This window comes from Musicola paradisiaca NCPPB 2511, assembly GCF_000400505.1.
GTDB lineage: Bacteria > Pseudomonadota > Gammaproteobacteria > Enterobacterales > Enterobacteriaceae > Musicola > Musicola paradisiaca.
The window spans coordinates 584,374-699,716 of record NZ_CM001857.1 but is presented as its reverse complement, the minus strand read 5'-3'; the positions used below and the strand labels follow the sequence as shown (position 1 = coordinate 699,716).

Genomic DNA, 115,343 nt, shown 5'->3' with positions numbered 1-115,343 from the left:
AGCGGAAGAGGCGTAATCATGAGTAAGACCTTATATCAGAAACTGTTTGAAGCACATGTGGTTCACGAAGCGCCGAATGAAACGCCGCTGCTGTATATCGACAGGCATCTGGTGCACGAAGTCACATCGCCGCAGGCGTTCGACGGCCTGCGCGCCATGGGGCGTAACGTTCGCCAGCCGGGCAAAACCTTCGCCACCATGGATCACAACGTCTCGACCCAGACGCGCGACATCAACGCCAGCGGCGAAATGGCCCGTATTCAAATGCAGGAACTGATCAAGAACTGCGCTGAATTCGGCGTCCAACTGTATGACTTGAATCATCCGTTTCAGGGCATCGTGCATGTGATCGGGCCGGAACAGGGCATGACCCTGCCGGGTATGACCATCGTCTGCGGCGACTCCCACACCGCCACCCACGGCGCTTTCGGCGCACTGGCATTTGGTATCGGTACTTCCGAAGTCGAACATGTGCTAGCGACGCAGACCCTGAAACAGGGCCGCGCCAAAACCATGAAAATCGAAGTCACCGGCGACGCCGCTCCCGGCATCACCGCCAAAGACATCGTACTGGCGATCATCGGCAAAACCGGTAGCGCAGGCGGTACTGGCTATGTTGTGGAATTCTGCGGCAAGGCGATTGAAGCGCTGAGCATGGAAGGCCGTATGACCCTGTGCAACATGGCGATAGAAATGGGCGCCAAGGCCGGCCTGGTCGCGCCGGATGAAACTACCTTCGCCTATCTGAAGGGCCGCCAGTTCGCGCCGAAGGACAGTAACTGGGATGACGCCGTCGCCTATTGGACATCGCTGAAATCCGATGCCGACGCGGTCTTTGATGCGGTTGTCACCCTGAGCGCCGCCGATATCGCGCCGCAAGTCACCTGGGGCACCAACCCCGGCCAGGTAATTGCCGTCAACCAGCAGATTCCGGCGCCGGAGTCCTTCAACGATCCGGTGGAACGCGCATCCGCAGCCAAAGCGCTGGCCTACATGGGCCTGGAGGCAGGTGTAAAACTGACCGATGTCGCCATCGACAAGGTGTTCATCGGTTCCTGCACCAACTCCCGAATTGAAGATCTGCGGGCGGCGGCGGCTATCGCTAAAGGCCGCAAAGTCGCCGCCGGCGTACAAGCCTACGTGGTGCCGGGATCCGGCCCGGTCAAAGCACAGGCGGAGGAGGAAGGTCTGGACAAGATCTTTATCGAAGCCGGTTTCGAATGGCGTCTGCCCGGCTGCTCCATGTGTCTGGCCATGAACAACGACCGGTTGAACCCGGGCGAGCGTTGCGCCTCCACCAGCAACCGCAACTTCGAAGGACGTCAGGGCCGTGGCGGCCGCACCCATCTGCTCAGCCCGGCGATGGCCGCGGCGGCGGCGGTAACGGGCCGTTTCGCTGATATCCGTGAACTGAATTAAGAGAGGCAACCATGGCTAAATTTACTCAACACACAGGTCTGGTGGTGCCGCTGGATGCCGCCAATGTCGATACCGATGCGATCATCCCGAAACAGTTCCTGCAGAAAGTCACCCGTACCGGGTTTGGTCAGCATCTGTTCCACGACTGGCGCTTTCTTGATGACGCGGGCCAGCAACCCAACCCGGATTTCGTGCTGAACCAGCCGCGCTATAAAGGCGCCAGCATCCTGCTGGCTCGTGAAAACTTCGGCTGCGGTTCGTCCCGCGAACACGCCCCCTGGGCGTTGACCGACTACGGTTTCAACGTGGTGATCGCACCGAGCTTCGCCGATATCTTCTACGGCAACGCCTTCAACAACCAGTTGCTGCCGGTGAAACTGAGCGAAAACGACATCGACGATCTGTTCACACTGGTGGCAAACCATAACGGCATCACTTTTACGGTGGATCTGGAAGCCCAGACCGTGCAAGCCGGCGAGAAAACCTATTCATTCGAGATAGACAGCTTCCGTCGTCACTGCATGATCAACGGGCTGGACAGTATCGGCCTGACGTTGCAGCACGATGCGGCGATCACCCGTTACGAACAACAGCAACCGGCATTCCTGCGTTAATGCCACGGTTTGCGACGGTAAAGCCCACCCCGGTGGGCTTTGTTTTAACCTGATTAATGTGAACGAGCCCCACGGCTCCAGTAAGCCATAAACGTCACCGCTTCGCGCGCAATACCGCGTTCGCCCAGCAGATAGCGACGCAGGTTCTTTACTGACGAAGACTCGGCAGCAATCCACCCGAAAAACTCACCTTGCTGCACCTGAGCACGTTCCCACAGTACCTCATCGTCAGGAATGTCCTGCACGTCCAGGCCCGACGAGGATACGGCCTCCGGCAACTGCGCCGACTGGCGTACCGCCGCCAATAGCCGCTCACCATAGCTCGCACCGGTATCTGCACGCGGCAGCCAGAACACCTCAGCAAAAGCGAATTGGCTCAGATCGACACAGTCCGCCGCCAGTGGTACCTCGATAAACGCCTGAACTCGTGGCGGTTCAGCCCGTTCAGCAAGCTGCTCAAGAATGCCTTTCACCGCCGGCAAGGCCGTTTCATCGGCGGCCAACATCACTTGCGTCACCCTGGGCGGCAACACCCACTCATACCCGCCACAATCATCAGGAAAAGCGCCATTGGGCGCCACCGCCTGGACTTCAGCTCCCGGCTGGGCCGTCATCGCCCAGGACGATGCCGGGCCTTCGGTTCCGTGGATAACAAACTCCACCGCCATTTCACCTTTTTCCGTGTCCAGACGCCGCATCGTATAGGTGCGCGGAATCGGCCGCTGCGCCTTCGGCAACTGCTGCGCCAGCCGATACCATTCGCCTTCGGTCGGCAACCGAGAGGGAGTACCGTCTTCAGAAGGAAACAGCAGTTTGATGCGTTGGTCCGGCGCGCCCATTTTCATTTCCCTGATCGCCTCGCCGCCAAACACGCAACACATCAGCGATGGTGTCAGCATTTCCTTGCGCGTCAATGTGATATCAAACACCTTATACCCCTGAACTCCCGACATAATCCGCCTCTCTGGTTGTCAAATCATCACGTCTGCCCGCAAACCGGCCTCACCCGGCCGCACCGCAAAGACGATAATGATAACAATTATCTATAGCGTTTACACCGATAAGCACGACGCCCCGCTCCTGACTGCCGAAGCGATCACAGTCCCCGCCGCATCGACGTTTTATGCTGTGGTTCCGTTATACCCTGCGTAGGGAGGACTCATGACACGCATCATTCGGTGTTATCGCCTGAGCATCTCCGGCGATAGTCGCCCCTGGTTTAACATCGACCACCGTCTCACCAACGATTTCCCTCGCCCGTTTCATGCCTGATTCAGCACTGCGCTGACTTTTTCCTTTTATTTCAATTTACTGACCCGTATTGCGGCGCTCATGCCCGCAAACGGGCGTCATGGAGATATCGCATGAAACGCATTCCCGAGCCTTTTCGCATCAAAATGGTGGAAAACATCCGCATGACATCCCGCGCCGAACGTGAACACGCGCTACAGGACGCGGGCTACAACCCGTTTCTGCTGCGCAGCGAAGATGTCTATATCGACCTGCTGACCGATTCCGGCACCGGCGCGATGAGCGACCGTCAATGGGCAGGCCTGATGATGGGGGACGAAGCCTACGCCGGTTCACGCAACTATTACCACTTATGCGATCAGGTGAAATCGCTGTTGGGCTACCCCTTTACCATCCCGACCCATCAGGGACGTGGCGCAGAACAGATCCTGTTTCCCTGCCTGCTGGCGAAAAAACGCCGGGAAGGCGGCGGACAAAAGCCGGTCTTCATCTCTAATTTTCATTTTGATACCACCGCCGCCCACGTCGAAATGACCGGCGCACGCGCCATCAACGTCGTCACGCCGAAAGCATTCGACACCACCACCTATTACGACTGGAAAGGCGATTTCGATCTCGATCTACTGCAATCGGCCATCGAACAGCACGGCCCGGAAAATGTGGTCGCCATCATCACCACGGTGACGTGCAACAGCTCCGGCGGCCAGCCGGTTTCCATGAGCAATATGCGCGAGGTCTACCGTATTGCGCAGCAGCACCGGATCCCGGTCGTGATCGACTCCGCCCGTTTCTGCGAAAATGCCTGGTTTATCAAACAGCGCGAAGCGGGTTATCAGCAACGGAGCATCAAAGACATCATTTACGAGATGTATCAGTACGGCGATATGCTCACCATGTCGGCGAAGAAGGATCCGATGGTGAACATCGGCGGCCTGTGCTGTTTTCGCAGCGACGAAGATCTGTACAACGACGTGCGGGTGCGCTGCGTGCCGCTGGAAGGGTTCGTCACCTATGGCGGGCTGGCCGGGCGTGATATGGAAGCGCTGGCCATCGGTCTGGAAGAGGGCACCAATGAAGACTTTCTCACCTATCGTATCGGTCAGGTGACTTACCTCGGCGAACGCCTGAAAGCGGCCGGTATCCCGATTCAGTACCCGGTGGGCGGGCACGCGGTGTTCGTCGATGCGAAAAAATTGCTGCCCCATATTCCGCCGGAACAATTCCCGGCGCAGGCGCTGAACAACGCGCTCTATCTGGAGGCAGGGATCCGCAGCGTGGAGATCGGTTCGCTACTGCTGGGGCGCGACCCGGACACCGGCAAGCAAAAACCGTCTCCGCTGGAGTTACTGCGGTTAACTATCCCCCGCCGGGTCTACACCAATGACCATATGGACTACATCGCCGATGCATTAATTGCGCTGAAAGCCCAGGCGCATGACATCAAAGGCCTGACGTTCACCTACGAACCGCCGGTGTTGCGCCATTTCGTGGCTAAACTCAAACCGGTGGAGTAAAACCCGCGGTCTGAAGACCGCATTGAGCATAAAAAAAGCCAGCGGATCATTCCGCTGGCTGGTGAAACGCACCATTACTCAGAAAATCAGGTCGTTCCGGAACCGGACGACGCCGGTACACGTTCGTTGCTGACGGAACGTCGCCTGAAGCCGCGATGCCGCAACGCTCACATCCGTTATCACAGCCAATGGCGATATTCTTCCTCGTTCATCTCGCCAATCTGCCACTGCGTCACCTGCAACAGCAACGCCATACGCTGTGACGTCGACAAAAAACGCCATAAACCGCGCCTGCCGTGACACAGCCAACGCACATAGAAACGATACTGACAGGTCATCATCCGCCTCCTCACGCTGCGTTGTTCACTGACCCAAAGTATCGACGTAATATAGGGAAAAATATATTGATGACTTTCCGCCGTGGAGTTCCCCTTTTATGTCATCGACTCGTTTGCAACAGCAGTTTGTCCGGTTATGGCAATGCTTCCAGGGCCAGGATACCGACACCACGCTACAGGAATTGGCCGTCCTGCTGAATTGTTCGCGCCGCCATATTCGATCGCTGCTGCGCGCCATGCAGGAGCAGGGTTGGCTGCTCTGGCATGCGGAAGCGGGACGCGGAAAACGTTCACGCCTGACGTTCCTGTACACCGGCCTGACGTTGCAACAGCAGCGAGCTGAAGACCTATTGGAACAAGACCGTATCGACCAGTTGGTGCAATTGGTCGGCGACAAGGAGACCCTGCGTCAGATGCTGATGTCCCACCTGGGACGCAGCTTCCGCCAGGGCCGCCACCTGCTGCGCATACTCTATTATCGCCCGATGCATAACCTGATGCCCGGCAATGCATTACGGCGTTCCGAAATGCACCTGGCCCGGCAGATCTTCAGCGGGCTGACCAGCATAAATGAGGAAAATGGGGAACTCCTGCCGGATCTGGCGCACCACTGGCAGGCGCTGTCGCCACTGCATTGGCGGTTTTATCTGCGTCCGGCGGTACGCTTTCATCACGGTCGGGAAATGACGATGGAAGATGTGGTCACGTCCCTGAAACGGCTGACGCTGTCGCCGCTGTTCTCACATTGGGTCGCCATTACCTCCCCCGCGCCGTTCGTGCTGGATATTGAGCTCAGCATGCCCGACGTTTGGCTGCCGTGGCTGCTGGGCAGCGTCCCGGCGATGATCATCCCGAAAGAGTGGCAAACGCTGCCGGACTTCGTGCGCCAGCCGATGGGTACCGGCCCATACTCGGTGGTGAAAAACACCCACAGCCAACTGAAGATTCAGGCATTTGACGACTACTTTGGCTACCGTGCGCTGATCGATGAAGTCAGTATCTGGGTACTGCCTGATGAACCGTCGCTCCCTCCCTGCTCAATACAGTTACAGGGAGACGATACACATACCGACGAACTGGAAAACCGCTTGGAGGAAGGCTGTTACTACCTCCTGTTCGATCGCCGCGCGCCGACCATGTGCGACCCGGCTGTCCGGCGTTGGCTCTGCCAGGTGCTTAGCCCGGTCGCTATGCTCGGCCAGGCGGGCGATATTTACCAGAGCAGTTGGTCGCCCGCCTACGGCCTGCTGCCGCGCTGGCATCACAATATTCCGCGCGCCTTGCAGGAAAAACCGGCGTCGCTGGCCCGGCTGCGTATCACCAGCTACCGCGATCATCCCGAATATCAGGATATTACCGACATCATGGCGCGTCTGCTGGCGCAGTACGATGTCACGCTCAGCGTGCAGCATCTGGATTATGAAAAGTGGCATCAAGGGCAAGGCGATAGCGATCTGTGGCTCGGCAGCGCCAACTTTGCCCTGCCGCTCGAATTCTCGCTGTTTGCCATGTTGTATGAAATGCCGCTGCTGCAACACTGCATAGACGAAGACCTGGCCGCGACCGCCCGCCAGTGGCGGCAGGGCTCGCTCTCTTTGCCGGATTGGGGACAGGCGCTGATACAACGCCAGCAAATCCACCCGCTATTTCACCATTGGCTGCAATTGCAGGGGCAACGCAGCATGCGCGGCATCCATCTCAATACCCGCGGGTGGTTCGATTTCAAATCCGCCTGGTTTGCACCGCCGGATAATCTCTAAACGCGCGCCGCACCGCGATTGCCGCGTCGTACATGTCGACGCCAACCGGAACGCATACCGCCGGATTCCGTGCTTTCCCTTATGTAACGTTCATCTTACAATACCGCCGTTCTCAACGGGGTGCGATGCCGCCGCTGTTCGGTTTGTCGCTGAGAAAATACCCGTCGAACCTGATCCGGTTAATACCGGCGAAGGGATTTGAGACTGCTTCCGGCCTGCTCAAAGACCTTTGCCATCCGCTAAAAATTGGAGTGCAAAGTGTTAAAAAAATTACTGTCCTGCCTGCTATTGCTATCCGCCCCCGTGTTCGCCAAACCGACGCTCACGGTCTACACCTACGACTCATTCGCGTCAGAATGGGGGCCGGGGCCGGGCGTCAAAACCGCCTTTGAAAAAACCTGCGACTGCGAACTGAAATTCGTCGCGCTGGAAGATGGCGTCTCACTGCTTAACCGCCTGCGCATGGAAGGCAAAAACAGCCCGGCCGATATCGTCTTGGGTCTGGACAACAACCTGCTGCAGGCGGCGGAACAAACCGGCCTGTTCAGCAAACACGGTATTAGCACCGATGCGCTGGCCGTACCCGGCGGTTGGAAAAACGACACCTTTCTGCCGTTCGACTACGGTTACTTCGCCTTCGTCTACAACAAAGATAAGCTGAAAAACCCGCCGACAAGCCTGCGTGAACTGGTGGAAAGCAACCAGCCGTGGAAGGTGATTTACGAAGACCCGCGCACCAGCACGCCGGGTTTGGGCTTGCTGCTGTGGATGCAAAAAGTGTACGGCGACCAGACGCCGCAGGCCTGGCAGCAACTGGCGAAAAAAACCGTTACCGTCACCAAAGGATGGAGCGAAGCTTACGGTCTATTCCTCAAAGGCGAGGCGGATCTGGTACTGAGCTACACCACTTCGCCGGCCTATCACATCATCGCCGAGAAGAAAGACAACTATGCCGCCGCTGATTTCGCCGAAGGCCATTACCTGCAAGTGGAAGTGGCCGGTCGTCTGGCTGGCAGTAAAAACCCCCAGTTGGCGGAGCGTTTCCTGCAGTTCATGGTCAGCCCGGCTTTCCAGCAGATCATCCCGACCACCAACTGGATGTACCCGGCGGTTAAAACCGAGTTGCCTGCGGGCTATAACAGCCTGATGGTGCCCAAGACCTCGTTGTCGTTCACCCCGCAGCAGGTCGCCGAGCAACGCGCAAGCTGGGTGCAGGCATGGCAACGCGCCGTCAGCCGCTGATTCCCGGCTGGCTGTGGGCCGGCGGTCTGGCAGCCTCGTTGTTGACGGCCACCGCCGTGCTGGCCTTCGGCGCGCTGTGGTTTGATGCGCCGCAGGCGCCATGGTTGTCGCTGTGGCAGGATAGTTACCTGTGGCACGTCATCGGATTCAGCGTCTGGCAGGCGCTGCTTTCCGCCCTGCTCTCCACACTTCCCGCGCTGTTTCTGGCGCGTGCGCTCTACCGCCGTCGCTTCCCCGGCCGGCGCTGGCTGTTGCGGCTATGCGCCATGACGCTGGTGTTGCCGGTGCTGGTGGCGGTGTTCGGTATCCTCAGCGTATATGGCCGCGAAGGCTGGCTGGCGCAGCTATTGGCGCTGTTCGGGCTGCATTATCGCTTCTCGCCTTACGGTTTGCAGGGCATCCTGCTGGCCCATGTGTTCTTCAATCTGCCGCTGGCGACCCGGCTGATGCTGCAGGCGCTGGAGAGCATTTCCAGCGAACAGCGCCAATTGGCGGCTCAGCTCGGCATGCGCGGCTGGCATTTTTTCCGGCTGGTGGAATGGCCCTGGCTGCGCCGTCAGTTACTACCGGCGGGGTCACTGATTTTCATGCTCTGCTTCGCCAGTTTCGCTACCGTGCTTTCGCTGGGCGGCGGCCCGCAGGCAACCACCATCGAACTGGCGATTTATCAGGCGCTGAGTTTTGATTACGACCCGGCGCGTGCGGCGCTGCTGGCACTGTTACAGCTGATCTGTTGTCTGGGATTGACGCTGCTTGGGCAGCGGTTAACCACACTGCTGCCGGTCGGCATCAGCCAGCAGCGTGACTGGCGCGATCCGCAAGACAGCCCGTTCAGCCGCATCGCCGATACCCTGTTGATTGTCGCGGCACTCCTGCTGTTACTGCCGCCATTGCTGGCCGTGGTGGCTGACGGGCTGCACGGTTCGCTCGTCAGCGTCATACGCCAGAATGCGCTATGGCAAACCTTATGGACTTCGCTGCGCATCGCGCTGGCTTCCGGCGTACTGTGCGTCATCCTGACGCTGATGTTGCTGTGGAGCAGCAGGGAGTTGCGGCTGCGGCAGCGCACACTGGCCGCGCAATGGCTGGAACTGAGCGGCCTGCTCATTCTGGCGATGCCGGGCATCGTGCTGGCGACCGGCTTTTTTCTGATCTTCACCCATACCGTCGGATTACCGACCTCGCCCTATGAACTGGTGGTGCTCACCAACGCGCTGATGGCCATTCCCTACGCAATGAAAGTGCTGGAAAATCCGATGCTGGATATCGCACAGCGCTATGGCCCGTTGTGTCAGTCGCTGGATATTCACGGCTGGCAGCGGCTGAAAGTGGTGGAGTTGCGGGCGCTCAAACCGCCGATCGCTCAGGCGCTGGCCTTTGCCTGCGTGCTGTCGGTGGGCGATTTCGGCGTCATCGCGCTGTTCGGCAGCGAGTCGTTTCGTACTCTGCCGTTCTATCTTTATCAACAGATTGGCGCCTACCGCAGCGCTGATGGCGCAGTGACCGCACTGCTGCTGCTGTTGCTCTGTTTTTTGTTATTCACCCTGATTGAGAAACTGGCAGGCCGTCATGATCACGCTGGATAAGTTGACCTATCTCTACCAACATTTGCCGATGCGCTTCGATCTACACCTTGATCCCGGCGAACGGTTGGCTATTCTCGGCCCCAGCGGTGCGGGGAAAAGTACATTGCTTGCCCTGATTGCCGGTTTCCTGCAGGCCGAGCATGGCCGGTTGTTGCTCAACGGCCAGGATCATGCCGATACTCCGCCCGCCCGACGCCCGGTCTCGATCCTGTTTCAGGAAAACAACCTGTTCCCCCACCTCACCCTGGGGCAGAACATTGCCCTCGGGCTGCATCCGGGCCTGAAGCTCGACCACTCGCAGCGCGACACGTTACGTCGCATTGCGCAGCGAGTCGCGCTGGAGGATCTGCTGAGCCGCCTGCCGTCGCAGGTTTCCGGCGGGCAGCGTCAACGCGCGGCGCTGGCGCGCTGCCTGATCCGCCAACAACCGATTCTGCTGCTGGACGAGCCTTTTTCCGCGCTCGATCCCGCGCTTCGTCAGGAGATGCTTACGCTGGTGGAGGATATCTGTACCGAGCGGCAACTGACGTTGTTGATGGTGTCCCACCACCTGTCGGACGCGCTGCGCATCGCCCCGCGCAGCATTTTGGTGCTGGAAGGCCGCATCGCCCATGATGGCCCAACCGCCACCCTGCAACAGCACGAACAAGTCGCACGGATTCTGGGAATGACTGTTAGTTCAGGCGACAAACCGTGATCGTCATCACGATTTTGGTTTTCATCCCCCTCTCGCTATTGTTTGGTTTTCCACACTCATGGTTAGATGAACCCGCTAATTAACCAAAACGAAACAGGTTCCCCGTGAAACACACCCCCTCTACTTTCGCACTACTCAACAACGCCGCGCAGCTAGACGCGGTCGTCGTCGTGCGCGTCGTGGTGGTCGTGGTCGGCAGCGCGCCGTAACGGGTTCCGAATCCAAATCAAGATTCCAAACCCCGCCGGCGCAAGCCGAGCGGGGTTTTTCGTATCTACCTCCCCGCTCCCTCAGCACCGGCTCTGATAAAGGATATGACTATGCGTTATACAGGAGCTGAGCTGATTGTCCGTTTGCTGGAACAGCAAGGCATCACTACCGTAACCGGGATCCCGGGCGGCGCTGCCTTGCCGTTGTACGATGCGCTGGGACAAAGCCGAACCATCCGCCACGTACTGGCTCGCCACGAACAGGGGGCTGGATTCATTGCCCAAGGCATGGCGCGGGCACAGGGCAAAGCGGCGGTGTGCATGGCCTCCAGCGGGCCGGGCGCCACCAACCTGCTGACCGCTATCGCCGACGCCAAGCTCGACTCCATCCCGCTGGTGTGCATTACCGGCCAGGTCTCTTCCGGTATGATCGGGACCGATGCCTTTCAGGAAGTGGACACCTACGGTATTTCCATCCCGGTGACTAAACACAACTACCTGGTACGCGATATCAGCGAGCTGCCGCGAGTCATCAATGATGCGTTCCGCATTGCCCAGTCTGGCCGTCCCGGCCCGGTATGGGTGGATATTCCGAAGGATGTACAGACCGCCACCCTCGATCTGGCTGAACTGCCGGCGCCGGATGCGCCGACCGCCGCACCGGCTATCGATCAGCATGCTGTTAATCAGGCGGCTGCAATGATCAACCGCGCCAAACGCCCGATCCTGTATCTTGGCGGCGGCATCATCAGTGCTGGCGCGCATCGTCAGGCGACCGAACTGGCGGAACGCGCCGGCCTGCCCACCACCATGACGCTGATGGCGCTGGGCGCCATGCCGGTAGACCATCCGTTGTCGCTGGGGATGCTGGGCATGCACGCCGCCCGCGCCACCAACCTGCTCCTGCAACAATCGGATCTGTTGGTCGTACTGGGCGCCCGCTTTGACGATCGCGCCATCGGCAAGGCGGAGCAGTTCTGCCCAGACGCCGGCATCATCCATATCGATATCGATCCCGCTGAATTGGGTAAAATCCGCCAGCCGCACATTGCGTTGAATGCCGATGTCGCACAGGCGCTGGACTGCCTGCTGCCGATGATCGAACGCAATGAACGCGCTGACTGGCTGTCCCAGATGCGCGGGCTGCAACAAGAGTTTCCCTTCAGCATGCCAAACGTTGACGATCCGCTGAGTCATTACGGCCTGATCCGCGCCGTCGCCGGGCAACTGGACGATAGCGCCATCATCGCGACCGATGTCGGCCAACATCAGATGTGGGTCGCTCAGGCGTATCCGTTACGCCGCCCACGTCAATGGTTGACCTCCGGCGGTCTCGGCACCATGGGATTCGGCGTTCCAGCTGCTATCGGCGCGGCGCTGGCCGAACCTGAACGCACCGTGGTGTGTTTTTCCGGCGACGGCAGCCTGATGATGAATATCCAGGAAATGGCCACCGCCGCCGAAGAAAACCTGAACGTGAAGATCGTGTTGATGAACAACCAGTCGCTGGGGCTGGTGCATCAGCAGCAAGAGTTGTTCTACCAGCAGCGCTTCTTCGCGTCGGATTACCGCTATCAGACTAATTTTTTGGCTATCGCCGCCGGTTTCGGGTTTGCCACCTGCGATCTGAACGCCGCCGACAATCCGCAGGAAGCATTGCGTGATGCATTGCACCGCCGAGGCCCGGTGCTGATTCACGCCGCTATCGATATCAACGAAAAAGTATTCCCGATGGTGCCGCCGGGTGCCGCCAATACCGAGATGATTGGAGATTAATACCATGCAGACATCGACTACGACTCCCGCGCAGGTCACACTGGAACTGTCGGTACGCAACCATCCGGGCGTGATGTCCCACGTCTGCGGGCTGTTTGCCCGCCGCGCCTTTAACGTCGAAGGGATCATGTGTATGCCGTTGCCCGATAACGAACAAAGCCGTATCTGGCTGTTGGTCAAAGACGATCAGCGGCTCGCGCAGATGATAAGCCAGGTTGAAAAACTGGAAGACGTATTGCAGGTGACGCGCCACGGCGAAGAAATGCGGATTTTCGATCAGGTGGCGGAGTTTTATCGCTAACCGCCAAATGCGCCATACCGGCTCATTCCGGTATGGCGCGGCGTTTATCTTCGGTCACGGTGTACCGACGCGGCAGGCGCCAGGACATGCCGACGACGCACAGGCTACCTCATCGCCATCAACAACCGGACGGCGAACGCCAGCAACACCACTCCCATTAATCTTTCAAACCATCGCCCGTAAGACAGAAAATAGGCCCTGACAGCGGAATGTGAAAATAACAGGCTGACCAGCATGAACCACAGTGCATTTACGCCACACATCCATACGCCATACCCGGCCTGAATAAACCAGGGTGTCGCCGTACTGACTACCGAGGTAAAAATAGCCAGAAAAAATAGCGTAGCCTTAGGATTAGTGGCATTGGTAATAAATCCGGATAAAAAAGCCTTTTTCCCGCTCGGACGGCTGATAATATTTCCTTCCTGAAAAGCATCCTCCGTCATTGAATATTTACTGGTGATAAATTTTATCCCCAAATAAAACAGATAACCGCCTCCAGTTATTTTAGCGACATTCAGAAACCAGGATGATGCCTGCATCAATGCGCTGACACCGACCAAGGTATACATGACATGAATCGATATTCCCGCCCCGATGCCCAATGCAGTTAATAACCCGGTTCTTCTGCCATAGCAGACGCTCTGCCGTACCGTGACGGCGAAATCAGCCCCCGGAGACAATACGACTAAAAAATGAATCAGCGCCAGTGACAGAAACTCATGCCAATAACCCGTCATAATAAGAATATATTCCCATTTGGATATTCCATGAATCGAATCATAAAAACCCGGCACCGCGATCTATTATTTACACCACAAATATCAAAAATAAAAAACAGATGCGGTAAACCGATATTTTTATCGTGGAGAGGATAACGGAAATAACTCTCCGTCACCGAATATCATAATGAACGATTCGTTTCCCTTTTTTGTTTTTCACGTCCGTAATGACCATATCGCCAATTATTTTCAGAGAGCCGACATGGGTTCCGCCGCAAGGATAGGGCGTAAATTCGCCGAAGCCGACGGTACGGAACCCATCCTGCTGTCGATTCACCCGACAAGGCCAGTCGGCAGCCACGGCAGCGGAACATAATGCCGCCAGCGCCGGTACGGTGATGTCATGGCTGTTTATGCCAGGGGAAAATTCAATTCTTCCCTCCCCTGGCCAGTGATGCGCTTTAACCGGCGTCCATCCTTGCGACGCCATGATATGCGCAATCAAATGCCCCGCGGAATGCCAGCGGGAATGCCACTGACGACACTCGCCGTCAACCTGCGCCCTCACCGCACCCGGCGCAATCGGTTCATCGGTAAAATGCCAAATCCCCTCCGGCGCCATTACCACGTGTGTCACCGCTACGCCATCGATCGTGCCCCGATCGGCAGGCTGACCACCGCCCTGCGGATGAAAAGGCGTGCAACTTAATAAAACCTCATAACCCCCGCCCGCCCTCGGTTTACATTCGATAACGTCCGCCATTACCGACAATGCATCCTGCTCAAGATAGATTTTTTCCGTCACTGCATTTCTCCCGTCTCTTGGTTTTCCCCATTGTATTAAAACCACCTGAACAGGATAATCCGTCAAAATGGCAAATGATTTATTCCCTATGTTCACAAATAAAGAACTCGGACTACTGGAGGAAATGGCGGTATTCGCCAAGGTGGTGGAAACCGGAAGCTTCTCGGAAGCGGCCCGGCAGTTGGGGGCGACGCCTTCTGCGATCAGCCGCTCAATCAACCGGCTGGAAAAAGCGCTCAATACCCGGTTGCTGCAACGCACCACCCGCAAACTGCGGCTCAGTGATAGCGGGCAGGTGATATATCAACACTGTCAAAACATGGTGAACGAAGCGCTGGCGGCAATCTCGACATCAGGCGTGTTTAACGATGCGCCCGCAGGCATCGTTCGGCTGAGCGTTCCCAAAGCGGTGGGGCATTTTCTCATCCACCCGCATATTCCCGATTTTTTGGAACAGTATCCCAAGGTTGATATCGTCATGCGGCTGGAAGACCGCTATATGGATCTGATCGACGATCAGATCGATGTCGCCATCCGGATTACCAACCAGCCGCCGCCGGGGCTGATGGGGCGCAAACTGACCACTATCGATCATGTGCTGTGCGCCACCCCCGCCTACCTTGAAAAACAGGGGATACCGCAACATCCTCATGATTTAAAACAGCATTGTTGTATCTATCTCGGGGAAACCCCCGGCGACGCACGCTGGAAATTCAGCCGTGAAAACAAAACCGTCAGCGTCGCCGTGCATGGACGTTACGCCGCCAACCACACCGGTGTCAGGCTCGATGCCATACGACGACATATCGGCATCGGCAGCCTGCCCTGGTTCACGGCCAGGGAAGCGTTGGAGCAAGGGGACATCGTGCAGGTGTTGCCCGAATGGAACTTCAAAACCGACTATAGCGGAGAGATCTGGCTGCTCTACCCGCCGACCAGACACCTGCCCCCCAGAATCAGCGCGTTGATCGGTTTTCTTTCAGAACAACTGGCTAAAGAACCCACTCTGCTCGGCAAAAAGAAAAGGTAGCCCGCGCTACCCATTCAGAATCTGCCACAGCAGACGGCGATACACCGGCATCAGCGGATGCAGCCACAGTTGCCACAGGCTGATCCCCGCCAGCAGTACGGTCAGCGGCGCCATCCAGCGCAGACGGTCGGGAGTCAGCCACCCGTCGGGCCGTGCCGCCGTACCGCTGCGCTGTCGCCATACCTGCCACAACAACCACACCGCGCCCCAGACCAGCAGCGCCGTCGCCAGCAACAGCCACTTGAACCCGTTGCTGTCCGCCTGTTTGGGGATATCCAACGCCACCCCGGCCAATATTCCCGGCATCAGATACGCAGGCGGCCAGGTAATACAACCGATGATATTAGGCACGGCGAAACGACGCGGCGGCAATTCCAGCATACCGGCCACCATTGGGATCAACGGCCGGGTGGGCCCGACAAAACGCCCAATCAGCACCGTCGCCATATGGTGCTGATGCAACATCTTTTCGGTGCGATACAGATAGGCGCTGTGTTTTTGCAGGAACGACCAACCATGTAGCCGATCCCGAAACCGCCAGCCGATGAAATAGGAAATCCAGTCGCCCAGCAGGCAACCGATAATGCCCACGCCCCAGGCGGGATAGAACCCCATATTGCCGCTGCCGATCAACGCCCCCAGCGACACCATCATCACAGTGCCCGGTAACAGCAGGCCGACCAGCGCCAGCGATTCCAGAAACGTCACCAGCAGAACCGCCGTCAGCGACCAGGCCAGGGATTGGGTAATCAGGTGTTGTAGCCAGGCTTCCATAAATCTCTACTTATCTGCTTTTTTATGAACGAAGATAACGGGATGATAGCAGTATACGATACAGAAATGGCAGTGCCAGACTTCGCCCCTTCCTTTCCCAAGCGATATATTGCATCGAATGGATGCACGGCAAGCACGGGTTAACCCGCTCAAAGGATACGGCGTCTTTTTGATCGATCGACCGGCTACGCGCCAACCGTTCGGACTTCCCGAATAAAACCCAACCCGCGGCATATGCCATTCAGGCAGATCGGATACCGCCGGCTCCAGACTGATGCCAAGCCTGGCAGCCTTCATTAAACGGTGATAATGGCATGGAAGAGTAAAGCGTCCGCGCCAGGGACGGCGCGGCTCGAGCTTACAAGGAGGTACTGGCAGCGCCTTTACGATCCATCCATTATCGCCGCTTGCCGCTTGCCGCTTGCCGCTTGCCGCTCGTTGCCCACAACCTCAAACCGGCGGATACCGCCGGTTCAGTCATCACATAACTGCGCATTGTTTGGGCGCGTAGTCCCGACTATCCGGCGCTATCCCCCCAAATACATCCGCTTCACTTCCGGGTTAGCGAGAATCTCCGGCGCCGGGCCGTGCAGCACGATATGGCCGTTTTCCAGCACGTAAGCGCGATCGGCAATCTTTAACGCGGCGGTGGCGTTCTGCTCCACCAGTAGGATGGTGATGTTTTCCTTTTGCAATTGCTTGATGGTGGCGAACAGCTCCCCCACGACCTTCGGCGCCAGCCCTAGGCTGGGTTCATCGAGCATCAACAGCACCGGCTCACTCATCAGCGCCCGGGCGATAGCCAGCATCTGCTGTTCACCGCCGCTCATCGTGCCCGCCATCTGGCTGCGCCGTTCTTTCAAGCGAGGAAACAGCGCATACATCTTGTCCCGCAGGTAGGCGAAATTCATCGGGTTGTTGTAGGCCCCCATCCGCAGATTTTCCTCAATCGTCAGATTGGTGAACACCTTGCGCCCTTCTGGCACCAGCGCCAGCCCTTTGCGCACAATCTGGTGCGTGGGGCTGTGGGAAATATCTTCGTCCAGAAAGTTTACCCCGCCGGTGGATTTCACCAGATTGATGATCCCGTTAAGCGTAGAGGTTTTGCCGGCGCCGTTACTGCCGATAAGCGTGACGATCTCACTGTTGTTGACTTCAAGATCGACGCCTTTAAGCCCCTGAATCAACCCGTAAAATACCTGCAAATTGCTGGCCTTAAGCATAATCGATATCCCCCAGATAGGCGGCGATCACATCCGGATTGTTCACCGCTTCCTGCGGCGTGCCGCTGAACAGCGGTTTGCCGTAATCCAGCACCATCACCCGCTCGCATAAGGTATTGACGAACGACATGTCGTGTTCGATCAGCAGCACCGTCAACCCGTGGTCGGCGCGCATTTTGAAAATCAGCTGCGCCAGCTCCGCCGTCTCACGCGGGTTCATCCCTGCCGCCGGTTCGTCCAGCAGCAGCAGTTGAGGAGACGTCGCCAGCGCGCGGGCAATCTCCACCTTACGCTGGTTGCCGTAACTCAGGTGGGTGGCCAGCGAATCGGCATGTTCGGCGATGCCGATGTAATCCAACAGCGCCATCGCTTTTTCCCTGGCTTGCCGTTCGGCATGGAAAAACCGCCCGACGCGCAGCGCCGCCTCCAGAAAGGAATAATGAATAAAACGATCCAGCCCGATCAGCACATTTTCCAGCACCGTCATGGAGGGAAACAGCCGGATATTCTGGAAGGTGCGGGCGATGCCCCGGTTCACCACCTGATTGGGCTTCAGCCCGTCCAGCGTTTGCTCCCCCAGCAATACCGTGCCGCCGGTTGGCTTGTAATTAGCGGTAATCACGTTGAACAGGGTGGTTTTGCCGGCGCCGTTGGGGCCGATCAGGCCAAAAATCTCCGCCGGATTGATATGAAAACTCACGTCGTCGATAGCGCGCAGCCCGCCGAATTGCATGGTGACGTTATCAACGCGAAGCAATGGATTATTTGCCATTCAGACGTCTCCTGCGCATATCCCAGATTTCCTGTTTTCCCAGCAGCCCTTCGCGGGCAAAAAGCATGATCACCAGCAGCACCAGCGAGAACACCACCATGCGCAGCCCCGGATGCGCGCCGAAATCCTGCCCGAACAGCGTCAACGGCTGGTCGAGGAAACGCAGCCATTCGCCGCTGCCCACCACCACCACCGTCCCCAGAATCGCCCCCGTGGTGCTGCCCAGACCGCCGAGCACAATAATGATCAGCAACTGGAACGTCAGCATGAAGTCGAACAGATCCGGCGAGATGATGGTCAGCAACGAGGCCAGCAAACCACCGCCGATCCCTTCGAAAAACGCGCTGGTGGCGAAAGCGCAGGTTTTGATTTTGAAGGTATTGATCCCCATAGCGATGGCGGCGTCTTCATCGTCGCGCACCGCTTTCATGGCGCGGCCGTACTTTGAATAAACCAGTTGCAGAATGAGCACCACCGCGATCAGCGCGATAAAACCGCACCAGTACAAAATGTGGCTTGCCTGCGGGATCTCGTTGATACCGATGGCGCCGTTGGTGATCTGCGGATTGTTGATGGCGAAGATCTTGATGATGAAACCGAAACCTAACGTGACGATCGCCAGATAATCGCCCCGCACCCGAAATACCGGAAACGCCAGGCAGACCGCCACAACCGATGCGCAGATACCGCTAATCACCAGCGCCGGCAGGAAACTGGTGTGCAATATCAGGATCACCGGGCTGGGTGCGGCCATCTCGAACATGTTGATCTTGGTATCCGCCGTCAGCAGCAGAATGGCGGTAATGTAAGCGCCAATCGCCACAAAGCCGTTTGGTTCCAGTGAAAGCTGGCCGGTAACGCCGTTGATCAGGTTGTAGCTCACCGCCAGGAGCATGAAGATAAAGATGTTGCAGAAAATACGGACGATATAATCGTCAAACAGCGATTCCAGCGCCGCCAGCGCCAGAAACGTCAGCGCAAACAGCGCGATATACCCCAGGAACGTCGCCGGGGAAGTCTGCGGCATTCTCATCAGAAACGGCTCCTTTCCAGTCGTACATCGCCCATGATGCCCACCGGTCGGAACAGCAGCACCAGAATCAGAAACATGAAGGCAAAGGCGTCTTTGTAGCCGCCCAGCTCCGGAAAAACCGCTACCGCCACCACTTCGGTAAAGCCCAGAATGAAACCGCCGATCACCGCGCCGCTCACGCTGCCGATACCGCCCAGCACCGCCGCCGCAAAGGCTTTCAACCCGATCAACACCCCCATCAGCGGATCGATGGACGGGTAGCTGATGGCATAAAACACCCCGCCCAGCGCCGCCAGACCGCTGCCGAGCGCGAACACGAAAGCGATGATGTGGTTGGCGTCGATCCCCATCAACCGCACGGTATTGACGTCAAACGCCACAGCGCGGATCGCCATGCCGTGACGAGTGCGATAGAGGATGAACAGGATGATCGCCAGCAGTACCAGCGTGAGCAGCGGCACGATCCAGGCCACGTTGGTGAGAATGATCGACCCGAAATTGAGAGTCTGGTTGAAGAACGGCGGCGATTCGAAATAGCGCGGGCTACCGCCGAATACCACGTTGAACAGGTTCTCCAGAAAGAAACTGACCCCGATTGCGGTGATCAGCATAGAGATCTTCGATGCCTGCCGTAGCGGACGATAGGCGATCTGGTCGATACAGATCCCCAGCAACGCGGCGATCAGCACCGAAAAAATAACGGCCGCCCCGAAGGGAAGCCCGAAAGACGTCACGCTGAACAGGGCCATATACGCCCCGACCATCATGATGTCGGCATGAGCGAAGTTAATCAGCCGCAGTACGCCGTACACCATGGTGTAACCAATGGCGATCAGCGCGTACATGCTGCCCAGACTCATCCCGTTGACAACCTGCTGCAAGAAAACCGCAACATCCATCATGCCACCCTTCTGCCGGTAATCAGGGGTACCGGTCAAGCAACCCCTTGGTCTCGGATAACACCGGAGCAAGCCACCGTTGGCAGCCGCTCCGGGGTATTTTCCGCTCTGTGATAATCAGCCGTTCGGCCTTAAGGATTGACGACGGTTTTAAACACCAACTGGCCGTCCTTCACTTCATTGATGACCGCGTTACGAATGGCGTCGCCGTCTTTCAGGGTCAGCTTGCCGGTAATGCCGGTGAAATCCGTGGTGGCGCGGATATTCTTGTTCACGCAGACGCGATCGTGCGGATCGCTGCACTTATTCATGGCGTTGACGATCATCTTGTAAGCGTCCGCCGTCATCGCGCCCCAGGTATGGGTCGGTTCGTTATATTTGGCGGTCCAGGCCTTGATGAATTTCTCCCCTTCCGGCGTCTGCTCTTTGGCGTTGGGTGAGTAGTAGTCGGTGGTCATCCAGCCGTTCACCGCATCCTGCCCCATCTTGAAGAACACCGGATCGGCAGCCAGACCGTCACCGCCGATCACCGGCAGTTTCAGCCCCAACTGTTTAGCCTGCACCGCGATCAACGCGCCTTCGGTGTAGTAAATCGGCATGTAGATCACATCAACGTTATGCGACTTGATGGTGGAAAGCTGGGCTTTGAAGTCTTTGCTGCCGCCGGGCGCCTGCACTTCAATAGGAATGGTGCCGCCGTTTTTCAGGAACTGGGTGCGGAAGGATTTCGCCAGCCCGACGGAGTAGTCGTTGCTGCTGTCAAACATGATGGCGGCTTTTTTGGCCTTCAGGTCGCGGGTCGCCAGGTTGGCCCCCACCACGCCCTGAAAACTGTCGGAAAAGCACACCCGGCTGACATACTCCTTGCCTTTGGTGACGCGGTCGTTGGTGGCGGTCGGCGAGACGATCGGCGTTTTGTTGTCTTCCGCCATTTTGGTCATCGCCATGGTGTTGGTGGAGGTCACTTCGCCGATCACCGCGTCCACCTTGTCGCTGGAAACCAGACGCTGCATGGCGTTGGCGGCTTCCACCTTGTCGCTCTTGTCATCGATAATCACCAGCTTGACGGTATCGCCGTTCTTCAGCTTCGATTCGATGCCGTTAATCAACTCGACCCCTTTCTGGGACGGTTGGCCGTAGCCGCTCAGTGCGCCGCTCAACGGCAGCACTACGCCGATTTTTACCTCGCCCGCCATGACGCTGGCGGATGCCAGCGCAGAAGACACCAGGACTGCCGCTACCGTGAATCTGAAACATGTGTTCTTCATGATCGCCTCTTATAAAAATAAGTACCGACTTCCTTCATGGAAGTACGCGCCATCCCGTCATCGTATTTCCGATTGCAGACGCCGCAGCGCCCATCTATCAAAATCGATGAGGTATTTCAGGGTGATAAAAAGAAGATCTGTGTAACAGGTTTATGTGCTGTTCACCGGTTTAAAGACAGCAATAAATATGCCAGGAGGAGAGAATCAATTAATGCGTTAATAATCAGAACCTAAAAGAAAAATATATTGATAACCGTCAAGAGCAATTACCAGCCCGCCACATTAATGCACCAACCAGACGCTTTAGTGCTTCTTATTAGTGCGCGACGCTTTTTTACTTTTTATAAACAAATCAATCAATAGCAGCAATATTGCGGAGTGCGTCACATATTAGCGGCGGTATTTCCATAATTCTCTGTTTATAATTTATATCGGTAATCTTTTCAGAGATTATTTCTAAAATAATTTAATTTTTATTCTTTTATTCTGCTGTGGAGAATGTCGTTCGATAGATATCACAATAATAATTTCATTCCTCAACTTTATTTTTATCCAATCCCCGCGACGTCCGCAGCCTGAATAACGACAGACAGATAATCGAAATATGGCGGCCATAAACAGAGTGCGATAATTCACCGGAAAATAATGCCGATACGCCTGCACCCTAAAGTCTTTCAGGGATAAAACACTGGACAGATACTGTATGCATAACCATACTCTGCCTCGTCATTTCTACTATCTACCGCACAACGCGCCATGACAAACACCGAGTTGCGTCAGGGATTCGTACTTACCCGCCACTGGCAGGATACGCCGTCCGGCATTCAGGTTGAGCTCTGGCTCGCTACCGATGACGGCCCTCGTCGCGTGCGCCTGCCGCTGCAACAAGCGGTGGCGTTCGTTCCGCTGCAACATCAGGCGCAGATTTCGCGCCTGCTCAACGGTGAAAAACACTGCCAATTGCGCCCGCTGGCGTTGCACAGTTTCCGCCATGAAGCGCTGTTGGGGCTCTACTGCGCGCAGTATCGCCAGTTGCTGCGGCTGGAGAAAACGCTGCAAGAAGCGGGTATCCCGGTTTACGAGGCGGATATCCGCCCGCCGGAGCGTTTTCTGATGGAACGTTTCATCACCGCGCCGGTCTGGTTCAGCGGCGACGAGCGGCCGGGCGGTCTTATCGAACAGGCCCGGCTGAAACCGGCGCCGGATTACCGCCCGTCGCTGCGCACCGTGTCGCTGGATATTGAAACCAGCCGTCACGGCGAGCTGTATTGCATCGGGCTGGAAGGCTGCGGCCAGCGCCAGGTTTTTATGCTGGGGCCGGAAAACGGCAACGCCGACGATACCGGCGATCTGACGCTGGAGTACGTCGCCAGCCGCCCGCAACTGCTGGAAAAACTCAACCAGTGGGTGCAAACCCACGACCCGGACGCGATTATCGGCTGGAATCTGGTGCAGTTCGACCTGCGGGTGCTGCAACAACACGCCGAGCGTTACCGCATGCCGTTATTGCTGGGGCGCGGCGGCCAGGCGCTGGAGTGGCGCGAGCACGGCTACCGGCAAAACCACTTTTTCGCCGGTGCCGCGGGCCGGTTGATCGTCGACGGCATTGAGGCGCTGAAATCCGCCACCTGGAACTTCGCCTCGTTCAGCCTGGAATTTGTCGCCCAGTCGCTGTTGGGCGAAGGCAAAGCCAGCGATAACCCTTACCAACGGCTTGATGAAATCGAGGGGCGTTTCGCCCGAGATAAACCGGCGCTGGCCCGTTACAACCTGAAAGACTGCGAACTGGTCACTCGCATTTTCGATAAAACCCAGTTACTCCCCTTTCTGCTGGAACGGGCCAGCGTCACCGGGTTATCCGCCGATCGCAGCGGTGGATCCGTGGCGGCGTTCACCCATCTGTATCTGCCCCGGATGCACCGCGCCGGTTTTGTCGCCCCCAATCTGGGGGAGGTGCCGCCGGAGGGAAGCCCCGGCGGTTATGTGATGGATTCTCGCCCCGGTTTGTATGATTCGGTACTGGTGCTGGACTACAAAAGCCTGTATCCCTCGATCATCCGCACCTTTTTGATCGACCCGGTCGGGCTGGTGACGGGGCTGAATTGTCCGGACGAACAGCATGCCGTCGCCGGCTTCCGCGGTGCCTGGTTTTCCCGCCGCCATCACTGCCTGCCCGCCATCGTCGAATCTATCTGGCACGAACGCGACGCCGCCAAGCGCGACGGCAATAAACCGCTGTCGCAGGCGTTGAAAATCATCATGAATGCCTTCTACGGCGTGCTGGGCTCCAGCGGCTGTCGCTTCTTCGACCCGAGGCTCGCCTCCTCGATTACCTTGCGCGGCCATGAAATCATGCGCCAGACCCGCACACTGATTGAGTCACAGGGTTATCAGGTGATTTACGGCGATACCGATTCCACGTTTGTCTGGCTCAATCGCGCCCACCGCGCCGAAGAGGCCGACGCCATCGGTCGTGCACTGACGACGTTCGTCAACCAATGGTGGCAACAGCATCTGCACCAGCAGCACGGGCTGGTCAGCGCGCTGGAGCTGGAATACGAAACCCACTTTCACCGTTTTCTGATGCCCACCATCCGCGGCGCCGAACAGGGCAGTAAAAAACGCTATGCCGGGCTTATCCATACCCCCGCAGGCGAGGAAATGGTGTTCAAAGGGTTGGAGACGGTGCGTAGCGACTGGACACCGCTGGCGCAACAGTTCCAGCAGCAGCTGTACTGGCGCATTTTCCACCGGGAGCCCTATCAGGAGTGGATGCGGGAATACGTGGACAACACCCTGCGCGGCGCATGGGATGACCTGCTGGTATACCGTAAACGGCTGCGCCACCGCCTGGACGACTACCAGCGCAATGTTCCGCCGCAAGTGCGCGCCGCCCGGCTGGCGGACGATTACAACCGGCGTCACGATCGCCCGCTTCAGTATCAGAACGGCGGTTGGATCAGCTACGTGATCACCGTCAACGGCCCGGAACCGCTGGAAAACCGCCACTCAGCGCTGGACTATCAGCATTATGTGGAAAAACAACTGCAGCCGGTGGCCGATGCGATTCTGCCCTTCCTGCACGACGACTTTGCTACACTGATTACCGGACAATTGGGGCTCTTTTGATGTTCGTTGGCGGTTGGCAGGTGACGAACCGGCCCCTATCCAGTACCATAGCGCCCCTTTAGGTTATGTCCCTGAATATCCGGTTTGCTCGCCAAAACCGTCGCTTCATCGCCAGGAATGTATGAACTTGCAAGGATCAGACGTTCCTGGAGAAACGTGATCCGGTGTTCTCGCTGCTAACAGGCCGAAGCGCGAAGCATGGCGCTGCCACCGACGCGAAAACGGAACCGGAACAGCCACTCTCACAATACGAAACAAACCGCGGCAGCCGCGGTAGGCAGGGTGTTGCCGGATTTGGGGCCGTTGCCGAACAATAAACAGTTCCTGACTTTCATCTACAACGACGAGTATCGAGTTAGATTTATGCCTTTTACACTTGGTCAACGCTGGATTAGCGACACAGAAAGCGATTTAGGATTGGGGACGGTCGTGGCGGTAGACGCCCGGATGATTACCCTGCTCTTCCCGGCCAGCGGCGAAAACCGCCTCTACTCCAGAACCGACGCCCCCATCACTCGCGTGATGTTCAATCCGGGCGATACCGTCACCAGTCACGACGGCTGGCAATTGAAGGTCGAAGAAGTGCGTGACGAAAACGGATTGCGCACTTACATCGGCCGCCGTCAGGACGACGACAGCGCCGCTGAGCTGAGGGAAGTGCTGCTCGACAGCAAGCTCACGTTCAATAAGCCGCAGGATCGCCTGTTCGCCGGCCAGATCGATCGCATGGATCGTTTCGCCCTGCGCTATCGCGCGCGTCGCCACCTGCATGAACAGGCGCTGCAACCCTGGGGCGGCCTGCGCGGCATGCGCGCCAGCCTGATCCCGCACCAGCTCCACATCGCCCGTGAAGTCGGCCAGCGTCATGCACCGCGCGTGCTGCTGGCGGATGAAGTGGGCTTGGGGAAAACCATCGAAGCCGGGATGATTATCCATCAGCAATTGCTGTCCGGCCGCGCCGAACGTGTGTTGATCGTGGTGCCGGAAACCTTGCAGCACCAGTGGCTGGTGGAAATGCTGCGCCGTTTCAACCTGCTGTTTTCCCTGTTCGACGACGAACGCTATGCCGAGGCCCGCCTCGACACGGATAACCCGTTTGAAACCGAGCAACTCATCATCTGCTCGCTGGATTTCGTGCGCCGCAATCCGTCCCGCTTCGAGCACCTGATGGACGCTGACTGGGATCTGCTGGTAGTAGACGAAGCCCATCATCTGGCCTGGAGCGAAGAGGCGCCGAGCGCCGGCTATAAAGCTATCGAACGTCTGGCGCGCGTGATTCCCGCCGTTCTGCTGTTGACCGCAACGCCGGAACAGCTCGGCCAGGAAAGCCACTTCGCCCGCTTGCGCCTGCTCGATCCGGATCGTTTTCACGATTACCGCGAATTCATCGCCGAACAACAGCAGTATCGTCCGGTCGCCGACGCGGTGACGCTACTGTTGAGCGGCAACCCTGTCAGCGATGCCGATCGCAACGCTCTCGGCGACATGCTGGGCGAGCAGGATATCGAGCCGTTGCTGAAAGCCATTTCCAGCAACAGTGACGACAGCGATACAGCCCGCAAAGAACTTATCGCCATGTTGATGGATCGCCACGGCACTAGCCGTGTGCTATTCCGCAACACCCGCCAGGGCGTCAAAGGCTTCCCGCAGCGTGTGTTGCACCAAATCAAGCTGCCGCTCCCCGCCCAGTATCAGACCGCCATCCGCGTTTCCGGCATCATGAATGCCCGTAAATCGGAGGAGGATCGCGCGCGCGACATGCTGTACCCGGAACAGATTTACCAGCAGTTCGAAGACGACAACGCCACCTGGTGGAGCTTCGATCCGCGCGTCGAGTGGATACTGGAATACCTGACCAGCCACCGCGACGAAAAAGTGCTGGTCATCTGTGCCAAAGCCGCCACCGCGCTGCAACTGGAGCAGGTGCTGCGTACCCGCGAAGCCATCCGCGCCGCGGTGTTCCACGAAGGCTTGTCGATCCTGGAGCGCGACCGCGCCGCCGCCTACTTCGCTTCTGAAGAAGAGGGCGCGCAGGTGTTGATCTGTTCCGAAATCGGCTCCGAAGGGCGCAATTTCCAGTTCGCCAGCCATCTGATCATGTTCGATCTGCCGTTCAACCCGGATCTGCTAGAACAGCGGATCGGCCGCCTCGATCGCATCGGCCAAAGCCGCGAAATCCAGATTCTGGTGCCGTATTTAGAGAGCACGGCGCAGGCGATGTTGGTGCGCTGGTATCACGAAGGGCTGGACGCCTTCGAACATACCTGCCCCACCGGCCGCACCATTTACGACAGCCATTACGAACAATTGCTCACGTTGCTCGGCAACCCGGCGCAGCAGGAAGGGTTGGACGATTTTATCCGCACCTGCCGCCAGCAACACGACACGCTGAAGGCGCAACTGGAACAAGGGCGCGACCGGCTGCTGGAAATGCACTCCAACGGCGGCGAGGATGCTCAAACACTGGCGACCACCATCGCCGAACAGGATAACGACGTCGAGCTGGTTAATTTCGCGCTGAACCTGTTCGATATCGTCGGCGTGCATCAGGACGATCGCAGCGACAGCTTGATCGTGCTGACGCCGTCCGACCACATGCTGGTGCCGGATTTCCCCGGCCTGCCGCAAGACGGCTGCACCATCACGTTCGACCGCGATCGCGCGTTATCCCGCGAGGATGCGCAGTTTGTCAGTTGGGAGCACCCGTTGATCCGCAACGGGCTGGATCTGGTGCTCTCCGGCGAAGTCGGCAGTTGTGCCGTTTCTCTGTTGAAAAACAAAGCGTTGCCGGTCGGCACCCTGTTGGCGGAACTGGTTTATGTGGTGGAAGCGCAAGCGCCCAGAGCATTGCAGCTGACTCGCTTCCTACCGCCGACGCCGATCCGTCTGCTGCTGGATCGCAAAGGCACCAATCTGGCGGCGCAGGTGGAGTTCGAAAGTTTTAACCGTCAGTTAAACGCGGTTAACCGCCATACTTCCAGCAAACTGGTCAATGCGGTGCAGAACGAGGTACACGACATGCTGCAGAAAGCCGAACCGCTGGTGGAAGCACAGGCGCAGACGCTGATCGACGACGCGAAGCGCCAGGCCGAAACGCAATTACGCCGCGAGCTGGCTCGGCTTGAGGCGTTGAAAGCCGTGAATCCGAATATTCGTGACGACGAGCTGGAAGCGCTGGAGAATCAGCGCGAGCAGGTGCTGCTCAATCTGCAGCAGGCCACCTGGCGGCTGGATGCCATCCGTCTGGTGGTGGTTTCCCACCAGTAATCCGGTTTGCCTTTACGCGGCGGGGCTATTCCCGCCGTGTTTCTGGAGTCAGCATGGAACCTTACAATCCTCCGCGCGATCCCTGGCTACATGTTCTGTATCAGGATCAACACATCATTGTGGTCAATAAACCCAGCGGATTGCTGTCGGTGCCTGGTCGCGCCGACGAGCATAAAGACAGCATCATGAGCCGGATCCAGGCCGACATCCCGACGGCCGAATCCGTACATCGTCTGGATATGGCGACCAGCGGCGTCATGGTCGTGGCGTTGACCAAAGCCGCCGAGCGCGAACTGAAACGCCAGTTCCGCGAGCGCGAACCGAAGAAATCGTACCTTGCCCGCGTATGGGGACATATGGCGCAGGATGAAGGGCTGGTGGATCTGCCGTTGATCTGTGACTGGCCCAACCGCCCACGCCAGAAAGTCTGCTTCGAACAGGGGAAACCGGCGCAAACCGCCTACCAGGTGCTTGCACGCGACGCCGATGGCACCACCCGCGTGAAGCTGATGCCGATAACCGGCCGCTCCCATCAGCTACGGGTGCATATGCTGGCGTTGGGACATCCTATTCTGGGAGATGGTTTCTATGCCCACCCCGACGCCAAAGCCATGGCGCCCCGCCTGCTGCTGCACGCGCAGGAGCTGGTCATCACCCATCCGGCATTTCATACGCCGATGCATTTTCGCTGCGAAGCGGATTTCTGAATACGGATCAATCAGGATCAATCAAAAGAACGAAGCGGCGGAGAGCGAATCAGCGGGAAAAGTTGTGGGTTTTGAGAAACTCATAGGCGGCCTGAATATCCTGCGCCTTACGTTTGGCTATGTCGATCATGCGGGGAGAGAGCCCTTTCCCCATCATTTTGTCCGGATGATGTTCACTCATCAGCTTGCGGTAAGCGCGTTTAACCGTCACAGCGTCATCGCTGGGGCGCACTCCCAGCGTCCGACATGCGCTTTCAATGGTCGGCCCGCGCGACGACATCGGCGGACGTTGTCCATACGACTGACCGCCATGAGACTGGTTGCGCCGTTGGTAGGATTTGTTGTTCTGCCGGGACTGATAACCATTCTGTCGCGACTGGTAGCTACTGTTCTGGGAACTCGATTTCTGGCCCGACTGATGGGCATGGCCGCTACGCTCCATATTGCGCATGAACAGCTCGAACTGTTCGCGCGTTACGCCCAACTCATCGGCGAAAACATACAGCAACCGGCGCTCATTCGGATGCAGAGCCCCATCGACAAACGCTACCTGTAATTGAATCTCAAGAAACATACGAATCAGATCAAAACGACCGATGCAGGCATCGCGCAATTTCCGCAATTTATTGCGCATCGGGAACTGGTTGGCCTTGCCTTCGCGGAATGCCTGCTGCGCGGCGGCACGCGCTTCGCCGAACAGTTCGAGATGATCCATCATTTTGGTGGCAATGCGGATATCAGCCTCCGTCACCCGCCCTTTGGACTTGGTGAGGTGCCCCATGGCCTGGAACGTCGTCAGGCAGAACAACGCCTGACGTGTGGCCTGAGCAGTAAAAAAGTCGCGCGGACGGGATCGACGGGCCCGGTCAAATAAATGACCCAGCACCACCCCGATGATTATCCCGCCGACCCCGGCACTGGACATGATCCCCAGTACCAGTCCCAGCAACTTTCCCCAATACTGCATATACTCCTCAAATCCCCATGCCGTCGGCCAAAAATTGCTTTATCATACCCGTCATTTATCTTTGCTCCTAACGGCAACATCGCGAAAACGGCGGGGATTTGCGCTGGCACCAGACCAGAACATGCGATAGTCTCTGGCCGTTTGCCGGCATGACGCCTTTGATGACGGAACACCTGATACCGAGTATGAAAAAACGTTTCCCAACTCTGCTGGCCTCGTTAATCTGGTCAGCGCTATACAGCCAGCACGCGCTGGCCGATCTTGCCTCTCAGTGTATGTTGGGCATTCCTGTATATAACCGCCCGCTCGTTACCGGTGATACCAATCAGTTACCTGTACATATTCAGGCCGATCAGTCGCAAGCCAACTACCCTAATAACGCCATTTTCACGGGTAATGTGAACGTCGAGCAGGGCAACAGCGTACTCAACGCCCAGCAGGTTCAGTTGGATCAACAGCAAGGCAAGGATAAAAACACGCCTCTGCGTACCGTCACGGCCACTGGCGATGTGCATTACGATGACAACCAAGTCATTCTGACCGGCCCGAAAGCCTGGTCCAACCTGAATACCAAAGATACCGACGTTTACGACGGCACCTACCAGATGGTCGGGCGTCAGGGCCGCGGCGACGCAGACATCATGAAACTGCGTGAAAACAGCCGGTACACTATTTTAGATCACGGCTCCTTCACCTCTTGTTTGCCGGGTGATGATAGCTGGAGTGTGGTCGGTTCGGAAGTGATTCAGGATCGTCAGGAAGAAGTGGCTGAAATCTGGAACGCACGCTTTCGTATTGCCGGCGTTCCCGTGTTCTACAGCCCTTACCTGCAACTTCCCATCGGCAACAAGCGCCGCTCCGGTTTCCTGATCCCCAATGCCAAGTATGGCAGCAGAAACGGCTTTGAGCTTATTACGCCGTATTACTGGAACATTGCGCCGAACTATGATGCCACCATTACACCGCATGTGCAGACCAAGCGCGGGCTACAGTGGCAAAACGAGTTCCGCTATCTGACGCAGCCGGGCCTGGGCCAGATCGAATTCGATTGGCTGCCGGACGATAAGCAGTACCGCCGCGACGTCAAAGCCAATCCTTCGGTATACGGCACGGACGATAACTACACCCGCTGGCTGTTTCACTGGCAACATGCCGGCGTCATGAATCAGGTTTGGCGTTTCAACGTCGACTACACCAAAGTTAGCGATCAAACCTACTTCACCGACCTCGACTCCGTCTACGGCAACACCACCGATGGTTATGCGACGCAGAAATTCAGCATGGGTTATGCCGAAAGAAACTGGAACGCTACCGTGTCGACCCGTCAGTACCAGGTCTTCAGCAATCTGGCGAGCCGGGATATCTATCGGGCTATGCCGCAGCTCGACCTCAATTATTACCAGAATGATATCGGTCCCTTCGATCTGCACATTTATGGTCAGGCCGCGAAATTTACCAACATCAACCCGACGCTGCCGGATGCAACCCGTGTCCATGTTGAGCCGACGCTATCGCTGCCGTTATCCAACCAGTGGGCGAGTCTCAACACCGAAGCCAAACTGATGGCGACCCACTATCAGCAGGATAATCTGGATACCTATAACGCCGATAACCCCACCAGTCCGTTGAAAGCGACGGTGAACCGGGTCATGCCGCAATATAAAGCCGACGGCAAAATGGTTTTCGAACGCAACATGGATCTGGTGCAGGGGTACACCCAGACACTGGAACCCCGCGCCCAATATCTCTATGTTCCTTATCGTAATCAGTCTTCCACTCGCGCCTATGATTCGACGTTGCTGCAAAGCGACTACGCGGGGTTGTTCCGCGATCGCACCTTCAGCGGCCTGGATCGCATCGCCTCCGCTAATCAGATAGCCACCGGCGTCACTACTCGCCTTTACGATCAGGCATTAGTCGAGCGCTTTAACGCTTCTGTCGGCCAGATTTACTATTTTGAACGTCCGCGCACCGGCACCTCGTCCATCATCGATAACAGCGACGATCGCGGCAGCCTGTCGTGGGCCGGCGACGCTTACTGGAAGTTTGCCGACGACTGGGGCGTTCGTGGCGGTCTGCAATACGACGATCGACTGAAAGATTTCACACTGGGTGATGCCGCGCTGGAATACCGGGCCGGGGGCGAGCGGATGTTCCAGTTGAACTACCGTTTTGCCAGCGCCGAATATATTCAGGCCATGTTGCCCAACATCACCAACCCTGGCTACCAGCAAGGTATCTCCCAGGTGGGGGTGACCAGCAGCTGGCCGTTGTCCGATCGCTGGGCGATCGTCGGCGCCTATTACTATGACGTCAAAGCCAACCAGCCTGCGGATCAACTCGTCGGTTTGCAATACAGCACCTGTTGCTGGGCGGTCAACGTCGGTTACGAGCGCAAGATCACCAAATGGAACAGCACAACCAGCCAAAGCGTTTACGACAATAGGGTAGGTTTCAGTTTCGAATTACGCGGTCTGAGCAGCAACTACGGCCTTGGAACGGACAAAATGCTCAAAAACGGCATTTTGCCCTATCAACGCGCTTTCTGATGATGTGATACCGGGAACTCTCGCTGCCATAAGCGTCTAACTACCGGTAACGATTAAACCGACAACCCGCCCGTGCGGATGAAATGAATGGGAAAGGTATGAAGAACTGGAGAACGCTGATTCTGGGACTGGCATTAAGTGCCAACACGGTGTTTGCCGCCCCGCAGGTGATGGATAAAGTCGCTGCAGTGGTGGATAACGGCGTGGTTCTGGAAAGTGATATCAATAGTCTGATGCAGTCCGTCAAAATGAACTCGCAGGAATCCGGTCAGCAGTTACCGGATGACGCTACCCTCCGTCATCAGATTTTGGAACGGCTGATCATGGACAACATCGTGCTGCAGATGGCGCAGAAGATGGGCGCCCAGGTGTCCGACGATCAGTTGGATCGCGCCATCGCCAATATCGCCCAGCAGAACCACATGACCCTGGATCAGTTGCGCAGCCGTCTGGCCGCAGAAGGCATCAACTACGACACCTACCGTAGCCAGATCCGTAAGGACATGACAATTGCCGACGTGCGCAATAGCGAAGTGCGCCGCCGCGTCACCGTCCTGCCGCAGGAAGTGGACGCTCTGGCCCAGCAGATCGCTAGCCAGGGCAGCGATAAAGAAGTGAACCTCAGCCAGATTCTGCTGCCGCTGCCGGAAAACCCGAGCCAGGAGCAGGTCGACAAAGCCGAGTCGCTGGCTAATCGGCTGGTTAAAGACGCGCGTCAGGGCGCGGATTTCGGCAAGCTGGCCATCACTTATTCGGCCGATCCGCAGGCGTTGAAAGGCGGCCAGATGGGATGGGGCCGCCCGCAGGAGCTACCGTCGTTGTTCGCCGAACGCCTGGCTAACCCGGAGAAAGGCCAGGTTATCGGCCCGATTCGTTCCGGCGTCGGCTTCCATATACTGCGGGTGAATGATACCCGCGGCGGCAATCAGGCTATTTCAGTCACTGAAACGCACGCACGCCACATTCTGCTGAAAACGTCCGTCGTGATGAACGACGCGCAAGCGCGCACCAAACTGGAAGATGTCGCCCGACAGATCAAGAGCGGCAGCACCAGCTTTGCCGCTCAGGCGAAACTGCTGTCGCAGGATCCGGGCTCCGCCAACCAGGGCGGTGATTTGGGATGGGCATCGCCGGATATGTATGACCCGGCGTTCCGCGATGCGCTGATGCAATTGAAGAAAGGTGAAATCAGCGCCCCGGTGCGTTCTTCTTTTGGCTGGCACTTGATCCAGTTGCTGGATACCCGGCAGGTGGACAAAACCGATGCCGCCCAGAAAGAACGCGCTTACCGCATGTTGTTCAATCGTAAATTCGCCGAGGAAGCGCAAACCTGGATGCAGGAAAAACGCGCCTCAGCCTATGTAAAAATCCTTGATAGTCAGAGCCAGAGCCAAAACTGATGTCGATGGAAAATATCACCCAACGAGTCGTGGTGACGCCCGGCGAACCCGCCGGGATTGGCCCCGATCTGATTGTGATGCTGGCCCAACAGGCATGGCCGATCGAACTGGTGGTTTGTGCCGATCCCGAACTGTTGCTCAGCCGGGCTTTACAGTTGGGGCTGCCGCTGGCACTGCGTGACTATCGTCCCGAGGACGCTGCCCGGCCGCAAGCGGCAGGCACGCTGACCCTGTTGCCGGTCATTACGACGGAGACGGTTATTGCCGGTCAGTTGAACGTCGCCAACAGTCGCTACGTGGTGGAAACCTTGGCGCGCGCCTGCGACGGGTGCCTGAACGGCGAATTCGCCGCGCTGATCACCGGCCCGGTGCATAAAGGCATTATCAATGACGCCGGTGTCCCCTTCTCCGGCCACACTGAATTCTTTGCCGATCGCAGCCAGTGTGCGCGCGTGGTGATGATGCTGGCGACTGAAGAACTGCGGGTCGCACTGGCGACGACGCATCTGCCGTTGAAAGCGGTGTCAGAGGCTATCACCCGTACCAGTCTGCATGAAGTGATTTCCATTCTGCACCACGACCTGCAGCGTAAATTCGGCATTTCCCAACCGACCATCTACGTCTGCGGCCTGAATCCTCACGCCGGGGAAGGCGGCCATATGGGCCGGGAAGAGCTGGATGTCATCATCCCGGCGCTGGACGAACTGCGCCAGGCCGGCATACAGTTGGTCGGCCCGTTACCGGCGGATACCCTGTTCCAGCCCAAATACCTGGAACACGCCGACGCCGTACTGGCCATGTACCATGATCAGGGGCTGCCGGTGCTGAAATACCAGGGCTTCGGCCGCGCCGTCAATATCACGCTGGGGTTGCCTTTTATCCGCACCTCGGTCGATCACGGTACCGCCCTCGAGCTTGCCGCCAGCGGCAACGCCGATCCAGGCAGTTTCCGTACCGCACTCAATCTTGCCATTCATATGATCGCTAACCGTAATGAATAATCGCGTCCACCAAGGCCACTTCGCCCGTAAACGTTTCGGGCAAAACTTTCTCAACGATCAGTTTGTGATCGACAGTATTGTTTCCGCCATCTACCCGCAATCGGGTCAGGCGCTGGTGGAAATTGGCCCCGGGCTCGGCGCGCTGACCGTTCCAGTCGGGGAACGCATCGACCGTTTCACCGTGGTGGAGCTGGATCGCGATCTGGCCGCCAGGCTGGAAACCCACCCGACGCTGAAGGACAAGCTCACCATTATCCAGCAGGACGCCATGACGGTGGATTTTACCGCGCTGGCACAACAGGCGGGACAACCGCTGCGGGTTTTTGGTAACTTGCCGTATAATATTTCGACACCGCTGATGTTCCACCTGTTCAGCTATACTCACTCTATTCGCGACATGCATTTCATGTTGCAGAAAGAGGTCGTCAATCGACTGGTTGCCGGCCCGAACAGCAAGGCTTACGGGCGTCTGAGTGTCATGGCGCAATATTATTGTCAGGTCATCCCGGTGCTGGAAGTCCCGCCGAGCGCGTTTAAGCCCGCGCCCAAAGTGGATTCGGCCGTTGTGCGCCTGGTACCGCATACCACGTCGCCATATCCGACGGTGGACACTCGCATGCTGGGCCGGATTACTACCGAAGCATTTAACCAGCGCCGCAAAACGCTGCGCAACAGTCTGGGCAACCTGTTTACCCCGGAACAACTGACGGAACAGGGGATAGATCCCAACGCCCGGGCGGAAAACGTCACCGTTGAGCAGTATTGCCAGTTGGCCAACTGGCTGACGGAACACCCCGTACCGCAGGAATAAACTGGAGTTGTCGTGATGATTAACGCGCCCCGAGTTTGCATACAGGTTCAAAGCTTCTACGTGGAAGCGCAATCTCAACCAGATGAAGATCGTTTCATTTTTGCCTACACCATTACCATCCGTAATCTGGGGCGTCACGACATCAAACTGCTGAACCGTTATTGGATCATTACCAACGGCAACGGCAAGCAGACCGAAGTACAGGGTGAAGGCGTGGTCGGCCTGCAACCGCTGATTCTGCCGGGCAATGATTTTCAGTACACCAGCGGCGCGATTCTGGAAACGCCGATGGGAACCATGGAAGGCCACTACCAGATGATCGATCATCAGGGCGAGGCGTTTCAGGTTGCTATACCGGTTTTCCGTCTGGCAATCCCTTCATTAATACATTAAGACATTATGGCTACCTATCTTGTTGGCGACATCCACGGTTGTCTGGCTGAGTTTGAGTCGCTTTTGGCGCAAGTTTCCTTCGATCCGGAACAGGATACCCTGTGGCTAACAGGCGATCTGGTTGCCCGTGGGCCGGATTCTCTCGGTGTGCTGCGTTACGTTCGTTCCCTGGGGCCGGCGGTTAGAATGGTGCTGGGCAACCATGATCTGCACCTGTTGGCGGTCTATGCAGGCATCAGTCGCAGAAAGCCTAAAGACCGGCTGGAGACGCTGCTGGCGGCGCCGGATGTGGATGAACTGATCAATTGGCTGCGTCGCCAGCCGATCCTGCAGGTGGACGACGATCTGAAACTGGTGATGACCCACGCAGGCATCACGCCGCAATGGGATCTGGAAACCGCCAGAATATGCGCCAGAGAAGTGGAATCCATCCTTGCCAGCGATAGCTATCCGTTATTTCTCAATGCGATGTACGGCGATATGCCCAATCACTGGAGCCCCGAATTGAGCGGGTTGCCGCGTTTGCGTTTCAGTACCAACGTGTTCACCCGCATGCGCTACTGTTTCTCTGGCGGTCAACTGGATATGTTGTGCAAAGAGGCGCCCTCTCAGGCACCGATGTTGTTGAAACCCTGGTTTAATTTACCCAGCCAACTACCCGCGGGCTATGCCGTGGCATTCGGTCATTGGGCATCATTGGAAGGTCAGGGAACGCCAGCCGGCATCTATGCGCTGGATACCGGTTGTTGTTGGGGAGGATCGCTAACGCTGCTGCGCTGGGAAGATAAAAGCTATTTCAGCCAGCCATCACTGATAGCGCCTGACAGAGAAGCCATGGCCGCCGGGTAAACACCACCGGCGAAGCCGTGATCGGGCGCGCAGGAAGCCGCGCCTCCTCGTCACATCGCGCCACACTCACGACGGTCCAGAATTTCGAAGCAGTAACTGTGGGAATTGTGCTCATCCGCGTCGTGGAACTCGCTGAATATCGATACCCATTCGTCCGGCTCATATTCCGGAAAGTGCGTATCCCCTTCCACTTCCGCATCAATATGTGTCAGGTAAAGACGACCCGCTTTCGGCAACATTTGCTGGTAAACCTTGCCGCCGCCAATCACCATGACTTCTTCCACGTCGCCCGCCGCCAGTAAGGCTTCATCCAGCGATGCGGCCCAGATCACCCTCTCGTCGTCGCCCGGCTGGCTGCTCACCACGATATTCAGTCGTCCCGGTAACGGCTTGCCAATCGAGCGGTAGGTATGACGCCCCATAATTACCGGCTTGTTCAGCGTATTACGCTTGAACCATGCCAGATCGGCCGGTAAATGCCACGGCATAGCATTCTCCTTACCGATAACCCGATCCACCGCCAGTGCGGCAATCAAACTAATCATCATGGTAAAACCCTGCAGGCTGAAAAATTGGTGCCACTATACGGAAAGCCTGGGCGAACGTCGATATGACGACCTGTGACGGCCATAATATAAGAGAGATCCGACAGCTGAGCGAAGTGTCAGCAAATGTGGACAGACGCGCACCATCCCAAAGAAAGCCTATACCCCGTCCATCAAGGCAACCTGCCTGTCATTTAAGACGCGAACCCGGTGCTCATCTCTCGTCGAGTGTCGGGTATATTTCAGGTTTTCGCACCTGCCGAGACAGGCTGGAGCGCCGTCAGGCCTGGCGCAACGGCGCCCCAGCCGCCAACGCGGGGCGATTTATTCCGATGACAGAGCCCCGCGCCGCGCCGGCCGCGGCAAACTCATACGCCGGGCCGCTTGCGATAAATCCAGATACCGGGCAACGATAACCCGATAGACAGCGCGCCCACGATAAAACTGGCTTTAAGAAAATTAGTAATCAATACCTGCATCAGCGCCTCGCTGTACCCCAGATGCGACAGTTGCACTACCGAAATCATCGCCGTATAAGCCGGAATGCCGGGGAACATCGGGATAACAGCGGCCACCGTGAACACTTTGGGATGAGCCAGCAACCAGCGAGACCAACGAATACCGATAACACCGATAAGGATGGACGCCACAAAAGACGCCCATTCGATATGGAAGCCGAAATGAACCATCAAAAAACGGCAACCGTGGCCAATGCCGCCCAGCAACGCACAATAAGGCAACGCTTTGATCGGTACGTTGAAGACCATGGCGAACCCCAGCGCCGGCACGGCAGCCAGCACCATATCCTGCACCAGCGCATCAATCAGCTCTATGACCATCCGTGCAGCCCCCATAGCGCCATCGCCGTCACCACGCCGATACAGGTCGCCAGCGTCAGCAGGCTGGCCATCGCCCAGCGCGCCAGACCGGTATTCACATGCCCTTTAAACATATCCGCCACCGCATTGATCAGCGGGAACCCTGGCACCAGCAACAACACGCTGGCCGCCATCGACACGGTTGACGCATGCTCCAACCCCGGTAGACGCATCAGCAAGCCGGAAGCCGAAGTGGCGACAAACGCCGTAATGCAGAAATTGATCAAGGGATTCAGATGGCGCGCGGTCAACATCTGCCGCACATACATTGCCATCCCGCTGGCAATCACCGTCACCAGAAACGCATCCCAGCCGCCGCCATTCAGCCGACTGAAACACCCACATGACAACGCCACGACAGTCACCATCAGCCAACGCGGATAACGCAGCGGCTTGATTTTACCGAATCGACGCGCCACGCCGTCGACATCCAGCAACCGGTGCTCGGCCATGATCACCACATGCTGAACTTCCGTCACCACATGCATATTGATGCCGCGATCCACGTTTTTACGGGTGGAGGTCAGGCAATGTTCCTGCATAATCGTGGTTAATACGATCGCATTAGCGGAAATGGAGCTTTCCACGCTATCCACACCCAGCGCTACGCCCAGACGGGACGACAACTGCTCAACAACCATACTTTCAGCACCATGCTGCAGCAGCAGTAGCGCACACTGAATACACAGCCGGGTGATATCCCTCTGCTGCGTGGTCTCACATACCATATTTACGTTCCTGACCCTGTTCCTGAATACAACCACTATATATATGGCTTTTATAAGTTTATTAACAATCAATTCTCGTTATTGATGGTGCGAAAGCATGCCATCGGCGCTATTATGCCCACGTTTTTTTGCCCGTTCTTTGATTGCCATACTGAATACATCATGCTTGAGACTTCTTTATTTGTTGCCACCATCGCCATGCTGGGGATGCTTTCTCCCGGCCCGGACTTTTTTCTGGTGATAAAAAACGCCGCGCGTTACCCCCGTCTGGCCGCCATGATGACGGCAGCAGGCGTCATCTGCGGCGTCGCTACCCATATGGCTTACTGTGTTGCCGGCCTGGCTGTCGTGATCACCACCACGCCATGGCTGTTCAGCCTGCTGAAATATGTCGGTGCGGTTTATTTGATTTGGCTAGGCATTCAGGCGCTGCGCGCTCGCGGCAGCGGAAAATTGAATATCGCCGGCCTGCCGCGCCAGAGCGTCAGCCTGCGCAACGCCTTCATGCAGGGTTATCTCTGTAACCTGCTCAACCCCAAGGCCACGCTATTCTTTCTGGCTATTTTCACTCAGGTGTTGAACCTTGATTCCAGCTTCGGCGAAAAGCTGTGGTACGCCGGGATCATCTGGGGGCTGACGCTGTGCTGGTGGCCGCTACTGGTCATCCTGATTCAGAGTGAACCCGTGCGGCGCGGCATGACTAAGGCCCAAACGCTGCTCGACAAAGTGCTGGGCGGCGTACTCATCACGCTGGGCATCAAGGTTGCGTTGAGTTAACGCTCAACCCGCTGCCCTGCCGGTTTTCGGCAGGGTTTCTCTTTCTCGCCGTTCTCCTGACTTCCTCCCCCTGCGTTACTTCGCGCCAAAAAATTAAAAAAATAGCAATTAAACAGTAAATAAATCGAAAATATTGTCGCTATTTATTAATTGAGCCAGGCTCACTCTATGCCGTTTTTTGTCTTTGTAACAAGCAACCTCTGGCGAAACCGCCAGGATCAGGGAAATGCCACGATGAAAAGGCAGCATCCCTGCAAGTTTCTACCGCGATACCTGAGCGAATACGAGATCGGTCTCTATCACGGCAGCCAATAACCGGAGTTTCGGATGACGACCATCAATAACCGTGTCACACAACAAACCAATGACAATCTACATAGCGCGTCAACTTCAGGCACGCATGCCAGCGCAGAAAATCGCACCGCGCTCAATGACGCCACTCACAGCACGCCGTCGACTAACCGCGAGATTTCAACGCTGGCGCTTCAATTGTCTGCTGCCGCAGCACGGGCAGCCATACGGGATTCGACCCAGGGTTATCAATCTCTGGCAAAGCAGGCACAGGAGACGATCGAGCAGTTGATCGGCAGTGATTATGATCGCCACAAGAAGCGTAACGACAGCGAGCTCCCCAACACTGACGACCCTGATCTGCTGGCTCGCGCCCAGCAGGCAACCGACTTCGTGAATCGAAAAGGCACCAACCCATTCAGGGGATTATCCCGTGAGCAGTTAGCGCTCATCACCTATGACGATAGCGGAACATTTACCGTTAATGAGCGGCGGGCAGCCTGGTCGGAGGCTTACGATCAGGAACAGGCGTGGCGTGTACGTGTGTGTGCGATGGCAATGAATGAATACAACGCCACCGGCAAGACACCGAATTTCTTTAAAGAAGTTCTACGCCACTATCAAGAGCTACCCAAAATGGAACGAGTACAGTATCCGCTGGATTACCCCATCCAGTTGCAAACAAGGATCGCGGAAGAGGAGAGTAAAACAACCTCATCGATCTCTGTCCATTTAACCGACAGCCAACTTTCCGAGCTATTTGAACGTTTATTAGGGTGGAGCATATCAGCGCAACAAATCGGCGCTATTACCACGCAGACCACCTCCTCCGCGCATTAAAAGCGGCCATTCATACCCATAAAAAAAAGCCGGTCAGTGCAAACCGACCGGCTCTTCATCAGCAGCGAGTGCCGTTACCCACGAATGCGGGCATGCATCTCCTGTACGGAGATCACCTGCTCGGTCGGGTCGGCATTCAGCGACATCGCCGTGGCAAAGCCGCCGTTCATCGTGGTGTCGTAGTGCACCTTGTACTGCAACGCGCTGCGGCGAATCAGCTTGGAGTCTTCAATCGCCTGGCGGCCCGCAGTGGTGTTCACGATGTAGGTATACTCGCCATTCTTGATGCGATCCTGAATGTGCGGACGCCCTTCGTGCACCTTATTCACTAACCGGGGATTAATGCCGGCTTCGCCCAGTACAATCGCCGTTCCGTGGGTCGCATCCAGCTCGAAACCATGCTTGAGCAGCTTGGCCGCCAGATCGACGACCCGCGCCTTATCGCCCTCTCTCACTGACAACAACGCCCGGCCGATTTTCTTCATCGGTGAATTGCTGCCTAACATCGCCTTGGCGAAAGCTTCCGCAAACGTCCGGCCAACCCCCATCACTTCACCGGTGGAACGCATTTCAGGCCCCAGAATCGGGTCGACGCCAGGGAACTTGTTGAACGGCAGCACCACTTCCTTCACCGAGTAGTAAGGCGGAATCACTTCTTTAGTAACGCCCTGCGCGGCCAGCGTTTTACCCACCATCACTCGGGCTGCGACCTTCGCCAACGGCACGCCGGTCGCCTTGGAGACGAACGGTACGGTACGCGCGGCGCGGGGGTTCACCTCAATCAGGTAAACTTCGTTATCTTTCACCGCAAACTGCACGTTCATCAGGCCGCGGACGGACAGTTCGAACGCCAGTTTTTCCACCTGCTGACGCATCACATCCTGAATTTCCTTGCTCAGGGTGTAAGCCGGCAGCGAACAGGCTGAGTCGCCGGAATGCACGCCAGCCTGCTCGATATGCTCCATAATACCGCCAATCAGCACACGTTCACCGTCGCAGATAGCGTCCACATCCACTTCCACCGCATCGTCCAGGAAACGATCCAACAGCACCGGCGCATCATTAGATACGCTGACCGCCGTCTGGAAGTAGCGCCGCAGGTCGACTTCGTCGTACACGATTTCCATCGCGCGGCCACCCAGCACGTAAGACGGACGCACCACCAGCGGATAACCGATGGCTGCCGCTTTCTCCACGGCCTGATCGATGGTGGAAACGGTGGCGTTGGCCGGCTGTTTCAGCGACAGACGATTAACCGCCTGCTGGAAACGTTCGCGGTCTTCAGCCCGGTCGATGGCGTCCGGGCTGGTGCCGATCACCGGCACCCCGGCGGCTTCAAGCTGACGGGCCAATTTCAGCGGCGTTTGGCCGCCGTATTGCACGATGACGCCCTTCGGCTGCTCAACACGTACAATTTCCAGCACGTCTTCCAGCGTGACCGGCTCGAAGTAAAGACGGTCGGACGTATCGTAATCCGTGGACACCGTTTCCGGGTTACAGTTGACCATGATGGTTTCATAACCATCTTCACGCAACGCCAGCGCCGCATGCACGCAGCAGTAGTCGAACTCAATACCCTGACCGATGCGGTTCGGCCCACCGCCCAGCACCATAATCTTGTCGCGATCATGATTCGGATTCGCTTCGCACTCTTCATCATAAGTGGAGTACAGGTAGGCGGTATCGGTAGCGAATTCCGCGGCACAGGTATCCACACGCTTATAAACCGGATGCAGGTTGTATTTGGCGCGCAGTTTGCGAATCTCACCTTCGGACACCCCGGCCAGTTTAGCCAGGCGGGCATCGGCGAAACCTTTGCGCTTTAACAGACGCAGAAATTCCGACGTCAGGCCGTTGGCGCCCAGCTCGGAAACCTGCTCTTCCAGACGAACCAGCTCTTCAATCTGCACCAGGAACCAACGATCAATGTTGGTCAGGTTGAACACGCCGTCGACAGACATACCGGCACGGAACGCATCTGCCAGATACCAGATACGCTCGCCGCCTGCATCTTTCAGTTCACGGCGGATTTTGGTCAATGCTTCCGGATCGTCCAGGCTCACTTTCGGATCGAAACCCGTTGCGCCGACTTCCAGCCCACGCAGCGCTTTCTGCAACGATTCCTGCTGGGTGCGGCCGATCGCCATCACTTCACCCACCGATTTCATCTGCGTGGTCAGGCGATCGTTGGCGCCGGCGAATTTTTCGAAGTTGAAACGCGGGATCTTAGTGACCACGTAATCGATTGAGGGCTCAAAAGACGCCGGAGTACGGCCGCCGGTGATGTCGTTCATCAGCTCGTCCAGCGTATAACCGACCGCCAGCTTGGCGGCGATCTTAGCGATCGGGAAGCCGGTCGCTTTGGACGCCAACGCCGAAGAACGGGACACGCGCGGGTTCATTTCGATGACAATCAGGCGACCGGTTTTCGGGTTCACCGCGAACTGTACGTTAGAACCGCCGGTTTCCACGCCGATTTCACGCAGTACCGCCATCGAGGCGTTACGCATGATCTGGTATTCCTTGTCGGTCAGGGTCTGGGCGGGCGCTACCGTAATGGAGTCGCCGGTGTGGATCCCCATGGCGTCAAGGTTTTCAATCGAGCAGACGATGATGCAGTTGTCGTTTTTATCCCGCACCACTTCCATTTCATACTCTTTCCAGCCGATCAGCGATTCGTCGATCAACAATTCGTTGGTCGGTGACAGATCCAGGCCACGCGCGCAGATTTCTTCGAACTCTTCACGGTTGTACGCAATACCGCCGCCGGTGCCGCCCATCGTAAATGACGGGCGGATAATGCACGGGTAGCCGACATCCGCAGCAACCGCCAGCGCTTCGTCCATCGTATGCGCGATGCCGGAACGGGCGGTTTCCAGCCCGATTTTTTTCATCGCGATGTCGAACCGGCGACGATCTTCCGCTTTATCAATCGCATCGGCAGTAGCGCCGATCATGGTCACGCCGAATTCCGCCAGCACGCCCTGACGTTCCAGCTCCAGCGCACAGTTCAGCGCCGTCTGGCCGCCCATCGTCGGCAGCACCGCATCCGGGCGTTCTTTTTCGATAATCTTGCGCACCACTTCCCAGTGAATCGGCTCAATGTAGGTGGCGTCCGCCATCTCCGGGTCGGTCATGATCGTGGCCGGGTTGGAGTTCACCAGAATCACACGGTAGCCTTCTTCACGCAGCGCCTTACACGCCTGGGCGCCGGAGTAGTCAAATTCGCACGCCTGACCGATCACAATCGGGCCGGCGCCAAGAATCAGGATACTTTTTATGTCTGTACGTTTTGGCATTTCTCGCTCCTGCAAACCCGTTTACTCACCGCCGCGTTGGCGCTTGCGCCCTGTGCTTATATCGCAGCGTGACTAAACGGATTCTGATTATTTGGTATGGCTACGATAAGACTCAATCAGCTCGATGAAGTGATCGAACAGCGGCGCGGCGTCATGCGGGCCGGGGCTGGCTTCAGGATGCCCCTGGAAGCTGAATGCCGGTTTGTCGGTACGGTGAAGGCCCTGCAGCGAACCATCAAACAGCGACTTGTGCGTCGCGCGCAGCGTCGCGGGCAGAGACGTTTCATCGACCGCGAACCCGTGGTTTTGGGCAGTGATCATCACCCGGTTGCCGTCCAGATCTTTAACCGGATGGTTGCCGCCGTGGTGGCCGAACTTCATCTTGACGGTTTTGGCGCCACTGGCCAGCGCCAGCAATTGGTGGCCCAGACAGATGCCGAATACCGGAATATCGGTTGCCAGAAACGCCTTGATAGCGGCGATGGCATAATCGCAGGGCTCCGGATCACCGGGGCCGTTGGAGAGGAAAATCCCGTCCGGATTGAGTTTCAGCACGTCATCCGCCGGCGTTGTCGCCGGAACGACCGTCAGACGACAACCGCGATCTACCAGCATGCGCAGGATATTACGCTTCACACCGTAGTCATAAGCCACCACATGGAACGGCAGTTCATCTTCCGCTTTGGCCGGCGGCAGTTCGCCTTGCAACGTCCAACTGCCTTGCAGCCAGGGGTAGCTTTCACGGGTCGTGACTTCTTTAGCGAGATCCATGCCTTTCAATCCCGGAAAGGCTTTGGCTTTTTCCAACGCCAGCGCCGCATCCGGCGCGTCGCCCGCAATGATACAACCGTTCTGCGCACCTTTTTCACGCAGTAAACGAGTCAGTTTGCGGGTATCAATATCGGCTATCGCCACAATATTGTGACGCTTGAGGTAATCCGACAGGCTCTCTTCACTGCGATAGTTGCTGGCAATCAGGGGCAAATCGCGGATGACCAAGCCTTGAGCGTGAATAGCGGGGGATTCTTCATCGGCATTATTGGCGCCAACGTTACCGATATGGGGATAAGTAAGAGTGACAATCTGGCGGGAATAGGAAGGATCAGTGAGGATTTCTTGATAACCGGTCATTGATGTATTGAAGACCACTTCCCCCACTGCCGCACCTTCCGCCCCGATGGCCCGACCGTGGAACTGGGTTCCGTCTTCCAGAACCAATAGCGCTGACTTAATCAAAACACCCTCCAAGGAATAAACAATCACGTTATTTGCATATTAATTCAGATTTAACGATCTAAATCAACGCAAAAACCACCTGTAAGGCAAATTTTCGGCAAATTGCGCGCATTTTAATGATGCCCCCGATACTTGTCTACTGAAACACCAAAAAATTATCCCTTTTTACCGCCTTGATGCCGTATACACGGCTTAGAGCGGAGAAAACACATATCAATTGATGTAAGTAAACGGTTGCCAGGCAGGATGAGTCAAAAAGTGGATGTAAATACGCCAACAAGGATAAAAAGCGTTATAGGAAGGAGATGAACCGTGTTGAAAATACCAGTAAATATGAAAATAGTGGGATTAAAATCAAAAAACATCAAATAACCGCTATTTATATATAAAAATAATGGCGCAAACATTAGCGCCATTAAAAATCAATACGTTATTTAAACACACTATCCTATCGCAATTAGAGATTATCTAATCCAAGCACATCTCTCATATCAAAAAGCCCCTTATTATGAGCTTTTAACCATATAGAAGCTCTGACTGCACCATTTGCAAAAGTCATGCGACTTGAAGCCTTGTGGGTTATTTCGATACGCTCGCCGATATCTACAAACATCGCAGTATGCTCACCAACGATATCTCCGGCGCGAACCGTGGCAAAACCGATGCTTTTCGGATCACGTTCACCGGTGTATCCCTCGCGTGCATAGACGGCGCACTCTTTCAGGTCACGGCCCAACGCATCGGCGATGGCTTCCCCCATCGCCAATGCGGTTCCCGACGGCGCATCCACTTTGTGACGATGGTGCGCCTCGATGATTTCAATATCCGTGTAATCGCCCATGACCTTGGCCGCTTTTTCCAACAGTTTCAGCAGCAGGTTTACCCCCACACTGAAGTTGGCGGCAAACACAATGCCGATCTCCGCTGATGCCTGCTGAATGGCGGTCTTCCCGGCATCGTCGAACCCGGTAGTCCCGATGATCATCGCCTTGGCATGCTGACGACAAAACGCCAGATGAGCCAGCGTTCCTTCCGGACGGGTAAAATCAATCAGCACATCAAAATCATCTTTCACCGCCTCCAGGCTGTCTGACACCGTAACGTTCAGTTTTCCCAACCCGGCCAGTTCGCCAGCATCGCTGCCCACCAGTGACGACCCCTGGCGCTCCAACGCCGCGCCCAGCACCGCGCCTTCGGCATTTGACACCGCCTGGATCAGTTGACGGCCCATACGGCCGCCCGCACCGGCAACCGCAATACGGATCGATGAATCCTTCATGTTTACGCTCTCTTATAGTGATTTCAGGCATGATACAAATGCGTATCAGGGTAACTGAGCCGGCTAAGCGGTTGCCAGCAGATTTCTCGCATGATTAGAAAATTATGTCAGGCTACGGCAGGCATCAGAGAAAGGGATGGCAGGAAGCGTGTGGGATAGAAAATAGACAGCGCATAAACATGCAGTTTTTATGCATCCGGTCGCCGGACGGAAAAGATAGAAAAACGGCAGCCTCACGACTGCCGCTGATGATTGGCCTTCATTCGACCTGTCGAACCTCAACCCGCAATTCTTTCGGCACCTCAAAGACGATGCTCTCTTCGCGCCCCTGCATCTCCAACGCAATCTGCCCGCCCATGCCTTGCAGCCGTTTCACGACCTGCTGCACCAACACATCGGGAGCTGATGCGCCGGCCGTCACACCGACGCACGCGGTGCGACTGAACCAGGACTCCTGAATATCATCTGCCGAATCAATGAGGTAGGACGGCTTGCCGACACGCTGCGCCAGTTCTGCCAGCCGGTTGGAGTTGGACGAATTTTTTGACCCGACCACCAAGACCACATCAGCCTCCTGGGCCAGATTGCGTACCGCCTCCTGACGATTGGTCGTGGCATAGCAGATATCATCCTTGCGCGGCCCGATAATCTGCGGGAAACGCGCCCGCAGCGCATCAATCACCGCCGAGGTATCGTCCACCGACAGCGTAGTCTGGGTCATGAAGCACAAATTGGTTTCATTTTTCACTTGCAGTGACCAGACATCGTCCGGCCCCTCGACCAGATACATGCCACCTTTCGGATTGCTGTACTGCCCCATAGTTCCTTCTACCTCGGGGTGCCCGGCATGGCCAATCAGAATCGCTTCCATACCTTTTCGACTGGCGCGCGCCACTTCCATATGTACCTTGGTGACGAGTGGGCAAGTGGCGTCAAATACCGTCAGATCGCGATTACGTGCTTCCGCGCGCACCGCCTGAGAAACGCCGTGGGCGGAAAAAATCAGAATCGCGCCGTCCGGTACTTCATCGATCTGCTCAATAAAAATGGCGCCGCGTTCCCGCAGCCCATCCACCACATAGCGGTTATGCACCACTTCATGACGCACATAGATAGGTGCGCCGTAAACCTCCAACGCACGTTCCACAATACTGATGGCGCGGTCAACGCCAGCGCAGAACCCGCGTGGGTTTGCCAGCAAGATCTTCATGCGTCTTCTCCTGCCGCGGGGGGATCGATGCTCAGCACTTCAATATCGAAGGCGACAGTATGACCGGCCAGCGGGTGATTGAAATCCACCGTCACGGACTCTTCCGCCACCTCGCGAATTACGCCTGCCATATCGTTGCCCCCGATGCCGCTGAATAACATGATGGTGCCCACATCCGGCACCCCGGTCTCGGCAAAATCACGCCGCAGAAAAAACTGGATCAGATCAGGATTCGAGTGCCCGAAAGCCGATTCCGGCGGCAGGGAAAACTGGCGCCGTTCCCCAACGCGCAGCCCTAGCAGTTGCTGCTCAAGCACAGGAGAAAGACTGCCGTCCCCCAGGCGGAACAAAGCGGGTTTGCCGCTTTCACGGGTTGCCTCCGCTACGGATCCGTCTTCCAGCGTCAGGATAAAATGAACCAGTACGGCGCTATCGCTAACCACTTGTTGAGTCATAGGTTACTCACCTGACGCCGTTTTTTTGTCCGGGGAACTGAAAAAACTCTCTACCACAACCAGAAACGCGCCGATGACGATGGCACAATCGGCAAGGTTAAATGTTGGGTAGTGCCAGTTACCTATAAAAAAATCCATAAAATCAATTACATAACCATGAATCAAGCGATCGGAGAGATTACCGATCGCCCCGCCGATAATCAGCGCATAGGCAATATTGGCCGCCTTTTGACTGGCTCTGGTGCGATACATAATCACCAGCAACGATATGATGACTGCAAAGGCAATCAGCGCAAAGAACCAGCGCTGCCAGCCGCCTTTATCAGCCAGAAAGCTGAAAGCCGCACCATAGTTGTGGGCGTAGGTAAAGCTAAAGAAAGGGATCAGCGGCAACGATTCGCCCAATTGAAAGTGGGTCATCACCCACTGTTTAGTCCCCAGATCCACTACCAGGATGACCAGCGCCAGCCATAGCCAGCGCAGCCCCGTTGCTCCAGTCGATTTACTCATCAGACAAATTTACGCTCTTCGCCATTGCCGCCGATGTTAGTCGCGCAGCGACCACACACTTCCGGATGCGCGGCATCGCTGCCGATATCCGTTTCATAATGCCAACAACGCGGGCATTTCTCCCCGTCAGCCTTAGTAAGGACAACTTTCAGCCCCGACAATTCACTCTGCTGAGCATTGGCCGGCGCATTCTCATAACGTTCGACACGCGCTCTGGAGGTCAACAAAGCGAAATGCAGTTCGGACTGCAACTGACCGAGATGCGCATACAGCGCGTTATCGGCATATAGCGTAACGGCAGCCTCCAGCGAACTACCGATATGTTTGTCATTACGCGCCTGCTCGATCACCTTGTTGACTTCACTGCGTACTCTCAGCATTTCAGCCCAGAAAGTTTCATTCATGCTTTCCTTTGCATCCAGGCCGAACAAACCGTCATACCACTCTTCGGTGAAGACATACTGGGCGCGTTTACCCGGCAGATACCCCCAGATCTCGTCAGCGGTGAAGGACAGAATCGGCGCCATCCAGCGCACCAAGGCTTCCGCGATGTGGAACAACGCCGTCTGGCAGCTGCGACGCGCAACGCCATCGCTTTTCGCCGTGTACTGACGATCCTTGATGATATCCAGATAAAAAGATCCCATCTCGACGGAACAGAACTGCATTAGGCGTTGAACCACGCGATGAAAATCATAACTTTCATAAGCCTCGACGATCTCTTCCTGCGCGGCTTTGGCACAACCGACCGCCCAACGATCCAGCACCACCATGTCTTCGGGTTTCACCGTATGCAAGGCAGGGTCGAACCCATTCAGGTTAGCCAGCAAGAAACGCGCCGTATTGCGAATACGACGATAGGCATCGGCGGAACGTTTGAGGATCTCATCGGACACGGCGATGTCGCCGGAATAATCGGTCGACCCAATCCACAGGCGCAGAATATCGGCGCCCATTTTGTCCATCACATCCTGAGGCGCAATAGTGTTGCCGATGGATTTAGACATCTTCCGCCCTTGACCATCCACGGTGAACCCGTGGGTCAGAACCTGACGGTACGGAGCTTTACCTTTGATCGCCGTAGCGATCATCAGCGAAGACATGAACCAACCACGATGCTGGTCGGAGCCTTCCAGGTACATGTCGGCAGCATGGCCTGCAAACTCGGGACGGACATCCACCACAGAAGCGTGCGTCGATCCAGAGTCGAACCAGACATCCAGCGTATCCGGCACTTTTTCGTACACGGACGCTTCCACGCCCAGCAATTCCGCCGGATCCAGATCCCACCATGCCTGAATGCCTGCATCTTCAACACGCTTAGCGACTGCTTCAATCAGTTCTCCAGTACGTGGATGCAACGCTTGCGTTTCCTTGTGAACGAACAGCGCCATTGGCACGCCCCAGGTTCGCTGACGGGAAATACACCAGTCAGGACGGTTGGCGACCATGGCTTCAATACGCGCTTGCCCCCAATCCGGAATCCACTGTACGCCTTTGATTTCGGACAGTGACTGCTTGCGCAGCCCTTTCTGATCCATGCTGACGAACCACTGCGGCGTGGCACGGAATATAATCGGCGACTTGTGACGCCAGCAGCACGGGTAACTGTGCTGCAATTTCTCGTCATGCAGCAGCGCGCCGCGCTCACGCAGTAGTTCGACAATCTTGTCGTTGGCTTTGAACACGAACAAGCCGTCCAGATCTGGGAAGGTGCCCGGCAGATAGCAGCCGTTCGGCCCGACCGGGTTGGCGATTTCCAACTGATATTTCTGGCTGATGACATAGTCGTCCGGGCCATGACCACCGGCGGTATGTACCGCCCCGGTTCCCGCTTCCAGCGTAACGTGATCGCCCAGAATCGCCGGCACGTCGAAATCCATAAACGGATGACGGAACCGCATCAGTTCCAGATCGCTGCCTTTGACCGTATTTCCCACGCGGCATGCCTCACCGCCGGCGATGCGCTGCGCTGCGCCTTCAGCCAATCCTTCCGCCACGACGATGGCGCGATCAGCCAGTTGAACCAGCACATAATCAAATTCCGCATTCAGCGCAATGGCGCGGTTGGCAGGTAGCGTCCAGGGGGTGGTGGTCCAGATAACCAGCGCCACATCACCGTTTACCGCATCGGCAGTCAGGCCAAATTTCGCCAGCACCGCCGCACGATCGACCGCGTTGAACGCGACATCAATCGCCGGGGAAGTTTTGTCGTAATACTCCACTTCCGCTTCCGCCAGTGCGGAGCCGCAGTCGGCGCACCAGTGCACCGGCTTGGCACCTTTGTGCAGATGGCCGTTTTCGATGATACGACCGAGCGCACGAATGATGTTGGCCTCGGTCTTGAAATCCATCGTCAGGTAGGGGCGATCCCAATCACCCAGCACGCCAAGGCGGATGAAATCTTTTTTCTGCCCGGCGACCTGCTCGGCGGCATACTGACGGCAAGCTTCACGGAACTGTGCCGCGCTCACTTTCTCACCCGGCTTGCCGACCAACTGCTCTACTTTGAGTTCAATCGGCAAACCGTGGCAATCCCAACCAGGGATATAAGGAGAGTCATACCCGGACAAGCCCTTGGATTTGATAATAATATCTTTGAGAATCTTGTTGACCGAGTGACCAATATGAATATTGCCGTTCGCATACGGCGGGCCGTCATGCAGAATAAAGGTTTTCTTACCTTTCTTGGCGCTACGAATAATCCCGTACAGATCCTGCTCATACCAACGTTTCAGCATGTCAGGTTCACGCTTGGCGAGATCGCCACGCATCGGGAACCCTGTTTCCGGCAAATTCAGGGTAGTTTTATAGTCACTCATTCGCTTCTCGATTTCGTTTTCGGCTAGAGAAATTAAACCGGTGTCTTCAACCCAAAAAACGCACGGGCTGCCACCACATCATTGGCGATTTGCTGCTTCAACGCATCCAGCGAAGCAAACCGCTGTTCATTGCGTAATTTTTTACGCATTACCACGTCGATATGTCGACCATAGAGATCCATCGTCACGTCCAGTAAATGGACTTCCAGCTGCTGGCGCCGATCTCCGGTCACGGTAGGGCGTGTGCCAATATTGGCGACACCAGGTAGCGGATGCTCCCCCAAGCCGTACACGCTGACGGCATATACACCGCTTACCGGAGAAACCTGACGCTTAAGCGGTAGATTGGCGGTGGGGAAACCGATAGTCCGCCCGAGTTCGTTACCATGCACAACACGCCCGGAGATACTGAATGGATGCCCCAGCAACGCTTCGGCCAACACCAGGTCGTCCCGCATCAACGCCTCGCGCACCGCAGTGCTGCTGACGCGCTTGCCGCCGTTGCAAAACGTTGCGGTGCTGATAACGTCGAACTCCTGCTCGGCACCGGCTTTCTGTAATAACAGGAAATCCCCTACGCGACCAGCACCGAAGCGGAAGTCATCACCGACGACCAAAAAACGCACCCCCAGTTTCGCCACCAACAGGTCGGAAATGAATGTGCTGGCATGGTTGGCGGCGAACGTATCGTCGAATTCGACGCACAGCAGGTAATCAACGCCGGCCTGCGCCAGATACTTCACTTTATCCCTTAACCGGGTCAGGCGAGCCGGGGATTTTTCCCCAGCAAACAGTTCCAGCGGCTGCGGCTCGAAAATCATCACCATCACCGGCAACCCACGGGCGCGTCCTTCCTGTTTCAGACGTTCTAGCAGCATCTGATGTCCGCGGTGGACACCGTCAAAATTGCCAATAGTAAGCACACAGCCATAATGGCGTGCCTGAAGATTGTGTATACCGCGTATTAGCTGCATAACTGGCTCAAAACAGTGGAAATCGGCGGATTATACCTTGTACAACGGACAAGGTTAACCCGCGATTGATGCCTTTTCGTGTCAGAACAATGGATTTCCGCCTCGCCGAACACTTAGGCGTTTTCATGTTGCCGTCGATATCAACAGCCCGACACCGCAGGATCCCGCAGCAAATCGGCGGAGGAATATCCATCAGGCCGAAACGGTCGAATTTATGACGCGAAAGACTGTATTCCCCGCGTCTAAGCTGATAGAATCCTGCGCCATCACAACGTAACAAGCGCTGACGTACAAACGGCGCTTATTTGCACAAATCCATTGACAAAAGAAGGCTAAAAGGGCATATTCCTCGGCCTTTGAATTGTCCTCGATAGAATATATTTGGGAGTTGGACCTTGGCTAATATCAAATCAGCTAAGAAACGCGCCGTACAGTCTGAAAAGCGCCGTAAGCACAACGCGAGCCGTCGCTCCATGATGCGTACTTTCATCAAGAAAGTTCAGGCTGCCATCGCGACTGGCGACAAAGAAACTGCGCAGAAAGCGTTTAATGACATGCAACCGATCGTGGATCGTCAGGCTAGCAAAGGTCTGATCCACAAAAACAAGGCTGCGCGTCATAAATCCAGACTGATCGCTCAGATCAACGCGCTGCAGTAATCACATTTTCGTGAATACTGCTGAAGAAACCGGCTTAGGCCGGTTTTTTTGTGTCCTCTATTCCTGAAACAAGGGCGAGAAATCCGTGTTGCAGACCCGCTGCACCGCAGGATGCTGGATCATCCGCTCAGCAAAAATCACATAATATTCGTCCTGCACATGAGTCAGCCTGCCCAGCTCGACAATATCGCCTTGCGCATAAACGTCACGCGCATAGAGAGACGGTGCAACAAAAATGGCGTCATGATTGATGCCAAATGCGGTCATCAATGCGGCATCATCAAATTCCCCCATGATCGCGACGTGCAAATGCTGCTCGCTTAGCCAGTTAAGCAGCTTGCGGCCGAGCATGGTACGCCTGCCGGGGATCAGCAACCGACGTTGCTCCAGACACTCGGGGAACGGCGATGTCGGCGCTGGACGGCGACAATAAAAACTGACGCTGCATTCTCCGAGTTTGCGAGAAAACAACCCGGCCTGCTGGCTGGAGTCGATGGGACAATCCGACACAATCATATCCAATTTGTGCTGGCCCAGTTGTTCCAGCAGCATTTCATGCGTTGACTCGAAACAGCGCAGCCGCATCTGTTGCTCCGTCACCACGGTGTCCAGCACCCGACTTACCAGCCGTTTGGACAGCGCATCCGCCACCCCGACATCAAACAGCAGACTCGCATCCTTACGGTAATTAACGATATCCAGCATCTCCTGGCCCAGCACAAACATACGGTCGGCGTAGCGAAACACCAGCTGTCCCAGTTCCGTCGGCTCGATCCCTCGCCCCTTGCGCTTAAGCAGTTTTCCCTGTAGCCGTTCTTCAAGTGCTTTGATCTGGCCAGTGATAGTTTGCGGCGTTAGAAAAAGCAGCGCCGAAGCCCTGGAAACGGAGCCTGCCTTACATACATGCCAAAAATAATAGAGATGATTGAAATTAATGTGCAGCATGACTTTTCTCTTATTGCCACTGCGCCGCCGGCAACACCGCACGCAATGCCAGAAATCCCAGAACGGCTGCGGCAAAAGACGTCAGCAGAATCGCCAGCTTGGCATACAGAATAACGTCGCCATTCACCTCGCCAAATGCCAGCAATGTAATAAATATCGACATGGTAAAACCAATGCCACACAACAAGGATACTGCCATAACCTGGCGAAAATCGACGCCAGATGGAAGCACCGCTAGCCTGGTGCGAATCACCAGCCAACTGAACAACGTGATCCCCAATGGCTTGCCCAACAACAACCCGGCGCCGATCCCCCATGTAAGTGGCGCGGCCAGTTGCGACAACGCAATCCCCTTCAGCTCAATGCCCGCATTAGCAAAAGCGAAAACGGGTATTACCATCATTGAAACCCACACCTCCAGTCCATGTTCCAACGTTTTAGCAGGAGATACCCCCCCGGTTGGCGAACGCAAAGGAATGAAAAAACCGACGATCACACCAGCCAGCGTGGCATGTATGCCCGATTTCAACACACACACCCACAAGATGATCCCGATCAACAGGTAAAGCGATGTTTTCATCACTTGTTGATGGTGTAGGTAAACAAGCACCAGTATCGCTGCCAGGGCACAAACCAGCGCAGGCCAGTAAAGCTGTTGAGTATAGAACAGCGCAATAATCAGAATGGCGCCCAAATCATCAATAATGGCCAGCGCCAGCAGAAACACTTTCAAACCAACAGGGACACGTTTTCCCAATAACGCCAGAATACCGACCGCAAAGGCGATGTCCGTCGCAGCAGGAATCGCCCACCCGGAACGGGTTGTTGCGTCCTGAAAGTTAAACACCAGAAACAAGAGCGCAGGCACCAACATCCCGCCGACTGCCGCAGCAATAGGAAGCAACGCCTGGCGCCTGCTGGCCAAAGAGCCGGATAACAGTTCGCGCTTAACCTCCAACCCCACCAGCAGAAAAAAAATCGCCATCAAGCCATCGTTGATCCACAACAGCAACGGCTTATCGATCTCCAATGCCGCAATACGTAATGAAACCGGGATCGCCAAAAACGCATGGTACAGGGAAACCGTAGCCGGCAGGTTGGCGATGAATAGCGCCAGTAGTGTTGCCACAATCAGGATAATACCGGCCGCGGCCTCCAGATGGATGAAACGCCTGAACACTCCAATCATTATCTTCTCTCCTTCCCATTTTGCAGGTAAAGCTCGCTGACATCGGGACAAGAGTAAGCGCCAGAAAAGATCGTTAAAAGCAGTTTAAATCTGGATTAATACTCGGTAAAACCGAATTATCACATCAGATTAACCAGGGGGACAAAACGTCGGCCATGTTTTAAACGACGTTTAGCGTCGAGCAACAATAAGGAATGCGAAGATACGTGCTGAAACTGGGCGTTTACAGGCCGGTTGAGTTGATCGCCCCATCACCATTGTTTGCGCAGCCATAACCCTGAAGGGAATCGAACCGGGTACAAGAGCACACATGATGGCTCTCGACTTTCAAAAGAAAACACCCCGTCAGCGTGTGGCTAACAGGGTGCGGATAAACCCTCAATCTCATGAACCGGTTTTGGGAGCTGGCCGGTTTTTACCGATGAGAGACGCTCAGCGAGTCAAATCGTCAAAAAACTTTTTCACGCCGTCAAAGAAACTTTTGGAGCGAGGACTGTTGCCTTCCCCTGTCGGCCCGCCAAAGCTTTCCTGCAATTCCTGCAGCAGTTGCTTCTGGCGATCGCTCAGGTTGACCGGTGTCTCAACCACAACACGGCACAGCAGATCTCCCTGCGCCCCGCCGCGTACCGATTTCACCCCTTTGCCTCTCATCCGGAACAGTTTACCGGTCTGGGTTTCCGGTGGCACCTTGAGCATAACGCGGCCATCCAGCGTCGGTACTTCGATTTCGCCGCCAAGCGCCGCCATAGCAAAGTTGATCGGCACTTCGCAATACAGGTTGTTGTCTTCACGCTGAAAAATTGGATGCTGCCTGACCTGAACCTGAACATACAGATCGCCCGCCGGCGCACCGAACTCTCCGGCTTCGCCTTCACCCGCCAGACGGATACGGTCACCAGTATCTACGCCAGCAGGAATCTTGACCGACAGCGTTTTGCTCTTCTCGACCCGCCCATGACCATGACACTTAGTGCAAGGATCCTTGATGATCTTGCCGCGACCATGACAGTGCGGACAGGTTTGCTGCACGGTGAAAAAACCCTGGCGCATCTGCACCTGTCCATTACCGTGACAGGTGGGACACGTCACCGGACTACTACCCGGTTTAGCGCCGCTGCCATGGCAGGCATCGCACTCCTGCAACGTCGGGATACGGATCTCTTTAGTGACGCCGCGCACTGCCTCTTCCAGCGTCAGTTCCATGGTGTAACGCAAGTCGGCACCGCGGCTGGCACGCTGGCGACGGCCTCCGCCGAAAATATCGCCGAATACATCGCCAAAGATATCGCCGAAATCAGCGCCGCCGAAACCACCCGCTCCGCCGCCACCCATACCGCCTTGCTCAAACGCAGCGTGCCCATACTGGTCATAGGCGGCACGTTTCTGAGCATCGGTCAAAATTTCATAGGCTTCTTTGACTTCCTTGAATTTGGCTTCCGCCTCTTTATCGCCCGGATTACGATCCGGGTGATACTTCATCGCCAGCCGTTTATAAGCCTTTTTAATCTCGCGCTCGTCGGCGCCTTTCGCAACACCCAGAATTTCGTAGTAGTCTTGCTTGGCCATGCTTTTTTCCTGCCCTCAACATGCGTGCACGGGCGCAGAGTTTCCTCAACGCCCGTGCTGGTTGCCAGCCTCCACAGCAAACTGAGGTGGCTGCGCCCGCCTAAGGGCGATTATTTCTTGTCTTTAACTTCTTCGAACTCGGCATCGACCACATCATCATCCTGACGGGCAGCGTTGTCAGCGCCTGCGGCGCCCGCACCAGCTTGAGCCTGCTGCTGAGCCTGAGCCGCTTCCAGCAATTTGGTGGAAGCCTGAGCCAACGTCTGGATCTTCGCTTCAATATCCGCTTTGTCTTCAGCCTTCAACGCAGCTTCCAGCGCCTTCAGAGCTTCTTCGATAGCCGTCTTATCACTGGCGGCTAGCTTGTCGCCGGACTCTTCCAACTGCTTACGGGTACTGTGCAACAGGTGATCGCCCTGGTTGCGCGCCTGTACCAGTTCTTCGAATTTACGATCTGCTTCAGCATTCGCCTCGGCATCACGCACCATCTTCTGGATTTCATCCTCATTCAAGCCGGAAGAAGCCTTGATGGTGATTTTCTGTTCGCGACCGCTGTTTTTGTCCTTGGCGGAAACATGCAGGATACCGTCGGCGTCGATGTCGAAGGTGACTTCGATCTGCGGCATACCGCGCGGCGCCGGCTGGATACCGTCCAGATTGAACTGACCCAGAGATTTGTTATCGTGCGCACGTTTACGTTCGCCCTGCAGTACATGAATAGTTACCGCAGATTGATTATCTTCCGCCGTAGAGAACACCTGGCTGTGTTTGGTCGGAATCGTGGTGTTCTTGGTGATCAGCGGCGTCATCACGCCACCCATGGTTTCGATCCCCAGAGACAACGGAGTCACGTCCAGCAACAGCACGTCCTTCACATCACCAGCCAGCACGCCGCCCTGCACCGCCGCGCCAATCGCCACAGCTTCGTCCGGGTTAACGTCTTTACGCGGCTCTTTGCCGAAGAAATCGGCGACTTTCTTCTGAACCAGCGGCATACGAGTCTGACCGCCCACCAAAATAACGTCCTGGATTTCGGATACGGACAGGCCGGCATCCTGCAACGCCACTTTCAGCGGTTCCAGTGAGCGAACCACCAGTTCCTCCACCAGCGACTCCAGTTTGGCGCGAGTCACTTTAATATTCAGGTGTTTCGGCCCGGTAGCATCGGCAGTGATGTACGGCAGGTTGACATCCGTCTGCTGCGCGGAAGACAGTTCAATTTTCGCTTTCTCTGCCGCTTCTTTCAGACGCTGCATCGCCAGCGGGTCATTACGCAGGTCAAAACCCTGCTCTTTCTTGAATTCATCAACCAGGTAATTGATCATCCGGCTGTCGAAGTCTTCACCGCCCAGGTGGGTATCACCGTTGGTGGCCAACACTTCGAACGTTTTTTCGCCGTCGACATCATCGATTTCGATGATGGAGATATCAAAAGTACCGCCACCCAGGTCATAAACAGCGATGGTGCGGTTGCCCACGCCTTTGTCCAGACCGTAAGCCAGCGCTGCGGCGGTCGGTTCGTTGATGATGCGTTTCACTTCCAGACCGGCGATACGACCGGCGTCTTTAGTCGCCTGGCGCTGAGCATCGTTGAAATAAGCCGGAACAGTGATAACCGCTTCGGTCACAGCTTCGCCCAGATAATCCTCGGCGGTCTTCTTCATTTTTTTCAGCACTTCAGCGGAAATCTGCGGCGGGGCCAACTTCTGATCTTTGACCTCAACCCAGGCATCACCATTATCAGCCGGGATGATGCGATACGGCATAATATTGGTGTCGCGCTGCACTTCTTCATCCTGGAAGCGGCGGCCAATCAAACGTTTGATAGCAAACAGCGTGTTTTTCGGGTTAGTCACCGCCTGACGTTTAGCCGGTTGGCCAACCAGAGTTTCACCATCCTGCGTATAGGCAATGATGGAAGGCGTAGTACGGTCGCCTTCGCTGTTTTCCAGCACTTTGACCTGCGTACCGTCCATAATCGCTACACAAGAGTTGGTTGTACCCAAGTCGATACCAATAATCTTACCCATCTAAACATCTCCACTTAAAAGTCATATCCGGTGTGGTAGTTCAACCTAACTATGCGGGCGGAATTCTGCTTTTCAACACCCCGAAGTAGTCTAATTTTCCGGTTAAACCATTTTCGATGAGTCTAAGATGGGGACGACAATTCCGGCATCAAGGGGCATTCACCAAAAAAACTGCATCCACTCCCCTTTTCGATCAAATTATTCGCTTCCTGTCCGATTGTGCCATTTGTCCCCTCCCGCTATGATGCCGCGCCCGCAGCCAAAAGAGGCGGCGCCCGGCCGGAACGGCACGGTTACACAACATCTTTATTACTTGTTTACTGCAGAGGATTTATGCAAGCAAAAACGTTGGCGAATCCCGGTCCGCTGGGACTGATGGGCTTCGGGATGACCACTATTCTTTTAAACCTGCATAACGCAGGCTTTTTTCCGCTCACATCCATTATTCTGAGCATGGGGATTTTCTACGGCGGCATCGCCCAAATTCTGGCCGGCATGCTGGAATACAAAAAGGGCAACACCTTCGGCGTTACGGCTTTCACGTCTTACGGCGCTTTTTGGCTGACACTGGTCGCCATTCTGATGCTGCCCAAAATGGGTCTGGCGGAAGCCAGCGACGCTAAATTCCTGGGGGTATTCCTGGGTCTGTGGGGCGTGTTCACTCTGTTCATGTTCTTCGGCACCCTGGGCGCCAACCGTGCCTTACAGTTTGTCTTCGCCAGCCTGACCCTGCTGTTCGCCTTGCTGGCCGTCGGCAACATGACCGGCAACCATGCGCTGCTGACTTTCGCTGGCTACGAAGGCATCATCTGCGGCGCCAGCGCCATCTATCTGGCGATGGCGGAAGTGTTGAACGAGCAGTACGGCCGCACCATTCTGCCGATTGGCGCCCGCGGCGCGCATTAATCGTCGGTTGCTCGTTACGTCGACATTATTCGCAGCCTCATCATCGAGAGCGAGCAATGCCTACAAAACAATCACCACCTCCCGAGGAGGTGGTTTAACACTGACAACAAAAAGAGGTTTCCCATCATAGGAAACCTCTTTTTATGCCTTATCACCCAAAGGCGCACCTCGAAAGCATTATACGCCGGCAGGGAAATTCGCCGGTTCAGATACCGCTGATTGACGGCTTTCATTGCGCAGATAAAAGCCCAGCAGCACGCCCAGCGCACAGAGAGCCAACACATAAAATGCCGGCGCAAGCGGCGTTACCTTCATCAGCAAAGTCACACATATCGGCGTCAAACCGCCAAAAATGGCGTAAGACACATTATAAGAAAAGGAAATGCCGGTGAAACGCACCGTGGCAGGAAATGCCTGCACCATGACATAAGGAACGGCTCCCACCACGCCGACGCTGAACCCCGCCATGCTATAACTGATAAACAGCAATTCATGACTCTGCGCCGCATGGGTGTAAAAAAACCAGCTGCAAGCAGCCAACAGCAGGCTGCCGACGATAAACGTATAGCCAATGCCAAAGCGATCCGCCGCCAGACCGGCGGTAATGCACCCCGCCATCAGCGCAATGGTCGCCAGACTGTTGGCCTGCAACGTCAACGCCGGCGCAATGGCGAACAATTTTTGCAGATAGACCGGCGCCATTAAAATCACCACCACAATGCCGGCAGAGAGCATCCACGTCAGCAACATGGAAATCAGCACGGCTTTCTTGTGACGTAATACCACCATCTTAAGCGGCAGTTCACTGGCCAGTTTCTTGTGTTCCTGCATTTCCTGGAATATCGGCGTTTCCTGCAACCAACGACGCAAATACAACGCGATCAGCCCGAAAATCCCGCCGACAAAGAAAGGTATCCGCCAGCCGCCGGCAGAAATCTGCGCCGGAGACAACGACGTATTAAGCAGCGTCGCGATCATGGAGCCAAACAGGATCCCCAGCGTCAGCCCCGCCGTCAGGGTGCCGCATGCAATACCGATGCGCGAACGCGGCACATGCTCCGACACAAACACCCAGGCCCCAGGCACTTCGCCACCGATCGCCGCGCCCTGCAGCACTCGCATCAACAGCAGGAGCAACGGCGCGGCAATGCCGATCGACGCATAGGTCGGCAACATCCCCATACCCAGCGTAGGCAGCGCCATCAACAAAATACTCAGGCTGAACATTTTCTTGCGGCCGACGAGATCGCCGAAATGCGCCATCACGATCCCGCCAAGCGGCCGGGCCAGATAGCCGGCAGCGAAGATCCCGAACGTCTGAACCTGCCGTAACCAATCGGGGATATCCGTCGGAAAGAAAAGATCGCCGAGCACCGCAGCAAAAAAGACGAAGATGATGAAATCATAAAACTCCAGCGCGCCGCCCAACGCAGCCAGAGAGAGCGTCTTGTAATCATGCCGGTTTAACCGACGATTTTTTTCGTTAACCATAAATCACCGCACAACACCAGTATCAGGGGAGGATTATTTCAAACAACACCGTAAAGTAAACATTACTATATCGGAAGAATTCTGATACACCAGCGACGAGCGGCGCTTATACCGGAGATGATAAAATTTCAGTTTTTTATATCACGAATAGCATTTTTGGGCCTAAAAGCTGCTACCACATCGGTATTAGTTTCTACATAAGGCCCGTCAAGGAGCTGGATACAGTAAGGAATACTGGCAAAAATGCCGGGGACAACCACCAGCCCGCGTTCATCTTTCAGACCGGACAGGGTTTCACGAATGGACTTGGGCTGCCCCGGCAGATTGAGAATCAGCGCCTGTTTGCGAATCACGCCGACCTGCCGCGATAGAATGGCGGTGGGCACAAAGCGCAGGCTGATCTGGCGCATCTGTTCGCCGAATCCCGGCATTTCACGATCCGCTACCGCCAACGTCGCATCCGGAGTCACATCACGGCGTGCCGGGCCTGTTCCCCCGGTGGTCAACACCAGATGGCACTCGCATTCATCCACCAGCTCGCAAAGCGTCTGCTCAATCAATGGCTGCTCGTCGGGCACCAGCCGGGTTTCCACCTCAAACGGCGTGGTCAGCGCCTCGGCCAGCCATTCCTGCAATGCCGGAATTCCCTTGTCTTGATAAATCCCGCTGGACGCGCGATCGGAAACGGACACCAACCCAATACGCAGCATGTTCATAACAACCTCGCTTTTACCAAAAACGTATGCAATTCGGTGGAAAACTTCATCGCCCCTGAATATTCAGAGAGTATGGAGACAACCCCAAGGCGCGATACCGCAGAAAGCCAATCAGGATCACAAAATCCCCACATAAAATACTTATTTAATAACCTGATATTAAATAAAAAAAATGGTTCTGTTGACGATAACTCATTAAGAACGCGATCTTAACCATCAGAACGCGGCAAAAAATACAGTTCGCAGAAAAATAATTGAAAATATTGGGAAAATGTATGAGTCGCCTTCAGAATCAGTTATTGAAATTATTTTCTCATCCGGTATCCGCATTTATTCTGTTTGGATCATTTGCACTTGTCGTCGCCAGCTTGTTACTGCTCAATGCCAGAGAAAAAGATTGGCGGGACGAAAAAGCCAGTTTTGACAACATTATCAGGATGTATGAATCCTATAGCACAAACGGCGAACTCAGCGAAAGCAACCGTAATTACAGGGTTGGCAGCGCTATGTCGATCAATGTCAAAGTGCTGGCGTTTAACACACGCGACACTCGTCGGGAGTGCATTACTCGCCTGACGGAACTGAATCTTTCGCTCAACGACATGGCGATTATCCGGCTTTGCGAAAACCGGCTCCCCGTATCAGGAAGTAAGTCCAATAAAGATCAGGTCACGACCATCATGCCCATCCTATCGCCCACCGATGACCTGATCGGCGCACGAGTCCGGGTGACGATCATGGACACCATGCCCTCATGGCACGATCTTTTCCTGTCCTCATCGTCACTGTTTACCCTGGCATTCATCAGCCTGATGATTGCCATTATTGGCAGCCTGCTATCCCTATTAGCCAAAAAATACCTGATCGAATTACCTACCATCGCCCGCTATGACGACCTGACGAGCTTGTTGCGCCGCGATGCTTTTTTTCAGGCATCCAATCAGGCGCTGATGCTTTCGCGCCGTGAAGATCTGCCGGTGTGCGTCATGCTGATCGACATCGACCACTTCAAACAAGTCAATGACACCCAGGGACACGCCGATGGTGACAAAACCCTGACCGTCATCGCCAATCTCATTCGCGACAACAGCCGCCGTCAGGATGTGCTGGGGCGTCTTGGCGGCGACGAGTTCGCCATCGTGCTGCCGGATACCCCGGCAGAGAGTGCCAGCCGGGTTGCCGAACGGATCAGAACCGCCCTGATAGAACTGCGCGAAGAGAGTGAATGGTTGTCCCCGCACATTTCCGTCAGCATCGGGTTAACCGTAGCCACCGATGATGAAACCGAGTTGGATGAATTGATACGACGCGCGGATACCCACCTTTATATGGCCAAGAGGACGCGCAACTGTACCGTTTCTGACAGCGGGCTGGTCACGCCGATAGCAACAAAAACGGTCAGCGCAGGCTGACCGTTATTCGGCGTCGAAACGGTAATTACAACAGTTCGACGATCATTTTTTCCAGTTTTTCCTGGTCAACGGCGAACTTGCGAATCCCTTCGGCCAGTTTTTCCACCGCCATCGGATCCTGATTGTGCTGCCAGTAGAACTCGGATTCGGTCAGTCTGGCCGGACGCGCCTTAACGTCACCGCTGTACTGCAGCATACGCGCCACGTCGCCCGCCGTTTCCGCCAGCTCTTTCAGCAGCGCGGGGGCGATGGTCAGGCGATCGCAACCTGCCAGCTCCAGTATCTCGCCGGAATTACGGAAGCTTGCGCCCATCACTACGGTTTCATAGCCGTGAGATTTGTAATAGGTGTAGATCTCGCTCACGGAAATCACACCCGGATCATCCTGCGGCGCGAACTCTTTTTTGTCGCCATTGGCTTTGTACCAGTCAAGAATACGGCCAACGAACGGAGAAATCAGGAAAACGCCGGCTTCCGCACAAGCGCGGGCCTGAGCGAAGGAAAACAGCAATGTCAGGTTGCAGTTGATGCCTTCTTTTTCCAGCTGTTCAGCAGCACGGATGCCCTGCCAGGTAGAAGCCAGCTTGATCAGAATGCGATCGTTGCTGATACCCGCGTCGTTATACAACTTGATCAAATGTTTGGCTTTCGCCACGCTGGCTTCAGTATCGTAGGAGAGGCGCGCATCTACTTCGGTAGAAATGCGTCCTGGGATCAGTTTGAGAATTTCCAGACCGATATTGACTGCCAGTTTGTCCGTCGCATCGACAATCTGCTGTTCGCGCTTGCTGCTCTGGCCACGGGCCCAGGCCACGGCGTCATCAATCAGCGCACGGTATTCCGGGATTTGCGCTGCGTTCAGGATCAGGGAAGGGTTAGTGGTGGCATCCTGCGGTTTGTAGAGTTTCATCGCCGCGATATCGCCGGTATCCGCCACAACCGTAGTTAATTGGCGTAGGGAAGTCAGTTTATCAGTCATGTTGGCCTTTCTCATTGTTTGTGCATGAACTGGTGGCAGGGAACTGTCGCCAGAGCCTGATAATAACACGCGCGGGAACCCGCGCAAGCCGGTAGATAACGCACACCCAACATTAACAACAAAAAATTCTCATTTAAAATCAATAAAATAAAAAACACATTAATTCAAAGTCATGTTTGTCGAACACCTCAATACCGGTGAATAACACACCGATTGATTCATCAAGCCTGTCGCAATCATCGCCCCTTTTTCGGGCACATTTTGCTACAGTAAACCCCATCGCTATCTGAACGGATATTCCCATGCTTATTACTATTTCACCTGCCAAAACGCTGGATTACACCAGCCCGCTGCCCACACAACGTCACACCCAGCCGGAGCTGCTGGCCCATTCCGCCCGGCTGATTCAACGTTGCAAACAGCTGACACCAGCGGAAATTGCATCATTGATGGGGATCAGCGACAAGCTTGCCGGGTTGAACGCCGTCCGCTTCCAGGAATGGCAACCGGAATTCACGCCGGATAACGCCCGGCAAGCCATTCTGGCCTTCAAAGGCGATGTATATACCGGGTTGAACGCGGATAGCTTCAGCGAACAGGATTTCGATTTTGCCCAGCAGCACCTGAGGATTCTCTCTGGGCTTTACGGCGTGCTGCGCCCGCTGGATTTGATGCAACCGTACCGGCTGGAAATGGGAATCAAGCTGAAAAATGACAAGGGTAATGACCTGTACCAGTTCTGGGGCGACACCATCACCGGGAAACTGAACCAGGCGCTGGCAGAGCAAGAAGATGACATTCTGATCAATCTGGCATCGGACGAATACTTCAAATCGGTCATGCCAGGGAAACTCAAGGCCCGCCAGATCAAACCGGTTTTTCTGGATGAGAAAAACGGCAAATTCAAAGTCATCAGTTTTTACGCCAAAAAAGCACGCGGGTTGATGAGCCGTTTCATTATTCAACACCGGCTCACCACACCGGAACAACTCAAGTCTTTCGATCTGGAGGGTTATACATTCTCCGCCAGCGACTCTTCCGCCGACGAGCTGATTTTCAAACGTTCGGAGCGCTGACCTCCTCAATAAACTGCCTGCATCGGAGCAGTCATGACGTTCGCTGATAGCGATCATGCCAATGCACTACGTTAGCTATGTTGCTCCGTGTGTTCGATTTTATTAAAACAAAGGAGCCCAATGGGCTCCTTTGCTGAGGCGGATACTGTGCTTTGAGACGGCGATTAACGCGGCAACGCCATCAGGAACTGACGCAACTGGGCGAAATCAGGCGCAAAGTGATGGGACAGCAAATCCAGATCGGCGCGCGTGGCCAGCTCCTGCGGCAACGGCAGGGCTTTCCCCAGAATCTCTTCCACGCTTTCCTTGAATTTCGCCGGGTGCGCCGTCCCCAGGAACAGGCCATGCTCACCGGGCTGTAGCTGATCGCGCAGCAGGCGGTAGGCGATCGCCGCATGCGGTTCGGAAACATATCCCAACGCATCCAGCTCCCGCATGGTGGTTTTAGTGACCTCATCGCTGACTGCGCCAAAGCCCAGCGTTTTCAGCGACCAGTTCTTACGGCGGAACAGTTCTTCTACCCGCGGCCAGTTGTTGGGTTGGCTAACGTCCATGGCGTTGGAGAGTGTGGCGACCGTCGGATTCGGCTGCCAGCTGCCGTTTTGCAGAAAACGCGGCACCGTGTCGTTGGCGTTGGTGGCGGCGATAAAACGCTTCACCGGCAGCCCCAGCGATTTCGCCAGCAGACCGGCGGTCAAATCGCCGAAATTACCGCTGGGCACCGAAATCACCAGTTGGTTGCGCGCGTCCTGCGACAGTTGCGCCACCGCCTCAAAGTAATAACAGATCTGCGCCAACAGGCGACTGATATTGATGGAGTTGGCCGAGTTGAGCCCCACCGTCTGCTTCAGTTCTTCGTCATCAAACGCCTGTTTGACCAGCGCCTGGCAGGCATCAAAGTCGCTGTCGACGGCAATGGTGTGAATATTGCCGCCAAGCGTACAGAACAATTTCTCCTGCAGCGGGCTGATCTTGCCGCGCGGATACAAGATAACCACGCGCACATTCTCCAGGCCGTAAAACGCATGCGCCACCGCTGCGCCGGTATCGCCAGACGTGGCGGTCAGGATGGTGATCTGCTCGTCGCCCGCCACTTCCGCCAGCATCTGCGCCATAAACCGGCCGCCGAAATCTTTGAATGCCAGCGTCGGGCCATGGAACAACTCCAGCGAGGAGATATCCGCGCTTACCGGCACCACCGGCGCCGGAAAACGAAACGCCGCTTTAACACGCTGATATACCGTCTCATCCGGCATTTCATCGCCGATAAACGCCGACAAAATACGACTGCTGCGGGTGACAAAATCCAACTGCAGCAATTCGTCGATCGCCGTCAGGTCAAATTCCGGCAACTCCAGAGGGAAAAACAGGCCCTGCTGGCTGCCGAGCCCTTTTCTGATGGCTTCGGCAAAATTCACCTGTTCGTTATGATCTTTCAGATTGTACAGTTTCATGCGTTATCCCACTTGTCGCGCGCCTGTCGTATCCAGACGGCAAATATGAACAAAACCTTCATTATTCTGCAGGTAGTGCGCCCGCAGCCAGTCGGCGACGCGCTCCGCCGCCCCCATGTTGTCGCACACGGAAAATAGCGTCGGCCCGGAACCGGAAATGCCGCACGCCAGTGCGCCCAGTTCCTCGGCGGCGCGGCGCGACTCGGCAAAACCTGGCAACAAACGAGTACGGTAGGGTTCAGCGATCACATCCTTCATCAGCCTGGCGGCCAATTCCGCTTGCCCGGTGTGACAAGCGTGGATGAAACCGGCCAGATAACGGCCGTGGCTGATGCAATCCTGGCGACGATACTGCGCCGGCAAAATCGCCCGCGCTTCGGCCGTCGAAACCTTGATGCCTGGGTACGCCATCACCCACAACCAGTTGTCAAAACCTGGCACGGACTGGCTGATAATCCCCAGTTCCTCCACCATCAACTGGATCCCGCCCAGAAAGCAGGGGGCGACATTGTCATAATGCACGCTGCCGGAAATACGGCCTTCCAGCTCGCCCATCAAAGTCAGCAGACGAGTGTCATCCAGCGGTTTGCCGCAGTATTCATTCATCGCCATCAACCCCGCCACCACCGAACAGGCGCTGGAACCCAGGCCAGAGCCGATAGGCATATTCTTTTCCAGCTTGATGGACACCGGTATCGTTTTACCGATTTCCTGACAGAAACGCTCCCAGCATTGGTAAACGATATTCTGTTTGGGATCGTCCGGCAGCTTGCTGACAAAACGGCCTTCGTTATGCAGACTAAACAGCTCCGCCGCTTCCACCGAAACGCAGTCGCCAAGCAGTGTCCCATCGACCGGCGAGACCGCCGCCCCCAGCACATCAAAACCGACGCTCACATTCCCAATGGATGCCGGGGCATAAATTTTCACCATTCTCACACTCCCACCTTCCACGACAGCGTGCGCAGCAGATCCGCAAATACCCCCGCCGCCGTCACCTCATTGCCGGCTCCGTAGCCGCGCAACACCAACGGCAACGGCTGATAATAACGACTGTAAAACGCCAGCGCGTTCTCACCGTCTTTCACTTTGAACAACGGATCGTTGCCGCCGACGGCGCTGATTTGCACCCGGCAGCGCCCTTCTTCGATCACGCCGACATAACGCAATACTTTGCCTTCCGCCCGCGCGGCGTCCACACGCTGAGCAAACTCGCCGTCCAACTCCGGCAGACGCGCCAGAAACGTCGCCACGTCGCCGGACGCATAATCCTCCGGCAGCACTGAATCGACCTGGATATCATGCAGTTCCAACGCATAACCCGCTTCGCGAGCCAGAATCAACAACTTACGCGCTACGTCCATACCAGACAGATCATCGCGCGGATCCGGCTCGGTAAAACCTTTCTCCTTCGCCAGCAGCGTTGCGGCCGACAGCGACATGCCTTCGTCCAGTTTGCCGAAAATGAAAGACAGCGAGCCGGACAGAATACCGTTAAAACGGATTAATTCATCACCAGCGTTGAGAAGATTCTGCAGATTCTCAATAACCGGCAAGCCAGCGCCTACGTTGGTGTCGTACAAGAATTTACGACGGGACTTGGCAGCGGCGGCGCGCAACTGATGGTAGTAGCGCAGAGTGCCGGTATTCGCCTTCTTGTTCGGCGTAACGACATGGAAACCGTTCGATAGAAAATCCGCGTACTGTTCGGCGACAGCCTGGCTGGAGGTACAGTCGATAATGACCGGGTTCAGCAGATGATACTCTTTCACCAGCCGCACCAAGGCTTCCGGGTTAAACGGCTCGCGCGCACGCGCCAGCTCTTCGCGCCAGCGCTCCATCGAAATACCGTGAACGTTGGTCAGCATCGCTCGGGAATTGGCGATCCCACAGATCCGTACATCGATGTGTTTCTGCTTCAGCCACGGCTGCTGGCGTTGAATTTGCTCCAGTAACGCACCGCCAACCCCACCGACACCAATCACAAAAACATCCAGCACTTGATCGGTGTTAAACAGCATTTGGTGCGCCACGCGCACGCCCGTGGTCGCGACATCATTATTTACCACCACGGAAATCGATCGCTCGGACGACCCCTGGGCAATCGCCACGATGTTGATATTGGCGCTGGCAAGCGCGGTGAACAGGCGAGCGGACAGGCCGCGCAACGTGCGCATGCCATCGCCGACGACGGAGATAATCGCCAGCCGCTGAATCACATCCAAAGGCTCCAGCACACCTTCCTTCAGTTCCAGATAGAATTCGTCTTCCAGCGTTTTACGCGCCCGCGGCAGTTCATTCTGAGAGACACAGAAGCTGATGCTGTATTCAGAAGAAGACTGGGTAATCAGTACGACGGAAATACCTGCGCGCGACATGGCGGCAAAGACCCGCGCGGCCATTCCCACCATGCCCTTCATCCCCGGCCCGGAGACGTTGATCATCGCCATGTTATTGAGATTGGTGATGCCTTTGACCGGATACTGGGTATCGTTGCTTTCAAGACCAATCAATGTGCCGGGAGCCTGGGGGTTTTCGGTGTTTTTGATAAGGCAGGGAATCTGGAACTGGGCAATAGGGGCGATGGTGCGAGGATGGAGAACCTTAGCGCCGAAATAGGAGAGCTCCATGGCCTCCTGATAGGACATCGACTTGAGCAGTCGGGCATCCGGAACCTGGCGTGGATCACAGGTATAAACGCCGTCCACATCCGTCCAGATTTCGCAGCAATCCGCCCGCAGGCAGGCAGCCAATACCGCGGCTGAATAGTCAGAACCGTTACGGCCCAGTACCACCAACTCGCCCTTCTCATTACCAGCGGTAAAACCCGCCATCAGAATTACGTGATCCGCTGGGATGCCTTGTTCGACAATGCGGCGCGTGGATTCCGCGATATCAACTGTCGACTCCAGATAATGCCCTTGCGCCAGCAGTCGTTTGACTGGATCAATGACGGATACCTGATAGCCGCGCGCCTGAAACACCGCCTCCATGATAGCGATGGACAGTTTTTCCCCACGGCAGATGATGGATGCATTGACGCTGTCCGGGCACTGCCCCAGCAGCGAAATACCATGCAATACCTGCTTGAGCTGGGCGAATTCCTCATCGACACGCGCGTTGAGACGATCGAAAGCGAACCCCGGTTGGGATTCGGCCAGCCCTGCCAGTAAGTCGGCAAAGATCGCTTCTGCATCGCTGATATTTGGCTGAATATCCTGCCCCGCCACGGTTTTTTCGATCATCGCCACTAAGTGGTTGGTGATTTTCGCCGGAGCCGACAGTACGGTAGCAACCTGTCCCTGACGCGCATTGCTTTCAATAATGTCGGCAACACGCGCGAACCGCTCTGCGTTTGCCACCGAAGTCCCGCCAAATTTCAACACTCGCATTTTGATCTGTTCTCCTAAATTTCAGCTTACAAAAACACCGAAGCGCTTTTGCATACCGCTTGCTGTGGCCCGAAAGGGGCGCCGAACAGCGAATTTTTTACCTGCAAAAAAAAACCCGCACTTTGCAAGTGCGGGCTTTTTCTGGATTCTTCTGTATGCGTCAGCCCGCACCGTTACACATTGTGCCGGTGGTAATAATAATGGTGGTAGTGACCAGGCTGATTGAACTCATCGCATTACGTTCTCGTTTGAGAAAATTAACAGGCCTATTAGTTAGGGCAATCGCCCCGCTAAGTCAACGGATTTCTTTGCTTATCTCTTTTTTAACCCACTTTGCTAGCGGATGAAAAAACTACATGGGCAAAAAAATGCCGGATGATGCGGTACGAAAAATAACATTTAATTATGTTCATCCATGAAAAAAGCATTACACCTTATTTTCTATGGATAACGCTTTTTCCACGTCGTGCAGAAGCCTATGAAGCATCGCGGTATCACGCTGTTCCAGCAACCCTAAACGCTGCCGTAACCAATCATGCAGCTTCTCATCCCGCTCAACATCAATACGGCCCAACAACCGCTCAACGCGCTGTCGCAAAGCGGACAGTTGTCCCGAATCGGCGGCTGGCGCCGCCCCGGCCGTCACCTGCATCAGCGATGAGAGCTGATAACAATAAACCATAACAGCCTGCCCCAGATTCAGAGAAGGATAATCCGCCGCCATGGGAACGCCGGTCAGAATGTCCGCCAGAGCCAGTTCCTCATTCGTCAAACCGGAGTCTTCTCGTCCGAACACCAATGCGACGGATTTCACCCATTGCTGCTTTTCTCTTATGACACCCAGCACTTGTTCCGGTGAGGAGTAGTAATGAAAACGGGCCCGGCTGCGCGCCGTCGTTGCAACGGTAAAATCCACATCCACCAAGGCATCGGCCAGCGATGAGAACGTCTGCGCCCGCTCCAGAATATCGCTGGAGCCATGAGCCACCCAACGTGCGGCAGGCTCCCGATGCGCCTGACTGTCCACTATACGCAAACACTCAAAACCCATGGTCTTCATCGCGCGGGCAGCCGCGCCCACATTTTCGGCTCGGGCTGGTGCCACCAGAATAATAGAGAACTGCATACTTCCTCCCGGCCGTATTTATTCCGGCCTCTATATCGGACATTGCCGCCCGTAAAAATCGAACGCGCTGCAAATTAACAAATAAATCACCACACTGCAGCCATTGCCCGACGTCGTCACTCGTCTGCGTTATACGCGATGCCCACACCTAACGGACGATATGTCGCCAATAAAGGACAATGCAGAAGTAAACTCAGACGGGAAACGGTTCAGCAATCATTATTTGCTATAGCTTGCACAAAATGACATGGATTACACGATGGTGCCGCGCAATGAATGATGCGCGTCTTCCACAAAATTGTTAACGTGCTACAATCAAATTTGACATATGTCAACGTAACCGTAGATTTGCCCGCCGGGAAAATCAGTGTTCACTGTTATGTCGCTGTTAATAAGGTTAAACTGTCCGGCACAATGGGTTCATTTGAAAAACCCGCCCAGTGTCTGTTATCAGATAATTTTTCAGGCACCAGCCAGTGTATCAGCCGTATTTACGTACTTTAGTCAGTTGGTGAAAAGAACGGTGAACATGCATCTCCGGGGCACCCGCGAGAACCAGGACTTCTGTACTTTCGAATCTCTATTTTAAGTTGGCAATTTTAGGTAGCAAACATGCAGACCCCGCACATTCTCATTGTTGAAGACGAGTTGGTAACTCGTAACACCCTCAAAAGTATTTTTGAGGCTGAGGGATATGTTGTTCACGAAGCCACTGACGGTGCTGAAATGCACCATATTCTGTCCGAGCATGACATCAATCTGGTCATTATGGATATCAATCTGCCAGGAAAGAATGGCCTGCTGCTGGCCCGCGAACTGCGGGAACAGGCAAGCGTGGCGTTAATGTTCCTGACCGGCCGTGACAACGAAGTCGATAAAATTCTGGGCTTGGAAATCGGGGCGGATGATTACATCACCAAACCGTTCAATCCGCGCGAATTGACTATCCGCGCCCGCAACCTGCTGTCTCGTACCATGAATTTGGGCAGCGCACCTGAAGAGCGTCGTCTAATCGAAAGCTATCGCTTTAACGGCTGGGAACTGGACATCAACAGCCGCTCTCTCATCAGCCCAAACGGAGAACAGTATAAGCTGCCGCGCAGCGAATTCCGCGCCATGCTGCATTTTTGCGAGAATCCTGGGAAAATTCAGTCTCGCGCGGAGCTATTGAAGAAAATGACCGGCCGCGAGTTAAAGCCTCACGATCGTACTGTCGATGTCACTATCCGCCGTATTCGCAAGCACTTTGAATCAACCGCCGATACACCGGAAATCATCGCCACCATTCATGGCGAAGGTTATCGTTTCTGCGGTGAGCTGGAAGATTAATCGCTAGAAAACGAAACAGATAAAAAAACCGGAGCCTTGAGCTCCGGTTTTTATAGCTTTACTGCGACTTGCCCCACGGCAGAATAGGCACCGTGCTCAATGCATTCTTCGGAGAACCATCAACCAGACGATCAGAGTAGGTTAGATAAATGAGCGTATTGCGTTTCTGATCATAAAAACGGACAACCTGTAGTTTCTTAAATATCAATGAAGTCCGTTGCTGAAAAACGACACTGCCTTTGCCTTTACTCGCATTCGCCACTTTTTCCGTCAGAGTAATGGGACCGACCTGATTACAAGAGATAGCCGCGTCAGAGGTATCTTCAGCCAACCCAAGCCCCCCTTTGATCCCACCAGTCTTGGCCCTGCTCAAATAACAGGTGACATTGGACACATCCGGATCGTCAAACGCTTCCACCACAATTTTATGATCCGGCCCCAACAGCTTGAACGCTGTATCAACGGAGCCAATCTCCTCCGCCCAGGCAGATGACATCCCCATCAGCATCCCCACGGAAAGAAGCAGAATTCTTTTTTTCATCATTAATTTTCCTTCACGTACCATCAATGGTTGTTTACTCTCACTAGCTTAGACAGCATTGTCAGATGGATTTCTGTAACAACGTATGTTAATCAGATTCTTTGTTCATAAAGCACAAAAATCTTGGGAAGAGCCAGGATAAAAAAATTGCTATTATGCCGAGTCTTATACGCTTCACGCCCAGTGTGTTCTATGAGGACGTTCTATGGATCAAGCCAGTATTATACGAGACCTGCTTAACTGGCTGGAGGGTCATCTGGACCAGCCTTTATCGCTGGATAATGTAGCGGCCAAAGCTGGCTACTCGAAATGGCATTTGCAGCGGATGTTCAAGGACGTAACGGGTCATGCTATCGGCTCATATATCCGTGCGCGTCGTCTTACCAAAGCGGCGGTCGCTTTGTGTCTGACCAGCCGCCCTATTCTCGATATCGCACTGCAATACCGATTCGATTCGCAACAGACCTTTACCCGCGCATTCAAAAAACAGTTTTCTCAAACACCGGCCTCTTATCGCCGTTCTGAAGACTGGAATACCATCGGCATCCACCCGCCGATCCGGCTGGGGGCGTTCGATTTACCGCAACCCCAGTTCATCATTCAGCCTGAAATGCATCTGGTCGGTGTCACCCAGAGCTATATTTGCAATCTGGAACAAATTTCTTCTTTCTGTAGCGAGATGCGCATCCATTTCTGGCGCCAATATCTGGGGGACGCTAAAACAGTGCCGCCGGTGTTGTATGGATTACACAATGTTCTTCCCAGCCGGGACAAAGACGACGAGCAGGAAGTTCTTTACACTACGGCACTGGAGCCTCATCACGTGCCAGATGGTATACATCCCGGAAAGTCAATTACACTGCCCGCAAGCGAATACGCCATGTTTGTGTACGAAGGTCCGAAGGACAATTTACAGGAGTTCATCATCAGTCTGTTCGATACCTGCCTGCCGACCTACAAACTGATCTGTCGTAAAGGATTCAGCATCGAACGCTTCTACCCAGAGGAACGCACGCTCACTCCGGACACGCTTCGCGAACCGCCCAAACTCATTCGTTGCGAGTTCCTAATTCCAATCTGCCGTTAACGCTGCAGTTCATCCAAAGCCGGAGCATCAAGATGAGCAACATCTCCGGCTGTTTCCACTACCCATCCGGGAGCCAGCCAAGGGCTCTGCTGGTAATCGATACGGGACAATGAACAATTGCGCAGCCGTAAACGACGTTCGGCCCACGCGGGCAATCCCAGCAACGTACTGAGCAGACATCCCAGAGCAATACCATGACTGACCAACAAAGGGCGACTTCCCTGAGGCAAATCGAGACATCTATACAATACTCGATTCATGCGTACCGCCAGCTCAGACATAGACTCACCGTTAGGAATTCTTCCGCCTTCCGTACCGTCAATCAGCTGTTTGCGCCATCCTTCCTCTTCCAAGCTAAGGGAATCGATCATTCGCTCCTCAAGCACGCCCATATTCAGCTCTCTGAGGTCGGGTTCAAGGATGACGGGGCACTCGGCACAGGCGGCAGCGATAATATCTGCAGTTTGACGGGTTCGCCCCAGGTCACTGGTAAAAATGTGGGTAATTCCCAGCTGTCGGACACGCGCCGCAACCAGATACGCCTGATGTTCGCCAGCCTGCGTCAACATGCTGTCTGATTGCCCCTGGATACGTCTGGCGACATTCCACTCAGTCTCGCCATGACGAACAAGATATACCTGTAACATGATTGTTTTCCGTTATACTGCATCAAATTAACTACAAAGTAAGGAAACTCTATGTTTTACGTTGTAGCTGCTACCACTAACCCGGCAAAAATTAACGCCATCACTTTAGCATTTGCCGATGTTTTTGGTGCAGATAATTGCCGTATTGAGGGAGTCAATGTCGATAGTGGCGTATCCAGTCAGCCACAAGGCTCTATTGAAACACGAACCGGGGCCCGCAATCGCGTGATGAGAGCACGTCAGGTAAGGCCCGAAGCTGATTTTTGGGTTGGCGTGGAAGCCGGTATTGAAGAAGGGATGACCTTCGCCTGGATGGTTATCGAAAATGCGACCATCCGGGGAGAATCCCGCTCAGCTAGTCTGGTGCTGCCGGAAAGCATTCTGCAGGGCATACGAGAAGGCCGCGAACTGGGAGATGAAATGGCGCGTCTGACTGGCATTCAGGATATAAAGCATCAAGGCGGGGCGATTGGCGTATTTACTGACGGCAAACTCACCAGAACCAGCGTTTACTATCAAGCATTACTTCTTGCGCTGGTTCCGTTTCACAATCCGCTTTATCAACGTCCCGCCGGCACATCTCAGGCATAAATGTTCATACTCTTATGCGTCATTTTTCGGCAGAAGCTGCGCCTCCAACCATGACTTCAAGGCAACAGGCGCAGTTTTCAAACTGTTGGAACCTCGGGTAATGGTTGCAATACCGGTTCCCAGTTCATTCTTGAGCTCCCGCTGACTCAACGTTCCTCTCATCAATTCCTGAACAATGCGAACCCGCGTACCCAACGCCGTCTTTTCATCCGGCGTCAGCAGTAGCTGAAGCAAAGGTTCATCCATGTCCTGGATGACGGCCTGCCGCAACAACCGTACAAACTGACGCCAATATTCATCATCCTGTTCGGTTGGTGCAGCGTCATTGAAGAAATAGGGTGTCATAACCACGCGCCATACTAATTAACTAGTACAAAAGAATAACATAAGCTCTACTACAAAAAGAAGTACGCCGGGTTTCTTCCCGGCGTTACCGCGCGTACATGGCATCACTGTTCATAACCGTCATTCTTCAGGTGGCGCTTGAGGAGCAAGATCGGTTTAATAGCGTCGACGCCACTCACTGTCGGTCATTAATTGGGTGGGACGGCTCAACAGATTGCGGTAAAAAACGTCATAGGCCAGCACATTCTTGACATATCCGCGCGTTTCCGAAAACGGAATACTTTCAACAAACGCCACCGCGTCTATGCGGCCCTCACTATTCTTCAACCAGGTACTTACCCGCGAAGGCCCGGCATTATAGGCAGCAGAAGCCAGAATACGGTTTTGCCCGAATGACTGATAAACATATTCAAGATAGCTGGAGCCCAACTGGATGTTCATTTGAGGGTCGAGTAATTGACTACTGTCGCTGTAACTAGTGACATTAAACATTTGCGCCGTATGTTGTGCTGTAGCCGGCATCAGTTGCATTAAACCAGCAGCACCCACACTAGAGCGAGCCTGCGGATTCCAGGCGCTTTCCTGCCGGGCGATGGCCATGGCATAACTTTGACTGATCCCTTTACCTTGCGTCGCCTGGCGAAACTCGTCATTCCACGCTAAAGGGAAACGCTCTTCAAGGTTATCCCAGAGCTTAGCAACTATCGTCGCCTGCACGCTTAAATCATACCAACGTTGTTCAAACGCAAATCTTGCCAACGCTTCCTGTTGGGGGCGATCGCGGCTGGCGACTAATCCCGCCCATTCAGAACGAGCCAGACTTTCCAGCCGCCAGTACATCAATTCGCGTATCCGGGCAATCTCCGGCAATTGCCCGATGGAGCGATCGGGTCTGGCCGAAATAACCGTTGTCAACGGATAGTTCAAATTCAACCGCTGTGCAGCCGCCATCGGATAAAAACCACGCTGCTTCATCAAATCCCGCAGTTGATTTTCGCCATCCTCACGCTGTCCCTGCTCAATAAGCAGCACCGCTCGCCAGTAGCGCCACTCGTCTTTCTGTAATACCTCGGCAGGCAAACGGGTCAACCATTGCGACAATCCCTGATGATCGTCTTGCCCCAATGCAAGACGCACCCGCCGTTCGATTAATGGCGCTGACTTGCTCTTTGCGATAACGACATCACGCCACCGAGCCTGCTCATCCGAAACGTCAGTCCCCATAAAACGCCATGCCACATCCTCATCCATTGTCTGTCGATCCTGGCTGCCGAACCGCTGCAATCTCACCAACTGGGGCAACAACGAACGGGCGCTATCCGGATCTTGTCTGGCGATACGGCTAAATGCGGCCAATAAGGCTTTACGGGTGAAATCTGTCGGGCCAACAGAGCGGGCAAAACGCTCCACCGTCTTGGTCGACGTATTTTGCAGTCTCAACAGAGCATCGGTAATCGTTTTGTAATCAGGGGGAAGCTGTCTCGCCAGATGGCTCACCAAACCGCTATTGCCTTCCCCCATGGCCAAACGCATACGCTCAAGAACCATCATCGATGTCATTCCGCCACTCTGCTGCCAGGCCGTAAACAGCTTGTCGCAGGAAGGAGGCAAGGAACGACCGGTTAACCAGATATCTCGGGTTTGATCCCAAATGCCCTGGGGCTGGTTCACCATCAGACGCGCATACAAATAATTACAGCGCGCAGCAACTGGTTTAGGTTGCTCGGGGCTGAACGACAACAACCCGCTCCAATCCTGACGCCGCGCCAGCTCATTGATAAAATTGTTATTCAGTGTTCGAACGGCAGGCAGGGTCGGATGCGTAGCAATAAACTGTTTAACCTGCACAGTGCTGAGTAGGGAAACATCCTGAGTCAAAGCCCGATACTCAAGATAAGGATAAAGCGGGTAATCTCGCAGCGTTGGCATCAATTGAGACACCACATCCAGTTGATTACTATCCCACGCAAGTTTGATCTGTTGATAGCGCTGACGCTGCTCATCCAGAGAATCAGCAAAAACCTGACATGACGCGCCGACCAGACACACCCCTGCAACGATATAACGCCAATATCCTACTTTGAACATGACAGCCCCAACCTCAATTCGTTACCGCTTCTGCATACCACCGCTGAACGTAAGCACCCACACTCACGACAAGCGCTCTTGTGACCATGGCGAGCGTTTTCATACCGAACAAGTGTGTCACAGACTGGTTGGCAACGATACGCTGAACCTCTGCCGATGCAGAGAAAAAAGATGTCTTTTGGGTGCGATTCCGGAACTCGCTCGCAATGTTGATCAACATCCCGGCCACATCTTGCAGCCTGAAGGAACCTCCCCCGCAAAGCAGGCATCACTACCGCAGTACGGCTGGGATTGAACGTTGAAAACAGCTAAACTCCGTCAACAGAAAATACTTTTGACCGAAGGAGTCCAACTCCCAAGGCTCATGCCCCACATGCGCCATGCTTTTATGGCATAACGCTAAACCGGACAGACAGAAAGAGGCTCAGAGCAACGTGGCTCAATACGTTTACACTATGCATCGCGTCGGTAAAGTCGTACCACCGAAGCGTCATATTCTGAAAAATATCTCCCTTAGTTTCTTTCCAGGCGCCAAAATCGGCGTTTTGGGCCTTAATGGCGCAGGTAAATCCACTTTGCTGCGCATTATGGCCGGCATCGATAAAGACATCGAAGGCGAGGCCCGCCCGCAGCCGGGCATCAAAATCGGCTACCTGCCCCAGGAACCGCAACTGAATCTGGAACAGACTGTTCGGGAAACCATAGAAGAAGCCGTTTCAGAAGTAAAAAATGCGCTGACTCGTTTGGATGAAGTCTATGCGGCCTATGCGGATCCGGAAGCAGATTTTGACAAACTGGCCAAAGAACAGGGTGAATTAGAAGCCATCATCCAGGCCCATGATGGGCATAATCTGGATAACCAACTTGAGCGTGCCGCAGATGCACTGCGTTTGCCCCCATGGGATGCAAAAATCGCCCACCTGTCTGGTGGTGAACGCCGTCGTGTCGCTATCTGCCGTCTGCTGCTGGAAAAACCGGATATGCTGCTGCTAGACGAACCGACCAACCATCTGGATGCCGAATCCGTCGCCTGGCTGGAACGCTTCCTGCACGATTACGAAGGAACCGTCGTGGCCATCACCCATGACCGCTATTTCCTCGACAACGTCGCCGGTTGGATTCTTGAGCTGGATCGCGGCGAAGGCATTCCCTGGGAAGGTAACTATTCATCCTGGCTGGAGCAGAAGGATCAGCGTCTGGCGCAGGAGGCCGCGTCTGAGGCAGCTCGCCGCAAGTCCATCGAAAAAGAACTGGAGTGGGTTCGCCAGAATCCGAAAGGGCGTCAGGCCAAAGGCAAGGCCCGTCTTGCACGCTTTGATGAACTCAACAACGTCGAATATCAAAAACGCAATGAAACCAGTGAATTGTTCATTCCACCCGGTCCCCGCTTGGGCGATAAGGTGCTGGAAGTGGCGGCACTGACTAAATCCTACGGCGACCGGGTGCTGATCGATAACCTGTCGTTCAACATCCCGAAAGGCGCCATCGTCGGTATCATCGGCCCTAACGGTGCGGGTAAATCCACCCTGTTCCGTCTGTTGTCCGGTCAGGAACAACCGGACGCCGGCACGATGACACTCGGCGACACTGTCCAGTTGGCTTCGGTTGATCAGTTCCGCGACAGTATGGACAACAACAAAACCGTGTGGGAAGAGGTGTCAGGCGGGCAAGACATCATGCGGATCGGCAACTTTGAAATCCCGAGCCGGGCTTATGTCGGTCGGTTCAACTTTAAAGGTGTGGATCAAGGTAAGCGTATCGGCGAGCTTTCAGGCGGTGAACGCGGTCGCGTACATCTGGCGAAACTGCTGCAGGTTGGCGGCAACATGTTGCTGCTCGACGAACCGACTAACGACCTGGATATCGAAACATTGCGAGCGCTGGAAAACGCCCTGCTGGAATTCCCTGGCTGTGCGATGGTCATCTCCCATGACCGCTGGTTCCTGGATCGAATCGCCACACACATCATCGATTATCAGGATGAAGGCAGAGTGGAGTTCTTTGAAGGCAACTTCACAGAATATGAAGAATATAAAAAGCGTACTTTGGGTGCGGAGGCATTAGAACCTCACCGTATCAAATACAAGAGGATGGCCTGAGTCGTCTGATTGCCCACGTTTAAAGCCGCATTGCATTATCTAGCTAGAAGAGCGGCGTCCACTCTGTTCAGAATATAACGGCTTCCCAGACGGGAAGCCGTTTCTTTATTGCATTGATTCTTCACGCTAAATAATTGAGAGGTCTCTGACAGATAGTCTTTCGCATCAACGTTAAAAAACCGTCCAGTTCTGATCGTCGCCAGGCTTTTTCTTCCCATTGCCTATCGCTGCGGTCGCCGTTGCCGGCACCAGCGGCTGATTTTGACGTGGTGCCACGACAGCGAGGGGGGCTTTGTCAGTATAAGAACGCAGTTTGAATACAGAGACAGCCTGAGTCAGCCGCTCTGCCTGAGACTCCAAAGATGCAGCAGCAGAGGAAGCCTCTTGTACCAGGGCCGCATTTTGCTGGGTTGATCCCTCCATTTCGACAACCGCCTGATTGACCTGCTCAATGCCGCGGCGTTGCTCATCGGAGGCGGATGCGATTTCCCCCATAATATCCGTCACGCTGACGACAGCATTCACGATCTCATCCATCGTTGCGCCCGCCCGACTTACCAGCTCCGAGCCGGAATCAACCAAACGTCCCGACTCACCAATAAGGGACTCTATTTCTTTCGCTGCCTGAGCGCTTCGCTGAGCCAGGTTTCGTACCTCACCGGCCACGACGGCAAAACCACGCCCTTGTTCGCCTGCCCGCGCCGCCTCAACAGCTGCATTCAACGCCAGAATATTGGTTTGGAATGCAATACTATTGATAACACTGGTAATTTCTGAAATTTTTCTGGAGCTGGCAGAAATATTGCTCATGGTGGTAACGACTTCCTTCACAATATTGCCGCCCTGCTCTGCTTTGGTGGAAGCATTACGGGCCAGTTGACTGGCGTGACTGGCGTTGTCGGAGTTCTGTTTCACGGTAGAAGTCAACTCTTCCATGCTGGCAGCCGTCTGCTCAAGAGCCGCCGCTTGCTGTTCAGTACGAGAAGACAGATCGACGTTACCCACACTAATCTCGGACGCGCCCTGATAAATAGAATCAGCACCATCACGCACGATTGAAACGGTATTCGTCAGCGAATCCTGCATCTGTTGAAGATTCTTACCAAGAATGCCTATTTCATTACGTCCCAAATCGACAGGCGGCTGAGTCAAATCCCCCCCGGCAATGTTCTGAATGCGAGCAATCAGAATATCCACCGGCATCAGGACTGCTCTGCGAATGATAAAATAGCTGAGCACAGCTAACACGATCGACAACACAAATGCCGTTCCCATCAGGGTGTATCCCAGATTGGACTTTCTTTCCGCCTCGGTATTGATCCGGCTCGCATACTCGCTCAGATACTTCACCTCCTTACGAACAGGAAGCGCATAGTTATTGTCCAACTGCCGCGCTAATGTTGTCTCTAGCTCGATAACGCTCTCGAACTCACCACCGCGCACCATCTCCACCATAGGCAACAGTACGTTATTACGGTAAGCGTTGTAACTGGCCGTCAATTCGCTATCTAGCGCCTTTTCTTCCGAAGACTGATCGACACGGGCCATATATTCGTCGAACCGTTTTTTGGAACTATTGATTCGATCGTTAGCTTCTTTAAATGACTGATTATATGAATCTTTATCACCAATTCGCGACGCAGCTACCGCCTGAACCAGCAACTGACGAGCGACACGCAGTTGATCCATACTGCTGCTAATTCCCGAGCGCGTATCCGATGCCTGATTAGCCATATCTAACGCATCGTTACTCTGTTTCAAAAAGTAGCTCGCGGTGCCGATAGAAAGTGCAAACAACAACAGAATGATCGTCAACAACGTAATGAAAAACGTCACCAGACGAACATTGTTTACCGAAGAAATTTTTCTTTTTTGTTCTGCCATTCCGATTTCTCGCTTTAACGCTAAAGATACTATTCGTATCCTACGCCATAATAAAATACAAAGACTTACAGCATCATATCTAGTCAGATTGCCTAACCAGAACCCATGCTAATAAATGAAAAAATCACATGCGTCGGATACAAGAGCTGGACATCATTAAAATGAAACGATGTTTCTTTTTTAATATAACAAAATTCTATTCAGATAAGAAAAGGTATTACTCAAGATCCCAAAGATGTACGGTAAATACCGAGAACATATAACAATTCACTTACTGTCCAGATAATCGATAATACGCCACCATAAAGTTCGTCTTTAACGCATTTAAAAGGTCTTATATCTGTGAAGTAGATCAAATTGGTATTTTCGCCGGGTAGTGCGAATAACATGTGGGGAGAGAAAAACACCAGACGGTATAACGTCTCGCTTGCAAACAGCGCGTCGTTTCCGATGACAAGTTGATAGGGATAATTAAAAAATCCAGCCCCGCTAGCGGCGACTGGATTTTTTCAAAATGGCAAAGTGGGGTGGATCAATAAAGCAGGCGAGCGCGGATCGTGCCCGGAATAGCCTTCATTAGCTGCAATGCTGTATCCGCACCGTCGGTTTCCACGTCGATCACCACATAACCGATTTCAGCGCTGGTCTGCAGATACTGTGCGGCAATATTGATGCCCTGAGCGGCAAAGATATTGTTAATCTGCGTCATGACGCCTGGACGGTTTTCATGGATGTGCAACAGACGGCTGGCGCGTTCACCGTGGGCCGGCAAAGAAACTTCAGGAAAATTGACCGCTGAAAGCGTAGAACCGTTATCGGAATATTTCGCCAATTTGCCAGCGACTTCATCCCCAATATTTTCCTGCGCTTCCTGTGTTGAACCGCCAATATGCGGAGTCAGTAAGACGTTATCGAATTCGCCCAGCGGGGAAACAAAAGGATCGCTGTTAGTAGCAGGCTCTGTCGGGAATACATCAATGGCTGCGCCAGAAAGATGCTTACTGCGCAGCACCTCGCACAGGGCGGGAATATCCACCACAGTACCGCGCGACGCATTGATCAGAATCGAACCGGGCTTCATCAGCGCTAACGCATCCGCATTGATCATATTTTGGGTGCTGTCCGTCTCCGGTACATGCAAGCTGACCACATCGCTCATGTTCAGCAGATCAGACAGATGGCGCACCTGTTGAGCATTACCCAATGGTAGCTTGCTTTCAATATCATAGAAGTACACATGCATCCCCAGCCCTTCGGCCAAAATGCCAAGCTGAGTGCCGATGTGACCATAACCGATGATGCCCAGCTTCTTGCCGCGAGCCTCATAACAGCCGACCGCCTGCTTGTGCCAGATACCGCGATGCGCATTAGCATTAGCGGAAGGAATGCCGCGCAACATCAGCAACAATTCGCCGATCACCATTTCAGCGACAGAACGAGTGTTGGAAAAAGGCGCGTTAAACACTGGAATACCGCGTTTGGTCGCAGCAGGCAGTTCCACTTGATTAGTACCGATGCAGAAACACCCGACGGCCACCAGCTTTTCCGCCGCGGCAAAAATCTCTTCCGTCAGATGAGTACGTGAGCGAATGCCTACAAAATGCGCATCGCGGATTGAGGCTTTTAATGACTCAGGATCCAGTGCGCCTTTATGGTATTCAATGTTGGTGTACCCCGCAGCGCGAAGATTCTCAACCGCACTCTGATGTACGCCTTCCAACAACAGAAACTTAATCTTGTCTTTTTCCAGTGATACCTTTGCCATTTCCCGACCTTATTTTCAGACTTCAGATGCGACGGTCTACAAACCGACCTCAGCAAACATAACAAAAATTACGCAGGCGGCAATACAAACGATTGCCTACACCAGTTACCCTGCCGCTCAGCCACCCGGCTTATACGGCGATAAATGCTACCCACCGTCACTTGAGCCAGACAGCGATGATACCAAATAAGAGAAACTGATATTAAGTACCAAAAATGAGCCGTTAACAAGAGTGGTTTTTTTAGATAAAAAAAATCCGGCCAGGTTTACACCCTAGCCGGATGATGACGTGAGGCGCGTAAGATTACTTCAACCGAACGGTTTTGACGCCATCGGCCGTTCCGACCAGCGCCACATCAGCGCCTCGGTTGGCAAACAGCCCGACAGTCACCACGCCAGCAATACCATTGATGCGATTCTCCATAGCCACCGCATCGGATAAATCAAAGTCATGCACGTCCAGGATAATGTTGCCGTTATCCGTCAACACGCCGTCACGGTACACCGGGCGACCGCCCAGTTTAGTCAGCTCGCGGGTGACATAAGTGCGAGCCATTGGAATGACTTCCACCGGCAACGGGAACTTACCCAGCACCTCAACCTGCTTTGAGGCATCCACTATGCACACAAATTGACGGGAAATGGCTGCGACAATTTTCTCGCGCGTCAACGCCGCACCGCCGCCTTTGATCATCTGCATGTGGGAATTAATTTCATCGGCGCCATCGACGTAAACATCCAGCGCATCGACATCATTACAATCAAAGACCGGGATACCCAGACTTTTCAGTTTGGCAGTCGACGCATCAGAGCTGGATACAGCGCCTTTAATCTGATCCTTGATCGTACCCAATGCGTCAATAAAGTGTGCGGCGGTAGACCCCGTACCTACGCCAACAACCGTCCCGGGCCGGACATAATCCAGTGCGGCCCAACCAACGGCCTTTTTCAGTTCATCCTGCGTCATGGTGTATGCCTGTTATTACGACGAAAACGTGTGCGCATTATAAGGCATGATGGGGGCAAAGGGAGGAATTTGTCCGGCATTCGGCATACAAACCCCCACCGTAGCCGAGCTTCAACATGATTTTTTTTCGGCGATTGCCCTGAGAAATGTGGCATAGTGCCAGAATCGTTTTTTTCAGAGGATTCTTCAACTTCATGAAACGCCCGGACTATCGCACCCTTCAGGCGCTGGACGCCGTAATCCGTGAGCGTGGTTTTGAACGCGCTGCTCAAAAACTCTGCATTACCCAATCCGCGGTTTCGCAGCGCATCAAACAGTTGGAAAACCTTTTCGGTCAGCCCCTGCTCGTCAGAACGATTCCCCCTCGTCCCACAGAACAAGGGCAGAAGCTGCTGGCTCTGCTGCATCAGGTCGAACTACTGGAAGAAGAATGGCTGGGTAATGAAAACGGTAACGAAACGCCATTATTACTCTCTTTGGCGGTGAACGCCGACAGTCTGGCGACCTGGCTGCTGCCAGCATTGCAACCGGTGCTGGCGGACTCGCCGATACGCCTTAATCTGCAGGTGGAAGACGAAACCCGTACCCAGGAACGCCTGCGCCGCGGCGAGGTAGTTGGCGCCGTCAGTATTCAATCGCAGCCGCTGCCCAGCTGTCTGGTAGACAAGTTGGGGGCGCTGGATTATCTGTTTGTGGCATCCCCGGAATTCGCGAACCGCTATTTTCCCAATGGCGTGACCCGCTCCGCACTGCTGCGGGCTCCCGCCGTCGCTTTCGATCATCTTGACGACATGCATCAAGCATTCTTGCAACAAAACTTCGAACTGCCGCCCGGCAGCGTTCCTTGCCACATCGTTAACTCATCCGAAGCCTTTGTACAACTGGCTCGGCAAGGTACGACCTGCTGTATGATCCCGCATCTGCAGATAGAAAAAGAGCTGGCAAGCAGCGACCTGATCGATTTGACGCCCGGTCTGTTCCAGCGCCGGATGCTGTACTGGCATCGCTTCGCGCCGGAAAGCCGTATGATGAGGAAAGTGACGGATGCTTTGTTGACCCACGGGCATCAGGTGCTTCGCCAGTCTTAGCAGACCGGCTCCAACCCCGTAGCGATGGCGCTGCTCATCTGTTAGCGCGCGTTGAATCAGCGATTTCGTTGCAATTCAAATACCACATCGACCTGATCGTCGAAATGGATCGCTTGCTGCTGGTAGGTTTGCGCGACATCGTTCTGCGCCAACGCCTCGGAGGCTTTCAGCATACGCGCGACCGGCATCGGCTGATAATTTGAAACATGGTAGCGAATGCTATAAATCGGCCCCAGAGTTGTATTAAAGCTAGCTGCCAGTGACTGGGCCTGATGAGTCGCCTGTTCTATCGCTTTTTTGCGCGCTTGCTCACGGTAAGTATCCGGATTGGATACCCCAAAATCCACCATGCGGATTTCATTCAGACCAGCCTTCAACGCGCCATCCAACAATGCGTCCAATTTGTCTAACTGGCGTAATGTCACTTCCACTTGCCGAACCGCACGATATCCCTTCAATACCGAACCGCCGTTTTTCTGATAATCGTACTCTGGCCGGGTATTCAGGTTGGCGGCATTGATATCCGGCTTATCAACGCCATTCCGAACCAGAAAATCAACATACTGCGCCACTCGGTTATCGACCTGCTTCTTGGCATCGACCGCGTCTTTTGACGAGACACTCACTTCAATGACCAGACGGGCGAGATCCGGAAGAGCCTCTACGCTTGCCGTCCCGGAGGTGACGACATGAGGGCCATTCGGCAATTCATTATTGGCCAGCGCCGAGGAGGCCAAAACACAACTCCCCAGCAAGGTAGCCATGGTCAGATTTTTCAGTTTCACGCGATCCCCTTTATCTCTGCGCCATCATCGCCATCAGATAGATACGGCGATGAAACCGTACCGGACACCTTAACGAAAGGCTGTCCTTTCTCAATATAGGAGAAGTTCCGAATCTGACCGGGCCAATCAACGATCTCACAGATGTTGCCAACCATCTCGCGCCAGCTGCAACGCCATACTCCACATGACTGCGCCGACGAAAAGATTGATAACCCGCTGACAGCGGACGGAACGCAGCCAGGGCGCAAGCCACGAAGCCAAAACCGCCAACCCGAAGAACCATACAAACGACGCCGTTACCGAGCCCAACGCGAACCAGCTTCGCTCGCCGGTGTCCAACCTGCCGCCCAGACTGCCCAACACCACGAAAGTATCCAGATACACATGCGGGTTAAGCCAGGTGACAGCAAGCAGCGTCAGCATAATGCGCCAGCGGCTTTCACGGCTGATTTTCGCATCATTCAGTTGGATATCACGCTGGCATGCAATCCGTATGGCACCCCAGCCATACCACAGCAGAAATGCTACGCCGCCCCAAGTGACCAGCATCATCAACAACACCGACTGCGTCAGCAACGCGCTACCGCCGAACACGCCAGCACAAATCAACGCCATATCGCTTAATGAACATATCAACGCAATGGTCAGATGGTAATGGCGACGGATTCCCTGGTTCATCACAAACATATTTTGCGGCCCTAGCGGCAAAATCATCGCAGCCCCCAGAAAGAAACCTTGCCAATAAATCATCGTCATTTCCTACATATCCCCAACCAGCTCAATCATGTCGGCAGTGTATGAGGTGTGCATCATTAACGGAAATGGGAAATATTAATCTGTCATTAGCATGATTAATAATAAAATGGCCCGACGATCGTCGGGCCGAAACCGAATTCATCGCATGCGCGGCAGCAGTTACAGCGTTGGAATATCCCGCGATGCCTGCGGCACTGCGGTATTCTGGTGCAGGTGCACATCCAACTGGGGGTATGGGATACCGATTTTATGTTGATCCAACGCCCGTTTGAAATTCTCCAGTAAATCCCAGTATACCGGCATGGCATCTCCATTGGTGGTCCAGACTCGCACCACAAAATTAAGTGATGACGGCGCCATTTCGTTCAGACGAATAATGACCTCCTTCTCATGCTGGATGCGCTTATCTGCGGCGACGATATCACCAAGCACCGTTTTCACCACATCGATATCCGCGTCATAGGCCACGCCGACGATGATCTCCGTCCGACGATCCGGCTCACGGGAACTGTTGATGATATTGCCCGCAATCACTTTGCCATTCGGCACCACGATGATTTTGCCGTCGGCGGTACGCAAGGTTGTCGAGAAGATCTGGACTTGAATCACGGTACCGGCAATGCCCCCCAGATCGACGGCTTCACCGCTACGAAACGGCCTAAAGATCACCAGCAACACCCCAGCCGCAAAATTTGACAACGAACCCTGCAATGCCAGGCCGACTGCCAGACCGGCAGCACCTAAAACAGCAATGACCGAGGTGGTTTGCACGCCAATGCGACTTAACGCAGCAATCAGGGTGAACGCGATAATACCGTAACGCACCAATGCGGAAAGGAAATCAGCCACCGTAGCGTCGATATGTCGCGCCGTCATCAAACGATTAAGCGTATTGGCGACAATACGCGCGACGATCAACCCAACAATAAGAATGATAAAAGCCGCGACGATATTCACGGCGTACTGTAGTAAAAGGCTCTGGTTATCCACCAGCCAGTGCTGCAGGCGATTGACACTTTCAGTTACGTTCAGGTCTTCCATATTATTCTCCTGTCTTTGAAAAAACTCAGGTTGTGTATAGACGAACCCATCATCCAGGCCGGTATGCGGCGGATAAAAATAAGGCTCCCGCAGGGGAGCCTTGAATGCATCTCTGGCGTGTTATTACAGAACGTCGACAGCGTTCAGCTCGTTAAACGCTTTTTCCAGACGGGCTACCATGCTGGCCTGACCAGCACGCAGCCATACGCGCGGATCATAGTATTTCTTGTTCGGCTTGTCGTCCCCTTCCGGGTTGCCCAGCTGGCCCTGCAGATAACCTTCGTTTTTCTTGTAGTAGTTCAGAATACCTTCCCAGGTTGCCCACTGAGTATCGGTATCAATGTTCATCTTCACCACGCCGTAGCTGACTGCCTCGGCAATTTCTTCCGCCGTAGAACCAGAACCACCGTGGAAAACGAAGTCCAGACTATTGTGCGGCAGGTTGAATTTTTTGGAGACAAACTCCTGGGAGTTACGCAGGATTTTCGGCGTCAACTGTACGTTGCCCGGCTTGTACACGCCATGCACGTTGCCGAAGGAAGCGGCGATGGTGAAACGAGGGCTGATGGCGTTCAGTTTTTCATACGCATAAGCCACGTCTTCCGGCTGGGTATACAGCGCAGAGTTATCCAGATGGCTGTTATCCACGCCATCTTCTTCCCCGCCGGTGCAACCCAGTTCGATTTCCAGCGTCATGTCCAGCTTCGCCATGCGGGCCAGATATTTGCTGCAGATCTCGATGTTTTCTTCCAGAGACTCTTCAGACAGGTCGATCATGTGGGAAGAGAACAACGGTTTGCCGGTAGCTGCGTAGTGCTTCTCGCCCGCATCCAGCAGGCCGTCGAGCCACGGCAGCAGTTTTTTCGCGCAATGGTCGGTGTGCAGAATCACCGGAATGCCATAGTGTTCGGCCATCTGATGAACATGGTGAGCGCCAGAAATCGCACCCAAAATAGCCGCCTGCTGGCCTTCGGCTTTCAGACCTTTGCCCGCGGTAAACGCAGCGCCGCCGTTGGAGAACTGAACGATGACCGGCGCACGTACTTTGGCTGCGGCTTCCAGTACTGCATTGATGGAATCAGTACCGACGCAGTTAACTGCCGGCAGTGCAAACTTGTTTTCTTTGGCAATTGCGAAAACTTTCTGCACGTCATCACCGGTGATGACGCCAGGTTTTACGAAATCAAAGATTTTAGACATGTTACGTGTCCTGTTTCGTTGGCCGTGGAGGGTTAAAGACTCGATGGTTACATTAACGGCGGCCCGATACTCCAGTCAGGCCGCCAGGGACGAAAGCACACTCTCGTCCCGACGTCGATTACTGCCGTGCACGCTCTTCCAGCATGACGACCGCAGGCAGTTTCTTGCCTTCGACAAACTCCAGGAAGGCGCCACCGCCCGTGGAGATGTAGGAGATCTTGTCGGCAATGCCGAACAGATCAATCGCCGCCAGTGTGTCGCCGCCGCCGGCGATGGAGAAAGCGTCACTGTCGGCGATAGCCTGGGCGATGATTTCCGTTCCTTTACGGAAGTTCGGGAATTCAAATACGCCGACCGGGCCGTTCCACAAAATGGTTTTGGCATTTTTCAGGATATCGGCCAGACGCTCGGCGGACACATCGCCCAGATCCAGAATCTGCTCGTCATCTTTAATTGCGGTCACGGATTTCAGCGTCGCGGTTGCAGTTTCGGAAAACTCGGTCGCAACACGCACGTCGCTCGGAACCGGAATATCACAGGTTTCCAGCAGTTTTTTCGCTTCAGGAATCAGTTCCGCTTCGTACAGGGATTTACCCACGTTGTGCCCCTGGGCGGCAACGAAAGTATTGGCAATGCCGCCGCCGACAATCAGCTGGTCAGCGATCCTGGACAACGAATCCAGAACGGTCAGTTTGGTGGATACTTTGGAACCGCCGACGATGGCAACCATCGGACGAGCCGGATTGCTCAGCGCTTTGCCCAGCGCTTCCAGTTCATCGAACAACAGCGGGCCGGCACAGGCGATCGGCGCAAATTTGCCCACGCCGTGCGTGGACGCCTGGGCACGGTGAGCCGTACCGAACGCATCCATCACGAATACATCGCACAATGCGGCATATTTTTTGGACAGTGCTTCGTCGTCTTTCTTCTCGCCTTTGTTGAAACGAACGTTTTCCAGTACGACCAGTTCGCCTTCGGCGACATCAACGCCGTCCAGGTAATCTTTGGCCAGACGTACCGGAGAAGACAGGTGATCCTTCAGGTAATTCACCACCGGCAGCAGGGAGAACTCTTCGTTGTATTCGCCTTCGGTCGGGCGCCCCAGGTGAGACGTCACCATTACGCGAGCCCCCTGTTTCAGGGCGATTTCAATGGTCGGCAATGATGCACGGATACGTGCGTCAGACGTCACTTTGCCATCTTTAACCGGCACGTTCAGATCCGCACGGATCAACACACGTTTGCCAGCCAGATCCAGATCGGTCATCTTAATTACAGCCATGGTGAATCCTCTTGTTGATTCTCTTCAAAGTTGCTTGAACGAGATACCGGCGCACCGGTACCGACTATCAGAAACCGCAGGCCGCCATTGCCTGTGTTGTGTCCAACATCCGGTTGGCAAAGCCCCATTCGTTATCACACCAGACCAGCGTTTTAACCAGATGCTGGCCGCTGACCCGGGTTTGCGTGCCATCCACAATCGCGCTATGGGGATCGTGGTTAAAATCCGCGGAAACCAGCGGTAATTCGGTATAGTCAACTATACCACGAAATGCATCCTGCGCTGACTGACGGAAAAGTGTATTGATTTCATTCACGTTTACCGCTTTTTTCACGCTAACGCTCAAGTCGATGGCCGTCACGTTAATGGTCGGCACCCGCACGGAAATGGCCTCGAAACGGTCAGCAAACTTCGGAAAAAATCGCGTAATCCCCACCGCCAGCTTGGTATCCACCGGAATGATGGACTGGCTTGCCGCCCGGGTACGGCGCAAATCATGATGATAGGCATCAATTACCGGTTGATCGTTCATGGAGGCATGAATCGTCGTAACAGTACCGCTTTCTATATCAAACGAGTCATCCAACAGCTTGATGATCGGTATGATGCAATTGGTGGTACAGGAAGCGTTGGACACCAGACGATGCGTCGATAGCAAATCGGCATGGTTAACGCCGTATACGACGGTGGCATCCAAATCCGGCGCTCCTGGATGTGAAAACAGCACTTTTTTAGCACCGGCGGCCAAATGGGCCTCGCCGTCCGCCCGACTGCCGTATACACCACTGCAATCCAGCACCACATCGACACCCAACTCTTTCCAGGGCAACGCATGAATATCCGCCTGATGTAACAAACGGATCGTATCGTCGCCGACCGACAACCGATCGCACTCCTGACGTACATCCCATGAGAAACGACCGTGGCTGCTGTCATATTTAAGCAGATGGGCAATACCTTCGGCGCTGGCCAGCTCATTGATCGCCACCACCGCCATTTCGGCCCGCCGACCGGACTCGTACAATGCCCGCAGTACGCTGCGGCCAATGCGGCCAAAACCGTTTATCGCAATACGGATTGCCATGAAAATCCCTGTGTAATGATAAAAGCGTGCGCGTAATAGGATAATCAGTACGTCGTCAGGAATAAACCGCTTGTTATATGCCAGTCCCCCCGATCTGCAGCCTCGAAAAATGCCGTCAGAACGATAACTGAAACGCTTCAGCTAGAATAAACAAAATACAAACCAAAAGGAATACGCCGGGGAAACGGATGCCAGAACAGTGACTCACATCAAAAAATTACCGCACGCTTTGCTGCCCTATCTCGGTGCAGATCAACAAAGGCCGGGATATTCCCGGCCTTTGGACAATCTCAGCGCTGATGCACTTATTTCAACAACGCTTTCGCCTTAGCGACCACGTTATCGGTGGTAAAACCGAACGCTTCGAACAGTTTCTCCGCAGGTGCGGATTCGCCGAAGCGTTCCATGCCAACGATGGCGCCGTTCAAGCCGACATACTTGTACCAGAAATCAGCGATGCTGGCTTCGATCGCCACACGGGCGCTTACCGAAGACGGCAACACCGCTTCGCGGTAAGCAGAAGTCTGCTTATCGAAAGCATCGGTGGACGGCATGGAAACCACGCGAGCCTTGATGCCTTCGTCCGTCAGTGTCTGCCAGGCGGAAACCGCCAGTTTGACTTCGGAACCGGTCGCGATCAGGATCACATCTGGTTGACCGTTGCTGTCTTTCAACACGTATGCGCCTTTTACGACATCCGCCAGTTGCTGAGCGGTACGCTCCTGTTGAGCCAGATTCTGACGAGACAGAATCAGCGCCGTCGGGCCGTCTTTACGCTCGATGGCATACTTCCAGGCCACCGCGGTTTCTACCTGATCCGCCGGACGCCAGGTACTCATGTTCGGCGTAACACGCAGGCTGGCCAACTGTTCAACCGGCTGATGGGTCGGGCCGTCTTCGCCCAACCCGATAGAGTCATGGGTGTAGACATAAATGCTGCGAACCTTCATCAGCGCCGCCATACGCACAGCGTTGCGGGCATATTCCACGAACATCAGGAAGGTCGCGGTATAAGGTACAAAACCGCCGTGCAACGCGATACCGTTGGCAATCGCTGTCATGCCGAACTCACGCACGCCGTAGTGGATATAGTTGCCCGCCGGGTCTTCATTCAGCGCTTTAGAGCCAGACCAGATAGTCAGGTTGCTGGGCGCCAGATCGGCAGAGCCGCCCAAGAATTCCGGCAGCAATTTGCCATAAGCTTCCAGCGCGTTCTGAGAGGCTTTACGGCTGGCGATCTTGGCGGCATTGGCCTGCAGCTGTTCAATCACCTTCGTGGATTCCTGCTGCCAGTTGGCAGGCAGTTCACCGCTGCTGCGACGAGTAAACTCCGCCGCCAATTCCGGGTAGGCGCTGGCGTAAGCGTTGAATGCCTGCTGCCAGGCGGCTTCTTTGCGCTTACCGGCTTCGCGGGCGTCCCACGCGGCATAGATTTCCGCCGGGATTTCAAACGGATCGTATTTCCAGCCCAGTTGTTCGCGGGTGGCGGCCACTTCGGCATCACCCAGCGGCGCGCCGTGCGAGTCGTGAGTACCGGCCTTGTTCGGAGAACCAAAACCGATAACGGTTTTGCACATCAACAGGGACGGTTTATCCGTCACACGCTGAGCCTGTGCAATGGCCTGATGAATAGCGTCGGCGTCGTGGCCGTCAATGCCGCGAATAACCTGCCAACCATAGGATTCGAAGCGGGCGGCGGTATCATCGGTGAACCAGCCGTCAACATGACCATCGATGGAAATACCGTTGTCATCGTAGAACGCGATCAGTTTGCCCAGTTTCAACGTGCCGGCCAGCGAACACACTTCATGGGAGATCCCTTCCATCATGCAGCCGTCGCCCAGAAAGGCATAAGTATGGTGATCGACGATGTCATGGCCCGGACGGTTAAACTGCGCGGCCAGCGTGCGTTCGGCGATAGCCATACCGACCGCGTTGGCGATCCCCTGCCCCAACGGCCCGGTGGTGGTTTCTACGCCCGGCGTATAACCCACTTCCGGGTGTCCCGGCGTTCTGGAATGGAGTTGACGGAAATTTTTCAGCTCTTCAATCGGCAGATCATACCCCGTCAAATGCAACAGACTGTAGATCAGCATGGAGGCGTGACCATTGGACAGGACAAAGCGGTCGCGGTTGACCCAGCTCGGATTGCCCGGGTTATGGTTGAGGTAATCACGCCACAAAACCTCGGCGATATCGGCCATACCCATCGGTGCGCCCGGATGACCAGATTTGGCCTTCTGCACACCATCCATACTTAACGCGCGGATGGCATTGGCAAGTTCTTTACGAGAGGACATGTTTGACTCCAGATCGGATTGAACAATTGCCTTGACGAACATAAGACATATTAATCAATACGTTATATCGAAAAGACAAAGAAAGGATACGCACAAATGTACATGAAAACCCGTCTGATTGCACATGGAACAACGGGCAGAAAAGCAGGATTCACTGGCTAACCTGTGAACACACACGCAATACCAGATTTTTCTATTATTTCACGGCTCTCCCGGCGTCTCCCTGAACAGAACGGGGAGCGGTTATTCGTTAAAGCGGAACATGTCGTGCAGCCGCACGGGCGCGATCTCCAGGAAGCAAGCCCTCACCCTGGCTGGCGCGGCCAGATTCAACGCCGTTCCCATTCGGGCTATCAACTTGCCATGTGGGCAGGCAACGCCCGACATACCCGCATATCGGATATTCGCGTCGATTTACTCGTTATGTTTGCACGGCAAAACCGGGCATGCGCTGCCGTGATCTCTTCAGCTACGGCAATAGTGCCGACGGAGATGGAGTCTTAAACGAAAGGCGTTACGCGAAGTCCCGCAACAATACAGGACTTCGTCTACTGTTTACGGCCGGAAAGAGTGAACCCGCACAGCTCGGCATCACTCATCGACGGCGTTATGAGTGCCCGTTCCCGGTATGGTCGTGATTACGATGTTTGGTCACAAAACCGAGCAGGAAACACATAACGAAAACAACAAAATAGAGACCATTGGCCGTCACCAGCGCGGCATGGACATTAAACGCGCTCACGATAGGCCCGGTCACGATAAACGTCAGCATCGTGCCGACGGTGCCGCAGGTCAGGATGAAGTTCACCAGCTTCGGCGAAGGCATTCGGGTCTGCTGCGATCCCAGAGTAATCAACGTGGTGTAGATGGCGCTGGAAATGAATCCGAGGAAAAGAATGAAATATTTCAACAGTTCCGGATTGCCGCTGGAAACAAACAGGTACATCGACGCCGTCGCCAGCAACGCCAATACCGTCACAACACGTTGCAGATCAAAGAATTTGAGCACATAACTGAACACCCACATGCCGATCATATAGGCTGTCCAGAAACTGCCAACCAGGCCGCCCGCATCGCCGAGGCTCATACCGAACGTTTTGGTCACATATTCCGGCACCCATTGGATAAACGCCAATTGGCCGAGAATGTAGCAGAGCGCGGCGATAGACAGCACCAGCACGTTGGCGCCCCATTTCTCCTGCGCCGTTTGGGTCTCTTTACGGGTGGTGTCGGCCGCACCGATGGACGGAAACTCGGACGGCAGCGTCAGCACCAGAATCACCACATACAGCAGCCCGATACAGGCATAAACCCAGTACCAGCCGAAATGACGAGATAACAAAGCCGCGGCCAGAATCGGAAACAGAGTGCCGGCCATACTGAAGAATGAATCGGTAAACAACAGACGCGCGCCACGCTGCCGGCCTTCATACAATTGAGTAATCAGGAACGTACCGATCGACATGGTAATGCCGCTGACCACGCCCAGCGTAAACATGCATACAGAGAAAATAGTCAGCGTATCCGCCAGAAATAGACCGACAATCGATAACAGGATGAGAATAAAACCGAAAATAAGCTGTTTCTTCAGAGAGAAAACGTCCATTAACCACACGTTCAGGAAAATGGAAATCAGAATACCGGCGTTCAGAAAAGTAAACGTATTACTCATGCTGGTGATAGGCACATTAAAATACTGGGCGATATCCCCCATCACCATGCCGGTCACAATAACCAGCGCCCCGGTCAGGGCATATGAAAAACAACTGGTAAAAAAAAGTCGCTGACGATTCAAATCAACCATGAATTATTCCTATGACCACCATTGCGGCCCATAACACCCTGTGAATTGATACATACCCTCAATCATTCGCGTTGCAGGAAGGCGGCAGGTATACCCATCCCGATGAGCTTACTCCAGTCAGTCATGCGGGTGAGCAAACGCCATCAATGCATCGGCAACGTGAATAATGACGGGTATAGACCCTAAATAATTCGAATTGCGGGACACTCAGTCGCCCCATCACACAGGTCTTCCATGACATCAGAAAATGAATAATAGACTCGATGCGCATTAAAACAGCGGGCGCATTGCATTCATCTCTCTGTGAACATTGCTGGAAAACACATCCCCCAGGCGACGATAGCCTGGGGGAAAAACGATGATTATAAACAAAAACGTTGGACACACAGAGTGTGCCCAACGTTCCTCTCATGAATTATTCGTCTTCCAGATAAGTATATCCGTACAGGCCGGTTTCGAACTCTTCCAGGAACTGGGCCTGCAACTCCGGCGCCAGATCCGTTTCCTTCACTTGATCGCGGAAACGAGACATGAGCACTTCGGGATCCAGTTGTACGTATTCCAGCATATCCGCCACGGTATTGCCTTCGTCAGACTCTTCCAGCTCGACGGAGCCGTCCTGAAAGACGAAAACATCCACGGTCGAGGTATCGCCGAACAGGTTATGCATATTGCCAAGAATTTCCTGATAGGCGCCGACCATGAAAAAGCCCAGCAACGGCGGGTTCTCTGGGTCATACGGCGGCATCGGCATGGTCGTGGCGACGCCATCGCCATCCACGTAGTGATCAATGGCACCGTCGGAATCGCAGGTAATATCCAACAGCACGGCACGACGCTGCGGCGGCTTATCCAGCCCCTCCAGCGGCAGTACCGGGAACAGTTGGTCTATCCCCCAGGCATCCGGCATCGACTGGAACAGCGAGAAGTTGACGTACAGTTTGTCCGCCATGCGTTCCTGCAGTTCATCGATAATCGGACGGTGCGCGCGATTACTCGGATCCAACTGCTGCTGCAGACGCTGGCAGATATTCAGATACAACTGCTCGGCTTGCGCGCGCTGGGTCAGATCCAGCATGCCGTGCGTATATTGCATATGGATATCGTACAAATCCATCTGGCTGTCATGCAGCCACTCGCGCAGCGAACGACGATTGCCGGGCTGGTTGACCTCCTGCCAGGTACCCCACAGGCTTTCCAGCGCACGCGGCGCGTCTTCCGACGGCGCTTCCGGTTCGCTGAATTCATTACGTTCCACGCCGATGATGTTGGAAACCAGCACAGTATGATGAGCAGTGACCGCCCGTCCGGATTCGGTAATCACCGTCGGATGCGGCAGGTCATATTCATTACAGGCTTCGCCAATCCCCCAAATCACGTTATTGGCGTATTCATTCAGGCCGTAGTTGACGGAGCAGTCGGATTGCGAGCGCGTGCCTTCATAATCCACGCCCAGACCACCGCCGACGTCGAAACACTGGATGTTCACGCCCAGTTTATGCAGCTCCACGTAGAACCGGGCCGACTCACGCACACCGGTCGCGATATCGCGGATATTCGCCAACTGAGAGCCCAGATGGAAGTGCAGCAGTTGCAGGCTGTCGAGGCGGTTGGCCTGACGCAGCAGTTCCACTAAATGCAACACCTGCGCCGCGGCCAGACCGAACTTGGATTTTTCGCCGCCGCTGGACTGCCATTTGCCGGAGCCCTGCGACGCCAGACGGGCGCGCACTCCCAGACGAGGCACCACATTCAGCCGCTCGGCTTCTTCCAGCACCAACTTGATTTCGGTCATCTTCTCGATAACCAGATAAACCTTGTGCCCGATTTTTTCACCAATCAGCGCCAGCCGGATGTATTCACGATCCTTGTAACCGTTGCAGACGATCACGGTACGGGTCATGCCCGCATGAGCAAGCACGGCCATCAGCTCAGCTTTGGAACCCGCTTCCAGCCCTAACGGCTCACCGGAATTGACCAGTGCTTCGATAACCCGACGATGCTGATTGACCTTGATGGGGTACACCAGAAAATAGCCGCCCTCGTAACCGAAAGACTCGCGGGCGCGACGGAACGCCGCATTAATGGAGCGCAGCCGGTGCTGAAGGATCTGCGGAAAACAGAACAGCGCAGGCAGACGCTGATTATCCTGTTGCCGTTCTTTGACCAGTTCAGCCAAATCGACCCGCGCTTCCGGTACATCCGGATCAGGACACACGCTGATGTGTCCCAACTCGTTGACGTCGTAATAGTTATTGCCCCACCAGGCAATATTGTAAGTACGAAGCATTTCACTGGCGTCACGGTCATTCATGGCTACCTCCTGCATGGAGCGAGAAGTATCGTATTTACCCGCCATCGACGAGCAGTGGATCATATCGTCAGACATGGCGATCCCTTAATTCCTACTTGGTTATAGATGGCGGCAGCGGCGCTCGCCGTAAAAAACGGCAGCACAATATGGCCGGCTGCCAACAACACTGTTTGCAATATGCAGTATGCCGTCGTTTTATGACTCTTATTAGTGTAAAGCACGATATCGAACTCCGAAGTTCGGGCCAGTGAAAATAACGGGATAACTATTTTCAGAAGAACGGGTTACGTTCATCTTTTCGGGGCAGGCAGGTTAACCGGCTCGGGAGTCCTGCGTTGCGCTGCGGGACAGGCAACTTCGGGCAAACGGCAGAAGGGAAGACGGGGACAAAAACGCCGTAAAATCAAAGGATACGCGCGGCGAACGCCAGTCACTCAGCACACAATGGATCATTAATCCTATCACCTCCACGCTCGCCGCAGATCATGCGGTCAGGCTATCACGGAAACAATCGATGGTTATCAGATTACGGACAACAAAACCGCTCGCCGTTTATACCGGCACCGCCCTCGAAAAGCAAAATGAAAATAGTAAAAAACGTGCTTATTTCCATCGTAAATGCCGATGACATTCCCCGGTGGTATGACGACCATAAAAACCACTGGCAATAGGTGCAAAATCTGACCTAGAATAGCCATCCAGATGTTAATCCATCTATACTGATTGACTGATAAACTGCTTAACGGCTTTAAGTTTATAAGGTAAAGGAACTCATGGCTAAACACCTTTTTACGTCTGAATCCGTCTCTGAAGGGCATCCCGATAAAATTGCCGATCAGATCTCTGACGCTGTTCTTGACGCCATTCTTGAGCAGGATCCCAAAGCCCGTGTCGCCTGTGAAACCTATGTAAAAACCGGCATGGTATTAGTAGGTGGCGAGATTACGACCAGCGCCTGGGTGGACATTGAGGAAATTACCCGCCGGACGGTACGTGACATTGGTTATATCCATTCCGATATGGGATTCGATGCCAACTCCTGCGCCGTCTTGAGCGCCATTGGCAAACAGTCTCCGGATATCAATCAGGGCGTTGACCGCAGCAACCCATTGGAACAGGGCGCGGGCGATCAGGGCTTAATGTTCGGCTACGCGACCAATGAAACCGAAGTGCTGATGCCGGCGCCGATCACCTACGCCCACCGCCTGGTTCAACGCCAGTCCGAAGTGCGCAAGAACGGTACGCTGCCATGGCTGCGTCCGGACGCCAAAAGTCAGATCACATTTGCTTACGACAACAACAAGATTGTCGGTATCGACGCCGTTGTTCTGTCTACCCAGCATTCGGAAGACATCCAGCAGAAAGACCTGCATGCAGCGGTCATGGAAGAGATCATCAAGCCGGTGTTGCCTGCCGAATGGCTCTCCGCCCACACCAAATACTTCATCAACCCAACCGGCCGTTTTGTTATCGGCGGCCCCATGGGTGACTGTGGTCTGACCGGTCGTAAAATTATTGTTGATACCTACGGCGGCGCCGCACGTCATGGCGGCGGTGCTTTCTCAGGTAAAGACCCGTCCAAGGTCGACCGTTCCGCTGCTTATGCCGCTCGCTACGTGGCGAAAAACATTGTGGCTGCCGGCCTGGCCGATCGTTGCGAAATTCAGGTCTCCTACGCCATCGGTGTGGCGGAACCGACTTCCATCATGGTGGAAACCTTCGGTACCGAGAAAATCGCCAGCGACCGTCTGGAAGCATTGGTGCGCCAATTCTTCGATCTGCGTCCTTATGGCCTGATCCAGATGCTGGATCTACTGCACCCGATCTATCAGCAAACCGCCGCTTACGGCCATTTCGGCCGTGAACATTTCCCGTGGGAAAAAACCGACAAAGCCGAGTTACTGCGCGATGCTGCCGGCCTGAAATAACGGTTTCACGCGCTCAAGATAAAAACGGCGATGCCATGCTTCGCCGTTTTGTTTTTTATATTCACCGACATCCTCCTTCCTCGTCCGGCTGGACAATATTGAAGACGCGATTTCTCCGACGTAACCGCGTCATGAGAACAATACCCAAGGCATATTTCCCCCCACGCGAGCGCATCACGAAAAACATCCAGAGCACGGCGGCATCACGAGAACAATGGCATGGTTTCTCCCGTGCGATTGCATCCAGACAGAGACCTCCGTAAGCTGCCGACATGAATACATCAAGACTTCCCATTGCCCTGCATCAGGCTGTAATGCGCTGCCTGCGGGATAAACTCCGGCAAGCCAATACTGCCCTCGGCAGCGACTACCCGGAACCCTCCGTCAGCTATCGGCAACGGGGCGCCACCGCCGGCAGCGCCTGGCTGAAAAACTGGGAGATACGGATCAATCCGGTGCTGTTACAGGAAAACCAGCAGACATTCATTGATGAAGTGGTTCCACATGAACTGGCTCATCTGCTGGTATACGCCCGTTTCGGCCAGACAGCGCCTCACGGCCGTGAATGGCGCTGGATGATGGAAAACGTGCTACAGGTTCCGGCCAGACGCACCCACCGTTTCGAGACCGCATCGGTTCAGGGAAAAACCTTTCCATACCGGTGCGCCTGCCGCCTGCATGACCTCACGCTGCGTCGTCATAACCGCGTAGTGCGCGGCGAGGCGGAATACCGCTGCCGCCACTGCGGCGCTTTATTACAACCTGTCATAACATCTTCTGTTTAAAACAAAATTTAAGCGTTTAATCCCGTATTTTTTGAATTTGCCTGCATGTCGTACTTCAGGTACGCTGCCTGCTTTTGCTGACCAAGGTTCATTCTGGAATATGCTTCGCAAAATCGCGATAACGCTGACGCTGAGCGTCGGCCTGGCTACCCTGTCGGTTGCCGCGCAAGGCATCAATAATTTTACCCAGGCTAAAGCCGCGGCGGCCCAAATACATCGGGATGCGCCGGGTACTTTTTATTGCGGGTGCAAAATCACCTGGCAAGGCAAGAAGGGTACGCCGGATCTGGCTTCCTGCGGCTATCAGGTTAGGAAGGACGCCAATCGGGCCAGCCGCATCGAATGGGAACATGTGGTGCCCGCCTGGCAGTTCGGCCACCAGCGCCAGTGCTGGCAGGACGGCGGACGCAAAAATTGCACCCGGGATGATGTCTATCGTCAAATCGAAGTGGATCTGCATAACCTGCAACCGGCGATTGGCGAAGTGAACGGCGATCGCGGCAATTTCATGTATGCCCAGTGGAATGGCGGCGAGCGCCAGTATGGACAGTGCGAGATGAAGGTCGACTTCCAGAATCAGCAAGCCGAACCACCCGAACGGGCCCGCGGCGCCATTGCCCGTACCTATTTCTATATGCGCGATCGGTATGGCCTGAATCTGTCTCGTCAACAGACACAGCTCTTCGAAGCCTGGAATAAACGATATCCGGTAACGCCGTGGGAATGTACTCGCGAGCGCCGCATCGCCGAGGTGCAAGGCAATCACAATCCTTACGTCCAACAGGCTTGCCAGCCGTAGCGCAGCTACCTACTATAGCGGACTGTCGCCGCCGCTTGCCGGCGGCGTCGATATCATCAGGGCGTTATCCGCCCGTTCCACACTGACAATAAAGGCCAGGGCCAGACTACCCATGCGAATACCGCGCATTTTTCATCCGGAGCTGCTTGCTCTGCACGGCGGAGAAACCGACCTGAGCGAAGACGCCGCCAATCATGTCGGCCGCGTGCTGCGCATGACGGCCGGACAAGCGTTGCAGCTATTTGACGGCAGCAATCAGGTATTTGACGCCGAAATTCTGCAAACGGGGAAAAAAAGCGTGTGCGTGCGTTACGCCGCCGGCCGTGTAGAAGATTGCGAGTCGCCTTTGCATCTTCACCTCGGGCAAGTGATGTCCCGGGGGGAAAAAATGGAATTCACCATTCAAAAATCCATCGAACTGGGTGTCAGCGTCATTACGCCGCTGTTTTCAGAACGCTGCGGCGTCAAACTGGACGGTGATCGCCTGGACAAAAAAATCGCCCAATGGCAAAACATCGCCATTTCCGCTTGCGAACAGTGCGGCAGAAACCGCATTCCGGAAATACGCCCCGCCATGACGCTGGAAAGCTGGTGCGCGGAATCAGACAATGGGTTAAAACTGAACCTGCATCCGCGGGCGACGCAAAGCATCAACACCCTTTCCCTGCCGATCTCCCGCATTCGCTTGCTGATCGGCCCGGAAGGCGGACTCTCTTCGGGTGAAATTGCGATGACTGCAGCACAGGGATTTACCGATATCCTGCTCGGCCCTCGCGTTTTGCGTACAGAAACTACCGCGCTCACCGCAATTACCGCGCTACAGGTAAGATTCGGCGACCTGGGGTAAAGGAGATAAAAATGATCAAACTCGGTATCGTGATGGACCCTATCGCCGCCATTAATATCAAGAAAGACACCAGTTTCGCGATGCTGCTGGAAGCACAGCGGCGCGGCTGGGAGCTGTATTACATGGAGATGGGCGATCTGTATCTGCACGCAGGCGAGGCCAGAGCGACAGTCCGGACACTGAGCGTTCGGTATGATTACAACGACTGGTATCAGTTTGAAGATACGCAGGATATTGCTCTGCATGAACTGGATGCGATCTTGATGCGTAAAGATCCGCCGTTTGATACCGAGTTCGTGTATGCGACCTACATTCTGGAACGGGCCGAAGAAAAAGGCACGTTGATCGTCAACAAGCCGCAAAGCCTGCGTGATTGTAATGAGAAACTGTTCACCGCCTGGTTCCCGGAACTGACGCCCGACACCCTAGTGACCCGCAATGCCGACAGGCTGCGTGCGTTTCACCAACAACATAGCGATGTGATCCTTAAGCCGCTGGACGGGATGGGGGGAGCCTCCATATTCCGACTGAAACCGGACGACGCCAATGTTTCCGTCATCATCGAAACCCTGACCGAACACGGCGGCCGTTACTGTATGGCGCAGAACTATTTGCCTGCCATCAAGGACGGTGATAAGCGCGTGCTGGTGGTGGACGGCGAACCGGTTCCCTATTGCCTGGCGCGCATCCCCAAAAGCGGAGAAACCCGGGGCAACCTGGCGGCCGGAGGACGCGGCGAGGCGCGTCCACTGAGCGAAAGCGATTGGCGGATCGCTCGTGCCGTTGCCCCCGTTTTGAAGCAGAAAGGATTGATTTTCGTGGGGTTGGATGTCATCGGCGATCGTTTGACGGAAATCAACGTCACCAGCCCAACCTGCGTGCGGGAAATCGAAGCCGCCTATCCGGACGTATCCATCACCGGCATGCTGATGGATGCGATTGAACGTTATCTGGCACCGCGTTAATCAGGCCAGACCTGCGGCCCAGTCTGCCGTGCTCGCCGCCCCTGACGAGCCGGCCCATCAATGACGACAGAGATACGACAAACGACGACGATGAATTTACAGCACCATTTTCTTATCGCGATGCCAGGGCTACAGGATCCGGTATTCAAACGGACGGTTATCTATATCTGCGAACATAACGAAGACGGCGCCATGGGGCTGGTCATCAATAAACCCATGGAACAATTCACTGTCGAGACGATCCTGAAAAAACTGAAGATCGAACCAACACCACGCGATCCCGCCATCCGTCTCGACAAACCCGTTTTTATGGGTGGCCCGCTGGCGGACGATCGCGGTTTTATCCTGCACACACCGTGCGAAGGTTTTGCATCCAGCATTTCCATTTCCGATGAAACCATGATCACCACCTCCAAAGACGTACTGGAAACGCTTGGCACGCCGGATCAGCCGCAAAATACCCTGGTCACGCTGGGGTATTCCGCCTGGGAAAGCGGTCAGTTGGAGAATGAATTGCTGGAAAACGCCTGGCTGACCGCACCGGCAGATAGCCAAATCCTGTTTTGTACTCCGATTGCCGAGCGTTGGCGCGCCGCCGCCAAAAAGCTGGGGGTGGATATTCACACCATCCCGTCTGAAGCGGGGCACGCCTGATGAGCAACCGAACCGTGATGGCCTTCGATTTCGGCACCCGCAGCATCGGTGTCGCCATTGGACAGGAGATTACCGGCACGGCTCGCCCGCTGCTTTCCCTCAAGGCACAGGACGGCACGCCCGATTGGCAGAAAATCGAAGCATTGCTTAACGAGTGGCAACCGGATCTGGTCATCGTTGGTCTGCCGCTGAATATGGACGGCACCGAACAACCCATTACGGCCAGGGCGCGCAAATTCGCCCAACGCCTCCACGGCAGGTTCGGCGTAGCGATTCAATTACATGATGAACGTTTGAGTACCGTCGAGGCGCGTGCCGATCTGTTTGAACGCGGCGGTTTTCGCGCGCTGGATAAAGGCAGCGTCGATGCGGCTTCCGCCGTTATCATTTTGGAAAGCTGGTTTGAACAACAGAGTTGACTTGCGCCCTGCGCAACCGCATTCCCGCTCGGTATAAATACATCAGGCTCGCATTGCGAGCCTGAAAAACAAGTGATGATCACACGGAATGATTATGCGTCCGGGTAATCGCGCAGGAAACCTTCCAGATCTTCCACCATCGATTGAGTGCCGACAAAAAACGGCGCACGCTGGTGCAGTTTCTGCGGAATAATGTCCAGAATACGGTTTTTGCCGTCGCTGGCTTTACCGCCCGCCTGTTCGGCCAAAAACGCCATCGGGTTGCACTCGTACAGCAGACGCAGTTTGCCTTCCGGATAGCTCGCCGTGCTCGGATAAAGATAAATACCGCCTTTCAGCAGGTTACGATGGAAATCGGCAACCAGAGAACCAATGTAGCGTGTGGTATAAGGACGTTGTGTCGCTTCATCCTGTTCCTGACAGTATTTGATGTACTTTTTCACCCCCAAAGGAAACTTGATGTAGTTGCCTTCGTTGATGGAATACATGTTGCCTTTTTCCGGGAAACGCACTTTTTCGTGCGACAGGCAAAATACCCCCAGGGAAGGATCATACGTAAATGCATGAACGCCATGACCCGTGGTGTAAACCAGCATGGTGGACGACCCGTATACGATGTAGCCAGCCGCCACCTGTTTATGACCAGGTTGCAGGAAATCGGCTTCAGTCACAGGCATACCCAGTGGGGTGATACGGCGATAAATGGAGAAAATCGTCCCGACAGAAACGTTTACGTCGATATTTGAAGAACCGTCCAGTGGATCCATCAACACGACATATTTCGCGTTTTCAGCACTTTCACCTTCAAAGATGACAATATTGTCTTCTTCTTCGGAAGCAATGCCCGCTACTTCTCCACGCGCTTTCAGAGCGGCTTTCAACTTTTCGTTAGCGTACAGATCGAGCTTCATCTGCACTTCGCCCTGAACATTGGACACACCGCTGGTACCGAGAATATCCACCAGACCGGCTTTGTTGATATCACGGTGGATAATCTTGGCCCCCAGCTTGATGGCCGACAGCAACGCGGTGAGTTCACCGGTGGCGTGAGAGAAATCGTGCTGTTTTTCGACGATGAATTCGCCTAACGTTTTCATAACACTATTCCAGAATCTACGGATGAAAAGCGGTTTCAGTTTTATACCGCCAACGTTTGCGCCTGCAGTGTAGCCCAAAGGGAAGCCGGCACCTAGTCAAATCCATTTCGTATCGTGAATGTCCGGCGCTAAAATGGACGGCAGACTTACTGAATATAGATGGAAAATGTATGCGTATTCATATTTTAGGAATCTGTGGCACCTTTATGGGCGGACTCGCGTTGCTGGCCCGCTCTCTCGGACATGAGGTGACCGGTTCAGATGCCAATGTCTATCCCCCCATGAGTACCTTACTGGAGGAGCAGGGCATCACCCTGATTCAGGGATATGACCCGGCACAGCTCGACCCCGCTCCGGATCTGGTGATCGTCGGCAATGCCATGACCCGTGGCAACCCCTGCGTCGAAGCGGTACTGGAACGTAATATTCCCTACGTATCCGGCCCGCAATGGTTGCATGACCATGTTCTGCGCGACCGCTGGGTTATCGCCGTCGCCGGTACTCACGGCAAAACCACCACGGCCGGGATGGTGACTTGGATTCTGGAAGCCTGCGGCTATCAACCGGGCTTCGTCATCGGCGGCGTCCCAGGGAACTTCACTGTCTCCGCCAGACTGGGCCAAAGCCCGTTCTTTGTGGTGGAAGCCGATGAGTACGACTGCGCCTTCTTCGATAAGCGTTCCAAATTTGTTCACTACAGCCCTCGAACGCTGATACTGAACAATCTGGAATTCGACCACGCCGACATCTTTGACGATCTCAAAGCCATTCAGAAACAGTTCCATCATTTGGTCAGACTGGTACCCGGCAGCGGCCGCATCATCATTCCCGCCAATGATTTGCACCTCAAGCAGGTCATGACGATGGGATGCTGGAGCGAGCAAGAGCTGGTTGGAGAAGAAGGAATCTGGAAGGCGAAGAAAGTCGCCTCCGATGCCAGCGTATTTCAGGTCTACCTGGACAACGAGCTGGTCGGTGAAGTGTCGTGGAAACTGGTCGGCGAACACAACATGCACAACGGCTTGATGGCGATTGCCGCGGCTCGGCACGTTGGCGTGATGCCGGGAGACGCCTGTCAAACGCTGGGGGAGTTCATTAACGCACACCGTCGTTTGGAACTCCGCGGCACGGCGGATGGCGTCTCGGTTTACGACGACTTCGCCCATCACCCAACCGCCATTCTTGCCACGCTGGCCGCATTACGCAGCAAAGTTGGCGGCACAGCACGGATCCTGGCGGTGCTGGAACCGCGCTCCAACACCATGAAAATGGGGCACTGCAAAAACGAGTTAGCACCCGCTCTGGGCCGTGCTGATGGTGTATTCCTGTTCCAGCCGCAGCACATTCCCTGGCAGGTCGCTGAAGTGGCTGACGCCTGCGTTCAGCCAGCACATTGGAGCGCAGATGTTGATACGCTGGTTGATATGATTGTCAAAACCGCGCAACCGGGGGATCACATTCTGGTGATGAGTAATGGTGGTTTCGGTAATATCCACAGCAAACTACTGGATGCGCTGCATCACCGGGAAACGCTGCACACAGGCCAAGACTGATAAAACCAAATGATGGAAACAAAAAAGGCGGGGAAGTCCCGCCTTTGTTTTTATGAATACGATGTCAATCAGGCGTCAAATGGATCGCGCAGAATCATGGTCTCTTCACGATCCGGGCCGGTGGAGATGATATCAACCGGGACGCCAGTAACTTCTTCAACACGTTTAATGTAGTTACGTGCCGCCTGAGGCAATTGATTGTAATCTTTCACACCGAAAGTGCTTTCAGACCAACCCGGCAGCGACTCATACACCGGTTCCAGACCTTCCCAACCTTCCGCAGCCAACGGCGTCACATCTATCGTTTTGCCATCTGCAGTACGATACGCCACACAGATTTTTACTTCCTTCAGACCATCCAGCACATCCAGCTTGGTCATACAGAATCCGGATAGGGAGTTAATCTGTACAGCACGACGCACAGCAACCGCGTCCAGCCAGCCAGTACGACGACGACGGCCGGTAGTGGCGCCGAACTCGTTACCTTTCTGAGACAGATACTCGCCAACGTCATCAAACAGCTCGGTAGGGAACGGACCACCGCCTACTCGGGTCGAATACGCTTTGACGATACCCAGCACATAATCCACATAACGCGGCCCCAGGCCAGAACCGGTCGCCACACCACCCGCGGTTGTGTTGGACGACGTCACATACGGATAGGTACCGTGATCGATATCCAGCAGTGTTCCCTGTGCCCCCTCGAACATGACCCGATCGCCACGCTCATGAGCCTTGTATAGCAGATCGGAAACATCGATAACCATGGACGTCAGGATATCCGCCACCGCCAGTACATCATCAAGGGTCTTCTGGTAGTCCACCGCTTCTACTTTGTAGTAATGAACCAGTTGGAAATTATGGTAATCCAGAATGTCCTTCAGCTTGGCGGCAAAGCTTTCCTTATCAAAAAGATCACCGACGCGCAGACCACGGCGCGCAACCTTGTCTTCATACGCAGGGCCGATACCACGCCCCGTGGTGCCAATAGCTTTCGCTCCGCGCGCTTTTTCACGAGCATTATCCAGAGCGACGTGATACGGCAGAATCAGCGGACACGCTTCCGAAATAAGCAGACGTTCGCGAACCGGGACACCACGAGCTTCCAGCGCCGTCATCTCTTTCATGAAAGCATCAGGAGCCAGCACCACACCGTTACCGATGATGCTGATGACATTTTCACGCAGAATACCTGAGGGAATTAAATGGAGAACGGTTTTTTCACCGTTGATAACCAGAGTATGACCAGCATTATGGCCACCTTGGTAGCGCACAACATATTTGGCCCGTTCAGTCAGCAGGTCGACGACCTTGCCTTTACCTTCGTCACCCCATTGGGTGCCCAGTACGACAACGTTCTTACCCATCTCAAGAATCACCAGATTGGTTAAAAAAGGATTCTAACATCTCATCTTCGGCCTTTCAGTACTTTTAGCACACGGTTGCGCACATTTTTGGGCAGGAAATTCAGCCACCGGTACGGCTACGCAACATGTAGTAGATGACAACGCCGGCAACCACAATTCCTCCTCCAAACCGGCGTAAAATGTTGTCCGGCAACTGTGCCATCGCCAGGATCATTCGACGCCAGATGCGTGGAAACAGCAATGGCCCCAAGCCTTCCATAATCATCACCAGCCCTAACGCCAGCCAGATGGTTGCGCTCATAAAAACTCCAGACAGAAAAAAGCCCGTAAAAACGGGCTTTATAGTGACAAAAAACGGCTTATCGGGAAGGCATCGTTTTTTCCGGCGCTTTCATATAACGGAAGAAATCGCTGTCCGGACTCAACACCAGTACGTCCTGATTAGAACTATTAAAACTGTTCTGGTAAGCACGCAGGCTACGGATGAAGCTATAGAAATCAGGATCCTGACTGAATGCAGAGGCAAACAGTTTGGCCACTTCAGCATCGCCTTCACCACGCAGGATACGCCCCTGACGTTCCGCTTCCGCCAGTGTACGAGTCACCTCGTAATCGGCAGTCGCTTTAATCTTCTCGGCCTGCTCCTGGCCTTGAGAACGATGGCGACGCGCCACCGCTTCACGCTCAGCGCGCATACGCTGGAAAATAGCGTCGGAAACCTCAGTCGGCAGGTTGATCTGTTTGATGCGGACATCAATCACTTCAATCCCCAATGCAGCCATACTGTTCGGATTGACTCGAGGCATATCACCACTGGTTTCACTCGCCACACGAGCAGCAGCAGATGCAATGGCATTATCAGCTTCTGACGTCTCTCCGGTGCCCGTATTCAGTGCTTCACGCACATCAGACATCAGTTGCCCACGAGAATCGGTCACGATCCCTTTAACATCAAGGCGGCCAATCTCCGAACGCAGACGGTCACTGAATTTGCGTTTTAGCAGCACTTCCGCTTGTGAAACATCACCCCCGCCGGTTGCCAGATAGTAACGGCTGAAATCGCTGATACGCCATTTAATATAGGAATCAACGATTAAGTCCTTTTGTTCGCGGGTAATAAAACGATCAGCCTGGTTTTCCATCGTCTGGATACGGGCATCCAACGTTTTTACTGACTCCAGAAACGGAATCTTCATATGCAAGCCCGGCGCATAGATCAACGGCTTATTGTTGTCGTCACGCAGAACTTTACCAAAACGCATCACGATCCCACGCTGCCCCTCCTGAACAACAAACAAGGAGGCATAGACCACTAACAGTAACGGAACAAGAATAAAGAGTATTGGCTTACGCATGATTATTCTCTCCCGCTTCGAGTGCTCTCATCGCGTTGAGCGTTAGCCCGACGCTGATCCATGATGCTGCCATTGCTAGTGCGTGGCGTATAAGTCGTACCAACATTACCGCCGGACAAGCCCGAAGGCTGGCGCAGTGGCGTTGCAGTTCCGACATTACTGCCCGTTGATGCGCCACTCGCGATATTTTGCCCCCTCAGGATCTGATCCAAAGGCAACACCATCAGATTATTTCCTTTATCGCTGACCAAAACTTTGCTGGTGTGACTCAGAACGCGCTCCATGGTCTCAATATAGAGACGCTGGCGGGTGATTTCAGGCGCGGCCTTATATTCAGGCAGTAACCGAGCAAAGCGCGACACTTCCCCCTGGGCTTCCAGAATAGTACGTTCCTTATAGGCTCGGGATTCCTCCAGAATGCGCTGGGCCTGACCGTTAGCTCGTGGTTGAACTTCGTTGGCATACGCTTCCGCTTCCCGGATGTACTGTTGTTCATTCTCCCGAGCAGCAATAGCATCGTCAAACGCCGCCTTAACCTCTTCAGGCGGGCGCGCCGTCTGGAAGTTCACGTCCAACAGGGTGATTCCCATGTCATAAGGACGGATCGTCTCTTCAAGAACACGCTGAGTATCGGTACGTACAATGGTACGCCCCTCCGTCAGGATCTTATCCATCGTGTACTTGCCGATAACGCCACGCAACGCGCTGTCGGTTGCCTGACGCAGGCTATCGTCCGCATTAGTGACGCTGAAAAGATATCTGTCTGGTTGGGTAACGCGATACTGAACATTCATCTCAACACGAACCACATTCTCGTCAGAAGTCAGCATCACGCCGGATGTCGCAAGCTCACGCACAGCCTCAACATTCACTGCGCGCACAGAATCGATAAACGTCGGTTTCCAATTAAGGCCCGGTTCAACAATACGGCTGAACTTACCAAAGCGGGTCACAACGCCACGCTCAGCTTCCTTAATGGTATAAAAGCCAGTAACCCCCCAGATAACCACCAGAGCAGCGATCACCAGTCCAGCAACCCGACCGCTGTTGCCACCGGCTTGACCACTACCGCCAGAGGGCCTGTTACCTCCGATTTCACCAAGTTTCTTACTCAGTTTACGGAAGATATCATCAAGATCAGGAGGCCCCTGATCTTTCCCACCTTTATTATTGTTTCCGCCAGAGTTGCCGCTATTGTTATTGCTGCTCCCCCACGGGTCGCGGTTCTGTCCGTTATTACCGGGCTGATTCCACGCCATGTTTAGCTCCATTCATTATGATAGGTATCTTTCGGGGTCAATGTCCCAGAGTCATAAAACTGCACACACCACTCAAACAATGTAATCTTGCAATTCCTGCTCCTGCTTGCACAGGCGTCGCCAGTCAATGATGGGCATCCTTACAACCAAACCAACACTGCCGTCTTCTTCAATCCATTCTTTCTCTATTGCCTGGAGCTGATAAAAGCGACTTCGCAAACGACCCGCCTGTGGCGGCAAATGCAGGGAATAATGCGCGATCTCCCCAGCAAGCCTTTCACAAAGCGCCTGAAATAAAAGAGGAATACCTTCACCAGTTTGGGCAGACAACCACACTCTGATCGGCAGGTTATCTTCATTACGATCAATACGCGGCTCAAACTGATCTAACATATCGATCTTATTCATTATCAACAAAACCGGAATCTTATCCGCTTCAATTTCAGCCAGCACATCATTAACAGCCTGAATGTTATCGCTCGCGCGAGAATCAGCCGCATCGACGATGTGCAGCAATAATGTGGCTTCTCGCGTTTCCTGCAACGTAGCTTTAAAAGCTGCAACCAAATCATGGGGCAATTGTCGGATAAACCCGACAGTATCCGCCAGAACTGTGTCGCCCACATCTTCGACTTCAATACGACGTAGAGTAGGATCCAGCGTAGCAAACAGCTGATCGGCGGCGTAGACGCCAGCGGCAGTCATATTATTGAACAACGTGGATTTTCCGGCGTTGGTATATCCAACTAAAGAAACCGTGGGAACATCGGCCCGTGTGCGCGCACGCCGTCCTTGTTCACGTTGTTTTTCCACTTTTTCCAGGCGGGACAATATCTGGCTGATTCGATTACGCAGCAAGCGACGGTCAGTTTCAAGCTGGGTTTCACCCGGGCCACGCAACCCGATCCCCCCTTTCTGGCGTTCAAGGTGCGTCCAGCCACGAACCAGACGTGTTGCCAAATGCCTTAATTGAGCCAGCTCTACCTGTAATTTGCCTTCATGAGTGCGTGCGCGCTGGGCAAAAATATCCAAAATCAACCCAGTGCGATCAATAACTCGACATTCACAAAGACGCTCAAGATTTCGTTCTTGTGCTGGTGTCAATGCATGATCGAACAGAACGACAAAGGCACCTGTAGCTTTTACTGCCTGAGCAATTTCCTCTGCCTTGCCTTCGCCGACGAAATACTTGGGGTGTGGCGCCTTTCGGCTGCCGGTGATGACCTGCAACGCCTCAATCCCGGCGGAAGACACCAGAGACTCAAACTCCTGTAGGTCTTCCGTATCTTTCTCCTGAGAAAAATAAATATGAACTAGTATGGCCCGTTCACCGGCTTCATAACGGTCAAACAACCGGACACCCTCTTAGAAAAAAGACACAACCACGGTACAGGAAAACGTCGGATAAGCGGCTTTTCCTGCCGTGGTAAACCTGTATGGCGCCTTATTCGGCGTCATCACTATCCTGTTGCGGCTGCTGCTGAGCGGCCTGATTATTACCATGATAGTTATTGGTGCCAGGATTATTGCTGTGATGCGATACCGGGCGAGACGGAACCACCGTGGAAATGGCATGCTTGTATACCATTTGACTAACCGTATTCTTCAGCAGAATTACAAACTGATCGAAAGATTCAATCTGCCCCTGCAACTTGATGCCGTTGACCAGATAAATCGAAACCGGAACACGTTCGCGACGCAGTGCGTTCAAGAACGGATCTTGCAAAGATTGCCCCTTAGCCATTCTATATTTTCCTTATTTGCTTGTTGTTTGTAACAAAGAGCTTTTCGGCCCTAAAATAACGTTATAAAAATTTTGTGCCGAGAATCAGTCGATTGTACACAATCGACCAACCTATGCACTAACAACCTCAACCACCCTGTGCAACGAATCACTAGGGCTATCGCTGTCAAGCCAGCAAACGCCTTCCCAACCACGCAACCAAGTCATCTGGCGCTTCGCCAACTGTCTGGTTGCACAGATACCGCGATAGACCATTTCATCGTAACCGATCTCGCCGGATAAATATGACCACATTTGGCGATAACCGACACAACGGATAGAAGGCAAGGCTGGATGGAGATCTGCGCGAGCGAACAAGACCCGAGCCTCCGTTTCAAAACCTGCCGCCAACATCTGTCGAAACCGCAACGCTATCCGTTCATGCAGCAATTCTCGCGTCGCTGGCGCAATGGCAAACTGATGAACATGATAAGGCAGTGCATCGCCGGATGTTTTTGTCAACTCAGTTAAAGTGTTACCTGAAACGAAAAAAACTTCCAGTGCCCGAGACAGTCTCTGAGGATCATTTGGATGAATCCGAGTTGCCGCCACCGGGTCTATTTCCTGCAATTGGCGATGCAACGCTTCCCACCCTTCTGTCTTCGCTCTTTCTTCTATCTCCCGCCGAATATCCGGATTCGCCGAAGGCAGTGGAGACAAGCCTTCCAGCAATGCCTTGAAATAAAGCATAGTCCCGCCCACCAACAACGGAATACGACCGGCAGCCGTAATTTCCGACATCGCCTGTAACGCATCCCGACGAAAATCTGCGGCGGAATAAGATTCCGCAGGATCGATAATATCGATCAACCGATGCGGTGCCCGCGCCAGCTCCGCCACGGTAGGCTTGGCGGTGCCGATATCCATTCCCCGGTAGATCAAGGCGGAGTCCACGCTGATCAACTCGACGGGAAGATGCTGGCGCAATGCCATCGCCAACGCAGTTTTTCCCGAGGCGGTCGGCCCCATAATAAAAATGGCGGGCGGATTTCCCGCCGTTTTATATTCAGTCATGCTGTAACGCCCTGATAGCAGGACTCATATCAATCACATATAACAATTCTGACGGCGGCGTTTTCACCAACACGGGACACAAACGCTCGACCTCAGCCAGCAATTGCACCGCCTGCGCGATGCTCCAGTCCGCTCTTTCTACCTGTAGCCGACTGGCTATCCACGCGGCTATCGTATCAGGTTCAGCATGGCCGTAATCGGTCAAATAGCCTAACAGGTCGGAAATCAAGTTTTGTAAATTTTGTTGTCTCAAAGGTAAAGGCACGGCCTTCAACGTCGCCGACGTCGGCTCCAACGCAACCTCAATGCCAAAGCGGGTCAACAACGGCTGCTGACGTCGTAATTCGTCACGCTCGGCCTTCTCAAGGGACAAACGCTGCGGAATGAGCAGAGGCTGCGGTCGCAACCCCTCTTCGGACGGCGTCAATTGCGCTTGATGCACATATCGTTCTGCCGCCGTCAACGACAACAGCGCAATTCCCTGCCGATGTTCAACCAAAGCGTAACGGCCATTATGTATCGCCAGCACGCGCCCGAGCCCCAATGCATGGCCTTCCAGCGGTTCAGAAACCGGCAAAGGGAGCGTTTCTGGCGCGGACGAAGACGATGGGCCGGTTAGCTGGACTGATGACGCATGACCCGCCTCGCGCGGCGGCGCAGCCGGCCGCAGCAATTGTTGATACAGCTCGCCTTGTCGCTTCTGATAACCACCATCCTGTTGCCAGGAAAACGCCTGCGGTTCTTTGGCGTTGCCGGACGGAGATCTGCCGTTCAACGACGCAGCCGCAGGCCGGGCGAAATGATTTTCCCCTGCCGCCTGCCGGTTTTCCTGCTGCCAATGCCCTTCACTCAACGCACTGGAACCGCTGTTCAATGATGGTGAAGACGCCTGCTGCAATACGGACATGACCGCTTGATAGATGAAATCATGCACCAAACGCGCCTGATGAAAGCGCACTTCGTGCTTTGCGGGATGCACATTCACATCCACCTGATGCGGATCCACATCCAGATACAGCACATAGGCAGGCTGTTGCTCTCCGTGCAGTTGATCCTGATATGCCTGACGAATAGCATGATTGAGCAATCTGTCCCGCATCATACGCTGGTTGACATAGCAGTATTGCATCTCCGGCAACTGACGGGAGCCGGCTGGATCAGCCACCCAACCATGAATATTGAGATCGCCGTGCTGCCAGGAAACCGCCAGCGCATGTTGCAGGAACGCAGCGCCGCAAATACTGCCAAGCCGCCGTTCCTGTTGGGAAGGATCGGTCGCCGCACGGTACTGCCTCACCAGCTTGCCGTTATGATGGAGATTGAACGCCACATCAAAACGGGCCAGCGCGATACGGCGTACCACCTCATCAATATGCATAAACTCGGTCTTTTCGGTACGCAGAAACTTACGACGCGCCGGCGTGTTGTAA

At 54.7% G+C, this 115,343-nt stretch carries 98 protein-coding genes, 1 riboswitch and 1 other annotated feature (2 of these 100 only partly in view); of the genes, 40 read left to right on the top strand and 58 right to left on the bottom strand.

The annotated features are described in order from the left end of the window. The 3 genes in view from leuB to leuD are tightly spaced (at most 11 nt apart) and all read left to right on the top strand, a layout consistent with a single transcriptional unit that may run on beyond the window. Positions 1-16: the final stretch of a 3-isopropylmalate dehydrogenase gene (gene leuB, locus DPA2511_RS03260; RefSeq protein WP_012764261.1), read on the top strand. 1,076 nt of this gene lie to the left of the window's left edge; 16 of the gene's 1,092 nt are visible here — the last part of the coding sequence; the start codon falls outside the window, past its left edge; the stop codon is at positions 14-16. Positions 17-18: 2 nt separating this feature from the next. Then, on the top strand, positions 19-1,419 hold the full coding sequence (leuC, locus tag DPA2511_RS03255; protein WP_012764260.1) for a 3-isopropylmalate dehydratase large subunit: 1,401 nt from the start codon (positions 19-21) through the stop codon (positions 1,417-1,419). An 11-nt stretch (positions 1,420-1,430) separates the two neighbouring features. Further along, positions 1,431-2,033, top strand: a complete 603-nt coding sequence (gene leuD / locus DPA2511_RS03250; protein WP_012764259.1) for a 3-isopropylmalate dehydratase small subunit — start codon at positions 1,431-1,433, stop codon at positions 2,031-2,033. A 53-nt stretch (positions 2,034-2,086) separates the two neighbouring features. Here the strand turns inward: leuD and DPA2511_RS03245 are convergent, their stop codons facing one another. Then, positions 2,087-2,986 carry a siderophore-interacting protein gene (locus DPA2511_RS03245; protein WP_012764258.1) on the bottom strand — a complete coding sequence of 300 codons (900 nt, stop codon included), beginning with the start codon at positions 2,984-2,986 and terminating at the stop codon, positions 2,087-2,089. A 208-nt stretch (positions 2,987-3,194) separates the two neighbouring features. On the opposite strand from DPA2511_RS03245, the gene tnaC reads away from it, so the two are divergent. Both tnaC and tnaA read left to right on the top strand, forming a co-directional pair. Further along, positions 3,195-3,305 (top strand): tryptophanase leader peptide, encoded by a 111-nt coding sequence (tnaC, locus tag DPA2511_RS22570; protein ID WP_012764257.1) that lies wholly within the window; start codon positions 3,195-3,197, stop codon positions 3,303-3,305. Between the two features lie 92 nt (positions 3,306-3,397). After that, positions 3,398-4,798, top strand: a complete 1,401-nt coding sequence (tnaA, locus tag DPA2511_RS03240) for a tryptophanase (RefSeq protein WP_012764256.1) — start codon at positions 3,398-3,400, stop codon at positions 4,796-4,798. Positions 4,799-4,977: 179 nt separating this feature from the next. Here the strand turns inward: tnaA and sgrT are convergent, their stop codons facing one another. Continuing rightward, on the bottom strand, positions 4,978-5,139 hold the full coding sequence (sgrT, locus tag DPA2511_RS03235) for a glucose uptake inhibitor SgrT (protein ID WP_226376623.1): 162 nt from the start codon (positions 5,137-5,139) through the stop codon (positions 4,978-4,980). A gap of 95 nt (positions 5,140-5,234) precedes the next feature. Here sgrT and sgrR point away from each other — a divergent pair, with 95 nt between their 5' ends. The 6 genes from sgrR to ilvN all read left to right on the top strand — a co-directional run bounded on the left by sgrR (position 5,235) and on the right by ilvN (position 12,707). Beyond that, positions 5,235-6,896, top strand: a complete 1,662-nt coding sequence (sgrR, locus tag DPA2511_RS03230) for an HTH-type transcriptional regulator SgrR (protein ID WP_012764254.1) — start codon at positions 5,235-5,237, stop codon at positions 6,894-6,896. 106 nt (positions 6,897-7,002) lie between these two features. Then, positions 7,003-7,111, top strand: a riboswitch (TPP riboswitch). Between the two features lie 43 nt (positions 7,112-7,154). Further along, a complete protein-coding gene (gene thiB / locus DPA2511_RS03225; protein WP_012764253.1) occupies positions 7,155-8,138 on the top strand; it encodes a thiamine ABC transporter substrate binding subunit in 984 nt (327 codons plus the stop codon). Further along, entirely contained in the window at positions 8,114-9,724 is a 1,611-nt protein-coding gene (gene thiP, locus DPA2511_RS03220) for a thiamine/thiamine pyrophosphate ABC transporter permease ThiP (RefSeq protein ID WP_012764252.1), read from the top strand. The genes thiB and thiP overlap by 25 nt, the downstream gene beginning before the upstream one ends. Next, complete coding sequence (thiQ, locus tag DPA2511_RS03215; protein ID WP_012764251.1) at positions 9,708-10,421, top strand: thiamine ABC transporter ATP-binding protein ThiQ; 714 nt, start codon at positions 9,708-9,710, stop codon at positions 10,419-10,421. The genes thiP and thiQ overlap by 17 nt, the downstream gene beginning before the upstream one ends. A gap of 320 nt (positions 10,422-10,741) precedes the next feature. Next, complete coding sequence (gene ilvB, locus DPA2511_RS03210) at positions 10,742-12,406, top strand: acetolactate synthase large subunit (RefSeq protein WP_012764250.1); 1,665 nt, start codon at positions 10,742-10,744, stop codon at positions 12,404-12,406. A gap of 4 nt (positions 12,407-12,410) precedes the next feature. After that, positions 12,411-12,707, top strand: coding sequence for an acetolactate synthase small subunit (gene ilvN, locus DPA2511_RS03205; RefSeq protein ID WP_012764249.1), 297 nt, complete (start codon positions 12,411-12,413; stop codon positions 12,705-12,707). Positions 12,708-12,811: 104 nt separating this feature from the next. Here the strand turns inward: ilvN and DPA2511_RS03200 are convergent, their stop codons facing one another. Both DPA2511_RS03200 and DPA2511_RS03195 read right to left on the bottom strand, forming a co-directional pair. Continuing rightward, complete coding sequence (locus DPA2511_RS03200; protein ID WP_012764248.1) at positions 12,812-13,447, bottom strand: LysE family translocator; 636 nt, start codon at positions 13,445-13,447, stop codon at positions 12,812-12,814. A gap of 154 nt (positions 13,448-13,601) precedes the next feature. Continuing rightward, entirely contained in the window at positions 13,602-14,234 is a 633-nt protein-coding gene (locus DPA2511_RS03195; RefSeq protein WP_012764247.1) for an alanyl-tRNA editing protein, read from the bottom strand. Positions 14,235-14,322: 88 nt separating this feature from the next. Here DPA2511_RS03195 and DPA2511_RS03190 point away from each other — a divergent pair, with 88 nt between their 5' ends. Beyond that, positions 14,323-15,264 carry a LysR family transcriptional regulator gene (locus DPA2511_RS03190; RefSeq protein ID WP_023638134.1) on the top strand — a complete coding sequence of 314 codons (942 nt, stop codon included), beginning with the start codon at positions 14,323-14,325 and terminating at the stop codon, positions 15,262-15,264. Positions 15,265-15,270: 6 nt separating this feature from the next. Here the strand turns inward: DPA2511_RS03190 and DPA2511_RS03185 are convergent, their stop codons facing one another. The 6 genes from DPA2511_RS03185 to DPA2511_RS03160 form a co-directional block, all read right to left on the bottom strand. After that, positions 15,271-16,038 carry a DedA family protein gene (locus tag DPA2511_RS03185; RefSeq protein WP_012764245.1) on the bottom strand — a complete coding sequence of 256 codons (768 nt, stop codon included), beginning with the start codon at positions 16,036-16,038 and terminating at the stop codon, positions 15,271-15,273. 527 nt (positions 16,039-16,565) lie between these two features. After that, positions 16,566-17,261, bottom strand: a complete 696-nt coding sequence (locus DPA2511_RS03180; RefSeq protein ID WP_012764244.1) for an ABC transporter ATP-binding protein — start codon at positions 17,259-17,261, stop codon at positions 16,566-16,568. Then, the gene (locus tag DPA2511_RS03175; protein ID WP_012764243.1) at positions 17,254-18,033 is read right to left on the bottom strand and encodes an ABC transporter ATP-binding protein; all 780 of its coding nucleotides are present in this window, start codon (positions 18,031-18,033) and stop codon (positions 17,254-17,256) included. The genes DPA2511_RS03180 and DPA2511_RS03175 overlap by 8 nt, the downstream gene beginning before the upstream one ends. Beyond that, complete coding sequence (locus DPA2511_RS03170) at positions 18,023-19,066, bottom strand: branched-chain amino acid ABC transporter permease (protein ID WP_012764242.1); 1,044 nt, start codon at positions 19,064-19,066, stop codon at positions 18,023-18,025. The genes DPA2511_RS03175 and DPA2511_RS03170 overlap by 11 nt, the downstream gene beginning before the upstream one ends. Beyond that, positions 19,066-19,965 carry a branched-chain amino acid ABC transporter permease gene (locus DPA2511_RS03165; protein WP_023638133.1) on the bottom strand — a complete coding sequence of 300 codons (900 nt, stop codon included), beginning with the start codon at positions 19,963-19,965 and terminating at the stop codon, positions 19,066-19,068. Before DPA2511_RS03165 ends, DPA2511_RS03170 begins: the two co-directional genes overlap by 1 nt. A 131-nt stretch (positions 19,966-20,096) precedes the next feature. Beyond that, complete coding sequence (locus DPA2511_RS03160; RefSeq protein ID WP_404821621.1) at positions 20,097-21,161, bottom strand: ABC transporter substrate-binding protein; 1,065 nt, start codon at positions 21,159-21,161, stop codon at positions 20,097-20,099. 828 nt (positions 21,162-21,989) lie between these two features. Between DPA2511_RS03160 and DPA2511_RS03155 the strand changes: the two genes are divergently transcribed. The 3 genes from DPA2511_RS03155 to rluA all read left to right on the top strand — a co-directional run bounded on the left by DPA2511_RS03155 (position 21,990) and on the right by rluA (position 28,336). Then, entirely contained in the window at positions 21,990-24,362 is a 2,373-nt protein-coding gene (locus tag DPA2511_RS03155) for a DNA polymerase II (RefSeq protein ID WP_012764239.1), read from the top strand. A 363-nt stretch (positions 24,363-24,725) separates the two neighbouring features. Further along, positions 24,726-27,629, top strand: coding sequence for an RNA polymerase-associated protein RapA (gene rapA / locus DPA2511_RS03150; protein ID WP_012764238.1), 2,904 nt, complete (start codon positions 24,726-24,728; stop codon positions 27,627-27,629). Between the two features lie 53 nt (positions 27,630-27,682). Continuing rightward, the gene (gene rluA, locus DPA2511_RS03145) at positions 27,683-28,336 is read left to right on the top strand and encodes a bifunctional tRNA pseudouridine(32) synthase/23S rRNA pseudouridine(746) synthase RluA (RefSeq protein ID WP_012764237.1); all 654 of its coding nucleotides are present in this window, start codon (positions 27,683-27,685) and stop codon (positions 28,334-28,336) included. A gap of 49 nt (positions 28,337-28,385) precedes the next feature. On the opposite strand, the gene djlA is transcribed toward rluA, so the two are convergent. Beyond that, positions 28,386-29,303, bottom strand: a complete 918-nt coding sequence (djlA, locus tag DPA2511_RS03140) for a co-chaperone DjlA (RefSeq protein WP_012764236.1) — start codon at positions 29,301-29,303, stop codon at positions 28,386-28,388. Between the two features lie 149 nt (positions 29,304-29,452). Here djlA and lptD point away from each other — a divergent pair, with 149 nt between their 5' ends. The 6 genes from lptD (at position 29,453) to apaH (ending at position 36,306) form a co-directional block, all read left to right on the top strand. Further along, positions 29,453-31,852 (top strand): LPS assembly protein LptD, encoded by a 2,400-nt coding sequence (gene lptD, locus DPA2511_RS03135; protein WP_012764235.1) that lies wholly within the window; start codon positions 29,453-29,455, stop codon positions 31,850-31,852. A gap of 98 nt (positions 31,853-31,950) precedes the next feature. Further along, entirely contained in the window at positions 31,951-33,252 is a 1,302-nt protein-coding gene (gene surA / locus DPA2511_RS03130) for a peptidylprolyl isomerase SurA (RefSeq protein WP_012764234.1), read from the top strand. Next, positions 33,252-34,253 carry a 4-hydroxythreonine-4-phosphate dehydrogenase PdxA gene (gene pdxA, locus DPA2511_RS03125; RefSeq protein WP_012764233.1) on the top strand — a complete coding sequence of 334 codons (1,002 nt, stop codon included), beginning with the start codon at positions 33,252-33,254 and terminating at the stop codon, positions 34,251-34,253. The genes surA and pdxA overlap by 1 nt, the downstream gene beginning before the upstream one ends. Further along, positions 34,246-35,064, top strand: coding sequence for a 16S rRNA (adenine(1518)-N(6)/adenine(1519)-N(6))-dimethyltransferase RsmA (gene rsmA, locus DPA2511_RS03120; protein WP_012764232.1), 819 nt, complete (start codon positions 34,246-34,248; stop codon positions 35,062-35,064). Before pdxA ends, rsmA begins: the two co-directional genes overlap by 8 nt. 15 nt (positions 35,065-35,079) lie before the next feature. Further along, a complete protein-coding gene (gene apaG, locus DPA2511_RS03115) occupies positions 35,080-35,457 on the top strand; it encodes a Co2+/Mg2+ efflux protein ApaG (protein ID WP_012764231.1) in 378 nt (125 codons plus the stop codon). Between the two features lie 6 nt (positions 35,458-35,463). Next, a complete protein-coding gene (gene apaH / locus DPA2511_RS03110) occupies positions 35,464-36,306 on the top strand; it encodes a bis(5'-nucleosyl)-tetraphosphatase (symmetrical) ApaH (RefSeq protein ID WP_012764230.1) in 843 nt (280 codons plus the stop codon). A 50-nt stretch (positions 36,307-36,356) separates the two neighbouring features. Here the strand turns inward: apaH and folA are convergent, their stop codons facing one another. The 3 genes from folA to DPA2511_RS03095 all read right to left on the bottom strand — a co-directional run bounded on the left by folA (position 36,357) and on the right by DPA2511_RS03095 (position 38,457). Continuing rightward, positions 36,357-36,851: a type 3 dihydrofolate reductase gene (gene folA / locus DPA2511_RS03105; RefSeq protein WP_153247128.1), complete on the bottom strand. Its 495-nt coding sequence runs from the start codon at positions 36,849-36,851 to the stop codon at positions 36,357-36,359. Positions 36,852-37,219: 368 nt separating this feature from the next. Beyond that, positions 37,220-37,690 carry a threonine/serine exporter gene (locus tag DPA2511_RS03100; protein ID WP_012764228.1) on the bottom strand — a complete coding sequence of 157 codons (471 nt, stop codon included), beginning with the start codon at positions 37,688-37,690 and terminating at the stop codon, positions 37,220-37,222. Further along, entirely contained in the window at positions 37,681-38,457 is a 777-nt protein-coding gene (locus DPA2511_RS03095; RefSeq protein ID WP_012764227.1) for a threonine/serine exporter family protein, read from the bottom strand. Before DPA2511_RS03095 ends, DPA2511_RS03100 begins: the two co-directional genes overlap by 10 nt. A gap of 162 nt (positions 38,458-38,619) precedes the next feature. Here DPA2511_RS03095 and DPA2511_RS03090 point away from each other — a divergent pair, with 162 nt between their 5' ends. After that, on the top strand, positions 38,620-39,234 hold the full coding sequence (locus DPA2511_RS03090; RefSeq protein WP_023638132.1) for a LysE family translocator: 615 nt from the start codon (positions 38,620-38,622) through the stop codon (positions 39,232-39,234). A 327-nt stretch (positions 39,235-39,561) separates the two neighbouring features. Continuing rightward, on the top strand, positions 39,562-40,365 hold the full coding sequence (locus tag DPA2511_RS23635) for a hypothetical protein (protein WP_012764224.1): 804 nt from the start codon (positions 39,562-39,564) through the stop codon (positions 40,363-40,365). Positions 40,366-40,439: 74 nt separating this feature from the next. Here DPA2511_RS23635 and carB read toward each other — a convergent pair whose 3' ends face one another. The 8 genes from carB to ribF all read right to left on the bottom strand — a co-directional run bounded on the left by carB (position 40,440) and on the right by ribF (position 52,150). Then, entirely contained in the window at positions 40,440-43,664 is a 3,225-nt protein-coding gene (carB, locus tag DPA2511_RS03080) for a carbamoyl-phosphate synthase large subunit (protein WP_012764223.1), read from the bottom strand. An 87-nt stretch (positions 43,665-43,751) separates the two neighbouring features. Next, positions 43,752-44,900 carry a glutamine-hydrolyzing carbamoyl-phosphate synthase small subunit gene (gene carA, locus DPA2511_RS03075; RefSeq protein ID WP_012764222.1) on the bottom strand — a complete coding sequence of 383 codons (1,149 nt, stop codon included), beginning with the start codon at positions 44,898-44,900 and terminating at the stop codon, positions 43,752-43,754. 457 nt (positions 44,901-45,357) lie between these two features. Continuing rightward, entirely contained in the window at positions 45,358-46,179 is an 822-nt protein-coding gene (gene dapB, locus DPA2511_RS03070; RefSeq protein ID WP_012764221.1) for a 4-hydroxy-tetrahydrodipicolinate reductase, read from the bottom strand. Positions 46,180-46,438: 259 nt separating this feature from the next. Further along, positions 46,439-47,389, bottom strand: a complete 951-nt coding sequence (gene ispH, locus DPA2511_RS03065; protein WP_012764220.1) for a 4-hydroxy-3-methylbut-2-enyl diphosphate reductase — start codon at positions 47,387-47,389, stop codon at positions 46,439-46,441. Further along, positions 47,386-47,844 (bottom strand): FKBP-type peptidyl-prolyl cis-trans isomerase, encoded by a 459-nt coding sequence (gene fkpB, locus DPA2511_RS03060; protein WP_012764219.1) that lies wholly within the window; start codon positions 47,842-47,844, stop codon positions 47,386-47,388. Before fkpB ends, ispH begins: the two co-directional genes overlap by 4 nt. 3 nt (positions 47,845-47,847) lie before the next feature. Continuing rightward, positions 47,848-48,354, bottom strand: coding sequence for a signal peptidase II (gene lspA, locus DPA2511_RS03055; protein WP_012764218.1), 507 nt, complete (start codon positions 48,352-48,354; stop codon positions 47,848-47,850). Beyond that, a complete protein-coding gene (gene ileS, locus DPA2511_RS03050; protein WP_012764217.1) occupies positions 48,354-51,176 on the bottom strand; it encodes an isoleucine--tRNA ligase in 2,823 nt (940 codons plus the stop codon). Before ileS ends, lspA begins: the two co-directional genes overlap by 1 nt. 32 nt (positions 51,177-51,208) lie before the next feature. After that, on the bottom strand, positions 51,209-52,150 hold the full coding sequence (ribF, locus tag DPA2511_RS03045; RefSeq protein ID WP_012764216.1) for a bifunctional riboflavin kinase/FAD synthetase: 942 nt from the start codon (positions 52,148-52,150) through the stop codon (positions 51,209-51,211). 395 nt (positions 52,151-52,545) lie between these two features. On the opposite strand from ribF, the gene rpsT reads away from it, so the two are divergent. Next, positions 52,546-52,809, top strand: coding sequence for a 30S ribosomal protein S20 (rpsT, locus tag DPA2511_RS03040; RefSeq protein WP_012764215.1), 264 nt, complete (start codon positions 52,546-52,548; stop codon positions 52,807-52,809). 57 nt (positions 52,810-52,866) lie between these two features. Here rpsT and nhaR read toward each other — a convergent pair whose 3' ends face one another. The 4 genes from nhaR to dnaK all read right to left on the bottom strand — a co-directional run bounded on the left by nhaR (position 52,867) and on the right by dnaK (position 58,539). After that, a complete protein-coding gene (gene nhaR, locus DPA2511_RS03035) occupies positions 52,867-53,754 on the bottom strand; it encodes a transcriptional activator NhaR (RefSeq protein ID WP_012764214.1) in 888 nt (295 codons plus the stop codon). A gap of 10 nt (positions 53,755-53,764) precedes the next feature. Next, on the bottom strand, positions 53,765-54,943 hold the full coding sequence (gene nhaA / locus DPA2511_RS03030; protein WP_012764213.1) for a Na+/H+ antiporter NhaA: 1,179 nt from the start codon (positions 54,941-54,943) through the stop codon (positions 53,765-53,767). Positions 54,944-55,375: 432 nt separating this feature from the next. Next, the gene (dnaJ, locus tag DPA2511_RS03025) at positions 55,376-56,509 is read right to left on the bottom strand and encodes a molecular chaperone DnaJ (protein ID WP_012764212.1); all 1,134 of its coding nucleotides are present in this window, start codon (positions 56,507-56,509) and stop codon (positions 55,376-55,378) included. 110 nt (positions 56,510-56,619) lie between these two features. After that, on the bottom strand, positions 56,620-58,539 hold the full coding sequence (gene dnaK / locus DPA2511_RS03020; protein ID WP_012764211.1) for a molecular chaperone DnaK: 1,920 nt from the start codon (positions 58,537-58,539) through the stop codon (positions 56,620-56,622). 333 nt (positions 58,540-58,872) lie between these two features. Here dnaK and satP point away from each other — a divergent pair, with 333 nt between their 5' ends. After that, on the top strand, positions 58,873-59,445 hold the full coding sequence (gene satP / locus DPA2511_RS03015) for an acetate uptake transporter (RefSeq protein ID WP_012764210.1): 573 nt from the start codon (positions 58,873-58,875) through the stop codon (positions 59,443-59,445). A 177-nt stretch (positions 59,446-59,622) separates the two neighbouring features. Here satP and DPA2511_RS03010 read toward each other — a convergent pair whose 3' ends face one another. Together DPA2511_RS03010 and mog are read right to left on the bottom strand one after the other, a co-directional pair. Beyond that, positions 59,623-60,936: an MFS transporter gene (locus DPA2511_RS03010; protein ID WP_012764209.1), complete on the bottom strand. Its 1,314-nt coding sequence runs from the start codon at positions 60,934-60,936 to the stop codon at positions 59,623-59,625. A 128-nt stretch (positions 60,937-61,064) separates the two neighbouring features. Then, positions 61,065-61,652, bottom strand: coding sequence for a molybdopterin adenylyltransferase (mog, locus tag DPA2511_RS03005; RefSeq protein ID WP_012764208.1), 588 nt, complete (start codon positions 61,650-61,652; stop codon positions 61,065-61,067). A gap of 275 nt (positions 61,653-61,927) precedes the next feature. Between mog and DPA2511_RS03000 the strand changes: the two genes are divergently transcribed. Next, complete coding sequence (locus tag DPA2511_RS03000; RefSeq protein ID WP_012764207.1) at positions 61,928-63,064, top strand: GGDEF domain-containing protein; 1,137 nt, start codon at positions 61,928-61,930, stop codon at positions 63,062-63,064. Positions 63,065-63,089: 25 nt separating this feature from the next. Here DPA2511_RS03000 and tal read toward each other — a convergent pair whose 3' ends face one another. Beyond that, entirely contained in the window at positions 63,090-64,043 is a 954-nt protein-coding gene (tal, locus tag DPA2511_RS02995) for a transaldolase (protein ID WP_012764206.1), read from the bottom strand. Between the two features lie 302 nt (positions 64,044-64,345). Between tal and yaaA the strand changes: the two genes are divergently transcribed. Beyond that, the gene (gene yaaA / locus DPA2511_RS02985) at positions 64,346-65,119 is read left to right on the top strand and encodes a peroxide stress protein YaaA (RefSeq protein WP_012764205.1); all 774 of its coding nucleotides are present in this window, start codon (positions 64,346-64,348) and stop codon (positions 65,117-65,119) included. Between the two features lie 164 nt (positions 65,120-65,283). Here yaaA and thrC read toward each other — a convergent pair whose 3' ends face one another. The 4 genes from thrC to DPA2511_RS02965 form a co-directional block, all read right to left on the bottom strand. After that, the gene (thrC, locus tag DPA2511_RS02980; protein ID WP_012764204.1) at positions 65,284-66,573 is read right to left on the bottom strand and encodes a threonine synthase; all 1,290 of its coding nucleotides are present in this window, start codon (positions 66,571-66,573) and stop codon (positions 65,284-65,286) included. A gap of 3 nt (positions 66,574-66,576) precedes the next feature. Beyond that, entirely contained in the window at positions 66,577-67,506 is a 930-nt protein-coding gene (thrB, locus tag DPA2511_RS02975) for a homoserine kinase (RefSeq protein WP_012764203.1), read from the bottom strand. 2 nt (positions 67,507-67,508) lie between these two features. After that, positions 67,509-69,965, bottom strand: coding sequence for a bifunctional aspartate kinase/homoserine dehydrogenase I (gene thrA / locus DPA2511_RS02970; protein ID WP_012764202.1), 2,457 nt, complete (start codon positions 69,963-69,965; stop codon positions 67,509-67,511). Positions 69,966-70,069: 104 nt separating this feature from the next. Next, positions 70,070-70,190: a sequence feature (Thr leader region), on the bottom strand. A gap of 202 nt (positions 70,191-70,392) precedes the next feature. Then, entirely contained in the window at positions 70,393-71,091 is a 699-nt protein-coding gene (locus DPA2511_RS02965) for a tRNA/rRNA methyltransferase (protein ID WP_012764201.1), read from the bottom strand. Between the two features lie 612 nt (positions 71,092-71,703). Here DPA2511_RS02965 and arcA point away from each other — a divergent pair. Then, a complete protein-coding gene (gene arcA, locus DPA2511_RS02960) occupies positions 71,704-72,420 on the top strand; it encodes a two-component system response regulator ArcA (RefSeq protein WP_012764200.1) in 717 nt (238 codons plus the stop codon). Positions 72,421-72,478: 58 nt separating this feature from the next. Here the strand turns inward: arcA and creA are convergent, their stop codons facing one another. Beyond that, positions 72,479-72,964, bottom strand: a complete 486-nt coding sequence (gene creA / locus DPA2511_RS02955) for a protein CreA (protein WP_012764199.1) — start codon at positions 72,962-72,964, stop codon at positions 72,479-72,481. Between the two features lie 202 nt (positions 72,965-73,166). Here creA and robA point away from each other — a divergent pair, with 202 nt between their 5' ends. Continuing rightward, positions 73,167-74,048, top strand: a complete 882-nt coding sequence (gene robA / locus DPA2511_RS02950; protein WP_012764198.1) for an MDR efflux pump AcrAB transcriptional activator RobA — start codon at positions 73,167-73,169, stop codon at positions 74,046-74,048. On the opposite strand, the gene gpmB is transcribed toward robA, so the two are convergent. Beyond that, positions 74,045-74,695: a 2,3-diphosphoglycerate-dependent phosphoglycerate mutase GpmB gene (gpmB, locus tag DPA2511_RS02945; RefSeq protein ID WP_012764197.1), complete on the bottom strand. Its 651-nt coding sequence runs from the start codon at positions 74,693-74,695 to the stop codon at positions 74,045-74,047. The genes robA and gpmB overlap by 4 nt on opposite strands. A 51-nt stretch (positions 74,696-74,746) precedes the next feature. On the opposite strand from gpmB, the gene yjjX reads away from it, so the two are divergent. Further along, positions 74,747-75,286, top strand: a complete 540-nt coding sequence (gene yjjX / locus DPA2511_RS02940; RefSeq protein ID WP_012764196.1) for an inosine/xanthosine triphosphatase — start codon at positions 74,747-74,749, stop codon at positions 75,284-75,286. A gap of 12 nt (positions 75,287-75,298) precedes the next feature. Here the strand turns inward: yjjX and trpR are convergent, their stop codons facing one another. Continuing rightward, positions 75,299-75,631 (bottom strand): trp operon repressor, encoded by a 333-nt coding sequence (gene trpR / locus DPA2511_RS02935; protein ID WP_012764195.1) that lies wholly within the window; start codon positions 75,629-75,631, stop codon positions 75,299-75,301. 156 nt (positions 75,632-75,787) lie between these two features. Further along, entirely contained in the window at positions 75,788-77,719 is a 1,932-nt protein-coding gene (gene sltY / locus DPA2511_RS02930) for a murein transglycosylase (protein WP_012764194.1), read from the bottom strand. A 434-nt stretch (positions 77,720-78,153) separates the two neighbouring features. Between sltY and ettA the strand changes: the two genes are divergently transcribed. Further along, the gene (ettA, locus tag DPA2511_RS02920) at positions 78,154-79,818 is read left to right on the top strand and encodes an energy-dependent translational throttle protein EttA (protein WP_023638129.1); all 1,665 of its coding nucleotides are present in this window, start codon (positions 78,154-78,156) and stop codon (positions 79,816-79,818) included. A gap of 171 nt (positions 79,819-79,989) precedes the next feature. Here ettA and DPA2511_RS02915 read toward each other — a convergent pair whose 3' ends face one another. The 3 genes from DPA2511_RS02915 to rpiA form a co-directional block, all read right to left on the bottom strand. Next, positions 79,990-81,702 (bottom strand): methyl-accepting chemotaxis protein, encoded by a 1,713-nt coding sequence (locus tag DPA2511_RS02915; protein ID WP_012764192.1) that lies wholly within the window; start codon positions 81,700-81,702, stop codon positions 79,990-79,992. A gap of 532 nt (positions 81,703-82,234) precedes the next feature. Further along, entirely contained in the window at positions 82,235-83,467 is a 1,233-nt protein-coding gene (serA, locus tag DPA2511_RS02910) for a phosphoglycerate dehydrogenase (RefSeq protein WP_012764191.1), read from the bottom strand. 304 nt (positions 83,468-83,771) lie between these two features. Next, positions 83,772-84,434 (bottom strand): ribose-5-phosphate isomerase RpiA, encoded by a 663-nt coding sequence (rpiA, locus tag DPA2511_RS02905; protein ID WP_012764190.1) that lies wholly within the window; start codon positions 84,432-84,434, stop codon positions 83,772-83,774. 194 nt (positions 84,435-84,628) lie between these two features. Here rpiA and DPA2511_RS02900 point away from each other — a divergent pair, with 194 nt between their 5' ends. Further along, positions 84,629-85,522: a LysR family transcriptional regulator ArgP gene (locus DPA2511_RS02900; protein ID WP_012764189.1), complete on the top strand. Its 894-nt coding sequence runs from the start codon at positions 84,629-84,631 to the stop codon at positions 85,520-85,522. Between the two features lie 56 nt (positions 85,523-85,578). Here DPA2511_RS02900 and DPA2511_RS02895 read toward each other — a convergent pair whose 3' ends face one another. From DPA2511_RS02895 to speA, 9 genes are all read right to left on the bottom strand, one after another. Further along, complete coding sequence (locus tag DPA2511_RS02895) at positions 85,579-86,307, bottom strand: oxidative stress defense protein (RefSeq protein ID WP_012764188.1); 729 nt, start codon at positions 86,305-86,307, stop codon at positions 85,579-85,581. Positions 86,308-86,442: 135 nt separating this feature from the next. Beyond that, positions 86,443-87,063 (bottom strand): arginine exporter ArgO, encoded by a 621-nt coding sequence (argO, locus tag DPA2511_RS02890; protein ID WP_023638128.1) that lies wholly within the window; start codon positions 87,061-87,063, stop codon positions 86,443-86,445. A 159-nt stretch (positions 87,064-87,222) separates the two neighbouring features. After that, positions 87,223-88,104, bottom strand: coding sequence for a small-conductance mechanosensitive channel MscS (gene mscS / locus DPA2511_RS02885; protein ID WP_012764186.1), 882 nt, complete (start codon positions 88,102-88,104; stop codon positions 87,223-87,225). A gap of 123 nt (positions 88,105-88,227) precedes the next feature. Continuing rightward, positions 88,228-89,304, bottom strand: a complete 1,077-nt coding sequence (gene fbaA, locus DPA2511_RS02880) for a class II fructose-bisphosphate aldolase (protein ID WP_012764185.1) — start codon at positions 89,302-89,304, stop codon at positions 88,228-88,230. 118 nt (positions 89,305-89,422) lie between these two features. Next, a complete protein-coding gene (gene pgk, locus DPA2511_RS02875) occupies positions 89,423-90,586 on the bottom strand; it encodes a phosphoglycerate kinase (protein WP_012764184.1) in 1,164 nt (387 codons plus the stop codon). Positions 90,587-90,653: 67 nt separating this feature from the next. Next, on the bottom strand, positions 90,654-91,670 hold the full coding sequence (gene epd / locus DPA2511_RS02870) for an erythrose-4-phosphate dehydrogenase (protein WP_012764183.1): 1,017 nt from the start codon (positions 91,668-91,670) through the stop codon (positions 90,654-90,656). Positions 91,671-91,975: 305 nt separating this feature from the next. Then, positions 91,976-93,970, bottom strand: a complete 1,995-nt coding sequence (tkt, locus tag DPA2511_RS02865) for a transketolase (protein WP_012764182.1) — start codon at positions 93,968-93,970, stop codon at positions 91,976-91,978. 607 nt (positions 93,971-94,577) lie between these two features. Further along, positions 94,578-95,774, bottom strand: a complete 1,197-nt coding sequence (tsgA, locus tag DPA2511_RS02860) for an MFS transporter TsgA (protein WP_012764181.1) — start codon at positions 95,772-95,774, stop codon at positions 94,578-94,580. A 415-nt stretch (positions 95,775-96,189) separates the two neighbouring features. Continuing rightward, positions 96,190-98,163, bottom strand: a complete 1,974-nt coding sequence (gene speA, locus DPA2511_RS02855) for a biosynthetic arginine decarboxylase (protein ID WP_012764180.1) — start codon at positions 98,161-98,163, stop codon at positions 96,190-96,192. Between the two features lie 698 nt (positions 98,164-98,861). Here speA and metK point away from each other — a divergent pair. The 7 genes from metK (at position 98,862) to ruvX (ending at position 104,485) form a co-directional block, all read left to right on the top strand. Beyond that, on the top strand, positions 98,862-100,016 hold the full coding sequence (metK, locus tag DPA2511_RS02850; RefSeq protein WP_012764179.1) for a methionine adenosyltransferase: 1,155 nt from the start codon (positions 98,862-98,864) through the stop codon (positions 100,014-100,016). Between the two features lie 272 nt (positions 100,017-100,288). After that, the gene (locus DPA2511_RS02845) at positions 100,289-100,801 is read left to right on the top strand and encodes a SprT family zinc-dependent metalloprotease (protein ID WP_012764178.1); all 513 of its coding nucleotides are present in this window, start codon (positions 100,289-100,291) and stop codon (positions 100,799-100,801) included. A gap of 100 nt (positions 100,802-100,901) precedes the next feature. Beyond that, positions 100,902-101,600, top strand: a complete 699-nt coding sequence (endA, locus tag DPA2511_RS02840) for a deoxyribonuclease I (protein ID WP_012764177.1) — start codon at positions 100,902-100,904, stop codon at positions 101,598-101,600. Between the two features lie 112 nt (positions 101,601-101,712). Next, entirely contained in the window at positions 101,713-102,447 is a 735-nt protein-coding gene (gene rsmE, locus DPA2511_RS02830) for a 16S rRNA (uracil(1498)-N(3))-methyltransferase (protein ID WP_012764176.1), read from the top strand. An 11-nt stretch (positions 102,448-102,458) separates the two neighbouring features. Next, entirely contained in the window at positions 102,459-103,412 is a 954-nt protein-coding gene (gshB, locus tag DPA2511_RS02825; RefSeq protein ID WP_012764175.1) for a glutathione synthase, read from the top strand. Between the two features lie 90 nt (positions 103,413-103,502). Beyond that, entirely contained in the window at positions 103,503-104,066 is a 564-nt protein-coding gene (locus DPA2511_RS02820; RefSeq protein WP_023638126.1) for a YqgE/AlgH family protein, read from the top strand. Next, a complete protein-coding gene (gene ruvX / locus DPA2511_RS02815) occupies positions 104,066-104,485 on the top strand; it encodes a Holliday junction resolvase RuvX (RefSeq protein WP_012764173.1) in 420 nt (139 codons plus the stop codon). The genes DPA2511_RS02820 and ruvX overlap by 1 nt, the downstream gene beginning before the upstream one ends. Positions 104,486-104,577: 92 nt before the next feature. On the opposite strand, the gene fbp is transcribed toward ruvX, so the two are convergent. Then, complete coding sequence (gene fbp, locus DPA2511_RS02810; protein WP_012764172.1) at positions 104,578-105,582, bottom strand: class 1 fructose-bisphosphatase; 1,005 nt, start codon at positions 105,580-105,582, stop codon at positions 104,578-104,580. A gap of 170 nt (positions 105,583-105,752) precedes the next feature. Here fbp and mpl point away from each other — a divergent pair, with 170 nt between their 5' ends. Beyond that, a complete protein-coding gene (gene mpl, locus DPA2511_RS02805; RefSeq protein ID WP_012764171.1) occupies positions 105,753-107,135 on the top strand; it encodes a UDP-N-acetylmuramate:L-alanyl-gamma-D-glutamyl-meso-diaminopimelate ligase in 1,383 nt (460 codons plus the stop codon). A 68-nt stretch (positions 107,136-107,203) separates the two neighbouring features. Here the strand turns inward: mpl and DPA2511_RS02800 are convergent, their stop codons facing one another. The 8 genes from DPA2511_RS02800 to mutL all read right to left on the bottom strand — a co-directional run. Beyond that, entirely contained in the window at positions 107,204-108,502 is a 1,299-nt protein-coding gene (locus DPA2511_RS02800; protein WP_012764170.1) for an adenylosuccinate synthase, read from the bottom strand. A 100-nt stretch (positions 108,503-108,602) separates the two neighbouring features. Beyond that, the gene (locus tag DPA2511_RS02795) at positions 108,603-108,803 is read right to left on the bottom strand and encodes a DUF2065 domain-containing protein (protein WP_012764169.1); all 201 of its coding nucleotides are present in this window, start codon (positions 108,801-108,803) and stop codon (positions 108,603-108,605) included. Positions 108,804-108,861: 58 nt separating this feature from the next. Beyond that, complete coding sequence (hflC, locus tag DPA2511_RS02790) at positions 108,862-109,857, bottom strand: protease modulator HflC (protein WP_012764168.1); 996 nt, start codon at positions 109,855-109,857, stop codon at positions 108,862-108,864. Between the two features lie 2 nt (positions 109,858-109,859). Then, positions 109,860-111,116 carry an FtsH protease activity modulator HflK gene (hflK, locus tag DPA2511_RS02785; RefSeq protein ID WP_012764167.1) on the bottom strand — a complete coding sequence of 419 codons (1,257 nt, stop codon included), beginning with the start codon at positions 111,114-111,116 and terminating at the stop codon, positions 109,860-109,862. A gap of 72 nt (positions 111,117-111,188) precedes the next feature. Further along, positions 111,189-112,469, bottom strand: a complete 1,281-nt coding sequence (gene hflX, locus DPA2511_RS02780; RefSeq protein WP_012764166.1) for a ribosome rescue GTPase HflX — start codon at positions 112,467-112,469, stop codon at positions 111,189-111,191. 91 nt (positions 112,470-112,560) lie between these two features. Beyond that, positions 112,561-112,860 (bottom strand): RNA chaperone Hfq, encoded by a 300-nt coding sequence (gene hfq, locus DPA2511_RS02775; RefSeq protein WP_012764165.1) that lies wholly within the window; start codon positions 112,858-112,860, stop codon positions 112,561-112,563. 111 nt (positions 112,861-112,971) lie between these two features. Next, entirely contained in the window at positions 112,972-113,913 is a 942-nt protein-coding gene (miaA, locus tag DPA2511_RS02770) for a tRNA (adenosine(37)-N6)-dimethylallyltransferase MiaA (RefSeq protein WP_012764164.1), read from the bottom strand. Then, positions 113,906-115,343: the 3' portion of a DNA mismatch repair endonuclease MutL gene (gene mutL / locus DPA2511_RS02765; protein WP_012764163.1), read on the bottom strand. Its footprint extends 452 nt past the window's final position; the window shows 1,438 of its 1,890 coding nt (coding positions 453-1,890); the start codon falls outside the window, past its right edge — the gene reads right to left on this strand; its stop codon occupies positions 113,906-113,908. Before mutL ends, miaA begins: the two co-directional genes overlap by 8 nt.

Excerpts from the sequence above, each read along its gene's own strand:
- sltY (WP_012764194.1), bottom strand. The coding sequence starts at position 77,719 with ATGTTCAAAGTAGGATATTGGCGTTATATCGTTGCAGGGGTGTGTCTG.
- DPA2511_RS03000 (WP_012764207.1), top strand. The coding sequence starts at position 61,928 with ATGAGTCGCCTTCAGAATCAGTTATTGAAATTATTTTCTCATCCGGTA.
- tkt (WP_012764182.1), bottom strand. The coding sequence starts at position 93,970 with ATGTCCTCTCGTAAAGAACTTGCCAATGCCATCCGCGCGTTAAGTATG.
- apaH (WP_012764230.1), top strand. The coding sequence starts at position 35,464 with ATGGCTACCTATCTTGTTGGCGACATCCACGGTTGTCTGGCTGAGTTT.
- rsmA (WP_012764232.1), top strand. The coding sequence starts at position 34,246 with ATGAATAATCGCGTCCACCAAGGCCACTTCGCCCGTAAACGTTTCGGG.
- epd (WP_012764183.1), bottom strand. The coding sequence starts at position 91,670 with ATGGCAATCCGTATTGCGATAAACGGTTTTGGCCGCATTGGCCGCAGC.
- lptD (WP_012764235.1), top strand. The coding sequence starts at position 29,453 with ATGACGCCTTTGATGACGGAACACCTGATACCGAGTATGAAAAAACGT.
- hflK (WP_012764167.1), bottom strand. The coding sequence starts at position 111,116 with ATGGCGTGGAATCAGCCCGGTAATAACGGACAGAACCGCGACCCGTGG.
- DPA2511_RS02820 (WP_023638126.1), top strand. The coding sequence starts at position 103,503 with ATGAATTTACAGCACCATTTTCTTATCGCGATGCCAGGGCTACAGGAT.
- yjjX (WP_012764196.1), top strand. The coding sequence starts at position 74,747 with ATGTTTTACGTTGTAGCTGCTACCACTAACCCGGCAAAAATTAACGCC.
- rpiA (WP_012764190.1), bottom strand. The coding sequence starts at position 84,434 with ATGACGCAGGATGAACTGAAAAAGGCCGTTGGTTGGGCCGCACTGGAT.
- djlA (WP_012764236.1), bottom strand. The coding sequence starts at position 29,303 with ATGCAGTATTGGGGAAAGTTGCTGGGACTGGTACTGGGGATCATGTCC.
- gpmB (WP_012764197.1), bottom strand. The coding sequence starts at position 74,695 with ATGTTACAGGTATATCTTGTTCGTCATGGCGAGACTGAGTGGAATGTC.
- fbaA (WP_012764185.1), bottom strand. The coding sequence starts at position 89,304 with ATGTCTAAAATCTTTGATTTCGTAAAACCTGGCGTCATCACCGGTGAT.
- robA (WP_012764198.1), top strand. The coding sequence starts at position 73,167 with ATGGATCAAGCCAGTATTATACGAGACCTGCTTAACTGGCTGGAGGGT.
- dnaJ (WP_012764212.1), bottom strand. The coding sequence starts at position 56,509 with ATGGCCAAGCAAGACTACTACGAAATTCTGGGTGTTGCGAAAGGCGCC.
- mog (WP_012764208.1), bottom strand. The coding sequence starts at position 61,652 with ATGAACATGCTGCGTATTGGGTTGGTGTCCGTTTCCGATCGCGCGTCC.
- DPA2511_RS03180 (WP_012764244.1), bottom strand. The coding sequence starts at position 17,261 with ATGCTTAAGGCCAGCAATTTGCAGGTATTTTACGGGTTGATTCAGGGG.
- DPA2511_RS03155 (WP_012764239.1), top strand. The coding sequence starts at position 21,990 with ATGACAAACACCGAGTTGCGTCAGGGATTCGTACTTACCCGCCACTGG.
- gshB (WP_012764175.1), top strand. The coding sequence starts at position 102,459 with ATGATCAAACTCGGTATCGTGATGGACCCTATCGCCGCCATTAATATC.
- ruvX (WP_012764173.1), top strand. The coding sequence starts at position 104,066 with ATGAGCAACCGAACCGTGATGGCCTTCGATTTCGGCACCCGCAGCATC.
- lspA (WP_012764218.1), bottom strand. The coding sequence starts at position 48,354 with ATGAGTAAATCGACTGGAGCAACGGGGCTGCGCTGGCTATGGCTGGCG.
- apaG (WP_012764231.1), top strand. The coding sequence starts at position 35,080 with ATGATTAACGCGCCCCGAGTTTGCATACAGGTTCAAAGCTTCTACGTG.
- fbp (WP_012764172.1), bottom strand. The coding sequence starts at position 105,582 with ATGAAAACGTTAGGCGAATTCATCGTCGAAAAACAGCACGATTTCTCT.
- rapA (WP_012764238.1), top strand. The coding sequence starts at position 24,726 with ATGCCTTTTACACTTGGTCAACGCTGGATTAGCGACACAGAAAGCGAT.
- hflC (WP_012764168.1), bottom strand. The coding sequence starts at position 109,857 with ATGCGTAAGCCAATACTCTTTATTCTTGTTCCGTTACTGTTAGTGGTC.
- thiQ (WP_012764251.1), top strand. The coding sequence starts at position 9,708 with ATGATCACGCTGGATAAGTTGACCTATCTCTACCAACATTTGCCGATG.
- pdxA (WP_012764233.1), top strand. The coding sequence starts at position 33,252 with ATGTCGATGGAAAATATCACCCAACGAGTCGTGGTGACGCCCGGCGAA.
- DPA2511_RS02800 (WP_012764170.1), bottom strand. The coding sequence starts at position 108,502 with ATGGGTAAGAACGTTGTCGTACTGGGCACCCAATGGGGTGACGAAGGT.
- thiP (WP_012764252.1), top strand. The coding sequence starts at position 8,114 with ATGGCAACGCGCCGTCAGCCGCTGATTCCCGGCTGGCTGTGGGCCGGC.
- DPA2511_RS03245 (WP_012764258.1), bottom strand. The coding sequence starts at position 2,986 with ATGTCGGGAGTTCAGGGGTATAAGGTGTTTGATATCACATTGACGCGC.
- trpR (WP_012764195.1), bottom strand. The coding sequence starts at position 75,631 with ATGACACCCTATTTCTTCAATGACGCTGCACCAACCGAACAGGATGAT.
- hfq (WP_012764165.1), bottom strand. The coding sequence starts at position 112,860 with ATGGCTAAGGGGCAATCTTTGCAAGATCCGTTCTTGAACGCACTGCGT.
- surA (WP_012764234.1), top strand. The coding sequence starts at position 31,951 with ATGAAGAACTGGAGAACGCTGATTCTGGGACTGGCATTAAGTGCCAAC.
- miaA (WP_012764164.1), bottom strand. The coding sequence starts at position 113,913 with ATGACTGAATATAAAACGGCGGGAAATCCGCCCGCCATTTTTATTATG.
- yaaA (WP_012764205.1), top strand. The coding sequence starts at position 64,346 with ATGCTTATTACTATTTCACCTGCCAAAACGCTGGATTACACCAGCCCG.
- ilvN (WP_012764249.1), top strand. The coding sequence starts at position 12,411 with ATGCAGACATCGACTACGACTCCCGCGCAGGTCACACTGGAACTGTCG.
- DPA2511_RS03090 (WP_023638132.1), top strand. The coding sequence starts at position 38,620 with ATGCTTGAGACTTCTTTATTTGTTGCCACCATCGCCATGCTGGGGATG.
- thrC (WP_012764204.1), bottom strand. The coding sequence starts at position 66,573 with ATGAAACTGTACAATCTGAAAGATCATAACGAACAGGTGAATTTTGCC.
- ilvB (WP_012764250.1), top strand. The coding sequence starts at position 10,742 with ATGCGTTATACAGGAGCTGAGCTGATTGTCCGTTTGCTGGAACAGCAA.
- ribF (WP_012764216.1), bottom strand. The coding sequence starts at position 52,150 with ATGCAGCTAATACGCGGTATACACAATCTTCAGGCACGCCATTATGGC.
- DPA2511_RS02915 (WP_012764192.1), bottom strand. The coding sequence starts at position 81,702 with ATGGCAGAACAAAAAAGAAAAATTTCTTCGGTAAACAATGTTCGTCTG.
- leuC (WP_012764260.1), top strand. The coding sequence starts at position 19 with ATGAGTAAGACCTTATATCAGAAACTGTTTGAAGCACATGTGGTTCAC.
- mscS (WP_012764186.1), bottom strand. The coding sequence starts at position 88,104 with ATGGAAGACCTGAACGTAACTGAAAGTGTCAATCGCCTGCAGCACTGG.
- sgrR (WP_012764254.1), top strand. The coding sequence starts at position 5,235 with ATGTCATCGACTCGTTTGCAACAGCAGTTTGTCCGGTTATGGCAATGC.
- DPA2511_RS03170 (WP_012764242.1), bottom strand. The coding sequence starts at position 19,066 with ATGAGAATGCCGCAGACTTCCCCGGCGACGTTCCTGGGGTATATCGCG.
- tnaC (WP_012764257.1), top strand. The coding sequence starts at position 3,195 with ATGACACGCATCATTCGGTGTTATCGCCTGAGCATCTCCGGCGATAGT.
- nhaR (WP_012764214.1), bottom strand. The coding sequence starts at position 53,754 with ATGCTGCACATTAATTTCAATCATCTCTATTATTTTTGGCATGTATGT.
- ileS (WP_012764217.1), bottom strand. The coding sequence starts at position 51,176 with ATGAGTGACTATAAAACTACCCTGAATTTGCCGGAAACAGGGTTCCCG.
- tal (WP_012764206.1), bottom strand. The coding sequence starts at position 64,043 with ATGACTGATAAACTGACTTCCCTACGCCAATTAACTACGGTTGTGGCG.
- folA (WP_153247128.1), bottom strand. The coding sequence starts at position 36,851 with ATGATTAGTTTGATTGCCGCACTGGCGGTGGATCGGGTTATCGGTAAG.
- tnaA (WP_012764256.1), top strand. The coding sequence starts at position 3,398 with ATGAAACGCATTCCCGAGCCTTTTCGCATCAAAATGGTGGAAAACATC.
- nhaA (WP_012764213.1), bottom strand. The coding sequence starts at position 54,943 with ATGATTGGAGTGTTCAGGCGTTTCATCCATCTGGAGGCCGCGGCCGGT.
- fkpB (WP_012764219.1), bottom strand. The coding sequence starts at position 47,844 with ATGACTCAACAAGTGGTTAGCGATAGCGCCGTACTGGTTCATTTTATC.
- argO (WP_023638128.1), bottom strand. The coding sequence starts at position 87,063 with ATGACGATGATTTATTGGCAAGGTTTCTTTCTGGGGGCTGCGATGATT.
- sgrT (WP_226376623.1), bottom strand. The coding sequence starts at position 5,139 with ATGATGACCTGTCAGTATCGTTTCTATGTGCGTTGGCTGTGTCACGGC.
- DPA2511_RS02965 (WP_012764201.1), bottom strand. The coding sequence starts at position 71,091 with ATGCAGTTCTCTATTATTCTGGTGGCACCAGCCCGAGCCGAAAATGTG.
- thrB (WP_012764203.1), bottom strand. The coding sequence starts at position 67,506 with ATGGTGAAAATTTATGCCCCGGCATCCATTGGGAATGTGAGCGTCGGT.
- leuD (WP_012764259.1), top strand. The coding sequence starts at position 1,431 with ATGGCTAAATTTACTCAACACACAGGTCTGGTGGTGCCGCTGGATGCC.
- DPA2511_RS02900 (WP_012764189.1), top strand. The coding sequence starts at position 84,629 with ATGAAACGCCCGGACTATCGCACCCTTCAGGCGCTGGACGCCGTAATC.
- pgk (WP_012764184.1), bottom strand. The coding sequence starts at position 90,586 with ATGGCTGTAATTAAGATGACCGATCTGGATCTGGCTGGCAAACGTGTG.
- DPA2511_RS03185 (WP_012764245.1), bottom strand. The coding sequence starts at position 16,038 with ATGGAAGCCTGGCTACAACACCTGATTACCCAATCCCTGGCCTGGTCG.
- rluA (WP_012764237.1), top strand. The coding sequence starts at position 27,683 with ATGGAACCTTACAATCCTCCGCGCGATCCCTGGCTACATGTTCTGTAT.
- creA (WP_012764199.1), bottom strand. The coding sequence starts at position 72,964 with ATGATGAAAAAAAGAATTCTGCTTCTTTCCGTGGGGATGCTGATGGGG.
- ispH (WP_012764220.1), bottom strand. The coding sequence starts at position 47,389 with ATGAAGATCTTGCTGGCAAACCCACGCGGGTTCTGCGCTGGCGTTGAC.
- DPA2511_RS03010 (WP_012764209.1), bottom strand. The coding sequence starts at position 60,936 with ATGGTTAACGAAAAAAATCGTCGGTTAAACCGGCATGATTACAAGACG.
- DPA2511_RS03160 (WP_404821621.1), bottom strand. The coding sequence starts at position 21,161 with ATGGCGGGCGAGGTAAAAATCGGCGTAGTGCTGCCGTTGAGCGGCGCA.
- DPA2511_RS03095 (WP_012764227.1), bottom strand. The coding sequence starts at position 38,457 with ATGGTATGTGAGACCACGCAGCAGAGGGATATCACCCGGCTGTGTATT.
- DPA2511_RS02795 (WP_012764169.1), bottom strand. The coding sequence starts at position 108,803 with ATGAGCGCAACCATCTGGCTGGCGTTAGGGCTGGTGATGATTATGGAA.
- serA (WP_012764191.1), bottom strand. The coding sequence starts at position 83,467 with ATGGCAAAGGTATCACTGGAAAAAGACAAGATTAAGTTTCTGTTGTTG.
- endA (WP_012764177.1), top strand. The coding sequence starts at position 100,902 with ATGCTTCGCAAAATCGCGATAACGCTGACGCTGAGCGTCGGCCTGGCT.
- DPA2511_RS03200 (WP_012764248.1), bottom strand. The coding sequence starts at position 13,447 with ATGACGGGTTATTGGCATGAGTTTCTGTCACTGGCGCTGATTCATTTT.
- dnaK (WP_012764211.1), bottom strand. The coding sequence starts at position 58,539 with ATGGGTAAGATTATTGGTATCGACTTGGGTACAACCAACTCTTGTGTA.
- rsmE (WP_012764176.1), top strand. The coding sequence starts at position 101,713 with ATGCGAATACCGCGCATTTTTCATCCGGAGCTGCTTGCTCTGCACGGC.
- mpl (WP_012764171.1), top strand. The coding sequence starts at position 105,753 with ATGCGTATTCATATTTTAGGAATCTGTGGCACCTTTATGGGCGGACTC.
- metK (WP_012764179.1), top strand. The coding sequence starts at position 98,862 with ATGGCTAAACACCTTTTTACGTCTGAATCCGTCTCTGAAGGGCATCCC.
- carB (WP_012764223.1), bottom strand. The coding sequence starts at position 43,664 with ATGCCAAAACGTACAGACATAAAAAGTATCCTGATTCTTGGCGCCGGC.
- DPA2511_RS03175 (WP_012764243.1), bottom strand. The coding sequence starts at position 18,033 with ATGGCAAATAATCCATTGCTTCGCGTTGATAACGTCACCATGCAATTC.
- dapB (WP_012764221.1), bottom strand. The coding sequence starts at position 46,179 with ATGAAGGATTCATCGATCCGTATTGCGGTTGCCGGTGCGGGCGGCCGT.
- tsgA (WP_012764181.1), bottom strand. The coding sequence starts at position 95,774 with ATGGTTGATTTGAATCGTCAGCGACTTTTTTTTACCAGTTGTTTTTCA.
- DPA2511_RS02845 (WP_012764178.1), top strand. The coding sequence starts at position 100,289 with ATGAATACATCAAGACTTCCCATTGCCCTGCATCAGGCTGTAATGCGC.
- thrA (WP_012764202.1), bottom strand. The coding sequence starts at position 69,965 with ATGCGAGTGTTGAAATTTGGCGGGACTTCGGTGGCAAACGCAGAGCGG.
- DPA2511_RS03100 (WP_012764228.1), bottom strand. The coding sequence starts at position 37,690 with ATGGTCATAGAGCTGATTGATGCGCTGGTGCAGGATATGGTGCTGGCT.
- DPA2511_RS23635 (WP_012764224.1), top strand. The coding sequence starts at position 39,562 with ATGACGACCATCAATAACCGTGTCACACAACAAACCAATGACAATCTA.
- DPA2511_RS03165 (WP_023638133.1), bottom strand. The coding sequence starts at position 19,965 with ATGGATGTTGCGGTTTTCTTGCAGCAGGTTGTCAACGGGATGAGTCTG.
- satP (WP_012764210.1), top strand. The coding sequence starts at position 58,873 with ATGCAAGCAAAAACGTTGGCGAATCCCGGTCCGCTGGGACTGATGGGC.
- speA (WP_012764180.1), bottom strand. The coding sequence starts at position 98,163 with ATGTCTGACGATATGATCCACTGCTCGTCGATGGCGGGTAAATACGAT.
- DPA2511_RS03190 (WP_023638134.1), top strand. The coding sequence starts at position 14,323 with ATGTTCACAAATAAAGAACTCGGACTACTGGAGGAAATGGCGGTATTC.
- arcA (WP_012764200.1), top strand. The coding sequence starts at position 71,704 with ATGCAGACCCCGCACATTCTCATTGTTGAAGACGAGTTGGTAACTCGT.